Genomic DNA, 113588 nt, shown 5'->3' on the forward strand with positions numbered 1-113588 from the left:
AAGAGCCGATGCCCGACGCAGGCGATCAGCCCGTGGTCGCCGCAGGCGTGAAGGAGCCAGCTCCTGCGAAGACGGAGACTCCGGAGCCTGTGGAGACCACGGAGCCGGCGCCTAGCGAGCCTGAGGAAGAGCTCGATCCCGACTACGGTGCGTGCTACAAACTGCCCGCTGGCAAGGGCCCGTATTACAAGGACAAAGACCCTGAGTATCACTACTACCAGGACCGTGACGGCGACGGAGTGGTCTGCGAGTAGTGGGTTCCTAGGCCCGCAGGGCCATCAAATCCTCGCGTAGGACCGCGCTGCCGGCCGCGACTGATGCGCGTGCGTCGAGGACCCGCTGGTTGGTGGAGCCGCGGTGCGCAAGCGACAGGTCCCGGTTGTCGTGTTCATAGCGGCCGTCGATGAGGACATCGAGAAGGCCCAATAGTTCGACCTTGTCGTCCGCGTCGACTACGAGCTCTTCATACCGGTAGCCGGTCCACGCCCAGATGTCTCGCGTGCCACCAAACTCGGCTCGCGCACGCCGGGCCACGGACAACGCGACTTGAGTGTTGAGGAACGGCTCTCCGCCCAGGAGTGACAGGCCCTGGATGGAGGGGTGGGCGAGGTCCTTCATGATGCGGTCCTCTAGCTCGTGGGAGTAGGGGGAGCCGTATTTGAAGGACCAGGCGGCCTCGTTGTAGCAGCCTTCGCATTTGAACAGGCACCCTGCCACGTAGAGCGAGCATCGGACGCCCTCACCGTCCACGAAGCTGAACGGCTTGTAGTCAGCGACGTAGGAGTGCGACACCTTGGTCGCCTGCCAGGTGCGGACGTTCGGCTCAAGCGCCATGGCGTGACTCCGGTGCTCCCGTCTCTACGTGTACGGTGCCGGCCATGTGCTTGACGCGCGCCGCGATCTCTTCATGGCGTCCGTGCACCATGGGGCGTTGCTGCGGGTTTCCTAGGTAGCCGCAGGTGCGCTTGACCACGTCGCAGGTGCGGGGGTCGTCATTGCCGCAGGCGGGGCAGGCAAAGCCGCGGGCCGTGGGGTCAAAGTCTCCGGCATAGCCGCATGCGTAGCACTGGTCGATGGGGGTGTTGGTGCCCAGGTAGCCCACCCGGTCGTAGGCGTAGTCCCAGACGGCTTCGAGTGCTTTGGGGTTGGTGCGCATGACGGGGTATTCGACGTAGTGGATGAAGCCGCCGGAGGCGTAGCGCGGGTAGTCCGCTTCAAAGTCGAGCTTCTCAAACGGTGACGGGTTCTTGCGCACGTCGTAGTGGAAGGAGTTCGTGTAGTAGTCCTTGTCCGTGATGTCAGCGACCGAGCCAAAGCGCTCGCGGTCCATGCGGCAGAACCGGTCGGTGAGGGATTCGGATGGGGTGGAGTACACGGAGTAGTGGTAGCCGGATTCGGCTTTCCACTGTGCGGCGGAGGTCGCCAGTTTTTGCAGCACGGCGAGGGTGAGTTCCTTGGCGTCGGGGTTGTTCTCCCAGGCACCACCAAAGAATGCGGCAGCGACTTCGTACAGGCCGATGTATCCCATGGAGATGGTGGCGCGGCCGTTGCGGAAGAGGTCGTCGACGTTGTCCTCGACGGCGAGGCGCTGCCCAAATGCGCCGTGCACGTACAGGATGGGGGCGTTTGCGGGCACCGCTTCTTTGCAGCGTTCCACTCGGAACGCGAGGGCGTCGTGCACGATCTCCAGGCGTTCGTCCAAGAGGCGCCAGAACGCTTCCAGTGATCCGTCCGCTTCCAATGCAATGCGTGGCAGGTTCAGGGTGACGACGCCAAGGTTCATGCGCCCGTTGACTACGTCGTTGCCGTTGGCGTCCTCCCAGCCTTGCAGGAATGAGCGGCAGCCCATGGGGGCTTTGAAGGAGCCGGTGAGTTCCACGATTTTGTCGTAGCTGAGGATGTCGGGGTACATGCGCTTGGTGGCGCATTCGACGGCGAGTTCTTTGATGTCGTAGTTGGGGTCGGTGGCTTCCAGGTTCACTCCCCGGCGCAGTGTGAACAGGAGCTTGGGGAAGATTGCGGTGCGGCCTTCTTTGCCGAGTCCGCGCAAGCGGATCTGCAGGATGGCGCGCTGGATTTCACGGGCGTACCAGGTGGTTCCCAAACCAAAACCGACGGATGTGAACGGAGTCTGCCCGTTGGACGTGAACAGGGTGTTGATCTCGTATTCGAGGGACTGCATCGCGTCGTAGATGTCTTTGCTGGTGCGCTCGCGAGCGTAGGCCTCGTGCTGGTCGGCGTCGGCGATCCATTGCACCGCTTCGGCGATGTGCTTGTCGTAGTTGAGTTCTGCGTACGGGGCGAGTACCTCGTCGATGCGGTCTACGGTGCATCCGCCGTACTGGCTGGAGGACACGTTCGCGATGATCTGGGCGATCTGTGCGGTGGCGGTCTGGATGGACCGGGGAGGTTCAATCTCTGCGTTGCCCATCCGGAAGCCGTGCTCGAACATTTCGGGAATGTCGATGAGGCAGCAGTTCGTCATGGGGGCGTAGGGCTGGTAGTCCAGATCGTGGAAGTGGATGTCGCCCTTGGTGTGCGCGTTTGCCACATGTGCGGGCAGCATTCGCAGGCCCACGGCCTTGCCCACGAGTCCGGCGGTCAGGTCGCGCTGCGTGTTGAACACGTCGGCGTCCTTGTTGGCGTTCTCGTTCACCACGGCTTGGTCTTTTTCGAGCAGGGTGGTGATGGTGTGGTTCAGGTCGGTGGCTTTGGCGCGCTTGAAGTCGCGCTGCACGCGGTAGTCGATGTAGGCGCGGGCCACGTCGTATTCGCCGGCTTCGAGCAGCTCGTGTTCCACCGCGGACTGGATTTCGTAGATCTTCACTGCGCCCACGTGGCTGGTGCGCAGTTCGTCCACGACGCGCGCGGTGACCGATGCCAGGGTGGACTCGTGCACTGGGGTGAGGGTGCCGTGGGCGGCCACGTAAGCCTTGTGGATGGCGGCGCGGATGCGGTCCGCGTCGAAGGTGAGGGTGCGGCCGTCGCGCTTGGTGACAGCGAGTGTGGGGCGGGCCGATGCTTCGGTTGCTGGGGCGTCAAGGTCGGTGATGCTCATGGGGTCCCCTCCCGTGCGGCCGCGGGGGGCGGCCGGCTGTGTGTTGCGTGCGTCTGGTGGCGTATGGCCGGTGCCTCCTGAACGCTGCGGCGCTTCGTTGTCACCACAACATGTGGGGGTCACTGGCTGTATATGACACTAGATCTAGTTGTCTCGGGAGTCTGGGTCTTTGGTCCCATGACGCCCGACACGCCGTGCTAGACAGGCCACTCCAGGCCTGCGACATGCGCCCCCAGCAAGGGGTCGATCATGGCGCCGGTTGCGCTCATCACGCAGTCCGCTCCGGCACGCGCCAGCTCGTGGGCGTCTGTCGCCGTCATCACGCCACCCACGCCCACCAGTGCAAACTCTGCCCCGGCATCGGCCCTCCACCGTGAGATGCGTGCCACCATGTCGCGTGCCGCCCATCCGATGGCGGATCCGCAGACCCCGGCAACTTCGCGTCCCGCGCCGGGAAGGGCTTGGCGGCCCTGGGCATCGACGAGTCGCGCCGGAATGGTGTTGATCGCGGACAAGCCGTCGACGATGGGGGTCACCGCAGTCAGAAACTCCGCCATGGCGGCTTCGTCACCGAAGTACGCCATCTTCAGCACCAGGGGAGTGTCGCCAATCTCGTCTTTCACTGCGGCCGCGATCCGTGCCACGAGTGGGGTGTCGAAGCACAGCAGGTTGCCGGTGCCTTCGTTGGGGCAGGACAGGTTCATTTCAAGAATCGGGGCGCCCGTCTCCTTGGTGAGCCGCGCCGCCGTGACGTGGTCGGCGATGTAGGCGTCGACGGCGTCACCTTGTGGGTTTGCTGGGCGTGTGCCCTGGAACGATCCCACGAGCACTTGACCTTCGCCCGCGGAGGCCACCGCGCGTGCCATGTCTGGCTGCCATGCGTCCGGGTCCCGCGACGGCACCCCGAACGAGTTGGAGATCGACGTGGCGTGGTCGAGGTCATCGTCGGCCAGCAGTGCCTCGTTGCGGTTGAACTCCAAGTCGCCGTCGACATGCACGGCGAGCGTGTTCGGGAAGGGGTGGCATGGGTGAGCGGCGGTGCGGACCGTCTTGTACACGGCCACATCGAAATGGTGACGGAAGGCGGCGTCGCAGTAGGCGGCGTTGACGAGCGGCCCCGCGGGAATGCCAAAGGGGCGATGCACGGGGAGCCCCAAGAACTCGTGCTCGGGTGCGGCGGTGGGCCGGGATGCCGGATCGGGCGCGTCTGCAAACAGCCCGAACGGGCCGTGGTCAAGGTTGTCTTCGTAGGTGGCGCGCGGATCGTAGAACCAAGTCACGTCTACGAGCGTAGGTATAGCAAAGCCCGCCTGCACGGGACCTTGGGCGCGACCCTCCACGGTGTGCTGAGGTAGTCCGCGCCGCATGCCGCCGTGCAAGCGGGCTTGGCGTCAGGTGGTTACTCGCTGATGGTGCGGTTGTCGCCTACGGTGACGAACTTGCCGCGATGGATTTCCACGTTGTCCATGTCTTCGAGTTCCATGCCCTTGGTCTCCGGAACCCGGAAGAACACGAACACCAGAGACAGGGCCGCCATCGACGCATAGAAGCCGTAGGCGAAGGTGAGGCTGATGTCCGCGAAGATCGGGAACGTCATGGTGATCGCCCAGTTGGCGAACCACTGTGCAGCTGCGGCGACCGCGAGTGCGGTGGCGCGAATCCGGTTGGGGAAGATCTCTCCCAACAGCACCCACACCACGGGACCCCAGGTGGCTCCAAAGAACACGACGAATGCATTGGCGCCCACGAGTGCGATGCTGTCCCACGGGCCGTTCAACACGGCTTCGCCGTCCGCATTCAGGGTGGCCGTGGAAAACGCGACGGCCATGATTCCCAAGGCCAGCGTCATTCCTGCAGAACCAATGAGAAGCAGAAGACGTCGTCCGATGCGGTCCACCAGCAGGATCGCGACGATCGTCACCACAATGTTCGTCACCGACGTGATGGTGGAGGTCAAGAACGCTTGGCTTTCGTCGAACCCGACCGACTGCCACAGGGATGTCGAGTAGTAGAAGATGACGTTGATGCCCACAAACTGCTGGAAAACGCTGAGCAGGATTCCCACCCACACGATGGGCTTCAGCCCCAGTTTGTTGCCGCGCAGGTCGCGGAGGGACTGACGTTCTTCGGTGCCGATCGAACGCTCGATCTCAGCGATGCGGTGGTCGACATCCTGCTCGCCGGAGAACTTTCGCAGGACTTCGGCAGCGTCGGCGCTGCGTTGGCGGTACACCAAGTACCGCGGAGATTCGGGAAGCCGCAGTGCTGCGATGCCGTAAATCAGTGCCGGCACCACACACACCATGAACATCCAACGCCATGCTTCAAGGCCCAGCCACAGTTCGTTGCTGGCACCATCGGCGGCTTCAGCCAGCAACTGGTCGCTCAGCAGAGCCGCAAAGATACCCAGCACAATCGCCATCTGCTGCAAGGAAGCGAGACGTCCGCGGAACTTCGCCGGCGCGACTTCGGAGATGTAGGCCGGCGCAATGACGGAGGCCGCACCGATCGCAAGACCACCCACGATGCGCCACAGCATCAAGTCCCACACTGCGAACGCTAAGCCTGATCCGACTGCGGAGATGAGGAACAGAGTCGCGGACAGCACCATCACTCGGATGCGGCCATAACGGTTGGCGATACCGCCTGCGAACCACGCTCCCACCGCACATCCCAGCAGGGCGGATGCGACCACGAAACCGGTGACCGCTTCCGACAAGCCAAACTCACCCGAGATCGAGTCCACTGCGCCGTTAATCACGGAGGAGTCAAAGCCAAAGAGGAAGCCACCGAGCGCGGCGCCAATGCTGATTCCAATGACACGTCGGTTGAGTTTTGCGTCGGCTATCGGCGCCGGGGAGGGACTACTCATGAGGAGCTCCTAAGTCGTGAACTCGGCGCCGGTAATGCTGAGCGACAGTGGTGCCGAGTGAGTGGCAGGGGATACGGCTCTTGTTCTTGTCACCCTATCGACGCAGGTACGGGGACGCTCGTCAGGAACCGCCCAAATCGCCGGTCTCATCCACCAACTGTGGTGCCAGGTCTCCACGCCCCACGACGGTGACGGTGTCTAGCTCAAGCCACCGCGCCATCGTGGCGAGTTCTTTGGACGCGGCCTGTGCCACGGTGGCAGGGGAGAGGCGGCGTGCGCCTGGCGCTTTGCCGGTTTCGTGCCACGCGGCCTGGACCAGGAGTGTGCGGGTCTTTCGGTCGGCTTTGAGGTCGAGCCGCGCCACGATCTGGTCGCCCACGAGCAGCGGTAGGCAGTAGTAGCCGAACACGCGCTTGGCGGCAGGCGTATAGATCTCGATGCGATAGTCCACGCCAAACATGCGTTGAAGCCTGGGGCGGAACCAACACACCGGATCAAAGGGGCTGAGCAAGGTTGATGCGCGGGCCATGCCAGGGTCCTGCGCGTCGTGCGCCATCAGCGCTGGAGCATCCCAACCGTCCACCGAAACCCACGTGGCCAGCCCCCGCTCCACGGCAGATTCCGCCCACGCTTGGCCGCCCGCGCTCGCGTCCTTCCCGTCACCTGCAGGCCGGGCCGCATACGGGAGCCGGAAGTGGTCGGTCAGGTCCTTCACGGTGCCCACCCCGCACGCGCCCAGAGCCCTGTCGAACAACTGTTGTTGAGCATCGGCCCTACTGAGCCCCCAGTCACCTACGCTCGCACGCGGCAAACCCCACGCACGTTCCGTGGAGTCATACGTCCGCGCGAAGTGCCGAGCCCGTGACGCCGCGACTTCCCCCGTGATGAACAGATACTCGAGCGCCACCTTCACATGGTTGTGGTCCCACCACGAGCCTCGTCGTTTACCTTCCGGACCCAAATGAGCGAGATCCGCCGCTACCACCGGTCCCTCTGCCTCCACCGCAGCCCGAACAGCGGCGATCAGCCCCGGCGTCTCCCGCTCCAACTGATCCCGAGTGCGGGCCTTCCACGTGGAGCGCGACCGCATCCGGTGATGCATCGCAGGCAACAGATCATGCGGCATCACTGACGCCTCATGCCCCCAATGCTCGAACGCCTCCGCAGCATGGCCATCCGCATGCCCCCACCACTCGTGGTCTGCCGTCGCCGTGTCGTATGGCCCCAGCCGCGAGTAGAGCGGCAGATAGTGCGCACGCGCAAGCACATTCACCGTGTCCAACTGCACAATGCCCTGGCGTTCCAAGTAGGAAGTCGCGTCCTGCGCACGAGGCTTCCTGCGCGGGCGCGCCCGGGACAACGACTGTGCGTGAAGAAAGACCCGGCGAGCCTCACGGGGGGTCAGATCGGCGCTCATGGTGTCACCCTAGTGACCGGCTGTGACACGCCTCCCGCACCGTCCCAGAAGGGGACTTTGTGCGGGAACCGAGCCCTGCATCGGCCCCAGTTCCGCCCGATTTCACTTTCACGCCGTGGTCCGTGTACTCTAGTCCGGCTGGCCCCGATAGCTCAGTCGGCAGAGCGTTTCCATGGTAAGGAAAAGGTCCAGGGTTCGATTCCCTGTCGGGGCTCCAAGGATGGGTGCCGTCGCATCTCAGTCGAGACGCGGCGGCTGTCCCATTCTCGCGGCGGGGTAGCTCAGTTGGTTAGAGCACACGACTCATAATCGTGGGGTCGCGGGTTCAAGTCCCGCCCTCGCTACGACGCAGATTTTCCTTCTGCGACCGCGCCACGTGAGGCGCGTCATCACAAGGCTGGGAGAGACTCCATGGCAAAGAACGACGTTCGTCCCAAGATCACGCTCGCATGCACCGAGTGCAAGGACCGCAACTACATCACGCGTAAGAACCGTCGCAACAACCCTGACCGCGTGGAACTCTCCAAGTTCTGCCGCAAGTGCGGAAAGCACACCGCGCACCGCGAGACGCGCTAAAACTCCAGAAGTTTCAACAAAGGCCCCGTGCCCCACCGGTAGGGGGGCCGAAGGCGAGGGGGGAGCCGGGCCTTTGTGTTGCCCCGGCGCACGCGGTCCGGAGCACCCTCCCGTCGCTAGTACGCTGTGACCGCGTTCAGTCACGCATCCCCCGGCGCGTGGTAGCGCATTTGATGGCCAACATTTATTGGGAACTCAGCACCCATAAAGTTACTGAGGAGAAAGCATGACTGCGCCCGAGCGCACCGGTTTTGCCGGCAAAATCGATAGCTACTTCGAGATCACCGAACGTGGCTCCAACATCGGCCGCGAGATCCGCGGTGGACTGACCACCTTCTTCACCATGGCGTACATCGTGGTGTTGAACCCCCTCATCATCGGCACCGTTGCCGACGGCGAGGGCAACTTCCTGGGCGGCGGCGACGCCCCCAACCTGGCTCTGGTTGCAGCTGCCACCGCGCTTGTCGCGGGAATCCTGTCCATCATCATGGGCGTGTGGGCACGGTTCCCCCTCGCCATGGCGGCCGGTCTGGGAATCAACGCCTTCCTCGCCTACTCGATCGCTTCGCGTGAAGGTATGTCGTGGCCGGAAGCCATGGGCTTCGTGGTCATCGAGGGCATCGTGGTGTTCATCCTGGTGCTCACCAACTTCCGTAAGGCCGTGTTCGCGGCTGTGCCGAACTTCTTGAAGCAGGCCATTGCGGTCGGCATCGGTCTGTTCCTGGCGTTCATCGGTCTGTACGACGCCGGCATTGTCCGCTCGGGTGCAGGTACGCCCACGCAGTTTGGCGACGGCGGTTACATCACTACTTGGCCGATGCTGGTGTTCATCATCGGTCTGTTCACCGCGATCGTGCTGATGGTGAAGAAGGTCCGTGGCGCACTGCTGATTTCGATCATCGTGGCGACGGTGGCTGCGGTCATCATCGAGGCGGTCGCGGGTCTGGGCGCGTCGGTGGACAACCCCAACGGCTGGGCGCTCGTGGTGCCGGTCTTGCCGGACGCGATCGTGTCTGCGCCTGACTTCTCGCTCGTGGGTCAGGTTGACTTGTTCGGTGGATTCACGTCGCTGCCGGTGCTGACGGCGCTGCTGCTGATCTTCTCGCTGCTGATCACTGACTTCTTCGACACCATGGGCACCATGACCGCCGTGGGTGCCGAGGCCGGCCTGAACGACGAGAACGGCAACCCTCCCCGCACTCAGCAGGTGCTGCTGGTCGACTCGATCGGTGCTGCTGCCGGTGGTTTGGGTTCGGTGTCGTCGAACACGTCCTACATTGAGTCCGCTGCAGGTGTGGGTGACGGTGCGCGCACTGGTCTTGCCTCGATCGTGACGGGTATCGCGTTCCTGCTGTCGACCTTCCTGACTCCGCTGTATGCGCTGGTGCCGTTCGAGGCCGCTACGCCCGTACTCGTGGTGGTCGGTTTCTTGATGGTGTCGCAGGTGGCGGGAATCGACTGGAAGGACTACCGGATCGCGATTCCGGCGTTCTTGACGTTCATCCTGATGCCGTTCGGTTACTCCATCTCCGCAGGTATTGGTGTGGGCTTCATCTCCTACGTCCTGCTGCAGCTGGTGTCCGGTGGCGCACGCAAGGTTCACCCGCTCATGTGGGGTACGGCTGGCGCGTTCGTCGTGTACTTCGCTTCGGGACTGTTCCTGTAGCCAGTTTCTAGGGCCGATGCCCGGGTGACTTTCCGTACGGAAGGGAGCCCGGGCATCGGCCTTTGGCGTCTGTGGCGGTGTCCGTGGGGTGCCGACGGTTGGGCGCTTGGGGTGGCACGCTCGGATCCCTTGTTCTCGGATTTCCGAGAACAGCGAGAACGAGTGCGCCCCTTCCCCGTCAAATGGAGCCATCTTCTTGTTTCAGTTCACTACAACCACCAGTTGGAGCCATGTGAGGGGACGGGGGTGGGGTTCGCTAGGCTGGCCATGTGACAGTGAATCTAGATGCCGTGGGCCGCTCCTACGGCCCCTTTGAGCCCTATGAGGTGACTCGCGTCAAGATCCGCGAGTTCGCCGATGCCGTCGACGCCTGGTCTGGCGCGCACCGCGATGTCGCGATTGCGCAGGCCGAGGGATACGAAGACTTGGTGGCTCCCACCACGTTCGCCGTCATCATCGCGCAGAAGGCCGAGTTCCACGTGGTCACCGACCCGGAAGTAGGGGTGGACTTCTCGATGGTGGTCCACGCCGACGAGCGCTTCACGCACGTCCGGCCGCTAGTTGCGGGGGACGTGATCTACACGACCGTCCACATTGACGACATCAAGCAGCGCGCCGGGATTTCCATGGTGACGTCACGCACGGAACTGGTGGACGCTGACGGTGCTCCCGTGTCGACCGTAGTGTCCACACTGGCCGTGAGGGAGGCAGCATGACCGAATCGACGAGCCCCAGCTTTGAAGGCCTCGACAAGGGCCAGGTTGTGGCCGAGCGCGAGGTGGCGTTCACGCGTGACACGTTGGTGCGTTATGCCGGTGCCTCGGGCGACTTCAACCCCATCCACTACAACGACGTGATCGCCCAAGAAGTGGGACTGCCCGGCGTCATCGCTCACGGCATGCTCACCATGGGTGTGGGCGCCTCCGTGGTGGAAGAGTGGGCGGGCGCCGGCAACGTGTCCGACTACCAGGTGCGTTTCACCCGCCCGATTCCGGTCCCCAACCCTGGCGAAGCCACAGTGCTGATCAAGGCCGTCATTGGTGCCCTCGATGAGGAACGCCGCACGGCCCGCGTGGACCTGACCGTCGAGTTCGACGGCGCAAAGGTGTTGGGCAAAGCCCAGGCGGTCGTCGACTGCGAGTAGCGGTCCCGGCAGCCGTCCCGGGGGAGAGGTTCACGTCCCAGCGGAGAGCGTTAGGCCTCTGGGTTGACGTGACTCGTGGTGGTGCCCACCCGGAAAGTGAGCGGCGTCAGCACAGGTGCGGGCACCTCACCTTCGAGGAACTCCTTCACCATCTTCGCCATCGCGTGACCCTTGCCAATGCCATCCTGCTCAATGGTGGTGAGCTCGTGGGGCGCGAGCCACGGCAAGTCGAGCCCATCAAAACCGGTGATCGACACGTCATGGGGGACAGAAATGTCCAGCTCGCGTGCCGCAAGGATCGCGCCGGCGGCAAGCAAGTCTGACTGCACCACGAGAGCGGTGGGCTTGGACTCATGAGTGAGCGCCAGGTGGCCAGCGGCGATGCCTTCAGCGACCATCGACTCCCGGGCTTCCACCACCACGCAAGGCTTGACGCCCGCACGCTTGAACGCGCGCAAACGGTTATGCATGGGAGCCCATGCGGACTCCGGATCGTAGTCGTGGGGGCGCAGCGAGGTTTCGCCGCCGGGAGCATGCGGCAGGGTGATGGTGCCAATGCGTTCGTGTCCTAGACCGCGCAAATGTTCAATGAGTTCCACGGTGGCGGTGCCATCATCAATGGAGACTTGGGCACCGCCCAGAGGTGCTTCCGCGTCCATCACCACCACGGGGATGGCACGCTTGCGCAGGATGTCGAGCGCAGGTTCTTCATGGTCGCGCACACGGAACAGCACTGCCGCATCCATAGGCGCGGACTCCAGCAGTGACTTCTCTTCCTGATCTCCGCGCGGCGAGGGAATGAGCAGGACCCCCAAGCCCATCTCGCCAAGATCAGAGATGAGCCCGTCCATGACGTTCAAGATGAGGGGCGCACGGAAGGCGAGCGACAGAGAGTCGTGAATGACCACACCCACCACGTGGGAGCGCCCGGACCGGAGTGCGCGAGCTTGCGCGGACGGGCCGGAGTACCCCAAGTCTTCCGCCGCTTTGAAGACGCGTCGCTTCATCTCCGGGGAGATCGGGCCTGCTCCTGAGTAGGCCAGTGACACTGTCGACAGCGACACTTTCGCTCGCGCTGCAACATCGGCCATCGTCGGACGTCGTCTGTTCGCCACGGTGACTCCTCATGGTTGGTGCGCGCGTACCATGGACGGTACCCCCGTATGCCGCATCGTAGCGCCGTAAGGCCGGGACTCCCGCATCCGGACCCCTGGGGGATCCCGCAATACTTCTCTGAGGACGTCATGCCTGCTTCCGTTCGTTTCGAACCTACCCGTACGCCCAACGCGGCCCGTGTGCGGGAGGCGCGTCTGGCTGTCCTGGGTTTGTTCATCCTCATGGGCTTCTCCATGGCGACGTTCATGTCGCGCATGCCATCCATCCGTGATGCGCTTGACGTGTCGGACTCCGGGTTGGCAACGCTCATCATGACGGGCGCCTTGGGTGCCTTGGCCGGTCTATTGGTGACGGGATGGGGCGTAGCCAGGTTTGGTACCCGGCGGGTGTTGCTGTGGGCCAACTGGGGTGTGCTGGTGGCGTTCCTTACGATCGCGTTGTCTATTGAAGTGCCCTCAAAGTGGATGTTCGCGGTCGGCAACTTTGTGATGAGCTTCTCGTACGCATTCATCAATGTGGGAATGAACGCGGAGGCAGCGGAGGTGGAGCGGCACAAGGGCCGCGCCATCATGAGCCAGTTCCATGCGTCCTTCTCGATCGGTATGGCGGTGGGCTTGGGTCTGGGCGCTGGCGTGTCCTTCCTGGGGCTGCCGCCGTCGTGGCATTTCTTTGGCGCGGTCATCGTGATGACGGTGGTGCGCTTCCTGATCATTCCGGCCGCAACCATCAATGGGCAGCCCTCGGATTCAAGCAAGCAGGCCGGCTTTGGTGGCCCGTTCGCGACCGCGAAAGCTGAGTACCGCGACAAGCACGTGCTGATGCTGGGCTTCCTCATTGCCGCTGCGGCCATGACGGAAATGACGGCTGGTCAGTGGCTGGCGCTCGCGGTCGTGGATGACTTCGGTAAGTCTGAGGCGCTGGGCGCGGTCATCTACTGGGTGTTCGTGGTGGCGATGGTCACGGTGCGGTGGTGGGGTGCACCCATCATTGCGAAGGTGGGGCGCGTGGTGGTGTTGCGCATCTCTGCCACCGCGGTGATCTCTGGCCTGCTGATGTTTGCTTTCACTCCGGTGTTCTGGTTGGTGCCGGTGGCCGCAGTGTTGTGGGGCATGGGCGCTGCGCTAGCGGTGCCGATTCTGGTGACTGCTGCCGCGGATGATCCCGACCGGGCTGCAGCGCGGGTGGCAGCAATCACGTCGTTCTCCACGCTGGCAGGCCTGCTGGTTCCGCAGATTGTGGGTCAGTTGGGTGAGCTGGTGCCGTTGCGTGAAGCGCTGCTGGTCGTGGCCGTGGCGTCGACGTTCACGTTGATCTTTGCCAATGGTGTGCGCGCCCCCAAGCGGGGTGCGGCGCCAGCCCATGAGGATGAGGCGGAGCGCGCGATTCTTACGGCGGACACTCAGGGCACCCCTGTGGGCTCGGACGATGACGAGCGGTAGCCCGTCTACGCTGGCTTCATGACCACGACCCTCGCTCAGCACACCACGTTCCGCGTGGGCGGCCCGGTTCGCGACTACTTCGAGGCGTCCTCTGAGGCGGAGCTGATCGAGGCGGTCCGGATTGCCGACGCACAGGGGACCCCGGTGCTGGTGTTGGGCGGCGGCTCCAACCTGTTGGCAGCCGATGCGGGCTTTGACGGCTTGGTAGTGCGCGACGCGCGCCGTGAGGTGCAGGTCCAGGATGACGGCATGTGTGGGGGAGTCTCGGCTACTGCGACGGCGGGACTGCCGTGGGACGACTTCGTGGCGCAAGCGGTGACCGAAGGCTGGGTGGGAGTCGAAGCGCTGTCGGGAATCCCAGGTTCGACGGGGGCGACGCCGGTCCAGAATGTGGGTGCCTATGGCGCTGAGGTTGCCGAGACGATCGCGTTGGTGCGTGTCTGGGACCGCCACGAGCAGCAGGTGCGGTCACTCCCGCAGATTGCGTGCGGTTTCTCTTACCGGGACTCGCTGCTGAAGCGTTCCATGCGCGGGGGTGCGCCCGACGGCGGTGTGTGGCGGCCCAGCCCCCGCTACGTGGTGTTGGACGTGACCTTCCAGATGAGGTTTGGCACTTTGTCAGGTCCTTTGCGCTATGCACAGTTGGCGTCCGCTTTGGGCGTGGCGGAGGGGGAGCGGGCGCCGTTGACGGAGGTGCGCGCGGCTGTGCTGGAGGTGCGCGCGAGCAAGGGCATGGTGCTTGACGCTGCTGACCACGACACGTGGAGCGCCGGCTCGTTCTTCACGAACCCGATCCTCACCCCCGAAGCTGCAGCGCAGCTGCCCCAGGACGCGCCCCGTTTCCCGGCGGCGGGTGGTCAGGTGAAGTCCTCTGCCGCGTGGCTGATTGAGCGGGCAGGGTTTGGGCGCGGTTTCCAGGTGACGGCCGATGCTCCGGCGTCGCTATCGACCAAGCACACGTTGGCGTTGACGAACCGTGGTGGCGCAACAGCGGCCGATGTCGTGGCATTGGCACGTGCTGTGCGCGACGGTGTGCGGGAGCGTTTTGGTGTGGAGTTGGTGCCGGAGCCGGTGTTCCTGGGATTGGAGCTGTGACGCTGACCCGCTAGTGCGCTGCGTCTGCGGCGCAGGGCTGGCGCAGGATGGTGCGCAGTTTCTCAGGTGAGGTTTTGCGGAAGTCGCTCAAGTAGATCTCGTGGTGGCGACCGGTGAGGGTGAGTCCCGCATCGGCGATATGCGCGTGCATTGCGGCAATGACTGGGCCTTCGTCCGCGAACGGGCCCACATGCAAGGTCTGCGCCACCGTCTGTTCGTCCAAGGTTTCGACGCGAACCTGCGCCAAGTGCTCGTGGGGGACTTTGGTGGCGGCCGTCTCGCGGCCTGCCTCGATCAATGAATCGTCGATCCACTCGGGCAGCATCAGCAGCGCCGTGGACCGCCATTGGTCGCGATCCACGTCTGTGGTGAAGGCGGCAAGGTCCTCCGCCCACCACAGGGCTTCCAGCGGCGGCACCACATAGTCGCGGCCACGCTGCTTCTTGGACGCGAACTTGATCGCATAGGCGACCGGGTACAGCGTTTGGATTGCTTGCGTGAGGGTCAAAGCCGGTAGCGCCGATGCCTGTGCAGTCTGGGGCGGCGCAGTCGCCTCGGGTGCGCCAGCGGCATCGGCAGCGAGGTAGCGCGCCGAGGGCAGGTCGACGATGTCGATGCGTCCCTTCTTGGCCGCGAAGCCAGGGAACGACTTCTTGAGGTCCATCTTCACCGGGGGACGTGCATCGGCCATCTGAGGCTCCTTCCGTCGGCAGGGTGCCCGCGCGACGAACGCCCACGTCCCAGCATGCCAAAGGCCCCCTTCCGCCGCCGTGTGTGGGTGGGCGGGGAAGGGGGCCGTGGCGCGGGGTCGGAAGGGGGTTATCCGTCCGCCGCGATGGCCTGCAGGATGTCCAAGCGGGACGCCCTCCAAGCGGGCCAGATTGCTGCAAGCACGCCGGCGATGGCAGCCAGCACGGTGTAGACAATCAGCCAGATCCAAGGAATGGTGACGCCGTCGAAGCCAAAGTCGGCGAGCGACAACACGAGGGCCGAGCCCAGCGCGACACCGAGGACCATGCCCAGGATCGTGCCGAACACTGCCATCACCATCGACTCCACGGTGATCATGCGCCACACTGCCGAACGCTTGAGTCCCACAGCCCGGAGGAGTCCGATCTCGCGGGTGCGTTCCGTGACGGACAGCAGCAGCGTGTTGGCGACACCCAGGAGTGCGATCACCAGGGCAGAACCGAGCAGCGCGGAGATGACACCCAACAGCAGGTCGATGAACATGTTGGCTAGCTGCTCCAACTGTCCGGGCTGTGCCACGAAGATCAGCGGGAAGTCCTCGGCGAGAGCCTCTTCAAGGATGGTCTGCTGTTCGGAGATCGTGGTGGCGTTGTCGGCGTTGTCGGCGTCGTCGGCCACGATGGAGTCATCAAGCAAGACCATGGTCTGTACGACCTGAACTTCTCCCATGAGGTCTTCACCGGTGGCAAAGTCCACCCAGAAGTCACCATCGGCGGAACGGCCCAACTCTCCCGTGACCTCGAGGGTGACGTCACCCTCGGAGCCGGTCAGCGTGATCTCGTCGCCCACGTTCACGCCAAGGTCGGCGATCGTGGGTGCAATGTAGACCTCTCCCGTACCGAGGTCCTCAACTGCGGGCTCGCTTTGATACTCGAACATGAGACCAGCGGTCTCGGGTTCGAGCATCGCGACGGAGTAGGTGACGCCGTCGTACTGTGCATTGTCGAACCCGATCGAGCTGATGGCTTCCACTCCGTCGAGCGACTCCACAATGTCGATTGCGCCCGCAGGGACTGCTCCTTGCGCACCGCTGACAAAGAAGTCCGCCTTGGTGGTGGCGAACTCCGCCGTGACCACAGTCTTGAGCGACTCCGTGAACGTCGCCACGAGTGCCAGCAGCATGACACCGATCATCAGGGCTGCTGCCGTGTTGGAGCTACGGCGTGGTTCGCGCTGGATGTTGTTCGCGGCAAGCTTGCCGTCCACGCGGAACATGCGGGTCAACGCCGGACGCATGAGGCCCGCAAGGGGCGACAGGATCTGTGCGGACAGCAATGTGGCACCGATCACCAGCGTTACTGCGCCTGCGCCCACCCAGATGTAGGGCCGGTCAAAGTCGCTGTAGAGGCCAACCGTGACCAGACCTGCTCCGACGAGGAACATGGCGGCGCCCACGATGTTGCGCACCTTGAGCGGCTTCTTGCCGCTCGTGGCGGACTCGCGCAAGGCCTCCATGGGGGCGATGCGTGAGGCGTGAATCGCTGGCATGAACGCTGCGATCAGCGTGACTGCGGTACCCAGGGCGTAACTCCACAGGACTGCGTCCAGGGGGAGAGTCAGGGTGCCAAAGATGTCTCCCGACATCATGGTCACGAGCCCCGCGAAGGCAAGCGCGAGCAGGTATCCCATGATGATGCCGAGTGTGGAAGCTGCGATCGCGATCACGAGTGCTTCAAGCAGAATCATGGACCGGATCTGCTTGCCCGTCACACCGATGGCCCGCATGAGCCCAAACTCACGGGTGCGCTGCGTGACGATGATGCGGAACGTGTTGACGATGATGTACGCGCCAACGAACAGCGCGATCAAACCGAACGCGATGGCGAAGATGTCAACGTACTGCAGGACGTCGTCGAGCGCTTCGGTCTGTTCGGCGGCCTTGTCTTCTCCGGTAATGGCCCGGGTGCCCTCAGGGAGTACATCGCCGATGCGGGTGACAACTCGGTCGAGGTTGGCACCTTCGTCAGCGATCACGGAGATGCTCGCGTAGTTAGGGTCGTCGGCCAAGCGGTGAGCTTCGGCGTCGGAGATGTAGGCGAGCGTGGCCCCTTGGAGGTTGTTGTTCTCCCCGAACCGGACGGTGCCGACGAGTTCGAAGGTTTCCACTCCGCTGTCGGTTGCGATCGCGACCTCGTCGCCGATGGCGTAGCCCAGGTTTTCCACCGCATCAATGTCGAGGACGATCTCCCCGTCGGCTTCCACTCCGCGCCCATCCACGACGGTCGACTGGTCGACCGCAGGTTCGCCATACCAGTTGAAGATCTGGCTGGGACCGGTGCCGCCTGCGGTGAGGGGATCAGAACCTACTGCGTCTTCGGCGTAGTCGGGGCCCAGGACTGCACCCATGACCTGGATGCCCCCGGCAGCAATCGAGACACCCTCGACATTGCCCACGGCGGTGACATCATCTGCCGTGAAGATGCCGTCGGAGATGGCGAAGGGGTCGTCGTTCTGTTCGGTTTCGGACTGGGCGTCGGGGTCGGCTTCGACGATGACGTCGGTACCGGCGTAGATGTCGTCGAAGAGGTCAGAGAACCCTGATGACAGGGAGTTGGTGAAGATCTGTGTGGCAGCCACCAGCGACACTCCCAGCGCCACCGCGAATGCGGTGAGCAGGAGCCGTTTGGGGTTGTGCCGGACGGACTTTACGGCAAGACGGAACATGACCTTAGTGACCCATCTGCTTCATGCGGTCCAGGACGCGGTCCGCCGTGGGCTCCCGCATTTCGTCGACGATCTTGCCGTCTTCGAGGAACAGGATGCGGTCTGCGTATGAAGCGGCTGTGGGGTCGTGTGTGACCATCACGATGGTCTGCCCGAAGTCCTTGACAGCGCGGCGCATGAACGACAGCAACTCGGAACCGGACTTGGAGTCAAGGTTGCCCGAAGGCTCGTCAGCGAAGATGATCTCGGGGCGCGACACGAGCGCACGTGCCACAGCGACGCGCTGCTGCTGGCCTCCGGAGAGCTCAGCGGGCAAGTGAGTCAGACGGTCGCCTAGGCCCAGGATCGAGATGATCTCGTCAAACCATGCGGGGTCAACCTTGGTGCCGGAGATGTCCAACGGCAAGGTGATGTTCTCCTTGGCGTTGAGCGACGGAATCAGGTTGAACGACTGGAACACGAAGCCGATGTACTTGCGGCGCACTTCCGTGATCTGAGCTTCGGACAGCGACGTGATGGTCGTGTCGGCGATCGTGGACTCGCCTGCAGAGAGCTTGTCCAAGCCAGCGAGAGTGTGCAGCAGAGTCGACTTACCGGAGCCCGAGGGGCCCATGATGGCGGTGAACTCTGAACGGGCAATGTCGACGTTGATGCCGTCGAGGGCGCGTACTGCTGCTTCCCCCTGGCCGTAGTCCTTGTACCCGGAGCGCATGGTGGCGGCGAGTTCGGGAACCTCGGTCGTGGTCATGGTGGTGCCTTTCGAGCAGGGTGAGGTCTTTCGGAACGGGACCAGTCTGCCAATAAGGACCGAGGCCTGTGAATCGTTCCCTAGGACGGTTTGCCCTCATAGTCCTCAGGGATGACCCGCAGCGCTGAGTGAGTGATTCTCCTAGCCCCGAGGGATGACTATCCCCGAGTCGTACGCCTCCACGACGGCCTGGACCCGGTCTCGGACACCCAGTTTGGTGAGAATGTGGCTGACGTGAGTCTTGACGGTCGTGGCGGAGACCCACAGTTCCTGGGCGATCTCCTGGTTGGACATGCCGCGGGCCATCAGTTGGAGCACCTCTACTTCACGCTCTGAGAGATCGCCGATGGCTTCGGGGGAAGGCACATGCGTGTCCGGGTCGATCGCGGCTGGTGCGGTTGCTCCGCCCCGGGCAGCGAACTGCTCAATGACTTTGCGGGTGATCTCCGGTGCGAGAAGTGCCTCTCCGCCTGCCACGACTCGCACCGCATCGACCAGAGTGTCGCCGTCGGCGCTCTTGAGGAGGAAGCCGGACGCGCCCGCACGGAGTGCTTCATACACGTACTCGTCATCATCAAAGGTGGTGAGAATCACGATCCGTGCGTCGGGACTCGCGGAGAGGACTTCCCGGGTCGCCGCCAAGCCATCCATCCCTGGCATGCGGATGTCCATCAGAACCACGTCGGGCTGATGGTCCGCAACCATCGCGGCAGCGTCTTCGCCATCGGTGGCTTCTGCGCACACCACGACGTCGTCCTCAGCCTCAAGAATCATGCGCAAACCGACACGCACCATAGCCTGATCGTCGACGAGTGCGACCCGGATCACGGCAACTCCTGTTCTGCCGCCGCGGCGGCCTCATTGATTTGATCATCCCCCGAGGGCAGTACGGCGTGAACCTGGAATCCGCCACCGGTGCGCGGCCCATGCGACAACGAACCGCCCACGGCCTGAACACGCTCAGCCATCCCTGTCAGGCCGTGTCCTCCCACGACTCTCACCCGGTCCGCTGACGTTCCCACACCGTTGTCTTCTACGGAGATCCTCACCGCATCGACCGTTCTGTTCACGGTGACCTGTGCATGCGCTGTGGTGCCACCGTGCTTGAGAGTGTTGGTGAGGGCCTCCTGAATGATGCGGTACGCACTCAGCTCCACTCCTGCGGGCACGTGCGCAGACCCTGATACCTCAAGAGTCACAGGAAGGCCCGCTTCCCGCACCTGCTTCACGAGAGACGGCAGCGCGGCCAGCGACGGCATGGGTGCAAGTTCGTCACGCAATGGTGCACGCATGGCCCCATGCGCACCCGCAATGACTTTGTCCTTGTCCGCACGCTCTGTTGCTTCTTGCTCCGACGCCCGCAGCACCCGGATCATGCGCTGCATCTCCTCAAGTCCCCGCCGGCCAGACGCACTGATCGTTGCTAGCGCCTCCGCCACCTCGGGCTCATCCCGCACCCGCCGGCGCGCGCCCTCCGCCTGCAACGTCATCACGGTGATCTCGTGTGCCACGACATCGTGCAGTTCACGGGCAATGCGTGCACGTTCTGCCCGCACCGCATCCGTCGCCGCCTCAAACGCTGCCTGTTCGCGGCGCGCATGCGCAACCTCAAGCTCTCCCAAACGTTCGCGCCTGCGGCGGTCAGTCACGCCCAACATGAAAGGAATCAGCACACCGATCGGCTCAGCCAAAAGCGCCGTGGGATGAACGCTGTCGAGCGTCGCCATACCGAGTGCCGTCCACGTCAGCATCAGTCCCAACATGACCGCTGCATGCCGGATCGCCACCGCGCGCGGCGTGTACGACGCCACCCCGTAGATCGCGACGAACAATGCGAGCATCGCCGGCGTGGCCTCATAGCCCATGCCAGCCAGCAGCATCCACGCGCCAAACGTGAACCACAGCACGGCACGCGGATAGTGCTGACGCCAGATCAACGGTGCAATCACCGATGACACCAGCACCCAACCCCATGCGTCCATGGGGCGGTACTGGACACTCTGGAGAGAGGTCAGCGAGGCCGCCCACAACGCGGTCAAGGCCAGCAGCGACGCGGCTACCAGCGCATCCGTCCAGCGTGGCGCTTTGAAGTCCATTGGCCCAGGTTAGGGCGCTTCCCTGAGGTGGCGCATCGTTCCTATGGCCGATGCGGGGGTCACCCCACGAACCGGTAGCCCACCCCACGTACTGTTTCGATGGCTTCGGCACCCAGGTGTGACCTGAGGTAGCGGATGTAGACGTCCAAAACGTTGTCGCGCGTCGCGGATCCCCACACGTGATCAAGTGCTTCGGCTCGAGGCACTACCTCACCGCCGCGGGAGATGAGCAAGTGTGCCAACTGGAACTCACGCGGACTCAACGGTACTTCCGCACCGTCGCATGTGAGCGTCCGCTCGGCGGGGTCCAGATCGCACCTGCCTACGCGAATCACACCCTCGGGCGCACCGCCCTCCTCTGGTGGGCGTGCGCGCAAGCGGATCCGCGCCACCAGCTCGTCAAAGACGAACGGCTTCGCCATATAGTCATCTGCTCCGCGCTCAAGTCCGCGAACGGTGTCCTCCGCAGAGGTGCGGGCCGTCAAAATGATGATGGGAAGGTCAGAACCCGCGGCCCTGAGTTTGCGCAGTACCGTGAAACCTTCCTGGTCCGGCAACCCAATGTCAAGGACCATGATGTCGTAGTCCCCGTGGAGCGCCCGCTCCAACCCTTCGCGGCCAGTCCTCACCGCATCGGCTTCAATGTCCGCAGTCTTCAGGCCCGGTACCAACGTGGCTACAAGCTTGTCTTCGTCTTCGACGAGTAGCAGTCGAATCATGATTCGCCTCCATCTATGGGCAGCACAATAGTGAACATTGCTCCTGTTCCCAGGGATGATTCGAGTTCCAGAGTTCCTCCGTGTGCTTGTGTAATGGCAGCAACGATGGTGAGGCCCAGCCCCACACCCTCAACGTCAGGATTAATGCGATGGAAGCGTTCCATCACCTGCGCGTGGTCTTCACGAGCGATACCGATGCCCTGATCGCGTACCCACAGGCGGATGTGGGAACGCGTGATGGACGAGCCCATCCAGATCGCTGAACGTTCTTCCGAGAACTTCACCGCATTCGACGCCAACTGCAACCACGCCTGGGTGACGCGTTGCGAGTCCACCACGATGTCACCCTGCCCAGCAGCTTCCAACCGCCAGTCACGGTTGCCGAGCGCACGCGCACGGCCAAACGTGGTTTCCGTCATCCACAACAGGTCCTCGGGTTCGCGCTGCACAAACTCCGGACGGTCGGACTTCGCCAACGTCACCAGATCATCGACCAGGCGGGACATCATGGAGACCTCGTCGAGCAGATTGCGTTGCGATCGCAGGACCTCGTCGGGATCTCGAGGCTCCATCAACTCCAGGTTGGTGCGCATGATCGCAAGCGGAGTGCGCAGTTCGTGGGAGGCGTCGTCGAGAAGTTGGCGTTGGTCGGCAAAGGCACGTTCCAAGCGGTTGAGCATGCCGTTGAAGGTGCTGGTCAAGCGGGCCAGGTCATCGTGACCCTCCACCGGGATGCGCTCGGAGAGGTCGTGTTCGGAGATGCGGCGTGCGCGCTCCTCCAAAACCCCAATGGGCCGCAGCGTACGGCCCACGGTTGTCCACGCGACGGCACCGATGGCCCCCAACGCCAGCACAGCGATGACTGCATAGAGCTGGAACGTCTCGGACAGCTTTGATTGCTGGGCGCCACGGTCCGTCGCGATGGTGAACACCCCCGCGCTACTGCCGTCGGGTTCGAGGATGGGGACAGCGGCATAGCGATAGTCGCCCATCTCCGTGGTGATGGCGCGGACGATGACAGAGTCAGTCGCATTGCGTGACGCGGCTGCCAACAGTTCTGGATCTTGTTCAAGTTTGAGGCGCGCGGGGGCGGAGGGAACGTACCGGGCAATCACGCCTTCATGCGCTACTGCCGATTCGGTGGGGCTTGCCACAACGCGGATCATCGCCTCCCGCATGAGGTCATCGGATGAGGCGTAGGACATGCCCGTGGTGGGGTCATCGGAGTTGGCGAGCTCGATGAATGCTTGGGTGCGCAAGGCCAAACCATCATCGATCTGGCTATCGATGCGTGCCCGTTCAATCGCGTATGCGGCGAATCCGGAGATCAGCAACGCGGTGCCGGTGAGGGCGATGAGGTATGCCAGCAACCGCGCACGTACAGACATGCGGCGCGCGGCTGATGTCACAGACTCCACGAGATGAGTAATGGTGGTCCTCCCGCCATGGTGGCCTCACGCTAGCGCGGGAACCGCGCCTGAGGAAAGCCGCCGGGGCGGGGCTGTGGATATCAGTCGCGATCGTCGTCGTGGTCGGAGTCGTACCAACCGTAGTCGCGCCAGCCCTCAGGCCAGGAGTCTTCGCTCCAGCCGTCGTCGTCCCAGTTGCCCCAGGAGTCGCCGTTCCAGTTGTGGTCGCCCCAGGCGTCTTCGTCCCACTGGCCGTCGGCCCAACCGTCACGGTCCCAGTTGTGGTCGCCCCAGGCATCTTCATCCCACTCGCCATCGGTCCACTCGGACCAGCGGTCCCAGGCACCCCGGCTGTGTTCCCTGTCCCACTTGTACATGAGGGAGTCGTGGGTCTCGTCAAAGCTGTCCAGATCGGGAAGCGACGCGGCAAGGGCTTCGCCACACTCTTCCGCTAGCCACGCTACGCGCTCCTGGTAAGCGTCAACCATCGCCTCGTACGTGTCACGGTCGATGCTGCCGTCTGCTGCCGGGACCCCCGGCACGGTGCATTCCGCACTTGACGTGGAGCGCGCGACAGAAGTGGTGCTGGTGGTCTGCGTGACAGGTGCGGACTCCGCGACCTCGTTCGTGCCGCATGTGCCGTCGTCGTCACACTCAATGGGCTCCGCGACAACTTCGATGGGCACAGTACCCGCGGACAACGTCACCGGCGGTGCGGTGACAGAGCCCGTCGAGACCTCGGGCTGGGTCAACTGGATTGCCGCACCCACAGGTTCGTGCGCGGGCCGCTCCGCCATGGCACTCGCCGTTCCCGCAACAACCAAACTGATGCCAAAGAAGCCTGCAGCAACAGCTACGGTGCGGACGGTGGGTGCGCTCATGGGTGACAGTGTGCCGGGAGTTTTCTGAGTGCGCACTCAGGTTGTCCGTACCGGTCTCTCTAGCGGTCCTCGACCCGCAGCCAGCGGAACGTCTTCGCGGAGATCAGCAAGCCCGCAATGAGCCACACCGCAAGCATGATCGCGACCATGGGAAGCTGCCACGAACCGGACGCTTCCGCAGCTTCAAACTGTTCGGGCAAGAACACGGACCGCATTCCTTGAGCGAGCCACTTCAGCGGGAACACTTCCGCGAAGCGCTGCAACCAGGTTGGCAACTCGGTGAACACGAAGAACACGCCAGAGGTGAACTGCAGCACCAGCACGATGGGAGTGAGCACGGCCGATGCCGCCTTGCCGTTGCGCAGCAATGACGACGTAGCGATGCCCCACGCGACTGACGTTGCCAGCCCCAACACAAACACCCACGTGAACGTGACCCACGTTGACACGTTGGTGGGCAGCGCAACATCGAACAACAACGCGCCCATCGCCAGCAGCAGCGCCACCTGAACGACGGACACCACCAGCACCTGCAGGATCTTGCCCACAAAGTATGCGGTGGGCGGCAAAGGGGTCGCGTGGATGCGCTTGAGGACATCCTCAGACCGGTCAATGGAAATCGAGATCGCCAACGACTGAAATCCGGTGTTGAGCATTCCTGACGCGATCATGCCGGCAACAAAGTACTGGCCGAACGACACCCCCGTGCCATACAGGTCATCAGTGTTGAAGATCGCCCCAAACAGCCCCAAAAAGATCATGGGGAAGAAGAAGATGAAGATCATCTGCTCGCGCGAGCGCAAGAACTCCTTCAGCTCGACCACGGTGCGGTCAGCGGTCATGGACCACCACGAAGGCGCGGTCACCGGGACAGTGCTCATGCCACGCCCTCCTCATCCGCCACGTGCGTGTCGTGCGGAGGTGTCGCCGCATCGGCCTCTGCCGTGGTGTCACCAATGAGGTCCAGGTAGACGTCCTCAAGACTGGGGTGCACCACTTCGAGATGCTCCACCTCGCCGCTATGACGTTCCAGGAGTTCCCGCAGAACTGCCGTGGGCGTAGGAGTCACCTGTGTTCGCAGTTCGCCGTCCTCGCGCCAGGACACCCGTGCGCCCGCGGCACGCCGCCGCAACCCTTCGGGGGTGTCGAGTGCGACCAGACGCCCCGACGAGATGATGCCGATGCGATCGGCCAGATGGTCTGCTTCGTCCAAGTAGTGGGTGGTGAGCAACACCGTGGTGCCGTCCGCAGCGATTGACTCGACTAGTCGCCAAAACTGGCGCCGGGCCTCGGGGTCGAACCCGGTCGTGGGCTCATCGAGAAAGACCAGTTCTGGGCGCCCAATCAACGCCAACGCCACATCCAGCCGGCGGCGCTGACCACCAGAGAGTTCCTGCGGCTTCTCCTCGGCCTTGTCCGTCAGCCCCACAGCATCCAACATTTCCTCGACATCGCGAGGGTTGCTGTACAGGCGACTTGCGTGAGTGAGCGCCTCACGCGCGTTGAGGAACGAACGCGGAGACGTCGACTGCAACATGATCCCCACGCGCTCACGCCAACTCCGCGTCGCCATCACCGGGTCAATGCCCAGAACAGACACCTCGCCTGCGTCCCTCCCGCGGAACCCTTCCAAAATCTCCACAGTGGTCGACTTGCCCGCACCGTTCGGCCCCAACAGGGCGAACACTTCGCCGCGGGGAATGGTGAGGTCAAGCCCGTCCACGGCACGCACGCCGTGATACGCCTTGACCAGGCCCTGAACCTGGATTGCCGCATCGGTCATGGCTACGAGGCTAGCGCTCACTGTGCGCGTGCGGCGATCCTCCCTTAGGAGGGAAAATGTTGCGCGACGTCGCGGTACACGTCACGCAGCTTGTCCGGGTTGCGGACCACATGCATCGTGCCGATGCGTCCGTCAACGACGTCGAAGTCGTACAACGACAGCGTCTGTCCTTCACGGAACAGCACGCCTTCCTTGCCATTGACCAGGACGGTTGCAACCTCCACCCGGAGGCCGTGCCGCGCGGCGAGCGCCGCCCAGCCCGTCAATGCGGTCAGGACCTTGGTGCGACCGCGTACAGGCTTGCGTGACGCGGTGATGTTGCCACCGCCATCCGACACCATCACCACGTCAGGCGCGAGCGTCGAAATCAGCGCCGGAATGTCACGCCCCTCACAAGCGCGCGCGAACGCCGCGACCGTGGAGGCATGCTGGGCCTTGTCGGTCGCAAGCGACGGTGCCCCATCCCGGACGTGACGCCTCGCCCGCGACACCAACTGCCTCACCGCCTCAGGCGTCTTGCCAAGTGCTGAACCCACCTCCGCACTGGAGTAACGGAACACCTCGCACAGCACAAAGGCGGCCCTTTCCTGGGGGGTGAGAGTCTCCAAGACCACCAGCAACGCCAGCTCTACGTCGTGGGCCACCTCCGCCGCCTGGTCCGGCTCGCGTGTATGCAAGCTGCGAGGGGCCGATGCTTGGGGCCGCACCTCCGGCTCCGGTAGCCACGGCCCCACGTAAGTTTCGCGACGCCTGCGGGCGGTGCCCCATTCGTCCAGGCAGATCCGCGTCACCACTGTGGTCAGCCACGCTCGCGGGTCCTGGATCGTGGCACGGTGTTGTGCCTCCCACCGCATCCACGTCTCTTGGACGGCGTCCTCCGCGTCATGGACGGAGCCCAGCAACGCGTACGCAACCGTATGAAGGTGCGCGCGGTGCTGGTCAAAGACCTCGTCCATCATCTGTTCATCCTTGCGTGGCGCCGACGCTTCCGCGACACCAGGAGGAGAACGCCTCGCCTACGATCACCGCCGCATCATTGGACGGGCACATAGCGTCAGGCCCCGCCGCGCTCAGCATCCTGCCCGGCACGCGCAACGGAACCCGGGCGCCCGGATGAGCGGCCCCCCAGATGCGCGACATCTCCGTTGCGGTCAGCCGCTCAGGACCCGCGACGTCGGGCTGAGGCAGGGGGCCGTGGTCAAGCGCTGCAACCGTGCTGGCAAGCACTGACTCAGCCGCAGCCGCGACAGCGACAGGCTGAACCGTGAACGAGCCCCGGAGTGACAGCCGCCACCGGGCAGCCTGAGACAGAATCGCGCCCAAGAACTCATGGAACTGGGTGATGCGTGGCGCGATCACAGGAACCTCGACATGCCCCAGGTACTCCTCCTGAACCGACTTCGCTTCGTAATAGGCGCCCCTGAGCTTGTCGCAGTTCACGATTGACGGTAGGACCAGCAGCGCGGAACTCGACATGATCTTCTCCGTGCGCATCAAGCCGCCCACGAGCACGTCCGCAGGCCTCTTGTTGCTGTTCGCCGCGAACACCACTGCGTCCGCGCCTCGTAGTGCCTCCGGGAGGCCTTCACCCGAGGTGACGTCGGCAGCGAACGCCTCATAGCCGGTGGGAACTCCGTCCGGTATCCGGCCCGATCGCGATGTTGCCGCCACATCGTGCCCGGCCGCGACGGCAGCCGCCACCACCGCCGTCCCCAACATTCCACTCGCCCCCACCACTGCGATCCGCATGGCGCTCACCCCTACCTGCCGCGGTGCGTGAACACGGGTGACGGACTGGCACCGCGCATCGGCCCGTCACAGTGAAGACGAGACAGCCTGGCGGATCGTGACATGCAAAAGGCGGCCCGAGCATCGGCCCGGACCGCCTTCGCGTGAACTGTGGTGCCTAGCCCTCCGCAAGCAGCGCCTGGATGCGGCTGACGCCTTCGGTCAGGTCCGCATCGGCGATGGCGTAGCTCAGACGCAGGAAGCCGGACGGTCCGAATGCTTCACCCGGAACCACCGCGACCTCCGCCTCCTCCAAAATCACCGCAGCCAAATCAATCGACGAGGAGATCTCGCGGCCTCGCACGCTGCGACCAATCCAGCCCTCAACGGACGGGTAGGCGTAGAACGCTCCGCGGGGGGTGGGGACCTCGAAACCGTCAATCTCCTGCAGCATCGAGACGATGGTCTTGCGGCGACGATCAAACGCCACCCGCATTGCGTGAACCTCATCCATGGGGCCGGTGAGCGCGGCGATGGCGGCACGCTGCGACACGTTCGCCACATTGCTCGTCAAGTGGCTCTGGAAGTTCGTGGCGGCCTTGATGACGTCCTGGGGGCCCTGCATCCAGCCCACACGCCAGCCCGTCATGGCGAACGTCTTGGCAACACCGTTCAGCACGATCGTGGTGTCTGCCAGTTCGGGAACCTCGCGCACGATGGGGGAGAAGGTTGCGCCGTCGTACAGGAGGTGCTCGTAGATTTCGTCAGTGATGACCCAGATGCCGTGCTCTAGCGCCCACTCACCGATCGCCTTGGTCTGCTCCGCCGAGTAGACAGCGCCGGTGGGGTTCGAAGGCGAGCAGAACAACAGCGCCTTGGTGTTGTCAGTGCGTGCGGCTTCCAACTGGTCCACCGTCACCAGGTACTCCTGGTCGGCGCCCGCGAAGACCTCCACCGGGGTCGCGCCCGTGAGGCCAATGGCCTCCGGGTAGGTGGTCCAGTAGGGCGCGGGCAGGAGGACCTCGTCGCCCGGGTCAAGAATGGCAGCGAAAGCCTGGAAGACCGCCTGCTTGCCGCCGTTGGTGACCAGCACGCTCGCGGGATCAATCTCGTACCCCGAGTCGCGCTTGGTCTTGTCCGCGATGGCCTGCTTCAACTCCGGGAGGCCAGCTGCCGGCGTGTAACGGTGGTTCTTGGGGTCACGCGCTGCTTCCACGGCGGCCTCAACAATGTGCGCCGGAGTGGGGAAGTCAGGCTCTCCAGCACCAAATCCGATCACCGGACGACCTGCGGCTTTGAGAGCCTTGGCCTTGGCATCGACGGCAAGAGTGGCAGACGGCGCAATGGCGCCGAGGCGGGCAGAGACGCGGCTGGAGGAGGTCATGGCGGTTATTGTTCCACGTGCGGGACGCGCACGCGTATGACCTCAGGCACGGTACGGCTCGTGTCGCGTACCAAGGCACGCGGGAGGGGGCCGATGCGGGGTGTGGGTGCGGGTCCCACTGCCGGACCGGAGTGGGGTTCCACAGGCGAGTTCGCTTTTCGGCCCATCAACCCGTACTATTGCAAGTCGGCGATTGACATCAGCCATGGTGAAGCGTGCCCGCGGCATCTTCGGACTGGAGGACGTCAGTTGTCACGGAGGTCCAACCGCCTCCAAAGGGTAGTGGCGCAATTGGTAGCGCATCGGTCTCCAAAACCGACGGTTGGGGGTTCGAGTCCCTCCTACCCTGCCGACGCGGTGACACGCGTGCACAAGAGATCCCCCATTCCGAGCAAAGGACTTCCTGGTGAGTGAATCTGCCGTGACGGATTCCGGAGAGAAGGACCCGCGGCACGAATCCCGCGAGGGTCGCAATATCTTCGGTCGCATCGCGCTGTTCGTGCGCCAGGTGATCTCGGAACTCAAGCGAGTGGTGACACCTTCTCGCGAGGAGTGGATCCAATACATCTGGATCGTCCTCGGCTTTGTTGCCGTGATGATGCTGTTGGTGTTTGTGCTGGATCTTGGATTCGGATGGTTGTCGTCGAACATCTTCGGCGACTAACCCCGTATAGACGCTAAGGAGTGATGACTGTGAGTGACGAAAACCTCGACGCAATCGAGGACGCCACGCCCGCCGTTGATGAGGCGGCATTGAGCGACGCTCCTATTGACGCTGTTGTCGAATCTGACGACGACACCGTTCCCGCAGACGAGCCCGCAGGCGACGAGCCTGAAGAGGCCGCTGTTTCCGTTGACGACGAACCTGCCGCAGTGGTGGACCCCATCGAGGAGTTCAAAGCCAACATGCGTATGCAGGAAGGCGACTGGTACGTCATCCACAGCTACTCGGGACACGAGAAGCGTGTGAAGCAGTCGATCGAGCACCGCCGCGAGAGCCTGCACCAGGAAGAGAGCATCTTCCAGGTTGAGGTTCCCATGGAGGAAGTCGCTGAGATCAAGAACGGCCAGCGCAAGCTCGTGACCCGCGTTCGTATGCCCGGATACGTCCTGGTCCGCATGGACCTCACGGATGAGTCCTGGGGCACCGTGCGCAACACCCCCGGTGTGACCGGCTTCGTCGGCCACGCCCACCAGCCCGTGCCGCTGACGCCGGACGAGGTGTACTCGATGCTCGCCCCTGCGGAGTCCGCTGCGGACGCCCAGGAAGAGCAGGCAGAGGCCGCCGCGCCCAAGATTGAGGTCGACTTCGAGGTCGGTGAGTCCATCACTGTGATCGACGGCCCCTTCGCTACGCTCCCCGGCACCATCTCCGAGATCTCTGCAGAGTCCCAGAAACTGCAGGTTCTCGTCTCCATCTTCGGCCGGGAAACTCCGGTCGAGCTGGCGTTCAACCAGGTCCAGAAGATCTAGTTTTCGTCAGCACCTCTGGCGGCGCCAGCCGCCCCAAGCAATAGAAGGACCCAAAACATGGCAGCCCCTAAGAAGAAGGTCGCTGGTCTGATCAAGCTTCAGATCCAGGCCGGCGCCGCAAACCCGGCACCGCCGGTTGGACCCGCACTGGGTCAGCACGGCGTGAACATCATGGAGTTCTGCAAGGCCTACAACGCGGCAACTGAGTCGCAGCGTGGCAATGTGATCCCCGTGGAAATCACGGTCTACGAAGACCGTTCGTTCACGTTCATCACCAAGACCCCTCCGGCCGCTGAGCTGATCAAGAAGGCAGCAGGCGTACAGAAGGGTTCCGGCGTTCCCCACACGGAGAAGGTTGGATCGCTGACTGAGGCACAGGTGCGTGAGATCGCCGAGCAGAAGATGGCCGACCTCAACGCCAACGACATCGACGCTGCGGCGAAGATCATCGCCGGTACCGCCCGTTCCATGGGCATCACGGTCTCCTAAGACCACCCAATATCAGTGGGAGGGGTCGCGCTGACCCGCCACCACGACTGCAAAGGAAGAAGCAGATGACCAAGCGCTCTAAGGCTTACAAGGACGCAGCTCAGCTCGTCGACCGTAGCCAGCTCTACACCCCGATCGAGGCTGTGCGCCTCGCTCAGAAGACGTCCTCCAAGAACAACGACTCGACCATCGACGTCGTGTTCAAGTTGGGTGTCGACCCTCGTCACGCGGACCAGGCTGTCCGTTCCACCGTCATCCTGCCCCACGGCACAGGCAAGACCGCTCGGGTCCTGGTCTTCGCCAACGGTGACAAGGCGGAAGCAGCCCGCGAAGCCGGTGCCGACATCGTCGGTGGCGACGAGCTCATCGAAGAAGTCCAGGGCGGACGCCAGGACTTCGACGCTGTTGTCGCAACTCCGGACCTCATGGGTAAGGTCGGTCGCTTGGGTCGCGTGCTCGGCCCCCGTGGCCTCATGCCGAACCCCAAGACCGGCACCGTGACGATGGACGTGACGAAGGCCGTGTCCGACATCAAGGGCGGAAAGATCGAGTTCCGTGTCGACAAGCACGCCAACCTGCACACCGTGCTGGGCAAGGCGTCGTTCGGCGACGAGAAGCTGCTCGAGAACTTCAAGGCTGTACTCGAAGAGATTCAGCGTGTGAAGCCTTCCGCTTCGAAGGGTCGTTACATCATCAAGACCTCGATCTCCGCGACGCAGGGCCCCGGTATCCCCGTGGACGCCACCGCAAAGACTGAGGCGTAAGTAGTAGCTGGCTGATTCACTCAGCACACGGCGAAGGCCCGGTACCCCTGTGGGTGCCGGGCCTTCGTCATGTCATCTGCGGCCCCGCACCCCGCACCCCACACCCACGCACTCCCGTCGGTTTGGCACAGCCTTGTGACTGGGGTGGCAACAGTGGCAGGCGTGACGGTCTCACCTGGCACAGGGGGCACAGCCATCACAGTTCTGTGTCAAAGCGAAGGGCCGATGCTGAACTTGCGCGGGCCGATGCCGCACTGGGGTCTGGCTCAAGGCGCAGGTGGGTACGGGGCGCAACTTGCGCATCGGCCCCTGCTCCACCTACACTGATCTCTGCCCAAGACCGCCGGTCATCGGAATCAGGAAACTGAAACCGACCGAAGTCCCGCAACAGCGGAGGCCAGCGTAGGTGAGATTGACAGCGTTGATGCGCATCACCGGCCGACCCACAGTAGTCGCCCGTTGTGTGCGGATCACGAATGTTCAGCCCCGCCTGCGCGGGGCTTTTCTGTTGTCCGGGGCTAGCCGTTTCCGCAAGGAAGCGCCGGCGGTCACCCTAAGGAAGGACAACTATGGCGACGCCAGACAAGGTGGCTGCAGTCAAGGAGCTCGCGGACAAGTTCCGTGAATCCCAGGCTGTCATCGTCACCGAGTACCGCGGTCTGTCTGTCCCGCAGCTCGCTGAACTGCGCGGCAACATCCGTGGCGCCGCGACCTACCAGGTTGCGAAGAACACTCTGACGGCGCTCGCGGCCAAGGATGCAGGTGTGGAGGGTCTGGATGACCTCTTCGTCGGTCCTACGGCTATTGCATTCATCACCGGTGACCCGGTGGAGGCTGCAAAGGGTCTGAAGGAATTCTCCAAGAACAACGACAAGCTCGTTATCAAGGGTGGAGTCCTCGAAGGCAAGGTGATCTCCGCTGAAGAGATCAAGAAGCTCGCAGACCTCGAGTCCCGCGAAGTGCTGCTCGCGAAGGCGGCAGGTGCTATTCAGGCATCGCTCGTCAACGCTGCATACATGTTCCAGGCACCGCTGTCCAAGGCAGCGCGCGCCGTCGACGCCCTGCGTGCCAAGCAGGAAGACGCGGCCTAACAGCCGCGACCCCCATCGCAATAACCTGCATTTCACGCAGAATATAGGTAAGGAAACACACTATGGCTAAGCTCACCACCGAAGAGCTCATCGAGCAGTTCAAGGAGCTCTCGCTCATCGAGCTGTCCGAGTTCGTGAAGGCCTTCGAAGAGACCTTCGACGTGACCGCTGCTGCTCCGGCTGCCGTTGCCGTTGCTGCTCCTGCTGCTGGCGACGCACCTGCCGCCGAGGAGAAGGACGAGTTCGACGTCATCCTCGCTGCTGTTGGCGACAAGAAGATCCAGGTCATCAAGGAGGTGCGCGCGCTCACGTCGCTCGGCCTCGGTGAGGCCAAGGCTCTCGTGGACGAGGCTCCCAAGGCTGTCCTCGAAGGCGCCAAGAAGGAAGACGCCGAGAAGGCCAAGGAGGCCCTCGAGGCCGCTGGCGCCACCGTCGAGCTCAAGTAAGTTCGTCGAACCTTTCGGTTCGCGAAAGCCGGGTTGCCCTGCGGGGCGGCCCGGCTTTCGCCGTTTCTGCGGCAGGATCCAGCGCACTTCACCTGGAGCTGAGGCGTCCCCTGCCGGGGTGGGGAGGGCCGATGCTGGACTCTGGTGGGATACCAGGTACCCTTTTCGCAGGCGATGGCAAAGCCCGGTTGGTTGCAATGACGCACACCACCGGCGCGGCGGCTTGCGCGACTGGACTTTTCCGGCGCAGGCTACTAGGCTCTTGCTTTGCGCTGTCTATTGCCATGCCCTCAAATGCCTACCCGGCGCGCCTCCGCTCCATAGCGGTTTGGCCCCGGGATCCGGTGGAGCCGCGGCTTGAGACTCGCGACACGCACGCTACAAAAAGGGAAGGACCCGCCCTTGGCTGCCTCGCGCACCCCCTCGGCAACTGCAATCGCCAACCGTTCCGCATCACCGCGCATCTCCTTCGCAAAGATCTCCGAGCCCATCGAGATCCCGAACCTGCTGGGAATTCAGACCGAGAGCTTTGACTGGCTCGTCGGCAACGAATCCTGGAAGGCTCGTGTGGCCGCCGCCAAGAAGGCCGGCCGCAACGACGTTCCCGAGGTCGCAGGCCTCGAGGAAGTCTTCGAGGAGATCTCGCCGATTGAAGACTTCGGCGAGACCATGTCTCTCAGCTTCTCTGACCCGTACTTCGAGCAGCCGCGTTTCACGCCTGACGAGTGCAAGGAGAAGGACTTCACTTACGCCGCCCAGTTGTTCGTGACCGCAGAGTTCATGAACAACACCACCGGCGAGATCAAGTCTCAGACCGTCTTCATGGGCGACTTCCCGCTCATGACCCCCAAGGGCACGTTCATCGTGAACGGCACCGAGCGCGTCGTCGTGTCGCAGCTGGTCCGTTCGCCTGGCGTGTACTTCGAGCGCACCCCCGACAAGACGTCGGACAAGGACATCTTCACCGCCAAGGTGATTCCTTCGCGTGGTGCATGGCTCGAGTTCGAGATCGACAAGCGCGACGCCGTCGGTGTGCGTGTCGACCGTAAGCGCAAGCAGCCCGTCACCCTGTTCCTCAAGGCACTGGGCATGACGGACGAGCAGATCGCCGAGGAGTTCAAGGACTACCCGGCCATGCTCGAAACCCTCGAGAAGGACACGGTCCACACGCAGGAAGAGGCCCTTGTGGACCTCTACCGCAAGCTGCGTCCGGGCGAACCCCCCACAGTTGAAGCCGGTCAGAACCTGCTCGACAACTTCTACTTCAACCCCAAGCGTTACGACCTTGCCAAGGTTGGCCGCTTCAAGCTGAACAAGAAGCTCAAGGTCGGCAAGGCGCTGAGCGACTCGGTGCTGAGCCTCGACGACATCATCGCGACCGTGAAGTACACCGTGGCCGCTCACGCAGGCCACGCCACCTTCGACGGTGTCGATGGCACTGTTGAGGTCGAGACCGACGACATCGACCACTTCGGCAACCGCCGCATCCGTGCCGTGGGTGAACTGGTGCAGAACCAGATTCGCACCGGACTGTCCCGCATGGAGCGCGTGGTGCGCGAGCGCATGACGACTCAGGACGTCGAGGCGATCACGCCGCAGACCCTGATCAACACGCGTCCCGTGGTGGCCGCCATCCGCGAGTTCTTCGGAACCTCGCAGCTGTCGCAGTTCATGGACCAGAACAACCCGCTGGCGGGTCTGACGAACAAGCGTCGTCTCTCCGCCTTGGGCCCGGGTGGTCTGTCCCGTGACCGCGCAGGTATGGAAGTGCGTGACGTTCACCCGTCGCACTACGGCCGTATGTGCCCCATTGAGACCCCTGAAGGTCCGAACATTGGTCTGATCGGTGCGCTCGCGACTTACGGTCGCGTGAACCCGCTGGGCTTCGTGGAGACCCCGTACCGCAAGGTCGTCAAGGGCAAGGTCAGCGACAAGGTCGACTACCTGACCGCTGACGACGAAGACCACTTCGTGATCGCTCAGGCCAACGCCGCGCTCGACGAGTCCGGTTCGTTCGCCGAAGAGCGCGTGCTGGTCCGCTCGAAGGGTGGCGAAGTTGAGTTCGTCCCCCGCGAGGCTGTGGACTACATGGACGTGTCGCCGCGCCAGATGGTGTCGGTCGCTACGGCCCTGATTCCGTTCCTTGAGCACGACGACGCCAACCGCGCACTCATGGGTGCGAACATGCAGCGTCAGGCCGTGCCGTTGGTCCGCTCCGAGGCTCCGCTGGTGGGTACCGGCATGGAGCGTCGTGCGGCGATCGACGCTGGCGACGTGATCGTTGCAGGCAAGCCGGGCGTGGTGACCGAGGTCAGCTCTGACCTGGTCACGATCGCTAACGACGATGGCACCACCGGTTCCTACAAGATCGCGAAGTTCCAGCGTTCGAACCAGGGCACCAGCTACAACCAGCGTGTGCTCGTGGACGAAGGCGACAAGGTCGTCGAGGGCTCTGTTCTCGCTGACGGTCCTTCGACCGATGGCGGCGAACTGTCGCTCGGTAAGAACCTGCTTGTCGCGTTCATGTGCTGGGAAGGTCACAACTACGAGGACGCGATCATCCTGTCGCAGCGCCTCGTTCAGGACGACACCCTCTCCTCGATCCACATCGAAGAGCACGAAGTCGACGCCCGCGACACCAAGCTGGGCCCCGAGGAAATCACGCGCGAGATCCCGAACGCTTCCGAAGAGGTCCTCGCTGACCTCGACGAGCGCGGCATCATCCGCATCGGTGCAGAAGTCCGCGCCGGTGACATCCTCGTCGGCAAGGTCACGCCCAAGGGTGAGACCGAGCTGACCCCCGAAGAGCGCCTCCTGCGCGCCATCTTCGGTGAGAAGGCCCGCGAAGTCCGCGACACCTCACTCAAGGTGCCCCACGGCGAAACCGGAACCGTCATCGGCGTCCGTGTATTCACTGAGGAAGACGGCGACGACCTGCCTGCAGGCGTGAACCAGCTGGTCCGCGTCTACATCGCTCAGCGCCGCAAGATCTCGGAGGGCGACAAGCTCGCCGGCCGTCACGGCAACAAGGGTGTCATTTCGACCATCCTGCCTGTCGAGGACATGCCGTTCCTCGAGGACGGAACTCCTGTTGACGTCATCCTGAACCCGCTGGGTGTTCCCGGTCGTATGAACGTCGGTCAGGTCCTTGAGACCCACACCGGCTGGGTGGCGAAGAACGGTTGGGACGCTTCGGACAACCCCGAGATCGCAGCTCAGCTGCCCGAGGGTGCGCTCAAGTCTGTGCCCGGAACCCCGGTCGCCACACCCGTATTCGACGGTCTGGAAGAGTCCACGCTGCTTAAGCTCCGCGAGGTCATCAACCCGAACCGTGACGGTGAGCGCCTGGTGAACGAGAACGGAAAGGCACGTCTGTTCGACGGCCGCTCCGGTGAGCCGTTCCCCGAGCCCGTCGCCGTGGGTTACAAGTACATCTTGAAGCTCCACCACCTCGTGGACGACAAGATTCACGCCCGCTCCACCGGCCCGTACTCGATGATCACCCAGCAGCCGCTCGGTGGTAAGGCTCAGTTCGGTGGCCAGCGCTTCGGTGAGATGGAAGTGTGGGCCCTCGAGGCTTATGGCGCTGCCTACGCACTCCAGGAGCTCCTGACCATCAAGTCGGATGACGTGGTGGGCCGCGTGAAGGTGTACGAAGCCATCGTCAAGGGACAGAACATCCCCGACCCAGGTCTGCCGGAGTCCTTCCGAGTCCTGATGAAGGAAATGCAGTCGCTGTGCCTGAACGTCGAGGTCCTCAACTCTGAGGGTCAGACAGTCGAAATGGGCGAGTCCGAAGAGGACGCCTACCAGGCTGCTGAGTCGCTCGGCATCTCCCTGTCCAGCCGCCCGGACGCGTCCAGCGTCGACGAGATCTGAGAGAAGGCGTCGTAAGTAATGTTTGACGTGAATGAATTCGCAGACCTGCGTATCGGCCTGGCGACGGCGGAAGACATCCGCACCTGGTCGCACGGTGAGGTCAAGAAGCCCGAGACCATCAACTACCGCACCCTGAAGCCGGAAAAGGACGGACTCTTCTGCGAGAAGATCTTCGGCCCCACCCGTGACTGGGAATGTGGCTGTGGAAAGTACAAGCGCGTTCGCTACCGCGGCATCATCTGTGAGCGCTGCGGCGTTGAGGTGACCCGTTCGCGCGTCCGTCGTGAGCGTATGGGCCACATCGAGCTCGCTGCGCCTGTGACGCACATCTGGTACTTCAAGGGCGTTCCCTCGCGCTTGGGTTACCTGCTTGACCTCGCTCCGAAGGACCTTGAGAAGGTCATCTACTTCGCGGCCTACATGGTCACCGAGGTGGACGAAGAGGCGCGTCACCGCGACCTTCCCGAACTCCGCAACGAGATCGAGAACGAGAAGAAGTACATCGCCAACCAGCGTGACGTGGACATCAACAACCGCGCCGAAAAGCTGGAAAAGGACATCGCTGAGCTTGAAGCTGAGGGTGCCAAGGCCGATGTGAAGCGCAAGGTCAAGGACGGCGCTGAGCGTGAGATGGCGACCCTGCGCAAGCGCGCGGACGCCGAGATCGAGCGTCTCGACGCAGTGTTCGACCGCTTCCAGAGCCTCAAGGTCCAGGACCTCGAAGGCGATGAGCTTCTCTACCGTGAACTCCAGCGCCGCTACGGCCCTTACTTCAAGGGCTCGATGGGTGCTGAGGCGATCCAGAAGCGTCTGCAGTCCTTCGACCTCGAGGCCGAAGCAGAGCTGCTGCGCGACATCATCGCCAACGGCAAGGGACAGCGGAAGACCCGCGCGCTCAAGCGCCTCAAGGTCGTCAACGCGTTCCTCACGACCACGAACTCGCCTGTCGGCATGGTCTTGGACGCCGTTCCGGTCATCCCGCCGGACCTGCGCCCCATGGTGCAGCTGGACGGTGGCCGCTTCGCGACCTCCGACCTCAACGACCTGTACCGCCGTGTGATCAACCGCAACAACCGACTCAAGCGCCTGCTTGACCTCGGTGCGCCGGAGATCATCGTGAACAACGAGAAGCGCATGCTGCAGGAAGCTGTGGACGCGCTGTTCGACAACGGACGTCGTGGACGCCCCGTGACCGGACCGGGTAACCGTCCGCTCAAGTCGATCTCCGACATGCTCAAGGGTAAGCAGGGACGTTTCCGTCAGAACCTGCTTGGTAAGCGTGTGGACTACTCGGGCCGTTCGGTCATCGTGGTCGGCCCGCGCCTGAAGCTGCACCAGTGTGGTCTGCCCAAGCAGATGGCACTTGAGCTGTTCAAGCCCTTCGTGATGAAGCGCCTGGTTGAACTCAACCACGCTCAGAACATCAAGTCCGCTAAGCGCATGGTGGAGCGTTCGCGCCCCGAGGTGTGGGACGTCCTCGAAGAGGTCATCACCGAACACCCCGTGTTGCTGAACCGTGCGCCCACCCTGCACCGTCTCGGTATTCAGGCCTTCGAGCCTCAGCTGGTGGAGGGCAAGGCCATCCACCTGCACCCGCTGGTGTGTGGTGCGTTCAACGCTGACTTCGATGGTGACCAGATGGCAGTTCACCTGCCGCTGAGCGCTGAAGCCCAGGCAGAAGCACGTGTGCTGATGCTGTCGTCGAACAACATCCTCAAGCCTTCGGACGGACGTCCGGTGACCATGCCTTCGCAGGACATGATCATCGGTCTGTACCACCTGTCGCTGCTGAAGGAAGACGACAAGGGTCAGGGCCTGGCGTTCACCACGACCTCCGAGGCACGGATGGCCTTCGACGCTGGCGAGATCTCGCTGAACGCGCAGATCAAGCTCCGTGTGGACGGCGACACCGTTCCTCCGGTCGACTTCGAGCTGCCTGAGGGCCACGTGGAAGGCGAGCCCTTCGTGCTCGAAACCACGCTGGGTCGCGCGCTGTTCAACGAACTGCTGCCCGTGTCGTACCCGTACGTCAACCGCAACGTCGACAAGAAGGTGCTCGGCGACATCGTCAACACCCTCGCGGAGCGTTACCCCAAGGTTGAGGTTGCCGAGTCGCTCGATGCACTGAAGTCCGCTGGTTTCCACTGGGCCACGCGTTCCGGTGTGACCATTGGTATCGGTGACGTGGCGATGCCTTCGCAGAAGCAGGAGATCCTCGAACGTTACGAGGCTCAGGCGGAGAAGGTGCAGGTCCAGTACGAGACCGGTCTGATCACTGACGACGAGCGTCGCCAGGAACTGATCGAGATCTGGACGCAGGCCACCAACGAGGTCGACAAGGCCATGCGTGAGTCCTTCCCGAAGTACAACACCGTGCACACCATGGTGGGCTCGGGTGCTCGTGGTAACTGGATGCAGGTGCGTCAGATCGCCGGTATGCGTGGTCTGGTGGCAAACCCCAAGGGTGAGATCATCCCGCGTCCGATCAAGTCGAACTACCGCGAGGGACTGTCGGTCCTGGAGTACTTCATCGCGACCCACGGTGCCCGTAAGGGTCTTGCTGACACCGCGTTGCGTACCGCCGACTCGGGTTACTTGACCCGTCGTCTGGTGGACGTTTCGCAGGACGTCATCGTGCGCGAAGAGGACTGTGGAACCGAGCGCGGTTTGGCTATGCCGATCGTGGAGACCACCGCTGGTGGAGAGGTCGTCAAGCACGAGCGCGTGGAGACTTCCGTCTTCGCTCGTACGCTTGCTCAGGACGTGACCGACGCTGACGGCAACGTCGTCGGCAAGGCCGGTGCTGACGTCGGTGACGTACTCATCGACAACCTCATCGGCCACGGCGTGACTGAGGTCAAGGTCCGTTCGGTCCTGACCTGTGAGTCCGCAGTCGGTACCTGCGCCAAGTGCTACGGTCGCTCACTCGCCACGCGTGAGCTGGTCGACATCGGTGAGGCCGTCGGTATCGTCGCCGCCCAGTCGATTGGTGAGCCCGGAACCCAGCTGACGATGCGTACCTTCCACACCGGTGGTGTGGCGTCCGCAGACGACATTACGCAGGGTCTTCCCCGTGTCCAGGAGCTCTTCGAGGCCCGCACCCCCAAGGGTGAGGCGCCTATCTCGGAGGTCGCTGGAAAGCTCAAGGTTGACGACTCGGAGGCCATGCGCCGCCTCGTCGTTACCCCTGACAACGGTGACGAGCCCATCGAGTACCCCGTGACCAAGCGTTCGCGCCTGCTGGTGCAGGACGGCGAGCACGTTGAGGTTGGCCAGCAGCTCATCGCTGGTGCTGTCGACCCCAAGTCCGTGCTGCGCATCCTTGGTCCTCGCGCCACCCAGAAGCACCTGGTGGACGAGGTCCAGAACGTGTACCGCTCGCAGGGTGTGGAGATTCACGACAAGCACATCGAGGTCATCGTGCGCCAGATGCTGCGTCGCGTGACGATCCTCGAGGCAGGCGAAGCACCGCTGCTGCCGGGTGAACTGGTGGAGCGCTCGCGCTTCGAGTCCGCTAACCGTGAGACTGTGACCAAGGGTGGCAAGCCGGCATCGGCCCGCCCCGAACTCATGGGTATCACCAAGGCGTCGCTCGCGACCGAGTCGTGGCTGTCGGCCGCATCGTTCCAGGAGACCACTCGTGTCCTCACCGAGGCTGCACTGTCGGGTAAGTCTGACCCGCTGCTCGGCCTCAAGGAGAACGTCATCCTCGGTAAGCTCATCCCGGCCGGTACGGGTCTGCACCAGTACCGCACTGCCACGGTTGAGCCCACTGAAGAAGCCAAGAACAACCTGTTCCCGACCTTCGGGTACGAGGAATGGGATGGCCAGTTCTTCTCGGAGGGCACCGGCGAAGCCGTCCCGCTGGAGGAGTTCGAAATTCCGCGCGACTAGTCGCGTACATGTCGAAGGCCCGGTCCCGCTGAGTGCGGGGCCGGGCCTTCGGCGTTGGGGCGTGAAGTGAAAACTATTCCGCTTCGCAGATGCCGCTGTGAATGCTCGCCGCTGCCCGGTCCGTGGCATCGGTCATGGTGTACTCCGACTCATATCCCGATGGCGGCTGGAGTCTGTCGCGGGACGCCCCCAGGTACAGCACCGCATACGAGTTCGTCACCCCTTCCGCGATCCCCAGCGCCACGCCCGGCTCGGTGTCGCCGCAGCGCTCGTCGATGATTTTGTGGGCCAACTCGTGCGCCACGGTATCGACGAGTTCCGCGCTGTAGAGGAGCTCCGGGTAATGGTGACTGTCCGTGTTGAGAGTGATCAGGTGCGGGGTCAATGAGCAGTACCAGGCGGTGACGTTGGCGCGGTCAATGTCGTCGTGGTGACTGCACAAGCGGGGCTCTTGCGGGTCGTACCAGACCAGGGTCGATCCGAATGCGTCGGCCAGGGTCGCTGCCGACGATACATACGAGCGGTTCTCGTCACGTTCGGACTCAAAGGCGCGCGCGAACTCTTCCGCGTCCTCGAGGGTCGAACCTGCGGGGGCAGCGCTGGCGGGGACGTCGAGGGGCAAGAGGCTTTGCTCGTGGAGAGGTGGTGGCCCGGTGGAGGCTTTCCACCACGTGAGTCCGCCCCAGGTGAGCACAGCGATGATGGCGAAGGCCACGAGCTGAGGCGTGCGAGAACGATGGCGAGGTGGAGTGGGGCGCAACTCTGCTTGGGGGCGCCGCACGGGAAAGTACTCGCCTGTCCATGACGAGCCGTCCCACCACTGCAGTTCGCCAGGAGGTCCGTCGACGGAGGGATACCAGCCGGGTTCTCCAGTCATATCTGGTGTACCCCCTCAGTGAATGTCCTAGACCGAGTTCGACCGCCCCGATGTGAACGATGCGGTGACCGTCCCTGCACACGCGAGAATACTGGGGCACGACCCGGAACGCCAGGTCCTCACGCACCAGCGTCATGGCGCATCCCTGTGATGATGAGCGCTCGCGCTGGTGGGGGAGAAGGGGCCGATGTTTGGGAACGCCGAGGGCGACGAGCGACAGCGGCTGTCGGAAGTCTCACACGGTGGTGCCAGCGATGTGCTCCCGTGCGCCGGGCCCGGCGACTCCATCGCCACCTGGGATGTCACGTTCGCGCGAGCGCCGGGATTGTCGACAGAGCCCGGCAGATCTGGCTGGAGAGACGCGTAAAGCGCGCGAACCATATACCATGGAGTGCTCGCGCAATGGAGTCCGTGAGATCCCCTTTAGCACGGCCCTGAGCAAATCGCTTTGACGCGCAGGCGCGTGGCGAGTATTGTTGATACTCGTGCCCGCGACGTCGGGCCTTCCAGCGTGCCCGATTGGGCATGCTCACCACAGGTACGACACGCCCGGGCGCGGGGGTCGGACCGCCAAGAGTTTTCGTCCAACGAACAAACGGAGAAGTAGTGCCTACGATTCAGCAGCTGGTTCGGAAGGGCCGGCAGGACAAGCCGGGTAAGACCAAGACCCCGGCGCTTAAGTCAAGCCCCCAGCGTCGCGGTGTGTGCACCCGTGTGTACACGACGACCCCCAAGAAGCCGAACTCCGCTCTGCGTAAGGTCGCACGTGTGCGCCTCTCCAGTGGCATCGAGGTCACGGCCTACATCCCCGGTGAGGGTCACAACCTCCAGGAGCACTCGATCGTGCTCGTGCGTGGAGGCCGTGTGAAGGACCTTCCCGGTGTCCGCTACAAGATTGTCCGCGGTTCGCTTGACACCCAGGGTGTCAAGGGCCGCCAGCAGGCTCGCAGCCGCTACGGCGCGAAGAGGGAGAAGAAGTAATGCCTCGTAAGGGACCGGCCCCTAAGCGGCCCATCATCAACGACCCCGTCTACGGTGCGACCGTCGTCACCCAGCTGATCAACAAGGTCCTGCTGGACGGCAAGAAGTCGACCGCTGAGGCGATCGTCTACGGCGCCCTCGAAGGTGTTGCCGAGAAGTCGGGCCAGGACGCCGTGACCGTGCTCAAGCGCGCGCTGGACAACATCCGTCCCGCACTTGAGGTCCGCAGCCGCCGTGTTGGTGGCGCGACCTACCAGGTGCCGGTTGACGTGCGCCCCACGCGTTCGACCACCCTCGCACTGCGCTGGCTCGTCGACTTCTCCCGCGCTCGCCGTGAGAAGACCATGACCGAGCGTCTGATGAACGAAATCCTCGACGCTTCGAACGGCCTCGGTGCCGCTGTGAAGCGTCGCGAGGACATGCACAAGATGGCCGAGTCGAACAAGGCGTTCGCGCACTACCGCTGGTAGTCGCTGCCCGTTCGACGGAACACACCCCAAGGAGAACCACTCGTGGCACAGGACGTGCTCACGGACCTCACCAAGGTCCGCAACATCGGCATCATGGCGCACATCGACGCCGGCAAGACCACCACCACCGAGCGCATCCTGTTCTACACGGGTGTGAACTACAAGATCGGTGAAACCCACGACGGCGCGTCGACGACTGACTGGATGGAGCAGGAGCAGGAGCGCGGCATCACGATCACGTCTGCCGCCGTGACCTGCTTCTGGAAGAACAACCAGATCAACATCATCGACACCCCCGGTCACGTTGACTTCACAGTCGAGGTGGAGCGCTCGCTTCGCGTCCTCGACGGTGCAGTCGCAGTGTTCGACGGCAAGGAGGGCGTTGAGCCCCAGTCGGAGACCGTGTGGCGCCAGGCGGACAAGTACAACGTCCCCCGCATCTGCTTTGTCAACAAGATGGACAAGCTGGGTGCTGACTTCTACTTCACCGTCGACACCATCATCAACCGACTCGGCGCCAAGCCCTTGGTCCTCCAGCTCCCCATCGGTGCTGAGAACGACTTCATGGGCATCGTCGACTTGGTCGAAATGAACGCCAAGGTCTGGCCCGGCGACGCCAAGGGTGACGTGACCATGGGCGCCGAGTACGAGACCACGGAGATCCCCGCGGACCTCAAGGACAAGGCCGAGGAATACCGCGCCGCGCTCCTCGAGACTGTCGCAGAGTCCGACGAGGCCCTCATTGAGAAGTACCTCGGTGGAGAAGAGCTCACGATCGACGAGATCAAGGGCGCCATTCGCAAGATGACGATCGCCTCCGAGGTCTACCCGGTTCTGTGTGGTTCTGCCTTCAAGAACCGTGGTGTTCAGCCGATGCTCGACGCCGTGATCGACTACCTGCCCGGCCCTGCCGACGTGCCCGCCATCAAGGGTCACGACGCCAAGGACGAGGAAGTGGAGATCGAGCGCAACGCCGACGCCAACGAGCCCTTTGCAGCTCTTGCGTTCAAGGTTGTGGCCCACCCCTTCTTCGGCCGTCTCACCTACGTGCGTGTCTACTCTGGACACCTCGAGACCGGCGCCCAGATCGTGAACTCGACCAAGGGCAAGAAGGAGCGCATCGGAAAGCTCTTCCAGATGCACGCCAACAAGGAAAACCCGGTTGAGACCATCTCCGCTGGCCACATTTACGCGGTCATCGGTCTGAAGGACACCACCACCGGTGACACCCTGTGCAACCCGGACCACCAGGTGGTTCTCGAGTCGATGACCTTCCCCGACCCCGTGATCGACGTGGCCATCGAGCCCAAGACCAAGGGTGACCAGGAGAAGCTGTCGATCGCTATCCAGAAGCTCGCTGAAGAGGACCCCACCTTCCGCGTGCGCCTGGATGACGAGACCGGCCAGACCGTCATCGGCGGTATGGGCGAGCTCCACCTCGACATTCTTGTTGACCGTATGAAGCGTGAGTTCAAGGTTGACGCCAACGTGGGTAAGCCCCAGGTTGCGTACCGCGAAACCATCCGCAAGACGGTCGAGAAGTACGACTACACCCACAAGAAGCAGACCGGTGGATCTGGTCAGTTCGCAAAGGTGCAGATCGCGCTCGAACCGCTCGAGTCGGACTCCGAGGTTCAGTACGAGTTCGTGAACGCCGTGACCGGTGGTCGCGTGCCTCGCGAGTACATCCCGTCGGTCGACGCTGGTATCCAGGCGTCGATGGAGCTTGGTATTCAGGCCGGCTACCCGGTCGTGGGTATCAAGGCAACCCTGCTCGACGGTCAGTACCACGATGTTGACTCGTCTGAAATGGCGTTCAAGATCGCCGGTTCGATGGCCTTCAAGGAGGCCGCACGCCTGGCCAAGCCCGTGCTGCTTGAGCCGATGATGGCCGTCGAGGTTCGTACGCCCGAGGAGTACATGGGCGACGTGATCGGCGACCTGAACTCCCGCCGTGGACAGGTTCGACAGATGTCGGATGCTGCTGGCGTGAAGGTGATTGATGCTCTGGTGCCGCTGTCCGAAATGTTCGGCTACGTCGGCGACCTGCGTTCCAAGACGTCGGGCCGCGCGGTGTACTCGATGACCTTCGACAGCTACGCCGAGGTTCCTCGCGCGGTTGCCGAGGAAATCATTGCCAAGACCCGGGGCGAGTAACCCCACCGGTTGAAAATAAGAAACAATACGACCAGTAGGGATGAAGCCCCAGATGGCTTTCGGCCACCGCAGGCATTAGCATCTTTACCCGAGTCTCACTAATTCAGGAGGAACCCCTCATGGCTAAGGCCAAGTTCGAGCGGAGCAAGCCGCACGTCAACATCGGTACCATCGGTCACGTTGACCACGGTAAGACCACGCTGACTGCCGCGATCTCCAAGACGCTGCACGACCTGTACCCGGACCTCAACCCCTTCACGCCTTTCGAAGACATCGACAAGGCTCCTGAAGAGCGCGAGCGCGGTATCACCATCAACATCGCGCACATCGAGTACGAGACCGAGAAGCGTCACTACGCTCACGTCGACGCTCCGGGTCACGCTGACTACATCAAGAACATGATCACCGGTGCTGCTCAGATGGACGGCGCAATCCTCGTGGTTGCCGCTACTGACGGCCCGATGGCTCAGACCCGCGAGCACGTGCTGCTCGCCAAGCAGGTGGGTGTTCCTTACCTGCTGGTCGCACTGAACAAGTCCGACATGGTTGACGACGAGGAAATCCTCGAGCTCGTCGAGGTTGAGGTCCGCGACCTGCTTTCCTCGCAGGGCTTCGACGGCGACAACGCTCCCGTCATCCAGGTCTCCGCACTCAAGGCTCTTGAGGGCGACGAGAAGTGGGTCAAGTCGGTTCAGGACCTGATGGCTGCTGTGGACGAGAACGTTCCCGAGCCCGTCCGTGACATGGACAAGCCCTTCCTGATGCCGGTTGAGGACGTCTTCACGATCACCGGTCGTGGAACCGTTGTCACCGGTAAGGTTGAGCGCGGCAAGCTCGCCATCAACTCCGAGGTCGAGATCCTCGGTATCCGTGAGCCCCAGAAGACCACCGTTACCGGTATCGAGATGTTCCACAAGCAGATGGACGAGGCTTGGGCTGGCGAGAACTGTGGTCTGCTGCTTCGCGGTACCAAGCGTGAAGACGTCGAGCGCGGCCAGGTCGTCGTTGCTCCCGGCACCACCACCCCGCACACCTCGTTCGAGGGTCGTTGCTACATCCTGAACAAGGATGAGGGTGGCCGCCACAACCCGTTCTACACGAACTACCGTCCGCAGTTCTACATCCGCACCACGGACGTGACCGGCGTCATCTCGCTGCCCGAGGGCACCGAGATGGTGATGCCCGGTGACACGACCGACATGACGGTTGAGCTCATCCAGCCCATCGCCCTCGAAGAGGGACAGGGCTTCGCGATCCGTGAGGGTGGCCGCACCGTCGGTTCAGGCACCGTCACCAAGATCCTCAAGTAAGTAACTTTTACTTGCTTTAACGATGCGGGGCTCGGCTTACGCCGGGTCCCGCATCGTTGTGTCAGGCCGATGCGCGGTGTGCGGGGGAGCAGACTCCGTCAGTAGCGCATCGGCTCCCCGAACGCCGGGTGGCGCGCCGGGAGAAAATCTGGCACAATATTCAGGTTGCCCATTGTGGGTAGCCGCACACCACCAACGACTACCGATGAGAATCGGGCGTGCGCCAGTGCGTCGCAGATATGCGACACGCCCGAGCGCGGGGGTCGGAGGTGGAGACCACAGTTGTACGAGAGAAAAGGCAGAACCACGCCATGGCGGGACAGAAGATCCGCATTCGGCTGAAGAGCTATGACCACGAGGTCATCGACTCTTCGGCCCGCAAGATCGTTGAGACGGTCACGCGTGCCGGTGCCTCGGTTGTTGGCCCCGTGCCGCTGCCGACGGAGAAGAACGTTTTCTGTGTGATCCGTTCGCCGCACAAGTACAAGGACTCCCGCGAGCACTTCGAGATGCGCACCCACAAGCGCCTCATCGACATCGTGGACCCGACGCCCAAGGCTGTTGACTCGCTCATGCGTCTCGACCTGCCCGCGGACGTCAACATCGAGATCAAGCTGTAAAGCACCCATCAGAAGGAACCAAAGCACCATGACTACGACTTCCAATGCCCAGCGCACCACGCGTGCGCTGTTGGGTACGAAGCTGGGCATGACGCAGGTGTGGGATGACGAAGGCCGGGTTGTTCCCGTGACCGTCGTTCAGGTCGACACCAACGTTGTGACCCAGGTGCGTAACGTTGAGAAGGACGGCTACGAAGCTGTTCAGCTCGCGTTCGGCACTGTTGACCCCCGTCGCGTCACCGACCCCCTGAAGGGCCACTTCGAGGCAGCTGGCGTGACGCCGCGCCGCCACGTGGCTGAGGTCCGGACCGCGGACGCCGCCGAATACTCGCTGGGCCAGGAGCTCACCGCTGAAGTGTTCGAAGCCGGCCAGAAGGTCGACGTCACCGGCACCACGAAGGGTAAGGGCACCGCTGGTGTCATGAAGCGCCACGGCTTTGCCGGTGTTGGCGCCTCCCACGGTGCACACCGCAACCACCGCAAGCCGGGTTCGATCGGTGGCGCTTCGACGCCGTCGCGCGTGTTCCGCGGCCTCAAGATGGCCGGTCGTATGGGTAACGCCCGCAAGACCGTCCAGAACCTGACCGTCCACTCGGTCGACGTCGAGAAGGGCCTGCTGCTCGTCAAGGGCGCAGTTCCCGGTAACAAGGGCGGCGTCGTCCTGATTCGCTCTGCCGTGAAGGGTGCGTGACACCATGGCTGATGCACTGACTGTCGACGTCCGCGACGCCTCTGGCAAGAAGGCCGGCACCGCCGAGCTTCCCGCCGAGGTCTTCGACGTCGTGACCAACGTTCCCCTGATTCACCAGGTCGTCGTCGCCCAGCGCGCCGCCGCCCGCCAGGGCACCCACGCCACCAAGACTCGCGGCGACGTCGCGGGTGGTGGCCGCAAGCCCTACAAGCAGAAGGGCACCGGTCGTGCCCGTCAGGGTTCGATCCGCGCTCCTCAGTTCGCCGGTGGTGGAACCGTTCACGGTCCCCAGCCGCGTGACTACTCGCAGCGCACCCCCAAGAAGATGAAGGCTGCCGCCCTGCGCGGTGCTCTGTCGGACCGTGCACGCGCTGGCCGCGTTCACGTTCTCAAGAGCATTGTTGCTGGCGACACCCCGTCCACCAAGAAGGCCCTCGAAGCAATCTCGAACCTCACGAACGGCCGTAGCGCCATCGTGGTTCTTGAGCGCGACGACCAGGTCGCGTGGAAGTCACTGCGCAACGCAGCCTGGATCCACGTCATCGCGGTTGACCAGCTGAACACCTACGACGTCTTGGTGAGCGACGACACCGTCTTCACCGCTGGCGCACTCGAGGCGTTCCTGGCCGGCCCGGCCACGGGCAAGTCGGCAACTGCTGTTGCCACTGAGTCTGAGGCGGAGGAGACCAAGTGAGCACCCTGAACAAGAACCCCCGCGACATCCTGATCCGACCCATCGTGTCGGAGAAGAGCTACTCGCTCATGGACGAGGGCAAGTACACCTTCGAGGTCGACCCCCGAGCCAACAAGACTGAGATCAAGATCGCGGTCGAGCAGGTTTTCGGTGTCAAGGTCGTCTCGGTCAACACCATCAACCGCAAGGGCAAGACGCGCCGTACCCGCTTCGGCATGGGTAAGCGCAAGGACGTCAAGCGTGCGATCGTCACCATTGGTGGCGGCGAGGCGCTCGACATCTTCTCGGGCCACGTGGGCTAGGTAAAGGACTCAAGCAACCATGGCTATTCGCAAGTACAAGCCGACGACTCCGGGCCGCCGTGGCTCGTCGGTCGCCGACTTCGTCGAGGTGACGCGTTCGCAGCCCGAGAAGTCGTTGACCCGTCCGCTGCACAAGAAGGGCGGCCGTAACAACACCGGTCGCATCACCACCCGTCACCAGGGTGGCGGCCACAAGCGCGCCTACCGCGTGATCGACTTCCGTCGTCACGACAAGGACGGCGTGCCCGCCACCGTGGCTCACATCGAGTACGACCCCAACCGCACCGCGCGTATCGCCCTGCTGCACTATGCAGACGGCGAGAAGCGCTACATCATTGCGCCCGACAAGGTGACGCAGGGTACCGCGATTGAGGCCGGCCCCGGTGCTGACATCAAGCCCGGCAACAACCTGCCCCTGCGCAACATCCCCGTCGGTACGGTCATTCACGCGATCGAACTGAAGCCCGGTGGTGGAGCAAAGATTGCCCGTTCCGCGGGTTCCTCGGTGCAGCTCGTCGCCAAGGAAGGTCGCTACGCCCAGCTGCGTATGCCTTCCGGCGAAATCCGCAACGTTGACGCTCGCTGCCGTGCGACCGTCGGTGAAGTCGGTAACGCCGAGCAGTCCAACATCAACTGGGGTAAGGCCGGCCGTATGCGTTGGAAGGGCAAGCGCCCGACCGTTCGCGGTGTCGTCATGAACCCGGTCGACCACCCGCACGGTGGTGGTGAAGGTAAGACCTCCGGTGGTCGTCACCCGGTCTCGCCTTGGGGTAAGCCTGAAGGACGTACCCGCAAGCCGGGTAAGGAATCCGACAAGCTCATCGTCCGCCGCCGTCGTACTGGCAAGAAGCGCTAAGGAGCCTGAAGAATGCCACGCAGTCTCAAGAAGGGCCCCTTCGTCGACGACCACCTTCAGAAGAAGGTGGACGCCCAGAACGATGCGGGTACCAAGAACGTCATCAAGACCTGGTCGCGCCGTAGCGTTATTACGCCGGACTTCCTGGGTCACACCTTTGCCGTGCACGACGGCCGCAAGCACGTCCCGGTGTTCGTCACCGAGTCGATGGTCGGTCACAAGCTGGGCGAGTTCGCTCCCACGCGCACGTTCAAGGGCCACGTGAAGGACGACCGCAAGGGCCGCCGCTAAGGCGCCCGTGCGTAGGTAAGAGGAGTACAGATGGAAGCCAAGGCGCAGACGCGATACGTTCGCGTGACCGCCCAGAAGGCTCGCCGCGTCGTGAACCTGGTCCGTGGACAGAACGCCACCGAGGCAGTTGCCTCGCTGAAGTTCCAGCCCCAGGCCGTGGCCACCGACGTGCGCAAGCTCATCGAATCCGCGATCGCCAACGCTCGGGTCAAGGCCGATGCAGCCGGCGAGCGTTTTGACGAGTCCGCACTCGTCATCAAGGAGATCACCGTTGACGAGGGTCCGACCATGAAGCGCATTCAGCCGCGTGCTCAGGGTCGTGCCAACCGCATCCTCAAGCGCACTAGCCACATTTCCGTGGTTGTCGCTTCGCCCGAGGTTGCCGTGAAGGAAGGGGCCAACTAATGGGTCAGAAGATCAACCCGCACGGCTACCGCCTGGGGATCACGACCGACCACCGTTCGCGCTGGTTCGCCGACTCGACCAAGCCTGGCGAGCGCTACCGCGACTACGTGGACGAGGACGTCAAGATCCGCAAGCTCATGTCGCAGGGCCTCGAGCGGGCTGGCGTGTCCAAGGTCGAGATCGAGCGCACTCGTGAGCGCGTTCGCGTCGACCTGCACACCGCTCGTCCCGGCATCGTCATCGGTCGCCGTGGCGCCGAAGCCGACAAGCTCCGCTCCAACCTGGAGAAGCTGACCGGCAAGCAGGTGCAGCTCAACATCCTCGAAGTCAAGAACGCTGAAGTAGACGCTCAGCTCGTTGCTCAGGGTATTGCCGAGCAGCTCGCCTCGCGCGTCGCCTTCCGTCGCGCCATGCGTAAGGGCATTCAGTCCGCGCTCCGCGCCGGCGCCAAGGGCATCCGTGTCCAGTGCTCCGGTCGTTTGGGTGGCGCTGAGATGTCGCGTTCCGAGTTCTACCGCGAAGGCCGTGTGCCCCTGCACACCCTGCGTGCGAACATCGACTACGGCTTCTTCGAGGCACGTACCACCTTCGGCATCATCGGTGTGAAGGTCTGGATCTACAAGGGTGACATGACGGAGAAGGAATGGGCTGCTGAGCAGGCCAAGGCTCCCCGTCCCCAGCGCGGCCGTGGTGGCCGTGGCGGCGCCCGTCGTGATGGTGGTCCTCGTGACCGCCAGCAGTCCGCTGAGGCCCCCTCGACTGAGGCACCGGCCGAGGCCAAGAAGGAGGCTTAAGCAGCATGCTTATTCCCCGTCGTGTGAAGTACCGCAAGCAGCACCACCCCAAGCGGAGTGGTGCGTCGAAGGGCGGCACTCAGGTCTCGTTCGGCGACTACGGCATCCAGGCACTGGAGCCCGCGTACGTCACGAACCGCCAGATCGAGGCGGCTCGTATTGCGATGACCCGTCACATCAAGCGTGGTGGAAAGGTGTGGATCAACATCTACCCCGACCGCCCGCTGACCAAGAAGCCTGCCGAAGTCCGCATGGGTTCCGGTAAGGGTTCGCCCGAGTGGTGGGTGGCTAACGTCAAGCCCGGCCGCGTCATGTTCGAGCTCGCCGGTGTTCCGGAAGACCTCGCTCGTGAGGCACTGCGCCGCGCGCAGCACAAGCTGCCCATGAAGACCCGTTTCGTTTCCCGTGAGGGTGGTGACATCTGATGGCCATCGGTACCAAGGGCCTCATGCCCAGCGAGCTCGACGCCATGGAGAACGAGCGTCTCGTGGACGAGCTCCGTAAGGCCAAGGAAGAGCTGTTCAACCTGCGCTTCCAGTCGGCCACCGGCCAGCTCGAGAACCACGGCCGCCTGAAGGCCGTCAAGCGCGACATCGCTCGGATCTACACGATCCTGCGTGAGCGTGAGCTCGGCATCCGTACTGCCCCCACGGCGTCGGCCGAGTAAGGAAGACAGAACTATGTCGACTAGCAAGACCAGCACCGCGACCGACGAGCACCGCGCCTACCGCAAGACGCGCCGCGGCTACGTTGTGAGCGACAAGATGGACAAGACCATCACCGTCGAGGTTGAGGACCGCGTGAAGCACCCCCTCTACGGCAAGGTCATCCGTCGCAACAGCAAGATCAAGGCGCACGACGAGAACAACACCGCCGGCATCGGCGACCTCGTTGTAGTGATGGAGACCCGTCCGCTGTCCGCTTCCAAGCGGTGGCGACTGGTCGAGATCGTCGAAAAGGCCAAGTAACTAGCGTTCGACCAGGCTCGCGCGGTAAAGCCGGGCGAGAACCAGACGACAGGAGACAGACATGATTCAGCAGGAGTCGCGGCTGCGGGTCGCCGACAACACTGGTGCCAAGGAGATCCTTGTCATTCGTGTGCTCGGTGGATCGAAGCGCCGCTACGCCGGCATTGGCGACACGATTGTCGCCACCGTCAAGGATGCAATCCCTGGCGGCAACGTCAAGAAGGGCGATGTGGTCAAGGCCGTTGTCGTCCGCACCGCTAAGGAACGCCGTCGTCCCGACGGTTCCTACATCAAGTTCGACGAGAACGCTGCGGTGATCCTCAAGAACGCGGAATCGGGCGAGCCCCGTGGAACGCGCATCTTCGGCCCCGTGGGCCGTGAGCTGCGTGACCGCAAGTTCATGAAGATCATCTCGCTGGCACCGGAGGTCATCTGATGGCGAAGATCAAGAAGGGCGACCTCGTAGTCGTCATCGCCGGACGCGACCGCGGCCAGCAGGGCCGCGTGCTTGAGATCGACACGGAGCGTGAGCGCGTGTTGGTTGAGGGCGTTCAGCGCGTCACCAAGCACATCAAGCCGGGCACCCGCCGCGACAACCAGTCCGGTGGCATCGTGACGGCCGAGGCGTCGCTGCACATCTCGAACGTCATGCTCGTTGACCCGGAGACCAAGAAGGGCACTCGTGTGGGTTACCGCACGGAGGAGGTCGAGCAGGACGGCCGCACTCGCAACAAGCGTGTGCGCGTCGCCAAGCGCTCGGGTAAGGACGTCGAATGAGCACCGCTACCGCTCAGCCGCGGCTGAAGGAAAAGTACCGCTCGGAGATCATCGCCAAGCTCCAGGAGGAGTTCGGCCACGAGAACATCAACCAGGTTGCCGGCCTGACCAAGATTGTGGTCAACATGGGTGTCGGTGATGCTGCGAAGGACTCGAAGCTCATCGAGGGTGCCATCGCCGACCTGACCGCGATCACCGGTCAGAAGCCCCAGGTCACCAAGGCACGTAAGTCCATCGCGCAGTTCAAGCTGCGTGAAGGACAGCCCATTGGCGCACACGTCACCTTGCGTGGCGACCGCATGTGGGAGTTCCTTGACCGCCTGCTGTCCATCGCGCTTCCCCGTATCCGCGACTTCCGTGGCCTGAGCCCCAAGCAGTTCGACGGCAACGGCAACTACACCTTCGGTCTGACGGAGCAGTCGATGTTCCACGAGATCGACCAGGACAAGATCGATCGCGTTCGCGGTATGGACATCACTGTGGTGACCACCGCAACCACCGACGCCGAGGGCCGCTCGCTGCTGAAGCAGCTGGGCTTCCCGTTCAAGGAGAAGTGACATGGCGAAGACTGCCCTGAAGAACAAGGCGGCTGGCAAGCAGAAGTTTGCTGTTCGCGCCTACACCCGGTGCCAGAAGTGCGGTCGTCCGCACTCGGTGTACCGCAAGTTCGGCCTCTGCCGCGTGTGCTTCCGTGAGATGGCCCACGCTGGTGAGCTTCCCGGCATCACCAAGAGCAGCTGGTAAAACCACTACGCCACAGGTCCGCTCGGCTGAGCGGAAACCACGGCGAGGAAGAGTTCAACACTCATGACGATGACTGACCCCATCGCAGACATGCTGACGCGTCTGCGTAACGCGAATGCGGCTTACCACGAGACCGTGGAAATGCCGCACTCCAAGTTGAAGGCAAACATTGCCACCATCTTGGAGGCTGAGGGCTACATCTCGGGCTCGGCTGTTGCCGACGCCGAGGTGGGCAAGACCCTCACGCTCACTTTGAAGTACGGCCCCAACCGCGAGCGTTCGCTCGCTGGCGTGCGCCGCGTGTCCAAGCCTGGTCTGCGCGTGTACGCAAAGTCGACGAACCTGCCTAAGGTCCTCGGCGGTCTGGGCGTCGCGATCCTGTCCACCTCCTCTGGTCTGCTGACTGACCGTGAGGCCGAAAAGAAGGGCGTCGGCGGCGAAGTCGTCGCGTTCGTCTGGTAATCCGGGAAGGAGCACTTTTATGTCACGCATTGGCAAGTACCCCGTTCCGGTTCCCGGCGGCGTTGACGTCACGATTGACGGCGCGGTTGTCACGGTGAAGGGGCCCAAGGGCACCCTGACTCACACCGTCGCATCCCCGATCACGGTCGAAAAGGGCGATGAAGGTATCGCAGTGAAGCGTCCGAACGACGAGCGCGTCTCGAAGTCGCTTCACGGCCTTACTCGTACCCTGATCTCCAACATGGTCGAGGGCGTCACCAACGGATACGAGAAGAAGCTCGAGATCGTCGGTACGGGTTACCGTGTCGCGCTCAAGGGTTCGACTCTTGAGTTCGCTCTTGGTTTCTCGCACCCCGTGGTGATCGAAGCCCCCGAAGGCATCACCTTCGCTGTGGAGGGCCCCACCAAGTTCTCGGTGGCTGGTATCGACAAGCAGCAGGTCGGCGAGGTCGCCGCTAACATCCGCAAGGTGCGTCCCCCGGAGCCCTATAAGGGCAAGGGTGTGCGCTACGCGGGCGAGCACGTTCGCCGCAAGGCAGGAAAGACGGGTAAGTAAGCCATGGCTATCACCATCAAGGGCAAGGGGAAGACGGTTGCGCGCAAGCGTCGCCACTTCCGCCTGCGCAAGAAGATCTCGGGCACCACTGCGCGTCCGCGCCTGGTCGTGACCCGTTCGTCCCGCCACATGGTGGCCCAGGTTGTCGACGACACCGTTGGCAAGACCCTCGTGTCTGCATCGACCCTCGAGGCCGATGTCCGGGCCCTCGACGGCGACAAGACCGCCAAGGCCACCAAGGTCGGCGAACTCATCGCCGAGCGTGCCAAGGCTGCCGGCATCGACACCGTGGTCTTTGACCGCGGCGGTAACAAGTACCACGGTCGTGTGGCCGCGGTCGCAGACGGCGCTCGAGAGGGTGGCCTGGCTCTGTAGCCGGGTCCAGAGAAGGAATTCGTATGGCTGACAACAGCAACCGCCGCGACAACCGCCGCGGCAACGAGCCTGACAACAAGTTCATCGAACGCGTGGTCACCATCAACCGCGTCTCCAAGGTCGTGAAGGGCGGTCGCCGCTTCAGTTTCACGGCTCTGGTGGTCGTCGGTGACGGCGAAGGCAACGTGGGCGTGGGCTACGGCAAGGCCAAGGAGGTGCCCGCGGCTATCTCCAAGGGTGTCGAAGAGGCCAAGCGCAGCTTCTTCCGCGTGCCCCGTATCCAGGGCACCATCCCGCACGCAGTGCAGGGTGAGGCAGCTGCCGGTGTTGTGTTCCTGCGTCCGGCTTCGCCGGGTACCGGTGTGATCGCCGGTGGTCCGGTGCGTGCCGTGCTGGAGTGCGCTGGTATCCACGACGTTCTGTCCAAGTCGCTTGGTTCGTCCAACGCGATCAACATCGTTCACGCGACCGTCGCGGCCCTCAAGGGTCTCGAGCAGCCTGAGGCTGTTGCTGCTCGCCGTGGCAAGCCTGTCGAGGACGTGGCTCCGGCCGCAATGCTCCGCGCTCAGGCAGCGGGGGTGAAGTGACATGGCACGTCTGAAGGTTCAGCAGAAGAAGTCGATCATTGGCGTGAAGCCGCAGCACCGCGAAACCATGCGGTCGCTCGGCCTCAAGCGGATCGGCGACATTGTCGTGAAGGAAGACCGTCCCGAGATTCGCGGAATGGTCAAGGCGGTGGACCACCTGGTCACCGTGGAGGAGGTTGAGTAATGGCTGAGGAGAAGACTCCCGCCGACGAGACCGCGGCCAAGAAGCCTGCTGCGAAGAAGCCGGCTGCCAAGAAGCCCGCTGCTTCGAAGGCCACCGCCGAGAAGAAGCCTGCCGCCAAGAAGGCCACGGCTTCCAAGGCAACCGCGGCAAAGAAGGATGCGGCTGACAAGCCCGCTGCCAAGAAGGCTCCGGCCAAGAAGGCTGCTCCCAAGAAGGAGGAGTCGGAGGCCAAGGTGACCACGCTGAAGATGCACCACCTGCGTCCTGCAGAGGGTGCTCACACCAGGAAGACCCGTGTGGGTCGTGGTGAGGCGTCGAAGGGTAAGACTGCGGGTCGCGGTACCAAGGGTACGGGCGCGCGTTACCAGGTTCCCGAGCGCTTCGAGGGTGGTCAGACGCCCATCCACATGCGTATCCCGAAGCTGCCCGGCTTCAAGAACCCGTTCAAGGTCTACTACCAGGTCGTGAACGTGGCTCAGATTGCCGAGCTCTTCCCCAAGGGCGGCAAGATCACCAAGGCTGATCTGGTCGCTAAGGGTGCCGTTCGTAAGAACCAGCCGGTCAAGGTTCTCGGTGAGGGCGACATCGCCGTCAAGGTCGAGATCGTTGACGTCGAGAAGGTTTCGCAGTCCGCGAAGACCAAGATCGAAGCTGCCGGCGGTTCGGTTAACGAGGGCTAGCAGGACTAGAGTCGGGGGCGGATCGCGTTACATGACGCGGTCCGCCCCGCTCATCTGGCCCAAAGTTGGGCCCAATCTGTGGAGGATCAATGCTGAAAGGCTTCGTGAGCGCGTTCCGTACGCCGGATCTGCGCAAGAAGCTCCTGTTCACGCTGGGCATCATCGTCGTCTATCGCATGGGCGTCGCGATTCCTACACCTGGCGTGGATTACGGAAATGTCCAACAGTGTGCGGCCGAAGTCTCAACGAACTCGGCGTTCGCGATCCTCAATCTCTTCTCAGGCGGCGCACTGTTGCAGCTGTCGATCTTCGCGCTGGGCATCATGCCTTACATCACAGCGTCGATCATCGTCCAGCTCCTGCGCGTCCTGATTCCTCGGTTTGAGACTCTCTACAAGGAGGGTCCTGAGGGCCAAGCGAAGCTGACGCAGTACACGCGTTACATCACGCTTGGATTCGCTGCGCTGCAGTCGGCGTCCTATGTGACGCTCGCGCGCAACGACGCATTCTTCCCTGGCTGTGCCTACCCGATCATCCCGAATGACTCGTGGTACGTCATCGCGGTCATGATCCTTACGATGACCACCGGCACGATCCTGATCATGTGGTTGGGTGAGCGGATCACGGAACGCGGTGTCGGTAACGGCATGTCGCTGCTGATCTTCACCTCGATCGCCGCGTCGTTCCCCGGCGCCGCCTCCACGATCTGGAACTCGTCGGACGGCGTCCGCAACTCCATCCTGGTCGCGATCCTGGTGTTGGCGATTATCGCCGCAGTCGTGTTCGTGGAGCAGTCTCAGCGCCGCATTCCCGTGCAGTACGCCAAGCGCATGGTGGGTCGCCGCATGCTGGGTGGCTCGTCCACCTACATCCCCATGAAGATCAACATGGCGGGAATCATTCCCGTGATCTTCGCCTCGTCGCTGTTGACCCTGCCCACCGTGATGGTTCAGTTCTGGCAGGGAGACCCGCCGGGCTGGATCCTGTGGATGTCGACTCACGTGGCGACCCCCGGCGCGTGGGGCAACACCCTGTTGTTCACGCTGCTGATCGTCTTCTTTGCCTACTTCTACACCGCTATTACGTTCAACCCGAACGACGTCGCGGACAACATGAAGAAGTACGGTGGCTTCATTCCGGGCATCCGCCCGGGTCAGCCCACGGCAGACTTCCTGTCCTACGTGCTGTCACGCATCACCGCGGCCGGTTCGCTCTACCTTGCGATCGTCGCGTTGCTGCCCACCATTGCGTTTGTCGCTCTTGGTCTCAGCGCTTCCATCCCATTCGGCGGTGCGTCGGTCCTCATCCTCGTGGGTGTGGGTCTCGACACCGTCAAGCGCATCCAGTCTCAACTGGAGCAGCGTCACTACGAAGGGTTCCTTAAGTAATGCGAATTGTTCTCCTTGGTCCTCCCGGAGCCGGCAAGGGCACTCAGGCCGCACGTTTGGCAGAGCGCTACTCCATCCCTGCGATCTCCACTGGAGACATCTTCCGCGCGAACGTCTCCGGCAAGACCCCTCTGGGTGTCAAGGCCCAGGAGTACATGAGCGCAGGTGCGCTGGTGCCGGACGAGATTACGAACGCCATGGTGCGGGACCGCCTCGCTCAGGATGACGTTGTCGACGGGTTCCTGCTTGACGGCTACCCCCGCAACCCCGACCAGGCTGTGGTGCTTGACGGCATGCTTGCTGACCTTGGCGTGAAGCTGGATGTCGCGATTGAGATCACGGCGGACTCGGACGAGGTCACTCAGCGACTGTTGAAGCGTGCCGAGATCGAGGGCCGTGCGGACGACACTGAACCAGTGATCCGCAAGCGCCTTGAGGTCTACGCCACGCAGACCGCCCCGTTGACGGCGTTCTTTGAGGGCCGTGGCCTGCTGGTGCAGGTCGACGGTTTGGGCGACATCGACGAGGTCACCGAACGCATCGTTTCCTCTGTCGAGTCCCGCTAAGACAGCGAAGCGCAGTACCCATGGCCGACCGTATTGAGTACAAGACCCGCGAGCAGATGCGGATCATGGCTCAAGTTGGCGTGATCGTCGAGAAAGCCCTCGCTGCTGCGCGGGAAGCGGCGGTAGTAGGTGCTACGACGAAGCAGGTCGACGCGGCTGCCGCTCAGGTGATCGCTGACGCTGGTGCCACGTCCAACTTCCTGGGCTATCACGGTTTTCCCGCCACCGCGTGCGTGTCGGTCAACGAGGAGATCGTCCACGGCATCCCCGGTGACCGCGTCTTGCATGATGGCGACGTGGTCTCGGTGGACTGCGGCGCGATTGTCGACGGCTGGCATGGCGACTCCGCGGTGTCCTTCATTGTGGGCACGCCACGCAGCGGCCAGGACGTGAAGTTGGTGGAGGATACTCGGCGATCGCTGTGGGCAGGGATCGCTGCGCTTGCGACTGCGAAGAAACTTGATGAGGTGGGCGCTGCCATCGAAGACGTCTCGGACGCTGCCGGTCTGCACCCGCTCGTGGGCTACGTGGGCCATGGCATCGGTACGGCGATGCACCAGTCTCCTGACGTGATGAACTACCGCACCAAGGGCCGTCACGCTCGCGTGAAGCCTGGCTTGTGCGTCGCGATCGAGCCGATGCTGGTGTTGGGCACGGAAGACAGCCGCGTGCTGGATGACGACTGGACCGTGGTGTCGGCGGATGGTTCGCGTGGTGCCCACTGGGAGCACTCGATCGCTGTTCACGAGGACGGCATCTGGGTCCTGACTGCGTCCGATGGGGGAGCCTCCGGCTTGGCGCCCTTCGGCGTTCGGCCGGCACCGCTGTAGTCGTAAGAGACCTGGCATCTCGCTGTGTGACACATTGCATAGCGAGTAACAGGACTGTCACTTGAGCGCCATGTAGCGGCAAACCTCCCGCGATACCTTCAGTTATGTCGACGCCCCCAACAAAGCTAGGGGGTTCGACTGGAGGTGGAACATGGCCCGGGGATTCAACTATGCGCCAGGCTCAAGTGCTGAAGTAGAACGCGCTCGACAGCCTGTGGTGCACAAGACTGAACTTGCCGTGTTGGCGGCCAGTAAGAACTCTGTGGTCAAGGAAGCCTTGGCGCGACGCGATGATCTCCCGCTCGGTGTGATGGTGACACTCGCTCATGACCGGCACACTGAAGTGCGTGCCGCACTCGCGACGAACCCTCACATCACGGAAGCGATCCTCGACCACCTTGTGGGGGACCGGCACGCCGAGGTTCTTGAGGGTTTGCTCACCAATCCAGCGCTGCCGGTGGCGCTCGTGGAGAAACTCGCATTCCACAAGCGGGATTCGGTGCGTTCCGCGGCCGCCGACCGGCTGAATGCCGATGCGGCGAACGCCAGCCCCCGCCACGACGACTCCGGGACGGGGCCCTTGACCACATACCACGATCGGGAGAGTGAAGCGGAAGGGCTTCGGTGGCGCAACGCCTCGGAGCATGTTGAGCCTGCGACGCAGGAGCCAGCGTTGTCGACGGACGAACTCCCCACCGCGCCCATGCCACAGGTAGTGACTGAACCTCACCATGCAGAGGCCAGCGGCCAGTGGATGCCTGGGGGTCAGGAGGAAGCCCCGACGCCAAGCGCTGAGCCTTCCTCCAACGTGGTGCGGTTCCCGGAAGGAACTGCACTGACCCCACCCACAGAACGCCAGGCGGCGCCGACGCCTCAAGAGCGGCCCACGCGTACAGCGCCTATCCGAGGCTTCAAGATCAGCTGATCGCACAACTGTTACCCATCGTTCAACTTTCGCTCACCTGGCCGACAGGCCCCGGCAAGCCGCAGCGCGTAGCGTTCGAAGGCAATACCAGGTGGGATAGATGAGAGTTGGGGCGGTGGGGCATGGGCCGGCAAGCGGACGATGGTTCGTGGTCGCGAGCGTACTTGGCGGGCTCGGGCTTGTCGATGTCGAGTCGTTCGGACGGGGGAGAGGACGTCCGCCACATCGCTGAAGGCGCGGAGTTGCCCCGCGAGCGCGTGGTCGAACTGGCGAAACACAGGGATGCCAGAGTGCGTGAAGCTGTCGCTCGCAGAGACGACGTGCCGTTCGGCGCCTTGGCTTCGCTCGCCCACGACACCCGTCCAGCAGTCCGCATCGCGGTGGCGTCGCATCCGCGCGCTGGCTCCACCGTGTTGGCCCATCTCGCGGCTGACCGTGACCCTCATGTCGTCAAGGCGGTGATCCGCAACCCACGAGTGCCCCAGGATCTCCTCGCCCGGTTGACGGAGCATCGCCGGGAAGAGGTCCGGGTGCTGGCGAGGAAGGTGCGTGCGGAACTCGACGCGCGTGACGAGGGCGCACCGCAGCAAGCGCTGCCGGTTCCTTGGGTGCGGCCTGGAGTGGCGCGCCTGCACGCATCGGCCGATGCTGTGCCTGAGGAAGCGGCGGCCCCTGCGCAGGCACCGCAGCGCAGGCACGCGCCGGCGGTGTTGGCGCCCCGTCCCGTGGTGGGGGAGAGGGCAGCGGCACGGCCCGAGGCTCGTCCCGCCCCTTTGGTCTTTGTGCCGCACCTCGAGGCGAGCACGGCACCCGCTTCACGCACCCGTGTCAGTACGGGACAAAACGGATGTGCCCTCGTATCATGAAGGTGACGGGGCGCCGGCCCCGGTAGACGCCCTCATGGTGGAGGAGCATTGGACGCCGAACCAGTAGCGGTCGAAACGGCCCAAGCAACGCGGGACACGAGTGCTGATGTGTCCGCGGACTTGATGCGCATGGCCGCCGACCGCGACCCGGAGGTGCGCGCGACTGCAGCGGCACACCGCGAGTGCCCCATTGCGGCCCTGACCGCCTTGAGCCACGATCCATCTGATCAGGTTCTCCACGCGTTGTTGACGAATCCGCGAACGCCGTCGTCTGTGATCCGTCGCCTCGCGGATCACAAAGATGAGAGAATCGCCGATGCCGCAGTGCAGCGGCTGCGCAACAGTTTCCGTTAACATTCCGGCTCAGTTTGAGCCCAGGCGGACAAGCGCGTATAGTGGAACGTCGGGCGCTTTGCCGCGCCCGAAAACCAGTCAACTAATGTGAGTGGAGTTCATGGCCAAGAAAGACGGAGTCATCGAGGTCGAAGGCACCGTGGTCGAGGCGCTACCCAATGCGTCGTTCCGAGTGGAACTGACCAACGGACACCTCGTCCTCGCCCACATCTCGGGCAAGATGCGACAGCACTACATCCGAATCCTCCCCGAGGACCGGGTCGTAGTGGAGTTGAGCCCGTACGACCTGTCCCGCGGCCGCATCGTCTACCGCTACAAGTGATCGTCGCCCCCGGCGCGCCCTGACGGGCCGCGTCTAGGCACGCCGAGAGCGAAGAAGGAATCATGAAGGTTAAGCCCAGCGTCAAGCCCATCTGCGACAAGTGCAAGGTGATTCGTCGCAATGGCCGAGTCATGGTCATTTGCGACAACCTGCGCCACAAGCAGCGTCAGGGCTAGACACACCCAGAAAAGACCACGTTCAGGCAGCCGCAAGGCAAGCCCCCGGCTCGGAGGCCGGGGCCCGCACCACAAACCGCGGGAGAGCTTGAGCGTCAGACCTCCGACTACTGAGGAGTAGAAGAAAAACAATGGCACGCATTGTCGGCGTTGACCTCCCGCGCGAAAAGCGCATGGAGATCGCGCTCACTTACATCTACGGCATCGGCCGTACCCGCTCGCACGAAATTCTCGCCGCTACCGGCGTGAGTGCAGATCTGCGCGTCAAGGACGCCGGTGACGCTGAGCTCGTTGCGATCCGTGACTACATCGAGGCCAACTTCCAGGTTGAGGGTGACCTTCGCCGCGAGGTGCAGGCTGACATTCGCCGCAAGGTTGAGATTGGTAACTACCAGGGTCTGCGCCACCGTCGTGGCATGCCGGTCCGCGGTCAGCGCACCAAGACCAACGCTCGCACTCGCAAGGGCCCCAAGAAGACCGTCGCCGGAAAGAAGAAGTAAGCCATGGCCGCACCTACTCGCAAGCCGCGCAAGAAGATCAAGAAGACCGTCGCGCACGGTCAGGCTCACATCAAGTCGACCTTCAACAACACGATCATCTCCATCACCGACCCCTCGGGTGCCGTGGTGTCGTGGTCGTCGTCCGGTCAGGTGGGCTTCAAGGGTTCGCGCAAGTCGACCCCTTACGCCGCGCAGATGGCCGCAGAGGCCGCTGCACGCCGTGCGCAGGACGCTGGCATGAGCAAGGTTGACGTGTTCGTCAAGGGCCCGGGTTCGGGCCGCGACACCGCGATCCGCTCGCTGACGGCCGCTGGCCTCGAAGTGACCTCCATCAAGGACGTCACCCCTCAGGCTCACAACGGCTGCCGTCCCCCCAAGCGCCGCCGCAACTAGCGAACGGAGGCCGCCGCTCGCGCCCCTGGTGTCAAGCGGCGGCCTGCCCCGTCGTTCGGGAGATGCCTTGAGCATCGGCCCGATGCCTTTCAACTGAAGAACTCCCACCCTGGCGGACCGAACCCGTCAGGTTTGCGAGCATCAAATAGCGGGTGCTCGGAAAGGAAATGAACCGTGCTGATCGCACAGCGTCCCACGCTGACCGAGAAGGTCATTTCGGACAACCGTTCGCAGTTCTCTCTCAAGCCGCTCGAGCCTGGCTTCGGCTACACGCTCGGCAACTCGCTCCGTCGCACCCTGCTGTCGTCCATCCCGGGCGCAGCAGTGACGTCGGTGCGTTTCGAGGGCGTCCTCCACGAATTCACGACCATTGAGGGCGTGAAGGAGGACGTGACTGAGATCCTGCTTAACCTGAAGAACCTCGTGGTCTCCTCGGAGAACGACGAGCCGGTCGTGATGTACCTGCGGAAGTCCGGCGCTGGCGCCGTGACCGCCGCTGACATCGCACCGCCCGCCGGCGTCGAGATCCACAACCCCGAGCTGCACATCGCGACGCTCAACTCGAAGGCAAAGTTCGAGGTCGAGCTGACCGTGGAGCGTGGCCGTGGCTACGTCCCCGCTTCGATGAACAAGAGCTACGACGCGGAGATCGGCCAGATCCCCGTTGACTCGATCTACTCGCCGGTGCTCAAGGTCACCTACAAGGTGGAAGCCACCCGTGTGGCACAGCGCACCGACTTCGACGAGCTGATCATCGATGTGGAGACCAAGAACGCCATCTCGCCTCGCGATGCACTGGCTTCCGCTGGTTCCACCCTGGTGGAACTGTTCTCGCTCGCCAAGGGCCTGAACGAGGCAGCCGAGGGTATCGAGATCGGTCCGTCGGACTCCGACGAGACCCTCGAAGAGGACTACAACCAGCCCATCGAAGAGCTGAACCTCACCCAGCGTTCGTACAACTGCCTCAAGCGCGAGGGCATCCACACGGTGGGCGAACTGACCGCCCGCTCGGAAGCCGACCTCATGGACATCCGCAACTTCGGCCAGAAGTCCATCACCGAGGTCAAGGAGAAGCTCCAGGAACTGGGCTTCACCCTCAAGGACGGCGGCACCGAGTACGACGGCGGCTCTGCAGCCGGCGTGTACTTCTCGGGCAGCGACCAGTAACAAGGAGAACCAAGCACAATGCCTACCCCCACCAAGGGTGCCCGCCTCGGCGGCGGTCCTGCGCACGAGCGTCAGATGCTGGCGAACCTCGCGCAGAGCCTGTTCGAGCACGGCCGCATCACCACCACCGTGACCAAGGCCAAGCGCCTTCGCCCCTACGCAGAGCGTCTCATCACCTTCGCCAAGCGCGGCGACCTCGCCTCGCGCCGCAAGGTGCTGGGTCTGCTGTCGGACAAGGGCGTGGTCCACACCCTGTTCACCGAGATCGGCCCCGGCTTTGCCGAGCGCGACGGTGGCTACACCCGCATCACGAAGGTCGGTAACCGCAAGGGCGACAACGCTCCCCTCGCAGTGATCGAGCTCGTGGAGTTCGGTGCCCCCGCCAAGAAGGCCGTCAAGGCTGAGGCAGAGAAGGCCACCAAGAAGGCTGCTCCGAAGAAGGCCGACAAGGTCGAGGAGCCCGTCGAAGAGGCCAAGGCTGAAGAGGTCGAAGAGACCACCGAAGCTGCCGAGGGCGACGACAAGTAATTCACGACTGAGCCCGCTGTCATGGCGGGGAAGTCTGTATCGCGAGGCGGGCTCTCATGACTGAACTGGATTCCAGTGATGTTGTGAGGGCCCGCCTCGTTTTTTCCTATGACGGCACCGACTTTGCCGGTTGGGCCGCGCAGCCTGCCTTGCGCACCGTGCAAGGTGAGCTTGAGGCAGGGCTGTCGCGAATCGTCCGTGACCCAGCGACGGGGGAGCCTGCTCCGTTGCGTTTGACGGTGGCGGGGCGGACCGATGCGGGGGTTCACGCCCGGGGTCAGGTGGCGCATGTGGATGTGCCTGCGGCCGCGTGGGCAAAGATGCCGGGACGTTCAGACCGTACGCCCGAGGTGGGCCTGCGGGACCGCCTCGATGGCGTCACCCCTGCGGACATCACCGTCCATGACGTCACGGTCGCTCCTGAGGGCTTTGACGCGCGTTTCTCTGCCACGGAGCGGCGTTACGCGTACCGCGTGTGCGATGACCGTGCGCTGCGCGATCCACTGGCGCGTCGGCATGTGTGGTGGGTGGACGACTCGCTCGACATCGATTCGCTGAATGCGGCATCTGCCACTCTGACTGGCTTGCGGGATTTTGCCGCGTTCTGCAAGGCCCGCGAGGGAGCCACGTCGATCCGGGAGCTCAAGGAGTTCTCGTGGGCACGGCTCAGCAGTGGGCCTGACACGGGTCTCGTCGTGGCCACGGTGCGAGCCGATGCCTTTTGTCACTCCATGGTGCGGTCCTTGGTGGGCGCAGTGATGCCGGTGGGGCAGGGGCGCAGGGACCTGACGTGGCTTGCTGAGGTGGCGGAGAGCGCTGCGCGGTCACAGGCCGTGGCGGTCGCGCCCGCGCACGGGTTGACACTTGAACAGGTGAGCTATCCGGCCGATGCCGATCTGGGGTCGCGAGCTTCCCGAACCCGGGCACGACGCGACAGTTCGGACGTGCTTGCGGGCTCCGAGGGCTGCTGAGTGGTCAGGAATTGACCGTCAAGGGGGCGCGCCGGTAGACTCGTCTGTCGTTGTGCGTTCCCGAGGAATGGCGCCTCCCACTCGCCTGCCTTAAGGATCCGCCGACCGAACACTTCGACAGTCATATCGGCTGTCACCCACCTGACCAGTGAAGAAGGCTTAACAGTGCGTACGTATTCCCCCAAGCCGGGTGACGTGACCAAGAACTGGTACGTCATCGATGCAACTGACGTGGTTCTCGGTCGTCTGGCCTCCCAGGCTGCTGCGCTGCTCCGCGGCAAGCACAAGGCGACCTTTGCCCCCCACGTCGACAACGGCGACTTCGTCATCGTGATCAACGCGGAGAAGATCTCCCTGTCCGGCAACAAGGCCAGCGACAAGATGGTCTACCGCCACTCCGGTTACCCGGGCGGCCTGTCGGCAGTGCCGATCGGCGAACTGCTCGAGAAGAACCCTCAGCGCGTCATCGAGAACGCGGTTAAGGGCATGCTGCCCAAGACCAAGCTCGGCCGTGCCCAGATTTCCAAGCTCAAGGTCTACGCAGGCTCCGAGCACCCCCACGCCGCGCAGCAGCCGCAGGCGTTCGAGATTTCGCAGGTCGCGCAGTAAGCGCGCGCAGCAGAAGGACTGATCGAAAGTGGCAGACGTGACTGAGACCGTCGAGAACGACACCCCCACCGAGTACACCTCCGAGTCCGCTCCCGAGCGCGGCAAGGGCACCTCGGCGATCGCACCCGGCGCTGGCCTTGGCCGCCGCAAGGAAGCTATCGCTCGTGTGCGCCTGGTCCCCGGCTCCGGCCAGTGGAAGATCAACGGCCGTTCGCTCGAGGAGTACTTCCCGAACAAGGTTCACCAGCAGCTGGTGAACTCGCCGTTCGCGCTCCTCGACATCGAGGGCAAGTTCGACGTTCACGCTCGCATCACCGGTGGTGGCCCCTCGGGTCAGGCCGGCGCGCTGCGCCTGGGCGTGGCCCGTGCGCTGAACGAGATCGACGCTGAGACCAACCGTCCCGTGCTCAAGAAGGCAGGCTTCCTGACCCGTGACGCACGTGTGGTTGAGCGTAAGAAGGCTGGTCTGAAGAAGGCCCGTCGCGCGCCTCAGTACTCGAAGCGTTAACATTTCGCGCATGGCGCGACTTTTTGGTACGGACGGGGTCCGCGGCCTAGCTAACCGTTTCATTACGGCAGAGCTGGCCGTGGACCTCTCTGTTTCTGCAGCCCGGGTCCTCGCTCAACGCGGAGACTTCTCCGGGCATCGTCCCCGTGCGGTGGTGGGCCGTGACACGCGTGTGTCCGGCCAGTTCCTGTCGCACGCTGTAGCTGCCGGTCTCGCATCGGCGGGTGTGGATGTGTTGGACGTTGGTGTCCTCCCCACGCCCGGCATCGCATACCTGACGGCTTCCACCGGAGCTGACCTGGGTGTCGTGATTTCCGCGTCACACAACCCCATGCCGGACAACGGCATCAAGTTCTTCGCCCGCGGTGGACACAAACTTGACGATGGCATCGAAGACGCCATCGAAGCGGGCCTTGGCGCCGCGTGGTCGCGTCCCACCGGAGAAGCCGTAGGGGCCATCAAGGACGCCTCCGACTTGTCGCAGGAGTATGTGGACCACATCCACCGCGCGGTCACGGAGTTCGCCGGAGTTGCCAAGCCCCTCGAAGGGCTCACCATCGTGGCCGATGCTGCTCATGGTGCGGCTTTCGAGGTAGGCCCCCGGGCTCTCGAAGCTGCCGGAGCAACGGTCCACGTGCTGCACGCCGAACCCAATGGCTTCAACATCAATGACGGCGCGGGCTCCACACACATGCAGGCACTGCAGGCGGAAGTTGTCGCGAAGCGCGCCGACCTGGGCGTGGCGTACGACGGCGACGCCGACCGATGCCTCGCTGTGGATCACACGGGGGCCGTGGTCAACGGAGATGAGATCATGGGGCTGCTCGCGCTCGCCATGAAGCAAGCGGGTGTGCTGTACCACGACACTTTGGTCGCGACCGTGATGAGCAACCTGGGACTCCACCGAGCCATGAGCGCCCACGGAATCGACATCATCGAAGCAGCGGTGGGTGACCGGTACGTGCTGGAGGCTATGCGCGAGGGTGGCTACACGCTTGGTGGCGAGCAGTCGGGCCACATCATCGCCTCGGAGTATGCGACCACCGGTGATGGCGTGTTGACTTCGCTGTTGGTGGGGGCCGTGGTGAAGGCCGGCGGTTCGCTGCAAGAGCAGTGCGAAGCGATCGAGATGCTGCCGCAGGTCATGATCAACGTCAAGGATGTTGACCGTGCCCGCGTCTACAGCGATAACCGGGTCCAGCAAGCGGTCTCGGCATCGCGCCGTGAACTTGGCAACGATGGCCGCGTGCTGCTGCGCCCTTCAGGCACAGAGCCGTTGGTGCGGGTGATGGTGGAAGCTACCACGCTCGCCGATGCGCAGCGCCACGCCGATGACTTGGCAGCGGTGGTGCGCGAGGCACTGGCTCTGCCGTAGTGGCCTACGGGGGTGACGCCCCCTGATACGCACCGGAGTCCGGCTGTGACCGCGTTCAGGGGGATACCCCATCGCGCGGGGTCGGTGAGCCTGACAGACTTGGCGAGTGACCGACCCTACCTTCACCGATTGGATTCTCCACTTTTCCTCGACGGTGGAGAACTACATCCTCGACTTCACCGAGTCGTTGTGGATCTATCCGGGCATCTTCCTGCTGACCGTGATTGACGGCTTTTTTCCGGTGGTGCCCAGTGAATCGGTCGTGATCGCCACCACCACTGCCTGGGTGCATGAAGGCACGCCGATCGTGTGGTTCATCTGGCTTTTTGCCGCCACGGGCGCGTGGTGTGGAGACCAGATCGCGTACCTGATCGGCTCCAAACTTGATGTCCGGAAGTTCCGCATCTTCCGGACCCCGCGCGGGCGCACCACGCTCGACTGGGCCGAACATGCCTTGGAACGTCGCGGAACCTCGTTCATCATTGCGGCGCGTTTCATCCCCATGGGCCGCGTAGCGGTCAACATTGGTGCCGGTGCACTGCGATACCCACGCAAACGCTTCATGGGTACGGACGCGATCGGTGCCGTGATTTGGGCCACCTACTCGGTGGCGCTCGGGTGGTTCTTTGGCGCCCTGTTCGATCACAACTTGCTCTTGTCGATCGTGATTGGTGTGATCGGCGGTGTGGTGCTGGGCCTTCTGGTCGAGAAGATCCTGGCTCGCTTTGGCATCACGCAGCCTGAGCTTCCTGACCTCGCCGCCGATATCGATCAGCTGATGACCCCGGAGCAGCGTGCCCGGGCTGAAGAGATCGAACGCCAGCGTGAGGCACGGCGTGAAGACCGTGCGGAGCGCAAGGAAGAGCGTCACGAACGCCGTGAACAGCGCATGGAGTCCATCACCGGGCAGATCCCCATCCGTCGCAAGAAAGATGACGGAGATGAGGACGCGGCAGTCAGCGCTGAATCGGAGGAGAGTCCATCGACACAGGATGAGCCTGAGGACATGGACTCTCGTCGAGACAACGGAGCCTCCTCAGGGAAAGATTGAGCACATGGCAGCACCTGCTCACAGCGCGGCCCCCGGTCGCCACGTGCTCATCGAAATCTGTGTCGAGGACCTGGGCGGTGTCGACGCCGCCGTCCAAGGAGGCGCCGACCGCCTCGAAATCTGTGCAGACGTCAGCACAGGTGGGCTGACACCCTCCGACGCACTCGTCGACCACGCTGTCGCCGCGGCGCCACCCAGCGGCGTGCAGGTGTTGATCCGGCCGCGCGCAGGCGACTTTGTCTACACCCCTGAGGAAGTCGCGGCAATGGCTGCTGACATTGCCCGCATGCGGACGCTGTGGCCGGGGGGTCCTCTTGGCTTTGTGGTGGGCGCGCTCACGGTAGACGGGCACGTCGACGTGACCGCAGCATCGGCTCTCCGGGACGCTGCGGGCCCGGCTCCGCTGACCTTCCACCGCGGAATCGACGCTACTCCGGACCCGGTGGCTGCCATGCAGGTACTTGCGGGCATGGGGTACGACCGAGTGCTGACCACGGGCGGTCATGCGTCCGTGGCGGACGTGGACGGGCTGCGCCGCATGGTGGACGCCGGGGGAGAGCAGCTCACGGTGATCGGATCAGGCGGGCTGCGTGCGCACAACGTGGCGCAGGTGGTGCACGATGCGCACCTCACGGAAGTTCACATGCGGGCACCCTCGGCAAGGGTGGCGCTGTCAGACGCGGCCGCGCCGCTGGGCGAGTCCACCACGGACCGTGCCGAGGTGGAACGGATCGTCGCAGCGTTGGCCTGAGCCCAGCTACAGCTTGCGCATGTGGACGGATTCCACCTGATGGTTGGCGCCCTTGGACAGGATGATGGTGGCGCGCGACTTGGTGGGGGCGATGTTGCGGGCCAGGTTGGGGGCGTTGATGGAGTCCCAGATCTGGCTGGCCCTTTCGACCGCTTCTTCGTCGGAGAGGTCGGCGTAGTTGATGAAGTACGAGTCCGGCCGTGAGAACGCGGTCTTGCGCAGTGACAGGAAGCGTTCGATGTACCACTGGCGGACGTCGGACGGTTCGGCGTCGACGTAGATCGACACATCGAAGTAGTCGGAGACTGCCAGCGCGGTCTCGTCCAAGTCGCGCGTGCTCGCGGGCTGCAGGACGTTGAGGCCCTCCACGATGAGGATGTCCGGCTGGTGCACGGTGGTGACTTGCCCGGGGACGATGTCGTAGGTGATGTGGGAGTACACGGGGGCGTGGACTTCTGGCACCCCTGACTTGACGTCGGCAATGAACTGGCGCAGCGCGCGACGGTCGTAGGACTCGGGGAAGCCTTTGCGTTGCAGGAGGCCGCGTTCCTTGAGGACAGCGTTGGGGTGGAGGAAGCCGTCAGTGGTGAGCAGCTCCACGCGCGGGGTTCCGGGCCAACGCGCCATCAGTTCTCGCAGGACACGTGCGGTGGTGGATTTGCCGACCGCGACGGAACCAGCGATGCCGATGACGTAGGGGGTGCGCCGTGATCGTTCGCCTAGGAATGCGCTGGTGGCGTCGTGGAGGCCACCCACGGCCGATGCGTAGAGGTCGAGTAGTCGGGACAGGGGCCGGTAGATCCGGTCGACTTCCCGCAGGTCGATGGGGTCGCCGAGGCCGCGGACACGGGTGATGTCGTCCTGGGTCAGCGGGAGGGGAGTGGAATCGGCGAGCGCGGCCCATTCGTCGCGATTGAAGGTGACGAAGGGACTGGCGCCGTCCACGGGAATGCGTTCGCTCACGGTCCCATTCTTGCGTATGGCAGCACGAGGGCCCGTCGTGGCTGCACGGAGTGGGCCGCGCAGGGACGTACACTCGTCGCCATGTGCGGAATTGTTGGATACGTCAGCAAATTAGCTGATGGGGGTCGAGCGCAGGCCGTCGTCATGGGCGGACTGGCGCGTTTGGAGTACCGGGGATACGACTCGGCAGGCATCGCTTTGGTGACGGATGACCGGTCCCGAGTCGCCACCGCCAAGAAGGCTGGCAAGCTAGCTCGGCTCGCAGAAGCGCTCGAGGAAACGCCGTTGCCGGCAGGCACCGCTGCCATCGGCCACACCCGCTGGGCCACGCACGGCCCGCCCACGGACGCGAACGCCCACCCCCACCTTGCCGCGGGTGGACGCATCGCTGTCATTCACAACGGCATCATCGAGAACCACGGTCCGTTGCGCGACGAACTCGCCGCGCAAGGAATCGACTTCCTCTCCGACACCGACACGGAAGTCGCGGGACATCTGCTGGGATCGCTCGTCGAATCCGGCCTCAGCCTCGCAGACGCCATGCGTAGCGCCGCCCGCCGCCTCGAAGGTGCCTTCACCCTCCTGGCCGTCGACGCATCGGACCCCCACACGGTCGTGGGCGCGCGCCGCAACTCACCGCTGGTGGTGGGACTCGGTGAAGGCGAGAACTTCCTTGGCTCGGACGTGGTGGCGTTTATCGAGCACACCCGCTCTGCGCTAGAACTGGGACAAGACGAAGTCGTCGAAATCACACCCGACTCCGTCACCGTCACCGACACCCACGGCAACCCCGTCAGCCGCGAGCCGTATCACGTGGACTGGGACGCCGCCGCGGCCGAAAAGGGCGGGTTCGCGACCTTCATGGACAAAGAGATCCACGACCAGCCTGCCGCCGTCGCCGACACTCTCCGTGGCCGCGTCGACGACCAGGGCCGGCTCAAGCTCGACGAAGGAATCGTCGACGAGTACGTCCTGAAGTCCATCGACAAGATCATCGTGATCGCTTGCGGCACCGCGGCCTACGCCGGCCAGGTCGCCCGCTACGCGATCGAGCACTGGACACGTGTGCCTGTCGAGGTCGAACTCGCCCACGAGTTCCGCTACCGAGACCCCATCGTCTCCGTGAAGACGCTCGTGGTCGCGGTCAGCCAGTCCGGCGAGACGATGGACACCATCATGGCGGTGCGTCACGCGCAGCAGCAGGGTGCGACCGTCATCGGAATCGTCAATGCGCAAGGGTCCACGATCGCGCGTGAAGCCGATGCTGTGCTCTACACCCGTGCGGGGCCAGAGATTGCGGTGGCATCGACCAAGGCCTTCCTGGCGCAGATCACCGCGGGCTACTTGCTGGGTATCTACCTGGCGGACCTGCGCGGCAATAAGTTCCCCGACGAGATCGACGCGCTGTTGCGAGAACTCGATGAGATTCCGGCCAAGATCCAACGCGTCCTCGACACCGCAGCTCCCATTCGCGAGGTCGCCCGTTCCATGGCGGACGAGCGGACGGTGTTGTTCCTGGGCCGGCACGTGGGCTTCCCCGTGGCCATGGAGGGTGCACTCAAGCTCAAGGAGCTGGCGTACATCCATGCGGAGGGCTTCGCGGCTGGCGAGCTCAAGCACGGGCCTATTGCGCTGGTGGAACAGGACCAGCCGGTGTTCGTCGTGGTGCCGAGCCCGCGCGGACGCGAGTCGCTGCACTCGAAGGTGCTGTCGAACGTGCAGGAAGTCCGCGCTCGCGGTGCGCGCACCTTGGTGATTGCGGAAGAAGGGGACACCGTGGCAGCCGACCACGCCGCGCACGTGTTCTATGTTCCTAGCGCGCCGGTGCTGATGACTCCGCTGCTTTCTGTGATTCCGTTGCAGATCTTTGCTCTGGAGTTGGCCTCCGCGAAGGGGTATGACGTCGATCAGCCGCGTAATCTAGCGAAGTCGGTGACAGTCGAGTAGAGGAGCACGCATGGCCGTGAAGGGCGTCGGAATCGACGTAGTCGCGATTGAGCGATTCGAAGACACGGTCCGCAAGTCTCCTACCTTCGTCACGCGCGTCTTCACTCCGGCAGAACGCGACGTCGGCACGGCGTCGCTGGCGGCCCGATGGGCGGCAAAGGAAGCGCTCGCGAAGGCCCTGGGCGCGCCCTCAGGTTTGCATTGGCATGACTGCGAGGTGGTGCGCGAAGATGGGGGGCGTCCCACCATGGTGATGCGCGGCTCCGTGGCCGCTCGCGCTGAGTTGCTTGGCATCACCAGCGTGCATGTGTCGTTGTCCCACGACGCAGGCATCGCCTCCGCCGTGGTGGTCGCGGAAGGAGACTGATGAGCGCCCTGCAGGTCAGCGTCGACTACGACGCGATCACAGCGAACGTTCGCACGCTACGTTCCCGTACTGACGCTGACGTGATGGCGGTGGTGAAAGCCGATGCCTACGGTCACGGTCTCGTGGAGGCCGCGCGTGCCGCACGGGCTGGGGGAGCGGCGTGGCTGGGTGTTGCGCAACCTCACGAGGCTTTGGCGCTGCGTGCCGCTGGTGACACGGGCAGGATTTTCACGTGGTTGTACGGCACTGAGGTGCCTGCGCGTGCGCTCATCGCCGCCGACGTGGATCTGTCGGTCAGTTCAGCCGATGTCCTGGGGGAGATGGTGGCGGTGGCCCGTGACCTCACCGTCGCGCCACGAGTTCACCTGTGTATCGACACTGGTTTGGGCCGTGAAGGGGTGACTCTTCACGACCTCCCGGACCTGCTGGGAGTGGCTCAGGCAGCCCAGGACCAGGGCCTGGTTCGCATCGTGGGCATGTGGTCGCATTTGGCGTGGGCGGATCAGCCCGGTCATCCCACCATCGACGTGCAGGCGGAGAACTTCCGGGCCGCGATTGTGTTGGCGGAAGAGCGGGACATTGACCTCGAAGTGCGTCATCTTGCGAACTCTGCATGCACTCTCACCCGGGCCGATCTTCACTTTGATCTGGTCCGACCAGGCATTGCCGTCTACGGCCTTCCTCCGGTGGAGGACCCCGAGCGGCAGAACTTTGGACTACGCCCCGCGATGGCGGTGCGCTCCAGCGTGGTCCTCGTGAAAGACGTCCCCGCAGGGCAGGGCGTGAGCTACGGGCACGAGTACGTCACTCCGTACCGCACCACGCTGGGACTTGTCAGCGCCGGCTATGCCGACGGAGTGTTCCGCTCCGGTGGCAACCGTGCTGAAGTTCAGATTCGTGGCCGTCGCTACCGCATCGCGGGGCGTGTCTGCATGGATCAGTTCGTCGTGGACCTGGGCCCCGCAACAGAGGTGTGCGAAGGCGACACCGTCACCCTCATCGGTCCCGATGGCCCCACTGCGCGGGACTGGGCGACCGCCACCGACACCATCGACTACGAAATCGTCTGCCGCTTTGGTGGACTACGAGACAAGGAGAGCGCGTGAGCGCCGCGACCATCACCATCCCTGACGCCGATGCCATGCGCACCTTCGCCGCCGAGGTCATCGCGCCACAGTTGCGGCCAGGAGACCTGCTGATCCTCACCGGTGATCTGGGAGCAGGGAAGACGACCTTCACGCAGGGCCTGGGTGACGCGCTCGGAGTCCGTGGACCTATTGCGAGCCCCACCTTCATCATTGCTCGCACGCACCCCTCGGAGGTCAACGGGCCCTCTCTGATCCACGTCGACGCCTACCGGTTGGGGTCGCTCGCGGAACTCGACGACCTTGACTTGGACTCCACGCTCGAAGATTCCGTCACCGTCGTGGAATGGGGCGAAGGCAAAGCCGAGGCGCTCGCGGCCGACCGGCTCCACATCACGCTCGCACGTGAACGCGGGGGAGACGTAGACCTGGCGAACCCGGATCGCGGCACGAGGGAAGTCACCATCAGCGCCCACGGGTCCCGGTGGGCAGACGTGAGCTTCAGCGACAACTAGGCTTGACCTCGTGATTCTCGCGATCGACACCTCCGCCGCAGTCTCCGCAGCACTCGTCCGCGACGACGCTGTGCTCGCCGAACGTGCCGAGTTCGCCCCCCGCGGCCACGCTGAGCTCCTCAGCGGGTTCATCGAGGGTTTGCTGGCCGATGCTGACGCCACCGGCGCCGACATCGAAGCGATCGTCGTGGGAACCGGCCCCGCCCCCTTCACCGGTTTGCGTGTGGGCCTGGTGACGGCCCGCACCATGGGATTCGCTTGGAACGTTCCCGTGTACGGCGTGTGCTCACTGGATGCACTCGCCGCCGCCCATGGAGGAGACGTCACCGTCGTCACGGACGCCCGCCGCAAAGAGGTCTACTGGGCCACGTATCGCGACGGCGAACGTCTCGATGGGCCACAGGTCTGCGCCGCCACCGACGTTCAGCCACACGGCACGGTCATCGGCCGGGGCGCACTGCTGTACCCCGAGGCCTTTCCCGGTGCCGAAGGAGGCGACCCCGACCCTGCCTGGCTCGCCCGCGTCTACCGCACCCAAGCATCGGCCGGCATCACCGACTTCCCGCTGGAACCGCTCTACCTGCGCCGCCCCGACGTTCACGGAGTACCCGGCGCTTGATCGGAGTGACCGGCGCGCTCGGGGACAGCGACCAAGTCGCGGTCCGCGACCTCACGTACGAAGACCTCGAATGGGTAGCGCAACGCGAACGCGACATCTTTGGTCTCTCCGCCTGGTCGATCGGACTGATCCGCGAAGACTTCACCCACGGTTTCTCCCGGTGGCGCGGGATCGAAGTCGACGGACTCCTGTCCGGCTACGCCGTCTACGGCTTCGAAGGTGACGCCTTCCACCTCATGAACCTTGCCATCGTCCCCGAAGCTCAACGCCAAGGCCTCGGCAAGGTCCTCATGGAGGACTTCCTCGCCGAAGCGACCCGCGTTCAAGCGCCCGATGCCTGGCTCGAAGTTGCCGTGACCAACCGCTCCGCGCTCGCGCTCTACCGCACCTACGGGTTCGAAGACGTCCGCATCCGCGCCCGCTACTACCAACCCGAAGGCGTCGACGCATTGGTCATGCGCAAGCGATTGAGGTAAGGTCTGCGGCGGTCTGCCCAGCGCGCAGGCGCACGCGCGCCCCGCACGCGCATCGGCCCAGACCGCACCGCCCGCAGCATTCCCGCACACCCGTGAGGACACCCCTGTGTCAACGAACGCCCCGATGACCGACCCCGCACCACAACCCACCCCCGTCACCGGCGCACCCGAAGCAGACGCGTCCTTCTCCGTGCGTGCCGCACTGCGCTCACCACGCATGCTCAAGACCGAAGTGCTGGCCGGCCTCGTCGTCGCACTCGCGCTCATCCCAGAAGCCATCGCGTTCTCCATCATCGCCGGCGTAGACCCGCGCATCGGCCTGTTCGCGTCCTTCACGATGGCCGTCACCATTGCGATCGTTGGTGGCCGCCCCGCGATGATCTCCGCCGCCACCGGAGCCGTTGCCCTCGTGGTGGCGCCCGTGGTCGCCGACCACGGAGTCGACTACCTCATCGCGACCGTCATCGTCGCAGGTGTACTCCAAGTGCTCATGGGCGTCCTGGGCGTCGCGAAGTTGATGCGCTTCATTCCCCGCTCCGTCATGGTGGGCTTCGTCAACGCGCTCGCAATCCTCATCTTCATGTCGCAGGTCACGCACCTTGTCGACGTGCCGTGGGCCGTCTACCCGCTCGTCGCTGTGGGAATCGCCATCATGGTGCTCCTTCCCAAGTGGACCCAGATTGTGCCCGCACCGCTCATTGCGATCGTGCTGCTCACCGCGACCACCGTGCTCGCCGCCATCAACGTCCCCACGGTCGGAGACGAAGGCGAACTGCCCGAGTCACTGCCGGAACTGCTCATCCCCGACGTGCCGTTCACATGGGAAACCCTCCAGATCGTGTTCCCCTTCGCCATGGCCATGGCACTCGTGGGACTGCTGGAGTCCCTGCTGACGGCGAAGCTCGTCGATGACGTCACCGACACCCACTCCAACAAGACCCGCGAGGCCTGGGGCCAGGGCGTCGCCAACGTCGTCACCGGTTTCTTTGGCGGCATGGGTGGTTGCGCGATGATCGGCCAGACCATGATCAACGTGAAGGCCTCCGGTGCCCGCACCCGCATCTCCACATTCCTGGCAGGTGTATTCCTGCTCATCCTGGTCGTGGGACTCGGCGACATCGTCGCCGTCATCCCCATGGCGGCCCTGGTAGCCGTAATGATCATGGTGTCCGTCGGCACCTTCGACTGGCACTCCATCAACCCCCGCACCCTGCGCGCCATGCCCAAGTCCGAAACCGCAGTGATGCTCATCACCGTCATCGTGACCGTCGCCACCCACAACCTGGCCTACGGCGTCCTCGCGGGCGTCCTGGTCGCCATGGTGTTGTTCGCACGCCGCGTCGCCCACATGACCACCGTCACCCGCCTCGATGCCTCCGACGAAGACGGCGAACGCGTGTACGCCGTATCCGGAGAACTGTTCTTCGCCTCGTCCAACGACCTGGTGTACCAGTTCGACTACTCCGGCGACCCGCAGCGCATCGTGATCGACATGTCCGGAGCCCACATCTGGGACGCCTCCACCGTCGCATCGCTCGATGCCGTCAAGACCAAGTATGAGTCCCGTGGCAAGACCGTCGAGATCATCGGCTTGAACGACGACTCCGCTGCACGGCACGGCCGACTGTCCGGGAACCTCGGAGCCGGGCACTAGCGCCGCACCTCCCTTGTGCGGGCTGCTGGTGCGTGCCAAAGTGACTGAACTCCAGCATCGGCCCGCTTGAAGCCCGGCGTGTCCGGCCCCAACGTCCCGTATCTCAGTCAGTTCTGCACAGGACCAGTCGCGATGGGTAGCGAAAGCTGCCCCCGGTCGCTAGCGTTGCGCCATGTCGCACCGCCCTGTAGACCCTGACCTCGCACGGCTCTGGCCTGCAGCCGCGCTGAGCGTGCGCGCCGGCGACCTGGAACTGCGCTGGATGGACGACGCCCTGTTGCTCGATGTCGCAGACCTCGCCGGACAGGGCATCCACGCGGATGGCGCTACGCCGTTCACCGTCCCGTGGACGCAAGGCACCCCGGACCAGGTGGCTCGGAATGCTCTGACCTATCAGTGGTCTGCCCGCAACCAGGTCAGTCCGCAGGTGTTGGTGCTCGAACTCGCCGTGCTACGCGACGGCAAGCCCGTGGGCGTGCAGGCCGCGCACAGCACGAACTGGGCAGTCCTCAAGGAAGCCGAGACCGGCTCCTGGCTGGGCCTCGACTATCACGGACAGGGGATCGGCACCCGCATGCGGATCATGATGCTTGCGCTGATGTTCGATGGCCTGGGTGCGGCTCACATCACCTCGGCTGCCTATGACGACAACGGACCCTCCAACGCGGTGTCACGCAAGGCCGGGTACCAGCCGGACGGCCTTCTACGGGATGTGCGCCAGGGCGAAGCCGCGATCCTGAACCGGTGGCGCATGACCCGCGAACGCTGGAGCGAAGTGCGGGACCACAACCTAGGCGTACTAGGAGCACCTCTCGTCATCGACGGTGCTGAGGCCGTGCGGGAACAGATCCAGGAAGCCTGACCGCGAGTTGCTGCCGTGCACAAGGCCGCAGCGCCACCGACAACGCCAGTTAGACCGCGTCGAGCCGGCCCGTCTTGCGCAGCCACATCTCCATGGGCACGGTGGTGAAGGGCGGCACGGCTGCGATGAGTGCGGCCAGCAGAACCCACAGGCTCCACTTGCGTTGATAAGCGACGATCAGCGTGACAAGGCCGTACACCATGAAGGCGATGCCGTGGATGGGGCCAAAGATGGTGACACCCAGCTCGGTGACGTGCAGCACATGCTCCATCAGCATGCCGATCAGCAGGCCGGCCCACGTGACCGCCTCCACCAACGCCAGCGCGACATAGGCGCGGGACGTGGCAGGAAGGTGGGCGAAGGGGGTGCGGGTGGCAGCGGGGGACGGCGCTGTCTGGGTCACTAGAACTCCTTGATGGCGATGTCGGTGGTGATGCGGCCCTTGCGGTCGCCGGCTCCGTGGTCGTCGGCTGGGTGGCCCACGAGGAGGATAAGTTCGGACCGCCAGGTTGAGTCGTCGAAGAGGTCGGCGTCGAGGGCGTCGCGGTCGAACCCGCCAACGGGACGCACCGCGAGACCGGCGCCACGCAGGCCAACGATCAGGTAGCCAATCTGCAGCATCGCGTTGGTGTGTGCGGTGCGGATGCGGGACTCGGGATTGGCCTCGAGTTTGGCGGCGAGGTCCGGTGAACCGCCAGTGAGTGCGTGGTGGTCGTGGAAGCGGTCGTCACGTGCGGCCACGAGTACGAGCGGTGCGGACTCCACCTTGGCCTGGTTGCCTGCGGCGGCGTGCTGGGTGACGCGGGCGCGGCCTTCCTGGGACGTGATGGCGGCGAGGCGGAGCGGCACGGTGTTGAACGCGGTGGGTCCCCACTTGATGAGGTCCCAGACGTCGCGGACGGTATCCATGGACACCGGCTCATCGGAGAAGTTCAGGGTGGAGCGCGCTGCGAGAAAGAGCGCGTCGCGTGCGGCAGCGTCGAGCGTAAAACGGGACATGTCAACCATTGTCGCGTGGATTTTGGGGTCCTTGGTCCGGTTGGTGTGCGGGGTGTGTGCCGTCCCTGACATGAGGGTGCTCGCCTGGGCGGCGTGTCGGGCCCGGCGCGCCGCGTCTGCCAGAGTGTTGGTGTCAGGGACGGCCCGGCTGCCCCCTCATCTGAGGCTCATACTCAGCAACTAGACTCGTGCCGTGGCTTTGGTACTGGGAATTGAGAGCACCTGCGATGAGACGGGTGTGGCACTTGTGGAGGACACCGAACTCCTGGTGGATGTGACGGCGTCCTCGATGGATGAGCATGCGCGCTTTGGCGGGATTGTGCCTGAGGTTGCGAGCCGTGCTCATTTGGAGGCGTTTGTTCCCACGCTTGAGGAGGCGCTCACGCGTGCGGGCAAGACTCTGAGCGACGTGGATGCGATTGCGGTTGCTGCGGGTCCGGGCCTGGTGGGTTCGTTGACGGTGGGTAATGCGGCAGCGAAGTCGCTTGCGGTGGCGTTGGGCAAGCCCCTGCATGGCGTGAACCACGTGATTGGCCACGCGGCGGTGGATGAGCTTGTCCACGGTGAGTTCCCTGAGAAGGTCATGGCGCTGGTGGTGTCGGGCGGTCACACGTCGTTGCTGAAGATCGACGATGTCGCGACCAAGGTGACGGAGCTTGGCCACACGCTGGACGATGCTGCGGGTGAGGCCTTCGACAAGGTGGGACGTCTGCTCGAACTGCCGTACCCCGGTGGACCCCACATTGACCGCCTCGCACGCGAAGGCGACCCCACTGCGATTCCGTTCCCGCGTGCCCTCACTGCGCCCAAGTTTCAAGAGAAGCACGCCTATGACTTTTCGTTCTCTGGCCTCAAGACCGCGGTGGCGCGGTGGGTGGAGCGTGAGCGTGATGCGGGACGCGAGATTCCGATCGAGGACGTCGCGGCATCGTTCGCCGATGCCGTGGCCGACGTGCTCGTCATGAAAACCCTCAACGCGTGCCGCGAGCACGACATTGACACCCTCGTCATTGGCGGTGGCTTCTCCGCCAACTCGCAGCTGCGCGAGATGGCGACCCGGCGCGGTGAGGAGGCGGGCATTGATGTCCGCATTCCGCCCATCCGGTATTGCACGGATAACGGCGCGATGATTGCGGCGCTCGGGTCTGCGGTGGTGCGGCGGGGGATCGCGCCGTCGAGTGTGGGCTACGGCGTGGATTCGTCGATGCCGTTGACTCGCGTGGTTGCTTGAGTCGCTGTGGCGGGCCGGCGTCATTCGGCAGCGTGGGGGGCGCTGGCTGCGCTGATGGTGGCGTTCACATTGACGATGGTGGTGACGGCGTCGCCGTGGGGCGGCGCTCCGGAGCAGTCCGATGCAGGGGCCGGGCAGGAGTCGCGCGCACCTGACGCTGGGGACGACGACGCGGATGACGCGGGCGAGGTGACAGCGTCGCCGGTGCCAGGAGTGCCGGCGGATGCGGGGACGTGGGGTGCGTTGTTTCCAGCGCTTGAAGTTCGTGGCCCGGGTTTGGTGTGGGGGCCGTCGTTGACGGAGGTCGCTGCGGCGAAGGCCGATGCGCAGGCACTGTCACTGGAGGATGCTGCCGGCCAGGTGGTGGTGGCGCAGTGGAACAGCCCTGATGCGGCTGGTGCTGCGGAGTTGGTGGCTGAGCTGAACTTGGCGGGCATCATCGTGATGGGCGGCGCTGTCGAGAGCGCCAACCAAGTGAGTGAACTTACTCAGGCGATTCGCGAGGCGGGTGGAGATCGCGACTGGGGGACGATCGTCAGCGTGGACGAAGAGGGCGGCACGGTGTCGCGTTTGCGCGGTGTTGTGCCTGGGATGCCTGGTTTCATGGCGGCGGGCGCGGCGCGGGACAAGTCCGCGGTGACGCAGGCGTACCTGCACCAGGCTGCCGATGTCCGGAGTCTGGGCTTCACGATGGACTTTGCGCCGGTGGCCGATGTCACGGCGGGCCTGAGCGATCCCGTCATTCGTTCCCGTGCAGCGGGCGACGATCCGCAGAACGTCGCCAGCACAGTGGTGGCCGCCACCGGTGGCTACGTGCAGGGCGGGGTTGTCCCCGTCATCAAACACTTCCCGGGGCACGGGTCGGTCGACGTGGACTCCCACTACGGACTGCCGGCTCAGACGGACCGGGTCGCGACGCTGGAGAAGCGTGACTTTGTGCCTTTCGCCCAAGCGATTGACGCGGGTGCGCCGGCGGTCATGATGGGCCACATCGCGGTGAAGGAGTGGGGTGACCTCCCGGCCTCGCTCAACCCCAAGGCGTACAGCTACCTGCGTGAGCAGTTGGGATTCACGGGGCTTGCGGTGACGGATGCGCTCAACATGGGCGCGATCCAGGATGAGTGGGATTCGGGGGAGTCAGCAGTGGCCGCTCTTGCTGCAGGAGCCGATGTGGTGTTGCTGCCGCAGGATCCGCGGGCGGCACGTGATGCGATCGTTGCGGCCGTGGAGGCGGGAGACCTGGACCGCGCACGGTTGGATGACGCGGTGGCGCGGGTGATCGTGGCGGGGCGCTGGCAAGCGGGGCTCGACACGTCCGTCGAGGCCGGGGGAGGGTACGCGTATGACCTTGCGCTCGCTGGTGCCACGGTGGCCACCTCCGAGTGTGGGGGGTCGCTGGTCGGGGACAGCGTCACGATCTCCGGTGGCTCGGACGGTAACCGGGCGGCACTGACCAAGGCGCTTGAAGCGCGTGGTGTCACGGTGGGGAGTGGCGGCACCAGCATCGGCTTGACGGGAAGTGATAGCTCCGCAGCATCAGCCGATGTCGTGGTGGCGTTGCGAGGTCCGTGGGGGCTGGAAGACGCGAAAGCGCGCACGTATGTGGGGATGTATGGCAGCAGTGGTTCTGTCATGAATGCGCTCGCGGACATCCTCACGGGTGCCGCTCCGCCAGGTGGGACGTGGCCGGTCGCTCTCGACCTGCCCGTCGAGGTGTGTTCCTGACGAGGGTCCTGTGACCGTCGGCAGAGGCGCCTAGAGAGGCTCCACGATCAACGCCGCCCGGTGGCCGGGCATCCGGGTCAGGATGAGGGTGGCGCGCTGGGTGCCGCGGAGCTTGAGTTGTGGGCGCAACTGTTCTGGGGTGATGTCGACGCCGCGCTTCTTGATGTCAACGGCGCCCACGTTGCGAGCCTTCAGCGCTGCGGCGATCGCTTTGGTTTTCAAGGGAAGGACCTCGACAACCCGGTAGCCCCTCATGAAGGGGGAGTCGATCGCGGTGTTCGCGGTGAGGTAGGCGATGGACTCGTCGATGAGGTGAGTTGCGGTCCGGTCTGCCACGGCACCAATAAGGCCCGCGCGGATGACGGCGCCGTCAGGTTCGTACACGTACTCCCCAAGGTCACCTGTATCTGCCCGGTGGGTGTCCCCGGCGATCCGGTGTGCCTGGCCGTCGCGTAGCACGAGCGCCACGTGTCCTGGAGTGTGTGCCAACGGCCCGCACCACAGTGACGCCTCCACCACGCTGCCGTCCACGCTGACCCATTCCGCTTCCACTTCAGGGGGAATCATGTCGTGGGCGACGGCCGGGCCCACCTTCACGCCCACGGCGGGGTGCAGGTCACGAAGGCCCAGCACCCAGTCCAGGGAAGGGGAGTAGTCCTGAGGATCGTGGCGGCGGCCGCGAGCATTGCGGCGGGCGGGGTCCACGAAGTAGCCGTCTACCTCGAGGTGGGCCGCGACCTCTGTCGAGTCGGCGTGTACGACCTGTGCTTCTGGCCAGTGGCGGAGGTTGTGATCAGCGATCAGGGCGGTGGCCTCGTCCCTTTCGACAGCGGTCACCGTGAGACCCAGCGCGCTCATTGCCATGGCATCCGCGCCGATGCCACAGGTCAGGTCCGCTACCCGCGTCACTCCCGCATCGCGAAAGCGGGCCGCGTGGCGGGCCGCGACCTCGAGCCGGGTTGCCTGCTCAAGACCATCCTGGGTGAGCAACATCCCGGCGGCAAAGTCGCCAAACTTTACTCGGGCATCGGCCCGTAGCCGTGACTGCGTGAGCACACCGGACACCAGTTCCGGAGCTACCCCTTGAGCACGCATGGAGGTGCCTAACGCCATCGCTTCTGCTTCGACGTACGGCGGCATGGCCTCGACCAAGGCCCACCCGTCGGGGGAGGTCAGGAGGCGCGCAATCGCAGGGTCCATGGGGTGAGTCTTTCACGGTGGGTGAACAGGCGGCATATTCGTTTAGCACTCGCTAGGCGTGAGTGCTAAATTGGGCAGTGCTCCGCACCTGGAGCCCGTAGTTCTTATGGCAGCCGGACTGACCCCCGCGACGGCAGCACGGACGCCAGAACACGGAACCTAACTGTCAAGGATTACGGAAGGTGAGGTCCGCTGTGTCGGTCTCTATCAAGCCTCTTGAAGACAAGGTCGTGGTGAAGCCCTCTGCCGCAGAGCAGACCACCGCGTCCGGTCTTGTCATCCCCGACGCCGCAAAGGAAAAGCCCCAGGAGGGTGAAGTCCTGGCGGTGGGCCCGGGTCGTTTCGACGACAACGGCAACCGCATCCCGCTGGACGTCGCGGTCGGTGACAAGGTCATCTACAGCAAGTACGGCGGCACCGAGGTGAAGTACGGCGGCGAAGAGCTGCTCATTCTCTCGGCTCGCGACCTGCTGGGTGTTGTCTCCTAAGCAAAGCAGCTGAAGTAAGAATGGCCCCGCGAGGACGGGCCCGCCGGCGGCCCCTCCCCGGCGACCGGGGCCTTCTTTGTCCGGGCGCTGGCAAGGGGGGCTAGCCGCGCTCCAGACATCTATCCGCAGAAGTCAACTGGCCTTCTGCAAGCGGTTCGCAATCATGGAGTGACGTTCGTCTTCGCTGATCCCGCCCCAGACTCCGAACGGTTCCCGCGCATCCAATGATCGCTCGCGACATAGTTTCATAACCGGGCATTTCTCGCAATACGCCTTGGCTGCTTCTGCGCGCCTTCGCCGTGCTGCGCCTCGCTCGCCTTCCGGATGGAAGAAGAGATCCGGGTCCGCCTCACGGCATGCCCCGCTGTATTGCCACTCCCATTCTTCTTGTGTAGGTGCCGGAAGTTTCGCGACTGTACTCATGGCGCTCCTCACATCAGGTCAGGTGACCCTGGTTGCCGTGCCTCGCCATTGAGGCATGGGTGATTGCAGTTGTCCGATGCGTCCGGTTTCCTGCTCCAACCCTTGAAAACCAGGCGTAATGTTGCCATCTCCACCATTCATACTCCGATGTTCGCCGCTTGGCTACCCCCTTTTTGAACCTGAGAATGAAGGTTTACTGGTCGTTAGCCCCTTGTTCGCTCTGGGCGTGGCTGTCCCCGTAGAATCGGACAATGGCGCCAGTTGATAACGACCCCTTCGGCTTCACCGGACTCACCTACGACGACGTTCTCCTCCTTCCCGGGCAGAGCGATGTCATTCCGTCAGAGGTCAACACCACCACTCGACTCACCAAAAACATCACCATTGCGCTGCCGCTGCTGAGCGCCGCAATGGACACCGTGACTGAGGCTCGCATGGCCATCGCCATGGCCCGTCAGGGTGGCATCGGAGTGCTGCACCGCAATCTGTCGATCGAGGATCAGGCTCACCAGGTTCAGATCGTGAAGCGTTCCGAATCCGGCATGATCACCGACCCCGTGACCGTGGGGCCGGAGGCCACGTTGACGGAGCTGGACCAGCTGTGTGGCAAGTACCGCGTGTCGGGTCTGCCGGTCGTGGATGAGGACCAGCGTCTGCTGGGCATCATCACCAACCGCGACCTGCGATTCGTGGACCACTCCGACTACGACGACCGCAAGGTTCGCGAAGTCATGACCCCTATGCCGCTCATCACGGCGCACGAGGGCATCTCCAACGCGGAAGCTGCGGATCTGCTCGCCCAGCACAAGGTCGAGAAGCTGCCGCTGGTTGACGACAGCGGTCGCCTCACCGGACTGATTACGGTCAAGGATTTTGTGAAGACCGAGCGTTACCCCAAGGCAACGAAGGACGCCCAGGGACGCCTGCGGGTGGCCGCGGCCGTGGGGTTCTATGGCGACGCATGGGAGCGGGCGACTGCGCTGGTGGAAGCGGGTGTGGACGCCCTGGTGGTGGACACCGCACACGGCCACGCCCAGGCCATGATCGACATGATCAAGCGTGTGAAGTCCGATCCGACGACCCGCCACGTTGACGTGATTGGCGGCAATGTCGCCACCCGTGAAGGCGCGCAGGCGCTGGTCGAAGCGGGCGTCGACGCCGTGAAGGTGGGCGTGGGCCCTGGTTCGATCTGCACCACGCGTGTGGTGGCCGGTGTGGGCGTCCCGCAGGTCACCGCAGTGTGGGAGGCGTATCAGGCAGCCCGCGTGCACGACGTCCCCGTGATTGCCGATGGTGGACTGCAGTACTCCGGTGACATTGCGAAGGCCCTGGTGGCCGGCGCCGAGTCCGTGATGCTGGGCTCGCTGTTTGCTGGTTGTGCTGAGGCTCCTGGAGACCTGGTGCTGGTGGGCGGCAAGCAGTACAAGCTGTACCGCGGCATGGGTTCTATGGGCGCGATGGCGTCCCGTGGCCGGGTCTCGTACTCGAAGGACCGCTACTTCCAGTCCGATGCTCCCAGCGACGACGACATCATTCCCGAGGGCATCGAGGGTCGCGTGCCGTTCAAGGGCGCGTTGTCCGACGTGGTGCGTCAGCTGGTGGGTGGCTTGGGACAGTCGATGTTCTACGTGGGCGCCCGCACGGTGGACGAGCTACGTTCACGCGGCAAGTTTGTGCGCATCACGGCCGCGGGGCTCAAGGAGTCCCACCCCCATGACATTCAGATGACCGTCGAGGCGCCCAACTACTCCGGACGTTAACGACCGCGAGTCCCCTCGTGGAGATCACCTGGCAACTGCTCGCCATCCTTGCGGTGGTGGCGTTGCTTGCCGGATGTTTGGACACCCTCGCCGGTGGCGGCGGGCTCATCACTGTGCCCGCGCTGCTGCTGGCGGGGGTTCCGCCGCTTCAGGCCTTGGGTACCAACAAGTTGCAAGGCACTGCTGGGACCTTCATGGCGACTACTCAGGTGATCCGGCGCCACGGGGTGAAGTGGAGTGACGTCAAACGGCCGATGCTGTGGGCCTTCGCAGGTTCGGCCGTGGGTTCCGTAGCGATCCAGTTCGTGTCGGCGGACGCGCTCACTGTGGTGATCCCTGTGGTGCTGGCGGTGATTGCTGCCTACTTCTTGTTCGTTCCCAAGTCTCATGAGCCGCCCGCGCAACCGCGCATCGGCTCTCCTGCCTACCGCCGCGCGGTAGTGCCTGCGATTGGCGCGTACGACGGGGCGTTTGGGCCCGGTACTGGCTCCTTGTTTGCGCTGTCCGGAGTGGCGTTGCGTGCGCTTCCGTTGCGCCAGTCCACGGCGGTCGCGAAGACCCTGAACTTCGCGACGAACATTGCGTCGCTGCTGGTGTTCGCGGTGGCCGGGCAGATGATGTGGCTGGTGGGCGGCGTCATGATTGTGGGCCAGCTTGTGGGCGCCTACATTGGCTCGCACATTCTGCTGCGGGTCAACCCCATGGTGCTGCGCGTGCTGATTGTGGTGGTGTCCCTCACGATGCTGGTGCGCGTACTGGTGGGCTGACCCGTGCGAGCGGCTTACGGGTAGAGGCCTCGGAGGTCGTGGGCTTCGAGGACTCGGCGCACCGCGAGGGATGTTGCGGCTTGTCGGTAGGTCAGGCCGTGGGCGCCTGCGTAGTCCACCACGTCGTGCCATGCGGCTGTCATCTTTTCTTCGAGCCGTTCGTTCACTTCGCTTTCGCGCCATTGGTAGGCCTGGTTGGACTGCACCCATTCAAAGTAGGAAACGATCACGCCGCCTGCGTTAGCGAGGATGTCGGGGACAACCAGCACGCCGCGGTCGGTGAGGATGGCATCCGCGGCCTGAGTGGTGGGGCCGTTCGCACCTTCGACCACGATCGAGGCCCGGACGTGCGGCGCGTTCGCCTCCGTGATGACACCTTCGATGGCGGCGGGGACCAGGACGTCGATGTCGAGCGTCAACAGGTCCGCGGGGTCGAGCGGCTGTGCGCCGTCAAAGCCCACGACCGTGCCTTCGCGGTCCACGTGCGCACCTAGGCGCGTGATGTCGATACCGTCCGGCGCAAAGATGGCCCCGTCAACGTCGGAGATCGCACGAACTGTCACCCCGGATTCGGCGAGGAGGCGTGCTGCACCGCGCCCCACCTTGCCGAACCCCTGGACGGCGGCCGATGCTGTGGTGGGCTCGAGTCCGCGGCTGGCCATGGCCATGAGTGCCACGTGGGCGACGCCCCGGGAGGTTGCTGAGGCGCGGCCGAGCGAACCGCCGAGCGCGATGGGTTTACCGGTGACGACGCCCGGCACTGTGTGGCCTTTCGCGACGGAGAAGGTGTCCATGATCCACGCCATGGTCTGTTCGTCGGTGCCGATGTCCGGTGCAGGGACGTCTGTTCCGGGGCCGATGATGGGGAGGATCTCTGAGGTGTAGCGGCGTGTGACGCGTTCGAGTTCGCCGATGGAGTGGTCGCGCGGTTCAATCGCGACGCCACCCTTGGCGCCGCCGTAGGGAACGTCGACCAGCGCACATTTCCAGGTCATCCACATGGCCAGTGCGCGGACCTCGTCGAGGTCGACGGCGGTGGAGAAGCGGAGCCCACCTTTGGCGGGGCCGCGGGAGAAGTTGTGTTGGACGCGGTAGCCGGAGTACACGGCGGTGCTGCCGTCGTCGCGTCTGAGGGGTACGGCGACCATGAGTTCGCGGCGCGGCATGGCGAGCATTTCGTGCAAGCCGGGCGGGCACTTCAGATGCTCAACTGCTTCCGCCAGTTGGGCTTGTGCGTCCTGCAATGGTCCATGAACAGCCGATGCGCTTGCGCCGGCAGATGCGTTCATCCGCGCCTCCTCGTTGAGTCACTTTGACTCTAACCCGGCGCGTGGGTTGTCGCGGTCAGGACGAGGCGGGAACCACAGGCCATTCGGGCTGGGGGAGGTCCTCGGTACGGCCTTTGGACCGTAGCCAGGAGGCGAACTCGGTTGCCCACACGCGGTGTGCTTCGACTTGCTGTCCTTGGAGGTCAGCCAAGTCGATGGTGGCGAGTGCGCGGTGGCGTTGCGCCATGGCAGGCAGGAGGTCCAGGGTGGCGGCAACATCGGCGTCTGCGGCGTGGAGGTCGTCGGCCACGACGGAGACGCCGTAGTGCTCGCACATGTTGATCAGTTTGCGTGGTCCGCGGCGCCACCGGTCCAAGTGCCTGTCCAGCACCAGGGGGTCCACCACGGGGCCGATGCTGCCGGCAGGGATGCGGGAAGCCAGGGAGGGGAGTCCGTGACGGGCGAGCTCGTTCTCCAGGATGGTGAGATCGAACTGGGCGTTGAACGCGACCACGGGGAACCCGGCCCCCATCGCCGCTGCAAGGACGGACGCGATCTCTTCTAGGGCATCGGCTGGTTGAACACCATGCGTCCGGGCGTGCTCAGTTGAGATGCCGTGTACTTCCGTAGCCCGTGCGGGAATCTCTACGCCCGGGTCGATGAGCCAGGTGCGCACGGCGGTGTCCCCGTCAGTGCGGGTCAGGATGGCTGCGGTCACGATCCGGTCCTGGGACGTGGACACGCCCGTGGTTTCGGTGTCGAACCCCACCATGGTCTCTTCAAGCCAGCTCATGGGGCCTACTCTCCCACGCACCTGTGACACTGGAGCCGAGCACGTGGCGGACGGCATCAAAGTCCGCGTGTGTGGTCTCCTGCGCGGCGGGCACGCAGGTTTGCGTGGATGGCAGGCTCTGTGCCACGGCCCAGGCGCTGAGCGCCACGGTGGTCCAACCGACGAGCGCTGCGCTGCCCACCACGGTCGCGATCATGGCGGTGGTGCGCCGTTGGGCCTCGGCTGGTGACGCAGGTGTGGTGGGCGTGGCGAGGGAAGCGGGTGTGGCGCAGGCGGGCGCGGCTGGGGTGGTGGCGGGTGCCGGTTGGTGACGCTCCCGAGTCGCTGGAGGCGTCGCCTGAGCCGTCCACTCAGACCCGTCCCAGAACCGCACCGAACCCGCGCCTGGCGCGTGTGGATCGTCGTACCACCCTGGTGGGGTGTGTCCCGTCATGCTGCCGTTGCCCCCCTTGTCGCCCCCTGAGACGGCACGCCTGCGAGGCATAGCCGGCACGCGTATGTGCGCGCTCAGCGGTCAGCGTAGCGAACCGGGACGATGCGCGGAACCAGTTCCAGGGCGCGCGCCTGTGCTGGGGGTAGCGGTGGACGATAGGGTGGTCCGGTGAGCAACGAGATCGAGATTGGCCGCGGCAAGCGCGGCCGCCGCGCCTACTCCTTCGACGACATCGCCGTGGTGCCTTCGCGCCGCACGCGCGACCCCAAGCAGGTGTCGCTGGGATGGCAGATCGATGCGTTCCAGTTCGACATCCCCGTGATTGCCGCGCCGATGGACTCAGTGATGAGCCCCGCGACTGCGATCGCGTTGGGCCGTTTGGGCGGTCTGGGTGTGCTGGACCTGGAAGGGCTCTGGACCAGGTACGAGGACCCCACCTCGTTGTTTGAGGAAATCTCGCAGCTGGAAGGTGAGGCCGCTACGGCCCGCATGCAGGAGATTTACCGTGAGCCCATCAAGGATGAACTGATCGCAGAGCGCCTGCGTGAGGTCCGTGCCGCTGATGTCACGGTGGCTGGCGCCTTGAGCCCGCAGCGCACTCAGGATCACTACGAGACGGTGCTGAAGGCCGGCGTGGATCTGTTCGTGATCCGTGGCACCACCGTGTCCGCAGAGCACGTGTCCGAGCACGTAGAGCCGCTGAACCTGAAGAAGTTCATCTACGACCTGGACGTACCGGTCATCGTGGGTGGTGCCTCCACGTACCAGGCCGGTCTGCACTTGATGCGGACGGGTGCCGCGGGTGTGTTGGTGGGCTTTGGTGGCGGTTCAGCGCAGCGCACGCGCACCACGCTCGGCATTCACGCGCCCATGGCGACCGCCGTGTCTGACGTTGCTGCGGCCCGCCGCGACTACCTGGATGAGTCCGGTGGCCGTTACGTTCACGTGATCGCTGACGGTGGTTTGGGACGTTCCGGTGACCTGGTGAAGGCTTTCGCTTGTGGCGCCGATGCTGTGATGCTGGGCTCCGCACTTGCCCGCGCTTCGGAGGCGCCTGGGGCTGGGTTCCACTGGGGCCAGGAGGCGTACCACTCGGAGCTTCCGCGTGGTGAACGCGTCGAGGTCGGTACCGGTGGCACGCTCGAGGAGATCCTCAACGGTCCTGCACATTCGGCTGACGGCTCCACGAACATCATGGGCGCCCTGCGCCGTTCGATGGCCACCACCGGATACTCGGACCTCAAGGAGTTCCAGCGCGTGGACGTGGTGGTGTCGCCTTACCACCCGGCTACCTCGGTTTAACCGCTTACTCGTTGTCGCCGCCGGTGTCCTGAACCCCGGCCATGGCTTCACGGGTCTCTGCCCCGGCATCGGGCCATACCCAGTTCGCGACCTCGGGCAGGTCTGCGCCGTTCTCCCTCGCGTACCTGCGCGCTGCGAGGCGCTGGTCGTGGAGTTGCTGGCGCAGCAATGCTGCACGGGTGCCCAGGCCGGGAACACGATCGATGACATCCATCACCAGGTGGTAGCGGTCAATGTCGTTCAGCATCGCCATGTCAAACGGCGTTGTGGTGGTGCCCTCCTCCTTAAACCCGCGCACATGCAGGTTCGAGTGACCGTTGCGGCGGTACGTCAGGCGATGGATCAGCCACGGGTATCCGTGATAGTTGAAAATGATGGGCTTGTCCGTCGTGAAGAGTTGATCGAAAGCGCGGTCGGAGATCCCATGCGGATGCTCCTCTTCGGGTTGGAGCCGCATGAGGTCCACGACGTTGATCATGCGGACCTTCAACTCGGGAAGCTCACGCCGAATGATGTCGATAGCGGCCAGCACCTCAAGGGTGGGGACGTCTCCGGCGGCCGCCATCACCACGTCGGGCTCGTCTCCCAGCGGCACATTGGACGCGAAGTCCCAAATCCCCAACCCTCGTGTGCAATGGTCGATCGCCTGCTCCATCGTCAACCACTGAGGTGCCGGCTGCTTGCCGGCAATAACGACATTGACGTAGTCGCGGGACCGCAAGCAGTGGTCGTATGTCGACAACAGCGTGTTGGCATCGGCCGGTAGGTAGACGCGCACCACCTCCGCCTTCTTGTTCACCACATGGTCGATGAAACCGGGGTCCTGGTGGGAGAAGCCGTTGTGGTCCTGGCGCCACACGTGGCTCGACAACAGGTAGTTCAAGGAGGCGATGGGGCGCCGCCACGGCAGCTCCCGGGACACCTTCAGCCACTTGGCATGCTGGTTGAACATGGAGTCCACGATGTGGATGAAGGCCTCATACGAGGTGAACAGGCCGTGGCGGCCCGTCAACAGATAGCCTTCGAGCCAGCCTTGGCATTGATGCTCGGACAGCATCTCCACTACTTGGCCGCGAGGACCCGTGTGTGCTCCGTCGTCCTCCCGGGCGCCTTGCCACACCTTGTCGGTGACGTCCAGGACCGCATGGATGCGGTTGGACGCCAACTCGTCCGGCGCAAAGACCCGGAAGTTATCCATATTCGCTTCCATCACGCCGCGCAGGTAAGTGCCCAGGACGCGGGTCGCTTCCACCGGTCCGGCCCCCGGTTGTGGGACGTCCACGGCATAGTCGCGATAGTCCGGCAGCCGGAGATCCCGCAACACCAGCCCGCCGTTGGCTTCCGGACGGGCCGACATCCGCAGGTCACCCTCCGGCGCGATCGCCCTGGTCTGTTCGTATGGCGCCCCCGATGCGTCGAACAGTTCGTCTGGGCGGTAGGACTCCAACCACGATTCCAAGGTGTGCAGATGTGCGTCCGTGTCGCGAGCATTCGACAGCGGCACCTGGTGCGCGCGCCACGACCCCTCGGTGGTCTCGCCGTCGATCTGAGGCGGGCATGTCCATCCCTTGGGTGTCCGCAATACGATCATGGGCCACGCGGGACGGTCCATGTGGGGGTTGGTCGCGGCCTCGGCCTTGATGGTGGCGATGTGGTCCATCACCTCATCGAGCAGTTGCGAGAACCGCTGGTGAATGTCGAACGCGTCCTCGTCGTCGAAACCCGCCTCAAAGAAGTACGGAGTATGTCCATAGCCGCGCATGAGCGCATCGAGTTCATCATCGCTGATGCGCGCCAGCACGGTGGGGTTGGCGATCTTGTAGCCGTTGAGATGCAAGATGGGCAAGACCACGCCGTCGGTGGTGGGGTCAACGAACTTGTTGGAGTGCCAACTGGTCGCGAGCGGGCCCGTTTCTGCTTCGCCGTCACCCACAATGGCTGCCACCAAGAGGTGCGGGTTGTTGAACGCGGCACCGTACGCATGAGACAGCGCATAACCCAGCTCGCCGCCTTCATGGATGGACCCGGGCGTCTCTGGTGCCACGTGTGACGGAATGCCGCCGGGGAAAGAGAACTGCTTGAAGAGCCGGGTGAGACCAGCTTCGTCGGGGGAGAGGTCGGGGTAGGTCTCGGTATAGGTGCCGTCCAGGAAGCTGGAGGCCACCAGGCCTGGGCCTCCGTGGCCGGGGCCGATGATGTACATCGTGGGTTGTTGACGTGCCCGAATCATGCGGTTCAGGTGGGCATACACAAAGTTCAGGCCCGGGGTGGTGCCCCAGTGCCCCACCAGGCGCGGCTTGACGTGGTCGCGGTGCAGAGGCTCCCTCAGCAGGGGATTGGCGAGGAGGTAGATCTGCCCCACGGACATGTAGTTGGTGGCGCGCCACCACCGGTCGATGGCGTCGATTTCCTCGGCGCTCGCGGCGGGGGCGGTGCGGGGTGCCCACGGGGTGTTATCCATCATGACCTCCATCGAAGTGAACGTTCCCAGCGTCGCACTGCCGGAGGAGTCCTGCACGGCGAACGGTCCGGACGCGTGCTGGACCATTGATGACGCCCGGTAGCACCGGCATTGTCGTCCCTGGGGATGACCAGATCAGGGGTTGATGTCACCTAGGGTGGAGGCGGGTCCCGCCGTCGTGAGAAGGAGCGTCCTTGCCCACCCTTGAGATTGACTCACTAGCCAAGTCCTACGGCACCGTCCGTGCACTTGATGGAGTCTCATTCGACGTGAACAGCGGCGAACTATTCGGCTTTGTAGGGTCCAATGGTGCCGGAAAAACCACCACGATGCGCATCATCCTGGGCGTGCTCCGTGGCGACTTCGGGGAGGTGCGCTGGGATGGCGCACCTGTTGACCTGGACGTCCGCAAGCGCATCGGCTACATGCCCGAAGAGCGCGGCCTCTACCCGCGCATGAAGGTGGGCGAACAGTTGGTATACCTGGCGCGGCTCCACGGCCTCGACGCCGGTGCGGCTCACGCAGCCATGGAGCATTGGACGGAAGTGCTGGGGGTCGCGGAACGCCGTGGCGACGAGGTCGAAAAACTCTCACTCGGCAACCAGCAACGCGTGCAGCTCGCGTCCGCCCTGGTGCATCAGCCCGACATCCTCGTGTTGGACGAACCCTTCTCCGGACTCGACCCGGTCGCCGTGGCCGTCATGAGCGACGTCCTCCGCACTCAGGCCGATCGCGGCGTGCCCGTGATTTTCTCTTCCCATCAACTCGAACTCGTGGAACGACTCTGCGACCGCGTCGGGATCGTGAAGGCCGGCCGCTTGGTCGCATCCGGCACCATTGACGAACTCCGCGCCACCGACCAACTCCAGTGGCACCTCACCGGCACCATGCCTGAGACATGGACCCCAGACGCTCCTGGCGCCACCCTCACTCCGCAGGGCCCCGGCGTCTGGCGCGTGGAAGCCGAATCCACCGATGCCGCCCAAGCTGTCGTGGCATCGGCCCTCCACCACGGCGTGGTCAGTGAGTTCACGCAGGTGCGCCCCACGCTGACCGACCTCTTCCAAGGCGTCGTGTCGGAAGAGGAGGTGGCGGCATGATCGCTCTGATTGCGAAGCGCGAGTTCCGCACCCGCGCGCTGTCAAAGGCCAACCTCATCACCTCCGCGATCATGGTGGTCCTCGTTCTGGGTGGGGCACTGATCGCGAAGCCGTTCCTCGCAGACGACGGCGAGCCCGCGGTGGTGAACGTGGACTCTGCGATCGCTGGGGATCTGGTTCCGTACCTGGAGGCCACGGCGCAAGCACAAGACGCTCACGTGGTGTTCGAAAGCGTGGACGCCCCCGACACCGTCGACGTGGATCAGGACGGCGCCTTGGGTGAGGACATCGCAGGACTCATCACTGGGCCGCTTGACGCACCGCGGCTGTACTTGGCGGGAGGGGACGATGCGCTGACGAGCGTGGTGCAGTCGGCCACCCAGGCCGCGGCGCTCGACAGCGCCGTCGAGGACCTCGGTGGTGACGCGGCGGCAGTGAGTGCGTCGCTCGCCAACTCCGTTCCGGCGGTCACCATCGTGGGCGAGACCAACGAGTTCAACGCCGGTCAGTTCTTCTCCGGCATGGTGGTCGTCATCCTGTTGTTCTTCGTGCTGATTCAGAGTGCCTCGGTCATCATGATGGGCGTCGTCGAAGAGAAGTCCTCCCGCGTGGTGGAGATTCTGCTGGCCACCGTGAAGCCCGCAACGCTGTTGGGCGGCAAGGTGCTGGGCGTGGGCATGTACTCGCTGCTTCAAGCCGCCACCATGTTCCTGCCCGTGGTGTTTGCTGCCTGGTACCTCGACCTGTTTGGCACGCTGGACGTGGAAGTGGGAACCCTGGTCGCTAACTTTGCCGTGTGGTTCGTGTTGGGCTTTGCGCTGTTCACGATCCTCTTTGGCGGGCTCGCCGCATTGGTGTCCCGTCAGGAAGACATCGGGGCCATCACCACCCCCATGATGTTCCTCATGATGGCTCCGCTGTACCTCGCGATCTACCTGGTGCCGAACAACCCCGACAGCACCATCAGCATGGTGCTCACCCAGGTACCGTTCTTCGCGCCATTCATGGTGCCGATGCGCTCGGCCTTTGGAGCCATCTCCACGGGAGAGGTGATCCTTGCGGTGGCGTTGTGCGTGGTGACCATTCCGGTGCTCACCTGGATCGCCGGGCGTGTCTACGCCGGTGCCGTCCTCAACACGGGTGGGCGCATGAAACTCGCGGAGGCGTTCAAGCGCGGCTGAGCCGCTGCGCGCTGGCAGTCGCCGAGTTGCTCGGACAGTTCCAGCCAGCGCTCTTCGAGTTCGGCAGCGACTGTCCGGTGCGCGTGTCCCCAACTGACTGAGATGTGGGAGCCGATGCGTGGCTCGCCGGCGTGGTGCGGGTCCCGCAGGGTCGTTTCAGTCACTTTGGGACGGCGGGGACGGCGGGGACGGAACGCACGGGGAGCGCGACGGGGACGGCCAGGACGCGGCTACGCCCGGTTAGTCGCCGAGTTGCTCGGACAGTTCCAGCCAGCGCTCTTCGAGTTCGGCAGTCTCGTCAGCGTGCGCTTTGAGCTGCTGGTTCAGGTCGGCCAGGCCCGCAAAGTCGGACTGGTCGTGGACGGCCATCTTGTCGTGAACCTTCGCTGACTCGTTGCCGAGCTTCTGAATGCGTCGCTCTACGGCAGCGAGTTCCTTCTCCACGGCACGCCGTTCCGCACCACCCAAGGCGGCGGTCCCGGTGCTGGCTGCGGTCCCGAAGGTACCGACGCCGCCCTCGGCTGTGCGGAGGGAACGGGTGATCTCGACGTACTCGTCGATGCCACCGGGGAGGTGACGCAGGCCGCCGTCAAGAACGGCGTACTGCTGGTCGGTGACTCGTTCCAAGAGGTAGCGGTCGTGGCTGACCACGATGAGCGTGCCCGGCCACGAGTCCAGGAGGTCTTCCATGGCTGCCAGGACATCGGTGTCGAGGTCGTTGGTGGGTTCGTCAAGCACCAACACGTTGGGTTCAGTCAGCAGGACCAGGAGCAGCTGAAGACGCCTGCGCTGCCCGCCAGACAAGCGCCCTACCTGCGTCTTGAGTTGCGCGCTCGTGAATCCCAGACGTTCCAGCAACTGGGTGGGCGTCATCTCGGAGCCGTCGGACAGTTCGATGGACTGGAACCGCTTCACCAGTCCGGAGACGCGTTCGTCGGCGACATCATCGAGTTCTGCGAGCTGCTGCGACAAGGTGGCGACACGGACGGTTTGACCGGTCTTCACACGCCCGGAGGTGGGCTCAAGGGCACCGGTGATCAGCTTCAGGAGGGTCGACTTGCCTGCACCGTTGGTGCCGAGGATTCCGGTGCGTTCTCCAGGGCCGATGTTCCAGTCCACCTCGCGAAGCACCTCGCGAGTGCCGCCGTCAGGCAGGGGGTAGGAGACAGAGCAGCGGATGAGTTCCACCACGTCCTTGCCAAGACGTGCAGCGGCCATGCGTTGCAACTGAACCTTGTCGCGCACGGGAGGGACGTCCGCGATGAGGGCGTTGGCGGCGTCGATGCGGAACTTGGGCTTGGAGGTTCGCGCGGGTGCTCCACGGCGTAGCCAGGCAAGTTCCTTGCGCATGAGGTTTTGGCGCTTGGCTTCGGTGGCGGCGGCGATGCGGTCGCGTTCCACACGTTGCAGCACGTACGCGGCGTATCCGCCTTCGTACTGGTCGAGGGTACCGTCGTGCACTTCCCAGGTGCGTTCGGTGACGGCGTCGAGGAACCACCGGTCGTGGGTTACGACCGCGAGCGCACCTTTGCCTCGCGCCCAACGCCGGTTGAGATGGTCGGCGAGCCAGGCGACACCGTCGACGTCAAGGTGGTTGGTGGGCTCGTCGAGGAACACCACATCGTGATCGCCCACCAGGACGTGGGCAAGTGCCACGCGTCGCTGCTGGCCACCCGACAGGGTGCCCACCACGGCATCGGCCGGAAGGTCGGGGACGAGCCCGGACATGATGTCGCGGACGCGTGGGTCGGACGCCCATTCGTGGGTGTCGGCGTCGCCCACGATTGCTTGGATGACGGTGAGTGACTCGTCGACGTGATCGGACTGGTCCAGGGTGCCGGTGCGGGTGCCACGGGTGATGGTGACGTGGCCGGAGTGCGGTTTGAGCCGTCCGGCCAGGATGGCCATCAGTGAGGACTTGCCGGCGCCGTTGGCACCCACAATGCCGATGCGGTCGCCGTCTTCTAGTCCGATGGTGACGGAGTCCAGGACGGTGCCGGTGCCAAAGTCCAGGTGTACGTTCTGAGCGCCGGTGAGATGAGCCACCCGACAAGGGTAGACGGCTTCCCTGGGGGCGCGGTGCCCGATAGCCCGGGTGACGCTGCGCGTGCGCGGCGAGCGGCGCTAGCGCGCTCCCTGCTGTGTCTGTTCGGCGTTTTCGTGGCTGCGGCATCGGTCCGGGTCCCAACTGGAGTCCGAGCGCACGGTGACGAGTGGCCACTGGGGGTTGCCGAGCATGACACGGGCGTGGGCGTCTGCTTTGAGGTGGGCGATGTCGTCGAGGACGTCTTCCAGCAGTAGTGCGACGTTCCGGTGGATCTGCGCGGCGTCGTCGCGGGTGAAGTCCACGTCGACGGTGTAGGCGCTGAACCCTCCTGCGCGGAGCAGGTTCTCGCGGGCGTCCACGTCGTCGAGGTCTTCACCGGCAGGCGCATACAGGAACGGCAGCACGACACCGTGGATGTCTGAACGCAGTCCGGTCGCGGAGTGCGATTCGAAGCATTCAACCTCGGTGTACTGGCGTTCCGTGATGACGGGAACCGCGAGGACGTTGGGGTCGGACTTGGCAAGTTCGAGCGCTGCGGCGAGCGGGTCGGCTGCGTGGCGCGCGTCTAGTTCTTGGGGGCCAAACATGTCTCCGGACACCAGATCCGACATCGCAGTGAAGCCGTGACCTTCGCGGTGACCGTCACCGGTGGTGAAGAACACGGCACGGAGCCGCCGCCTGTGCGCGACGCGGTCCACGTGAGTCGTGATGAACGTGTGCATGGCGTCTCGTTGCCATCGACAACCGGGTGAGGCTGAGGCCGCGAGCCCGTCCCGCCAACGGCGGTCGAGTGCCGTGAGGAAGTCGTCGGAAGGTTCACGCGTGGTGTGCATCACCCACACGGAGACGTCTGTCATAAGTAGTGTCAGCTCCTTGCGCCCGCGCGTGCCATCCGCGCGTTGTTGAGCAACTGTAGACCGGGGAATGTTCTCAATTGTGAGGGCACGGACGAAACGGACATGTGGGATAAGTCACAGCACCGTCACCCCTGGTGTTGGCGCACTATCGCGGGCCGATGCCCGGATACGACTCAGCCGCGCCCGTCACCTCCTGCGAGGGGTGGGACGGACGCGGCTGGAGCGTCTACGTGCGGGTTAGGAAACCGCTGCGACGGACTGCGTGGCGATCTCTCGTTCTTCGTTGGTGGGGATGACCCACACCTGGATACGGGAGTCGTCGGCGCTAATCAGTGTGGGCTGCTTCTTGCGGCCTGCGTTGCGTTCCAGGTCGATCTTGATGCCGAGTTCTTCGAGGCCTTCGAGCGATCCGGCACGCACCACGTCGTCGTTCTCGCCAACGCCGGCCGTGAAGGTCACGGCGTCGAGGTGTCCGAGCTGTGCGTAGTACTGACCGATGTATCCACGGATGCGACGGCAGTACACGTCCATCGCGACCTTCGCTTCGTGCGAGCCGGCGTCGATCGCGTCGTTGACGTCACGCATGTCGGAGTAGCCGGTGAGACCCAGCATGCCGGACTGGCGGTTCAGCAACGTGTCGACCTCATCGACGGTCATGCCAGCGGTACGAGCCAGGTGGGTGACGACGGCGGGGTCGATGTCACCGGAGCGAGTGCCCATGACGAGGCCTTCGAGGGGGGTGAGCCCCATCGAGGTGTCGACGGACTTTCCGGCCTTCACTGCAGTGGCCGATGCGCCGTTGCCCAGGTGCAGGACGATCGTGTTGAGGTCTTCAACCTGCTTGCCCATGAGGCGGGCGGTCTCGCGGGACACGTACGAGTGGGAGGTGCCGTGGAAGCCGTAGCGGCGGACGCCGTGTTCGGCAGCGACCCGGCGGTCGATGGCGTACGTGTACGCGGCCTCGGGCAGGGTGGCGTGGAACGCGGTGTCGAAGATCGCGACGTGCGGGATGTTCGGGAACGCGGCACGTGCGGCGGAGATGCCGGCAAGGTTCGGCGGGTTGTGCAGCGGGGCCAGGGTAGCCAGCACAGCGATCTTCTTCTCCACCTCATCGTCGATGATGGTGGGTGCGGAGAACTCAGCGCCACCTTGCACGACGCGGTGGCCCACGACGGTCAGGTCGGCAAGGGTCACCCCGGAGCCCGGTTCGTCGAGCGAAGCAATGATCTGCTGGATCGCTTCGGCGTGGTTGTCGACGCGCTCCACCAGGCCTACGGCCAAGGGCTCTTCCTGAGTGGTGTCGACGACTTGGTACTTCACCGAACTGGAACCACAGTTCAGTACGAGTGCGATTCCGGCGTAGTTGACGCTCACGCGTCTCCCTCCTTGGCATCCAGTCCTTGAGCCTGGATAGCCGTGATTGCGACAGTGTTGACAATGTCCTGGACGAGGGTTCCGCGTGACAGGTCGTTGACCGGCTTGCGAAGTCCTTGGAGTACAGGGCCGACGGCGACGGCGCCAGCCGAGCGCTGGACCGCCTTGTACGTGTTGTTACCGGTGTTGAGGTCAGGGAAGACCAGCACCGTAGCGCGGCCCGCTACCGGGGAGTTCGGGGCCTTGGAGGCGGCCACCGATGGCTCGACCGCAGCATCGTATTGCATGGGACCGTCGACCAGGAGGTCGGGGCGGCGCTCGCGGACGATGCGGGTGGCTTCACGAACCTTGTCGACGTCCTGTCCTGTGCCGGACTCGCCGGTGGAGTAGGACAGCATGGCGACGCGGGGTTCGATGTGGAACTGCTGGGCTGTTTCCGCCGAAGAGATCGCGATGTCCGCGAGCTGTTCGGCGGTGGGGTCGGGGTTGACGGCGCAGTCGCCGTAGACGAGGACCTTGTCTGGCAGACACATGAAGAACACGGAGGACACCACGCCCACGCCAGGCGGGGACTTGATGACCCGGAAGGCCGGGGTGATGGTGTGTGCGGTGGTGTGGGCGGCGCCGGACACCATGCCGTCGGCGAGGCCTTCGAGCACCATCATGGTTCCGAAGTAGCTGACGTCCTGCACCAGTTCGCGTGCGTGCTCCATGGTGACGCCCTTGGAGGCGCGGATCTCCGCGTACTTGGTGGCAAAGCGTTCGACCAGTTCGGGGTCTTCGGGCGACAGGATGCGCGCGCCGTCGATGTCGATACCGAGTTCTGCGGCTCGCTGCCGGATGGACGCTTCGGGGCCCAGGATGGTGAGGTCGACGACGTCACGGGTAAGCAGGCTGGAGGCGGCACGCAGGATGCGGTCGTCGGAACCTTCCGGAAGGACGATGTGCTTGCGGGAACCGCGAGCACGCACCAGGAGGTCGTATTCGAACATCAGGGGGGTGACCACGTCGGTTTGGGCAACGTCGAGCAGGGCGCTCAGTGCGTCGATGTCGACGTAGCGCTCAAACAGGCTGAGCGCCACATCGATTTTGACGGCGGATTCGCGCGACAGGCGGCCGCGGGTGTTCCAGCAGCGGTGTGCAGTTTCGTAGGTGCCCAGTTCCGTGGTGATGATGGGCAGCGGTGAGCCGAAGCCTGCCACGAGTTCCATCAGTAGCGCGGGTGGCGTGTGCCCGCCGTTGAGGATGATGCCGGACAGCGACGGGAAGCCTTCTGCGGCGTGGGCCGCGAGGAGGGCGATGAGGGCGTCGGTGCGGTCACCGGGGGTGATGACGACGGCGTCGTCCTTGAGGTGGGCGAGCAGATGCTCGGTTGACATGGCGCCCACGAGGACCTTGCGGACTTCACGGCCCATGAGTTCGGGGTCGCCGGCGATGACGTGGCCGTCGACGGCTTCTGCGAGTGCGCTGAGCTGCGGGGCCACCAGCAGGCTGTCCTCGGGCAGGGCGCCCATGGCGAGGCCCTCGGGAAGCTGCGCGCGAACCGCATCGATCTGGTCGGGGTCGCACCGGTTCGCGAACACTGCGGCAACGTGGGCGTGCGAGCCTGCGAGCTCGGTACGGGCCTGGTCGACTACTCGTGCCACGTCCTTGGGCGTGCGGTCTTGACCGTGGACGACGAGCGCGACGGGGGCGCCGAGGTTGGCGGCGATACGGCCGTTGAACTCGAGTTCCGCTGCTGCGGAGACGTCGGTGTAGTCGGTGCCCACGATGACGACAGCATCACACTTGCGTTCGACCTCGCGGTAGCGAGACACGATCGTCGCCAGGGCGGCCTCGGTGTCGTGGTGGAGGTCGTCATAGGTGACACCTACGGCTTCCTCGTATGAGAGGTCGACTCCGCCGCGCCCCAGAAGCAGATCGAGTACGTAGTCAGAGCCGTCTGCCACTCGGGCAACGGGCCGGAACACTCCTACTCGTCCTACTGTGCGCGCCAAAAGCGACGTGATTCCTAGGGCTACCGTGGACTTCCCGGTGTCACCCTCTGCCGATGCGATGTAAATGCTTCGTGCCACGGGGTCATTGTCCCATGTGTCCGGTGGTGGTGCGCGTGACAGTAGTCCCGACTTAGTTGGCGGTCGCAACCTGATGGGGTCTGTGGAGAAGTGGTCTACCGGTGGAGGTTGTCCGGTGAACTGCGTACGCTGATGTATCTGAGGGGCGACGGGTCGCATCGGTGGGGACCGAAAAAGGTGCGGGTCGGTCGCGGGGATGAGGGACCCATGGCTGCTGAGGGCCACGGCGCGTCAGAGCGCGGCGCTTTCGGTGCGCTGGTGGCGCGCCTGATGGAGCGTCGCGTTGGCGGACTCGAAGGTGAAGCTGGGCGGGCCATCTCGACGGCGCACGCGTTCCTCATCTTGTGCCTTGCGGTCACCTTGGCGTACGACATCTTCTACCTGTCCTACAGCGGTCAAAGCATGCCTGCGCTGGTGATGTTCCATAACCTGTGGATCGTTCTGTACATGGGAGCGATCGTGTTGGCTCGCCTGGGGCATCAGTTGTTGGCTGCTTTGGCTGCGCTCATGATTCCCACGGCCCAAACGTTGGTGTCGACTCACTATGTGGGCTGGGAGTCCGGCATCCACCTGTTCTTGTTGACCGCGGCGCCGTTGGTGTACGTGATCTTGACGGAACGGCAGCGCGCGTGGCGCGTGATCTGGATGGGCGTCAGCCTCACCGCATTCTTGGTGTGTCAGTTGGGTATGCCTGCGTCGCGAGCTGTCTACGAGTTGCCGCGTTTCGTATTGAACGCGATGTTCTCGATCGCTGCCCTGGTGACGGCGACCTTGCTTTTCACGTTCGCCGCGCTGGCGCACTTTCGCGCGGAGCACGCGCGCAAGCTTGCTGCGCAGAGCGCCCAACGAGCCGAGTATCTTGCCAACACCGATGCGCTCACGGGGCTGGCAACACGGCGCCCAGTGTTGACCCAGTTGGAGGAGTTGGCGACGCCGGGCGGCCAGTCGTATTGCGTGGCGATCGCGGATCTGGACCGTTTCAAGGAGCTCAACGATGAGCATGGGCATTCGTGTGGTGATGCCGTCCTGGCGGAGGTAGGAGTCCGTTTGAGGGCGGAGTTACGTGTGACGGATTCCGTGGGACGATGGGGCGGCGAAGAGTTCATCTTTGTCCTCCCCGACGCCACGCTCGAGCATGCGGGTCTCACCATGGACCGTATTCGGGCTGCGGTGGGTGATCGTGAGATTGCCTGCGCGGGCCATGTGCACAGCGTCACGGTGTCGGTCGGAGTGACCGAGGGTGAGCATGTGGGCACGGCGCACTACGCGATCAAGCGTGCTGACGACGCTCTGTATAGGTCCAAGCAGGAGGGACGGAACCGGGTGACTGCGGTACGACGCCAGCCATCAGAGGACGCACCCATGCCACGTGCGGCTGATCGTCGCCGCGTGCGCGGGGCGGGGGCGTGAGCGCACGCGAGCCGGGCAGTGTGAAGTGGGGCGCCGTCATCGGCGTCGGTTTCTTGGGCCTGGCCGTCATTGCAGTATGTCTGTCGCTCGGTTACTGGCAGTGGTCGCGGGGGTTCCAGTCCGGCCAGGTGATTGAGGCCAGCGATCCTGTGCCGCTGGCCGATCTTGTGGCACCGGCGAGCGCAGCGGGCGCGGGCGTCGGGAAAACCGTCACGGTCGAGGGGCAGTGGGCCGATGCTGACGTCGCACTCGTGTCGGGACGTTCCGTCGACGGTGACGACGCTGTCATGGTGGTCCGCCCGTACACGGTGAGCGGCGATGCCACCGGGACCGGCGAAGAAGCAACGTTGCCTGTGGTGGTGGGATGGTTGCCGCCCGCAGACGTTCACACAGTGAGTGAGCCGGGGGATGACTCCGCCATTGACGGCTACCTCCGTGGGGCTGAAGGTGGGTCCGGCATCGCGGACACCCCCGACCAGGAGATCGCTGGGGCGTTCTGGTCGACCACGCTGTCGCCCGCGGTGTTCGCTCAGCATTGGGACAGCCCCCTATATTCGGCGCTGCTGGTGGCGGAAACGCCAGAGGAAGGCCTCAACGCCCTCCCTGCGCCAGCACCTGACCGCGAGGTGAACTTCCGTTCCCTCACCTACGCGATCGAATGGTGGCTGTTCGGCGCTTTCTTCGCGTTCATTGCCGCACGCTGGATACGGGACAATGGTCGCGTGCCGTCCGCTCCCGCCACCGGTGACGCGGACACCGCAGACCCCGCCCATGCCAGGAAGGAACCCACGTGAGTGAGCACGTCGCGCCAGCCGGCGCATCGGCCGTCACCCCCGGAGCGTTGACCCGCTACAAGGTCATGGCCATCATCACTGGAGGCCTGCTCATTGTGGTCTTCCTGGGGATGCTCCGCTACATCCCCGCGCTGGCTACCCCAGAATCCTGGGAGCCCTTCTTCACGATCCTGGCGCAGGTGCACGGCTTTGTGTACGTGGTGTACCTCGCGACGGTGCTGCAACTGTGGTTGCAGGCCCGGTGGGGATACGGACGCCTCGCCACCATGTTCCTCGGCGGCGTGGTTCCGCTGCTGTCATTCTTTGTGGAGAAGCGCATCGCGCGTGAACTCTCCACCACCCCTCAGACTGAAACCACTCCCCAGCAGGAGGCCGCATGACCGTCCAGCCCACCGAGCATCGGCCCGTTCTGGTCGTCGACTTTGGTGCCCAGTACGCCCAACTGATCGCACGCCGTGTGCGCGAAGCGTCCGTGTACTCGGAGATCGTTCCCCACACCATGAGTGCGGCAGACATGCTCGCCAAGAACCCTGCAGGCATCATCTTGTCCGGCGGCCCCTCATCCGTCTATGAAGAAGGCGCCCCCCGCATCGACGAAGCGATCTTCGACGCAGGCGTGCCCATGATGGGTATCTGCTACGGCTTCCAAGCCATGGCCCAGGCCATGGGTGGCACCGTTGCTCAGACCGGTAAGCGTGAGTACGGCCGGACCGTCGCAGAGATCGCAGACCAGGGCGCCGCGCTCGCGGGCAGCCCCACCGAGCAGACCGTGTGGATGAGTCACGGTGACGCGGTTCACGCCGCACCTGAAGGCTTCACCGTGCTGGCGCAGACCGACGGTGCCCCCGTCGCCGCATTCGAAAACCTCGACAAGCGCATGTGTGGTGTCCAGTGGCACCCCGAAGTCAAGCATTCACCGCTCGGTCAGGAATCCATCGAGAACTTCCTGTACCGCGTCGCTGGCCTGACGCCCGACTGGACGTCTGCGAACGTCATTGACGAGCAGGTCGAACGCATCCGCGCCCAGGTGGGCGACAAGCGCGTCATCTGTGCCCTATCTGGCGGAGTCGACTCTGCGGTCGCCGCCGCCATCGTGCAGAAGGCCGTAGGCGATCAGCTCACCTGTATTCACGTCGACCACGGGCTCATGCGTGCCGGCGAGGTGGAACAGATCGAGAAAGACTTCGTCGCGTCGACCGGCGTCCGCCTCATCATCCGCGACGAGAAGCAGCGCTTCCTGGACGCCCTCGCAGGCGTATCCGACCCCGAAACCAAGCGCAAGATCATTGGCCGCGAGTTCATTCGTGTGTTCGAGGATTCCGCTCGCCAGGTGGTGGAAGAAGCCGGCGCACACGGCGAGGCAGTGGAGTTCCTGGTCCAGGGAACCCTGTACCCCGATGTGGTCGAGTCAGGCGGCGGTGAAGGTACTGCCAACATCAAGAGCCACCACAACGTGGGCGGACTGCCCGACGACCTGCAGTTCTCCCTCGTGGAGCCTTTGCGCACCTTGTTCAAGGACGAGGTCCGCGCTGTGGGCCGCGAGTTGGGGATCCCCGAAGACATTGTGGGACGCCAGCCGTTCCCCGGCCCCGGGCTGGGAATCCGCATCATCGGCGAAGTGACCGAGGAACGCCTCGACATCCTGCGTGCCGCGGACGCGATCGCCCGTGAAGAACTTACCAAGGCGGGCTTGGACGACGAGATCTGGCAGTGCCCCGTAGTGCTGCTGGCCGATGTCCGCTCGGTGGGCGTGCAGGGCGATGGCCGCACCTACGGTCACCCCATTGTGTTGCGTCCCGTGTCTTCCGAAGACGCGATGACTGCCGACTGGTCGCGGTTGCCCTATGAAGTCATCGCTCACATCTCGAACCGCATCACCAACGAGGTGTCGGACGTGAACCGCGTCGTCATCGATGTGACCAGCAAGCCGCCGGGCACCATCGAGTGGGAGTAAGCCACTGACGCCCCCTTCCCCCCCCCCTTCTCCGGGGGGGGGAGGGGGGGGGTGTGGGGGGAGGGGGGGGGGAAACCCCCCCCCCCCCCCCCCCCCCCGCCCCGGGGGGGGGGGGGGGGAGGGGTCGCGTTTGTGCGTGAAGGGCCCGGGAACTGTGAGAGTCAGTTCCCGGGCCCTGGTGTCTGTGACAGCTACTTGGTGTCGGTGTCGGTGAGGGGGTCCGCCAGGTCCGCCATGGCGTCGTCGACCTCGCCGAGCGTGTCCTCAACATCGGCGAGGGTTTCCTCCACGACGGGGGCGGTGGCGCGCTTCACTTCCCGTGACCGCCCAAGGCCGGACAGTGCTGCCGACAGGATCAGCCATCCTCCCAGTGAGCCAAGCAGGATGATCGCGAGCAGCTCCAGGTCCACGTCGTAGCCGGAGAACGACACGATCATCAGCGCGCCTGCGCCCATGACGAGCAGGCCCCACAGTGCGGAGGACAAGCGCTGACCGATGCGGCGGCGGGGGGTTGTGGTGGTGATCACGGGGTGACCTCCTCGTTGATGATGAGAGTTCCGCCGTCATACGCCGACAGTGTGAGTACGGGCGTATCGGGGTTGGTCAGTTCAACCACGGGGCCGTCGGGTTCACCGGACCACACGCTGCAACTGACGTTGCGTGCGGGCCAGACCACGAGCTGCGAGTCCGCGTTCGTGATGGCGAGCGACGTGTTCGCAGGCACCGTGACATCGGTGACCATGGCACGCAGTGCGACTGTGCTGTCTTTGTCGATCGTGGAGTAGCGCAGCACAGCGTTGGCGGGCGCCTGTCCGTCGTAACCGAACCAGTATTCGAGTTCGGTGTTGCCGGGCATGCCCACGTAGCACTCGCCTTCGATGTAGACGGCCGCGTAGTCGTCGCCGAAGGCCTCTGCGACGGAGATAGTGTCGGGGCCGGCGTAGGTGGGGGTGGGCTCGATATGCGGTTCGGAACCAGAGTCCCAGCCGATCTCGACACGGGCGTCGTCATAGATGTCGCGTAGATCGTCGGAGTTCGCAGATAGCGTCACGCCGGCCAGCACCACCAGGACCGACAGAAAACCCAGGAACCCGAGCCTGCGTCCCGACAGTGCGACGACCACCAGGATTGCTCCCAGCCCGATCGCGACACCAGCAAACCAGGCCAAAGGCCAGGCCACGGCTAGGGTGCTGACACGTTCCGCGATCACGACGGCGGCTCCGGACACCAGCATGACTCCTAGAAGTGCGAGCCATGCTCCCTTGCCGGGCCCCGGAACCTTCCACGACTGCCGGGGCGGTGTGGGGGTTGGTGGCTGCGGGGGAGCCGGAGCGACAGGCGGTGTGCTCCATCCCTGGCCGGCGGCAGAGGGCTGGGGTGCTGCGCTGCCAGGCTGAGGGGCGGCTGGGGCCTGCGGGTGAGGCGAAGAGTTCTGAGAGGGAAGGCCTGTACGAGGGTCACCAGGCAAGAGCGCTGGTTCCCACGGCTGAGGCTTGTACTCCGCATGCGGGCCGTCGGGTGCGGGAGTGCTGTCCACGGGCTCGCTGGCGGCGTGGCTGTCCGGGGACTGTGCCGGCACAGCGGACGGTGCGGAGGGCGCCGATGGGGCGGACGGTGCAGCGGCACTGGTCCAGGTTGTTCCGGGCGTCCCCGGCGGCGGGGTGGGGCCCGTGGTGCGGTTGCCGCGCTTGACGAGGTACACCACGAGGAAGATGCCGCCGCCGATGATGACGAGCGGGATGAGGACGGCGAAGAAAGCGATCACGGCACCGAGGTCTCCGTGGTAGCCATCCCAGGGAAAGCCGCCGAAGCGGAACAGGTTGAAGGCGGGCCCGCTGTCGAGGCCCAGGAGGCCCAACAGCGTGAGGACTGCGATGCCTAGGAGAGCTCCCACGTTGGTCACCCCGCGACCGAAGTCTTGGATGACGATGCGGCCTTGGCGGTCAGGGAGTAGTCCCCAGGCAGCGGCGTAGGCCAGCATGAACAGTCCGGGGAAGATCAAGAAGGCGAGGACCGCGAGGAGACGGGCCGGTGCGGGTGCGAGGCCCACTCTGGCGCCAAGCCCGGAGGCGACGCCGCCAAGGCCCTGACCGGATCTCACGAGTCCCCATTCACGGATGCTCGTGAAGAATGCGGCCTCGGTGGGAGGCTGCGGATTCTCGCTCATGATGCTCCTTCTCACGTGTGGGGTGCCTGCACACCCGGCGTTGCTTCCAGTGTTTCGGGACCGGGGGTCAGGACGCTATGAGGTATCTCCCTGATTCCCACCCTGAACTCCATGCGCAGCACCCCCTGATATCACTGCCAACGCGCAGGTAGAAACAGGTGCGTGTGTGACGATGGTGCCGTGAGCACTCCCGCTGCGACACGTGTCGCACGTCCCTTGGCTCGGCGCAGTTCTGCGCCGGTGTGGTGGCGTGCGCTCTTGGGGGTCGCGATGCTGGCAGGGGCAGGGGTGCTCGCACTGCAGCGGTGGAGCACCGAGGACATCCCCGGGTGGCTCCTGCCCGCGTTGTTGTTTTTGTTGTCATTGGGGCTGACCTGGAGTCCGCTCGACGGTGCCTTTGGGCAGGATGCCCGGCGCCTCAATGTCCAAGGGTTGTTCCGTCGCGACGACTGGTTGCGGTTGTTCGTAGGGTTCGGACTAGGAATCACGGCCCTGGGCTGGTTTGCGACCTGGGACTACACCGAATCGATTGCTGTGCGTTCCATCGTCACGTCTGTCGTGGTGGTCCTCGGTGTGGCGTTGATGCTGGCGCCGTGGTGGTTGCGCTTGATCCGGCAAGTCTCGATCGAACGGATGGAGCGCATCCGGGAACACGAACGTGCAGAGATCGCTGCGCACCTGCACGACTCCGTTTTGCAGACGTTGACGTTGATCCGGGCCCGCGCCGATGAACCGGAGACGGTGTCGCGACTCGCTCGTGCGCAAGAGCGCGACCTGCGCTCGTACCTCTATGCCGACCGTGCGGACCCCTCGGACTCTGTGGCGACTGCGCTCGCCGACGCCATCGCAGAAGTGGAAGACGTGCATTCCGTCGCGATCGATACCGTGACCGTGGGAGATGCTCCGCTCAGCGCCAACCTGGCCGCGGCTGTCGCCGCGTCAAAGGAAGCCGCCACCAACGCGGCACGTCACGGCATCGGCCCTATTTCTGTGTATGCGGAAGTCACGGCCGATGCGTTCGAAGTGTTTGTGCGCGATGGTGGCCCGGGCTTCGATGCGGACGCGATTCCGGAGGACCGGATGGGAATTCGGCAGTCGATCATGGGACGAGTCCAGCGTCACCACGGCCGCGCAGTCGTGCAGTCGAACGAGGGCGGCAAGACTGAAGTGACAATCACGGTGCCAAAGGAGAGTTAAATGACGGTTTCTGTGGTGATTGTTGATGATCACGACGTGATTCGTGTGGGCGTGCGCGAGTCGCTGGACCCTGACATCGATGTGCTGGGGGAAGCGCGGGATGTTGAGTCCGCGATCGCTGAAATCCTCGACAAGCGTCCCGACGTCGTGATCTTGGACGTCCACCTGCCCGGAGGCACGGGTGCCGGCGCGCTGGACGTCCTTGCCGAGACGCGCGGCCGGATCGACGGCACACGCGTGCTTGCGCTGTCTGTCTCCGATGCTGCGGAGGACGTGGTTTCCGTGATTCGCGGGGGCGCTCGCGGCTACGTCACCAAGTCCATTTCCGGCCCGGATTTGTCCGATGCGGTGCGCAGGGTGGCGGGCGGTGACGCGGTGTTTTCGCCGAGGCTCGCTGGCTTCGTTTTGGATGCCTTTGGAGCGGCAGGGGGAGAAGTCGCAGTGGAAGACGACGAACTCGACCAACTGACTGCCCGTGAACAAGAAGTGATGCGCCTCATCGCACGCGGCTACACGTACCGCGAGGTGGGGGAGAAGCTGTTTATCTCGATCAAGACAGTCGAGACCCACGTCGGCAAAGTGCTGCACAAGCTGCAGTTGTCGAACCGGCATGAACTGGCGCATTGGGCTGCTCAACGTCGCATCGTGTGACATTCCTCACAGGTATCTGAGAGTGCTCCGGAGGTAGCCTGCGGCGACGCCTCGTCAACCGGGATAGGGGCGTCGTCTCAGGACGGTGGCACAACAATGACGGCGACGATGGCTAGCGCGCCCACGCAGCGTGACGTAAGTCAGGAACGTTTGCGTGCGCTTGCCTTCTGGGTGGGACACCACCAGATGGCTGAGCCTCAGCCTCACATTGGACCCCGGCCCGACGACTGGCACGCCCGTGAAGAGGCGATCCAGCGTCGTGTGGGAGAGCTCGAGTTGATGGTGCCCGAGCTCAAACGCCTTGCAGGTGATGCACGCCCCCAGGTGCGCACCACTGTGGCGAAGGGGTTCGCGATGCTGGCCCAAGCGGGTCGAGGGCCAGCAGACCGCGACGTGTGGGGACTGCTACTGGACCTGTCGAAGTACGACACCGATCCCGTGGTGCGCGCAGCCGCCGAGGAAGCCCTCGACGCGCTCGAGCGCCACGGGGCGGTGGCCCGGACCGTCACGTGAGGCGCGGCTGGCGAGCCGTCACGCTAGGAGTCGTGGGGGGCGCAGTGAGTGTGGCAATGGCGCTGGGAGGGTGTACTCCGGCACCGACAAGCCCGGAACCCTACGGCCTGGCAGGGCCCATCGAAGCCAGTGCAGCACCGCTCCCCGGTGGAGCAGAGTCCGCGATCCTCGCTCAAGGTTTGGGCAGTGAGGCATACGAAGTCTCCGACCCCACCGCCGGACAAGTCGTAGAAACAGACACACAGGTCGCTGTCGCTCACGAAGGCACCATCGCTGAACGGTGGCCCACGTGCGATGACATGCGCACGCTCCTCAGCCCGGGCGCACTCCGATGGCTCGAACCTGACAACGGTGAGGGTCGCTACTCCGACACCGGCTACTCGCGGACCCTGTCCTGCTCATGGCTTGTCCAGACCCCAGAGGACCTGGAAGGTGCTGCCCCCTTGTCGAGCGGTGGAGCCATCGCAGTGTTGCTTGATGTCTCCGCGGACCCCATGACCTGGATTGACGTGGAAGGACTCGAAGGAGCCATCGCTGAGCCCCGGCTCGCTGAGATGGGCGGGTTCATCCTCTCCACCCTCGAAGACCTTGGCGATCCCATCGGAACCGTAGGGCCCACCGTCCATGTGGGCGCGGTGTCCTTGGGGTGCTCGGTGAACGGGGTCACCGTCCTCGATGAAGCCGAGTCCTCACCCTTCACTGGCCACTGGTGCCTCGACACCGCGCTACGCGTCAGCACTGACCTCGCGGAGCGCGGCCTTGCCCACTACCTGCCCGCTGACTGACCCTGACGAGTTGCACTAGGGCGCTGCGCCGGGACCGCAGTGCAGTGTCCACAGCGGTGTCGCGCGTCGGTGGCAGCGCCTAGAATCGTGGCCGTCATGGATGCGCTTTTCGAACTCGACGGCTCCGACTCATCGAAGCCCCAGTCCGCCCGCCCGAACCCTCCCCAGCAGCCTTCCGCTACACCAGCGGCGAGCGCCACAGGGGAACCCGGATGGGAACCGGCTCCGGAACCTGACTGGGAGCCCGCCCCCGAACCTGAAGACGAACCCATGCCAGCAGAAGCCTGGACACCGCCCGCGCCGGTGACGGCGTCGCCTTCCCCAGCATCGTCAGTCTCTCCAGCATCGTCAGTCTCTTCAGCATCGTCCCGCCCCACGCCCTTGGGCGAGGACTCGCCCCTGGTTCAGGGGCTCAACCCGTCCCAGGCGGAAGCGGTCCTGCACCAGGGCGAAGCGCTCCTGATCATGGCGGGTGCCGGATCAGGCAAGACCCGGGTGCTGACGCACCGCATCGCGTACCTGCTCGAATCGGGGCGTGCCCGTCCTCACGAGATTCTCGCGATCACGTTCACGAACAAGGCCGCCGGCGAAATGCGTGAACGTGTAGAGAACTTGGTGGGCCCGGAAGCCCGCCGCATGTGGGTGTCAACCTTCCACTCCGCGTGCGTGCGGATGCTGCGCGCCGACTATGAGGCCGCGGGCCTGAAGTCGTCGTTCTCGATCTACGACTCTTCCGACTCTGCCAACCTGATGAAGTTGGTGGCGAAGGAACTGGACATTGACCCCAAGAAGTTCAACGCCAAGGCGCTGCTGAACCGGATTGGCAAGTTCAAAGACGAACTGATCACTCCCCAGCAGGCGCTCGCGGTCACAGAGAAGGCCTCCAAGTTCTCCATCGACCACGCCGCTGGCCGTGCATACGGGGAGTATCAGAAGCGCCTGGACGCTGCGAACGCCGTGGACTTTGACGACATCATTGTCCGCACGGTGCGCCTGCTGCAGAACAACCCGGATGTGGCCCACAAATACCGGGAGCGTTTCCGCCATGTGCTGGTGGACGAGTACCAGGACACCAACCACGCCCAGTACATCCTGGTGCGTGAACTCATTGGTCGAGCTGATGATGCGGCGCTCCCGCCGGGTGAACTCACCGTGGTCGGTGACGCAGACCAGTCGATCTACGCCTTCCGTGGTGCGACCATTCGCAACATCTTGGAGTTTGAGAAGGACTACCCGCAGGCGCATATTGTGCGACTGGAACAGAACTACCGTTCCACGCAGAACATTCTGAGCGCCGCGAACGCCGTGATCAAGAACAACACGGACCGCCGGCCCAAGAACCTGTGGACCGACTCAGGCGAGGGCGCCAAGATTTCCGGCTACGCCGCCGAAAGCGAGCAGGACGAAGCCAAGTGGATTGCCGACCAGATCGCGGCATTGCGCGACAGCGGCGACTACTCGCCGGGGGACATGGCCGTCATGTACCGCGCAAACGCGCAGTCGCGTGCCCTAGAAGAACGCTTCATGCGTGCCGACATCCCTTACAAGGTGATCGGCGGCACGCGCTTCTATGAGCGCAAAGAGATCAAGGACATGCTCGCCTACTTGGCAGCCGTCGTGAACGAAGACGACGACATCGCCATGCGCCGCATCATCAACACCCCCAAACGCGGCATTGGAGATACAGCCGTGGAGGGCGTTGACGCGTTGCGGCGTTCGCTGACCACAGCCGATGCTCCGGTGAGTTTCGGTGTGGCGTTGCGCAAGGCGGAGGACGCAGGGCTGCAGGCGCGCGCGGTGCGGGCGCTCGGCGATTTTGTGGCGTTGATGGATGACTTGCGTGCGCTTGCCGTGGACAACGGCCCGGCCGGAGTGTTGGACGCGATCGCCGACCGTTCCGGGATGCTCACGGCATACCGAGCGTCCGATGACCCGCAGGACGCCAGCCGCGTGGAGAACATCATGGAGCTGGTGGCCGTGGGACGTGAGTTCTCGGAGGAGAACCCGGACGGCACCCTTGAGGACTTCCTGGAGAAGGTGGCGCTGGTGGCGGATGCTGACCAGCTTCCGGACGAGGACGGCTCTGGCGGTGTGGTCACGATGATGACACTGCACACCGCGAAGGGCCTCGAGTTCCCCGTGGTGTTCCTCACCGGCATGGAAGACGGCACTTTCCCGCACATGCGTTCCATTGAGTCCGGTTCCGCGAAGGACATGGAAGAGGAACGCCGCCTGGCGTACGTGGGCCTGACGCGTGCCCGCCAGAAGCTCTACCTGACCCGTGCCCAGGTGCGTTCCAGTTGGGGTTCGCCGCAGTATTTTGGGGCTTCTCGGTTCACGGAAGAGATCCCCGCGGAGCTCGTGGAGTGGCAGGTCGCACAGTCCTCCATGGCGGCGTTGCGTGCCCGGTCAGACCGCGGTTCCAGCCGTTCCGGTTCGTGGTCCTCGATGGGCTACGGATCCGGGGGAGCTGGAGGCTTGGGAGGCTCGCAAGACCGGGCCG

At 64.2% G+C, this 113588-nt stretch carries 118 protein-coding genes and 3 tRNA genes (2 of these 121 running past the window's edge); 86 read left to right on the top strand and 35 right to left on the bottom strand.

Annotation, left to right across the window (positions count from 1 at the left end; genetic code table 11):
* Nucleotides 1-254, top strand: partial view of a DUF1524 domain-containing protein gene (locus ON058_RS03075; RefSeq protein ID WP_274667558.1) — the final stretch only. The gene continues 1081 nt to the left of window position 1, outside the view; the window shows 254 of its 1335 coding nt (coding positions 1082-1335); the start codon falls outside the window, past its left edge; it ends in the stop codon at nucleotides 252-254.
* 7 nt (nucleotides 255-261) lie between these two features.
* On the opposite strand, the gene nrdG is transcribed toward ON058_RS03075, so the two are convergent.
* The 5 genes from nrdG to ON058_RS03100 form a co-directional block, all read right to left on the bottom strand.
* On the bottom strand, nucleotides 262-834 hold the full coding sequence (gene nrdG / locus ON058_RS03080) for an anaerobic ribonucleoside-triphosphate reductase activating protein (protein WP_274667559.1): 573 nt from the start codon (nucleotides 832-834) through the stop codon (nucleotides 262-264).
* Nucleotides 824-3058: an anaerobic ribonucleoside-triphosphate reductase gene (nrdD, locus tag ON058_RS03085; RefSeq protein WP_274667560.1), complete on the bottom strand. Its 2235-nt coding sequence runs from the start codon at nucleotides 3056-3058 to the stop codon at nucleotides 824-826. Before nrdD ends, nrdG begins: the two co-directional genes overlap by 11 nt.
* A gap of 197 nt (nucleotides 3059-3255) precedes the next feature.
* Complete coding sequence (locus ON058_RS03090; RefSeq protein WP_274667561.1) at nucleotides 3256-4338, bottom strand: hypothetical protein; 1083 nt, start codon at nucleotides 4336-4338, stop codon at nucleotides 3256-3258.
* A 119-nt stretch (nucleotides 4339-4457) separates the two neighbouring features.
* Nucleotides 4458-5930 carry a sugar porter family MFS transporter gene (locus ON058_RS03095; protein ID WP_274667562.1) on the bottom strand — a complete coding sequence of 491 codons (1473 nt, stop codon included), beginning with the start codon at nucleotides 5928-5930 and terminating at the stop codon, nucleotides 4458-4460.
* Between the two features lie 121 nt (nucleotides 5931-6051).
* Nucleotides 6052-7347 carry a winged helix-turn-helix domain-containing protein gene (locus ON058_RS03100; protein WP_274667563.1) on the bottom strand — a complete coding sequence of 432 codons (1296 nt, stop codon included), beginning with the start codon at nucleotides 7345-7347 and terminating at the stop codon, nucleotides 6052-6054.
* 141 nt (nucleotides 7348-7488) lie between these two features.
* Between ON058_RS03100 and ON058_RS03105 the strand changes: the two genes are divergently transcribed.
* The 6 genes from ON058_RS03105 to ON058_RS03130 all read left to right on the top strand — a co-directional run bounded on the left by ON058_RS03105 (nucleotide 7489) and on the right by ON058_RS03130 (nucleotide 10733).
* Nucleotides 7489-7564, top strand: a tRNA-Thr gene (locus ON058_RS03105).
* Nucleotides 7565-7617: 53 nt separating this feature from the next.
* Nucleotides 7618-7691: transfer RNA gene (locus tag ON058_RS03110), tRNA-Met, on the top strand.
* 67 nt (nucleotides 7692-7758) lie between these two features.
* On the top strand, nucleotides 7759-7923 hold the full coding sequence (rpmG, locus tag ON058_RS03115) for a 50S ribosomal protein L33 (protein ID WP_042213233.1): 165 nt from the start codon (nucleotides 7759-7761) through the stop codon (nucleotides 7921-7923).
* Nucleotides 7924-8149: 226 nt separating this feature from the next.
* Nucleotides 8150-9589, top strand: coding sequence for an NCS2 family permease (locus ON058_RS03120; protein WP_274667564.1), 1440 nt, complete (start codon nucleotides 8150-8152; stop codon nucleotides 9587-9589).
* 269 nt (nucleotides 9590-9858) lie between these two features.
* Nucleotides 9859-10305, top strand: a complete 447-nt coding sequence (locus ON058_RS03125) for a MaoC family dehydratase N-terminal domain-containing protein (protein ID WP_274667565.1) — start codon at nucleotides 9859-9861, stop codon at nucleotides 10303-10305.
* A complete protein-coding gene (locus ON058_RS03130; RefSeq protein ID WP_274667566.1) occupies nucleotides 10302-10733 on the top strand; it encodes a MaoC family dehydratase in 432 nt (143 codons plus the stop codon). The genes ON058_RS03125 and ON058_RS03130 overlap by 4 nt, the downstream gene beginning before the upstream one ends.
* Nucleotides 10734-10783: 50 nt before the next feature.
* Here ON058_RS03130 and ON058_RS03135 read toward each other — a convergent pair whose 3' ends face one another.
* Nucleotides 10784-11848 carry a substrate-binding domain-containing protein gene (locus ON058_RS03135; RefSeq protein ID WP_274667567.1) on the bottom strand — a complete coding sequence of 355 codons (1065 nt, stop codon included), beginning with the start codon at nucleotides 11846-11848 and terminating at the stop codon, nucleotides 10784-10786.
* 129 nt (nucleotides 11849-11977) lie between these two features.
* On the opposite strand from ON058_RS03135, the gene ON058_RS03140 reads away from it, so the two are divergent.
* Nucleotides 11978-13288 carry an MFS transporter gene (locus ON058_RS03140; protein ID WP_274667568.1) on the top strand — a complete coding sequence of 437 codons (1311 nt, stop codon included), beginning with the start codon at nucleotides 11978-11980 and terminating at the stop codon, nucleotides 13286-13288.
* A gap of 18 nt (nucleotides 13289-13306) precedes the next feature.
* Nucleotides 13307-14383 (top strand): UDP-N-acetylmuramate dehydrogenase, encoded by a 1077-nt coding sequence (locus tag ON058_RS03145; protein WP_274667569.1) that lies wholly within the window; start codon nucleotides 13307-13309, stop codon nucleotides 14381-14383.
* A 10-nt stretch (nucleotides 14384-14393) separates the two neighbouring features.
* Here the strand turns inward: ON058_RS03145 and ON058_RS03150 are convergent, their stop codons facing one another.
* From ON058_RS03150 to ON058_RS03210, 13 genes are all read right to left on the bottom strand, one after another.
* Entirely contained in the window at nucleotides 14394-15074 is a 681-nt protein-coding gene (locus ON058_RS03150) for a GyrI-like domain-containing protein (protein ID WP_274667570.1), read from the bottom strand.
* A gap of 128 nt (nucleotides 15075-15202) precedes the next feature.
* A complete protein-coding gene (locus ON058_RS03155; protein WP_274667571.1) occupies nucleotides 15203-17797 on the bottom strand; it encodes an ABC transporter permease in 2595 nt (864 codons plus the stop codon).
* Nucleotides 17798-17801: 4 nt separating this feature from the next.
* The gene (locus ON058_RS03160; RefSeq protein ID WP_274667572.1) at nucleotides 17802-18545 is read right to left on the bottom strand and encodes an ABC transporter ATP-binding protein; all 744 of its coding nucleotides are present in this window, start codon (nucleotides 18543-18545) and stop codon (nucleotides 17802-17804) included.
* 141 nt (nucleotides 18546-18686) lie between these two features.
* Nucleotides 18687-19373 (bottom strand): response regulator transcription factor, encoded by a 687-nt coding sequence (locus ON058_RS03165; protein ID WP_274667573.1) that lies wholly within the window; start codon nucleotides 19371-19373, stop codon nucleotides 18687-18689.
* The gene (locus ON058_RS03170) at nucleotides 19370-20641 is read right to left on the bottom strand and encodes a sensor histidine kinase (RefSeq protein WP_274667574.1); all 1272 of its coding nucleotides are present in this window, start codon (nucleotides 20639-20641) and stop codon (nucleotides 19370-19372) included. Before ON058_RS03170 ends, ON058_RS03165 begins: the two co-directional genes overlap by 4 nt.
* Before the next feature lie 59 nt (nucleotides 20642-20700).
* On the bottom strand, nucleotides 20701-21360 hold the full coding sequence (locus ON058_RS03175) for a response regulator transcription factor (RefSeq protein WP_274667575.1): 660 nt from the start codon (nucleotides 21358-21360) through the stop codon (nucleotides 20701-20703).
* Nucleotides 21357-22769, bottom strand: a complete 1413-nt coding sequence (locus ON058_RS03180; protein WP_274667576.1) for a cell wall metabolism sensor histidine kinase WalK — start codon at nucleotides 22767-22769, stop codon at nucleotides 21357-21359. Before ON058_RS03180 ends, ON058_RS03175 begins: the two co-directional genes overlap by 4 nt.
* Before the next feature lie 101 nt (nucleotides 22770-22870).
* Nucleotides 22871-23650 (bottom strand): hypothetical protein, encoded by a 780-nt coding sequence (locus tag ON058_RS03185; RefSeq protein WP_274667577.1) that lies wholly within the window; start codon nucleotides 23648-23650, stop codon nucleotides 22871-22873.
* 59 nt (nucleotides 23651-23709) lie between these two features.
* Nucleotides 23710-24531: an ABC transporter permease gene (locus tag ON058_RS03190; protein WP_274667578.1), complete on the bottom strand. Its 822-nt coding sequence runs from the start codon at nucleotides 24529-24531 to the stop codon at nucleotides 23710-23712.
* The gene (locus ON058_RS03195) at nucleotides 24528-25433 is read right to left on the bottom strand and encodes an ABC transporter ATP-binding protein (RefSeq protein ID WP_274667579.1); all 906 of its coding nucleotides are present in this window, start codon (nucleotides 25431-25433) and stop codon (nucleotides 24528-24530) included. The genes ON058_RS03190 and ON058_RS03195 overlap by 4 nt, the downstream gene beginning before the upstream one ends.
* A gap of 44 nt (nucleotides 25434-25477) precedes the next feature.
* Complete coding sequence (gene sigJ, locus ON058_RS03200; protein WP_274667580.1) at nucleotides 25478-26392, bottom strand: RNA polymerase sigma factor SigJ; 915 nt, start codon at nucleotides 26390-26392, stop codon at nucleotides 25478-25480.
* 4 nt (nucleotides 26393-26396) lie between these two features.
* Nucleotides 26397-27182 (bottom strand): NAD(P)H-binding protein, encoded by a 786-nt coding sequence (locus tag ON058_RS03205; RefSeq protein WP_274667581.1) that lies wholly within the window; start codon nucleotides 27180-27182, stop codon nucleotides 26397-26399.
* Between the two features lie 157 nt (nucleotides 27183-27339).
* Nucleotides 27340-28545, bottom strand: coding sequence for a pyridoxal phosphate-dependent aminotransferase (locus ON058_RS03210; RefSeq protein ID WP_274667582.1), 1206 nt, complete (start codon nucleotides 28543-28545; stop codon nucleotides 27340-27342).
* 276 nt (nucleotides 28546-28821) lie between these two features.
* Between ON058_RS03210 and ON058_RS03215 the strand changes: the two genes are divergently transcribed.
* From ON058_RS03215 to ON058_RS03255, 9 genes are all read left to right on the top strand, one after another.
* Nucleotides 28822-28894, top strand: a tRNA-Trp gene (locus tag ON058_RS03215).
* Nucleotides 28895-28951: 57 nt separating this feature from the next.
* Nucleotides 28952-29209, top strand: coding sequence for a preprotein translocase subunit SecE (gene secE / locus ON058_RS03220; RefSeq protein WP_274667583.1), 258 nt, complete (start codon nucleotides 28952-28954; stop codon nucleotides 29207-29209).
* A gap of 23 nt (nucleotides 29210-29232) precedes the next feature.
* Nucleotides 29233-30018, top strand: coding sequence for a transcription termination/antitermination protein NusG (nusG, locus tag ON058_RS03225; protein WP_274667584.1), 786 nt, complete (start codon nucleotides 29233-29235; stop codon nucleotides 30016-30018).
* Nucleotides 30019-30075: 57 nt separating this feature from the next.
* On the top strand, nucleotides 30076-30507 hold the full coding sequence (rplK, locus tag ON058_RS03230; RefSeq protein ID WP_274667585.1) for a 50S ribosomal protein L11: 432 nt from the start codon (nucleotides 30076-30078) through the stop codon (nucleotides 30505-30507).
* 65 nt (nucleotides 30508-30572) lie between these two features.
* A complete protein-coding gene (gene rplA, locus ON058_RS03235; protein ID WP_274667586.1) occupies nucleotides 30573-31271 on the top strand; it encodes a 50S ribosomal protein L1 in 699 nt (232 codons plus the stop codon).
* Nucleotides 31272-31840: 569 nt separating this feature from the next.
* The gene (gene rplJ, locus ON058_RS03240) at nucleotides 31841-32362 is read left to right on the top strand and encodes a 50S ribosomal protein L10 (RefSeq protein ID WP_274667587.1); all 522 of its coding nucleotides are present in this window, start codon (nucleotides 31841-31843) and stop codon (nucleotides 32360-32362) included.
* Nucleotides 32363-32424: 62 nt separating this feature from the next.
* On the top strand, nucleotides 32425-32808 hold the full coding sequence (gene rplL / locus ON058_RS03245; protein ID WP_274667588.1) for a 50S ribosomal protein L7/L12: 384 nt from the start codon (nucleotides 32425-32427) through the stop codon (nucleotides 32806-32808).
* Between the two features lie 402 nt (nucleotides 32809-33210).
* A complete protein-coding gene (rpoB, locus tag ON058_RS03250) occupies nucleotides 33211-36687 on the top strand; it encodes a DNA-directed RNA polymerase subunit beta (RefSeq protein ID WP_274667589.1) in 3477 nt (1158 codons plus the stop codon).
* A gap of 18 nt (nucleotides 36688-36705) precedes the next feature.
* A complete protein-coding gene (locus tag ON058_RS03255; RefSeq protein WP_274667590.1) occupies nucleotides 36706-40581 on the top strand; it encodes a DNA-directed RNA polymerase subunit beta' in 3876 nt (1291 codons plus the stop codon).
* Nucleotides 40582-40654: 73 nt separating this feature from the next.
* On the opposite strand, the gene ON058_RS03260 is transcribed toward ON058_RS03255, so the two are convergent.
* Nucleotides 40655-41458, bottom strand: a complete 804-nt coding sequence (locus ON058_RS03260) for a DUF2510 domain-containing protein (RefSeq protein ID WP_274667591.1) — start codon at nucleotides 41456-41458, stop codon at nucleotides 40655-40657.
* A gap of 606 nt (nucleotides 41459-42064) precedes the next feature.
* Between ON058_RS03260 and rpsL the strand changes: the two genes are divergently transcribed.
* From rpsL to ON058_RS03475, 43 genes are all read left to right on the top strand, one after another.
* Nucleotides 42065-42439: a 30S ribosomal protein S12 gene (gene rpsL, locus ON058_RS03265; protein ID WP_061960979.1), complete on the top strand. Its 375-nt coding sequence runs from the start codon at nucleotides 42065-42067 to the stop codon at nucleotides 42437-42439.
* Nucleotides 42439-42909 carry a 30S ribosomal protein S7 gene (rpsG, locus tag ON058_RS03270; protein WP_274667592.1) on the top strand — a complete coding sequence of 157 codons (471 nt, stop codon included), beginning with the start codon at nucleotides 42439-42441 and terminating at the stop codon, nucleotides 42907-42909. The genes rpsL and rpsG overlap by 1 nt, the downstream gene beginning before the upstream one ends.
* 42 nt (nucleotides 42910-42951) lie before the next feature.
* A complete protein-coding gene (fusA, locus tag ON058_RS03275) occupies nucleotides 42952-45066 on the top strand; it encodes an elongation factor G (RefSeq protein ID WP_274667593.1) in 2115 nt (704 codons plus the stop codon).
* 119 nt (nucleotides 45067-45185) lie between these two features.
* Complete coding sequence (tuf, locus tag ON058_RS03280) at nucleotides 45186-46376, top strand: elongation factor Tu (protein ID WP_274667594.1); 1191 nt, start codon at nucleotides 45186-45188, stop codon at nucleotides 46374-46376.
* 311 nt (nucleotides 46377-46687) lie between these two features.
* Nucleotides 46688-46996 carry a 30S ribosomal protein S10 gene (gene rpsJ, locus ON058_RS03285; RefSeq protein WP_042213186.1) on the top strand — a complete coding sequence of 103 codons (309 nt, stop codon included), beginning with the start codon at nucleotides 46688-46690 and terminating at the stop codon, nucleotides 46994-46996.
* A gap of 28 nt (nucleotides 46997-47024) precedes the next feature.
* Nucleotides 47025-47687 carry a 50S ribosomal protein L3 gene (gene rplC, locus ON058_RS03290; RefSeq protein WP_274667595.1) on the top strand — a complete coding sequence of 221 codons (663 nt, stop codon included), beginning with the start codon at nucleotides 47025-47027 and terminating at the stop codon, nucleotides 47685-47687.
* A gap of 4 nt (nucleotides 47688-47691) precedes the next feature.
* Nucleotides 47692-48381, top strand: coding sequence for a 50S ribosomal protein L4 (gene rplD / locus ON058_RS03295; RefSeq protein ID WP_274667596.1), 690 nt, complete (start codon nucleotides 47692-47694; stop codon nucleotides 48379-48381).
* Nucleotides 48378-48683 carry a 50S ribosomal protein L23 gene (gene rplW / locus ON058_RS03300; RefSeq protein WP_274667597.1) on the top strand — a complete coding sequence of 102 codons (306 nt, stop codon included), beginning with the start codon at nucleotides 48378-48380 and terminating at the stop codon, nucleotides 48681-48683. The genes rplD and rplW overlap by 4 nt, the downstream gene beginning before the upstream one ends.
* A 19-nt stretch (nucleotides 48684-48702) precedes the next feature.
* Complete coding sequence (rplB, locus tag ON058_RS03305; protein WP_274667598.1) at nucleotides 48703-49539, top strand: 50S ribosomal protein L2; 837 nt, start codon at nucleotides 48703-48705, stop codon at nucleotides 49537-49539.
* Nucleotides 49540-49551: 12 nt separating this feature from the next.
* Nucleotides 49552-49830: a 30S ribosomal protein S19 gene (gene rpsS, locus ON058_RS03310; RefSeq protein WP_062293970.1), complete on the top strand. Its 279-nt coding sequence runs from the start codon at nucleotides 49552-49554 to the stop codon at nucleotides 49828-49830.
* Nucleotides 49831-49860: 30 nt separating this feature from the next.
* The gene (gene rplV, locus ON058_RS03315; protein WP_274667599.1) at nucleotides 49861-50235 is read left to right on the top strand and encodes a 50S ribosomal protein L22; all 375 of its coding nucleotides are present in this window, start codon (nucleotides 49861-49863) and stop codon (nucleotides 50233-50235) included.
* Entirely contained in the window at nucleotides 50235-51029 is a 795-nt protein-coding gene (rpsC, locus tag ON058_RS03320) for a 30S ribosomal protein S3 (protein ID WP_274667600.1), read from the top strand. The genes rplV and rpsC overlap by 1 nt, the downstream gene beginning before the upstream one ends.
* A 5-nt stretch (nucleotides 51030-51034) precedes the next feature.
* A complete protein-coding gene (rplP, locus tag ON058_RS03325) occupies nucleotides 51035-51454 on the top strand; it encodes a 50S ribosomal protein L16 (RefSeq protein ID WP_274667601.1) in 420 nt (139 codons plus the stop codon).
* Nucleotides 51454-51696 carry a 50S ribosomal protein L29 gene (gene rpmC / locus ON058_RS03330; RefSeq protein ID WP_061960968.1) on the top strand — a complete coding sequence of 81 codons (243 nt, stop codon included), beginning with the start codon at nucleotides 51454-51456 and terminating at the stop codon, nucleotides 51694-51696. The genes rplP and rpmC overlap by 1 nt, the downstream gene beginning before the upstream one ends.
* Nucleotides 51697-51709: 13 nt before the next feature.
* Nucleotides 51710-51997 (top strand): 30S ribosomal protein S17, encoded by a 288-nt coding sequence (gene rpsQ / locus ON058_RS03335; RefSeq protein ID WP_274667602.1) that lies wholly within the window; start codon nucleotides 51710-51712, stop codon nucleotides 51995-51997.
* Between the two features lie 61 nt (nucleotides 51998-52058).
* Nucleotides 52059-52433 carry a 50S ribosomal protein L14 gene (rplN, locus tag ON058_RS03340; RefSeq protein ID WP_084102323.1) on the top strand — a complete coding sequence of 125 codons (375 nt, stop codon included), beginning with the start codon at nucleotides 52059-52061 and terminating at the stop codon, nucleotides 52431-52433.
* The gene (rplX, locus tag ON058_RS03345) at nucleotides 52433-52774 is read left to right on the top strand and encodes a 50S ribosomal protein L24 (protein WP_274667603.1); all 342 of its coding nucleotides are present in this window, start codon (nucleotides 52433-52435) and stop codon (nucleotides 52772-52774) included. Before rplN ends, rplX begins: the two co-directional genes overlap by 1 nt.
* The gene (rplE, locus tag ON058_RS03350; RefSeq protein ID WP_274667604.1) at nucleotides 52771-53331 is read left to right on the top strand and encodes a 50S ribosomal protein L5; all 561 of its coding nucleotides are present in this window, start codon (nucleotides 52771-52773) and stop codon (nucleotides 53329-53331) included. Before rplX ends, rplE begins: the two co-directional genes overlap by 4 nt.
* A gap of 1 nt (nucleotide 53332) precedes the next feature.
* The gene (locus ON058_RS03355) at nucleotides 53333-53518 is read left to right on the top strand and encodes a type Z 30S ribosomal protein S14 (RefSeq protein WP_062069937.1); all 186 of its coding nucleotides are present in this window, start codon (nucleotides 53333-53335) and stop codon (nucleotides 53516-53518) included.
* A 63-nt stretch (nucleotides 53519-53581) separates the two neighbouring features.
* Entirely contained in the window at nucleotides 53582-53980 is a 399-nt protein-coding gene (gene rpsH / locus ON058_RS03360) for a 30S ribosomal protein S8 (protein WP_274667605.1), read from the top strand.
* Nucleotides 53981-53999: 19 nt separating this feature from the next.
* Entirely contained in the window at nucleotides 54000-54536 is a 537-nt protein-coding gene (gene rplF / locus ON058_RS03365; RefSeq protein ID WP_274667606.1) for a 50S ribosomal protein L6, read from the top strand.
* Nucleotides 54537-54539: 3 nt separating this feature from the next.
* Complete coding sequence (rplR, locus tag ON058_RS03370) at nucleotides 54540-54911, top strand: 50S ribosomal protein L18 (RefSeq protein ID WP_274667607.1); 372 nt, start codon at nucleotides 54540-54542, stop codon at nucleotides 54909-54911.
* Between the two features lie 23 nt (nucleotides 54912-54934).
* Nucleotides 54935-55498 (top strand): 30S ribosomal protein S5, encoded by a 564-nt coding sequence (rpsE, locus tag ON058_RS03375; RefSeq protein ID WP_274667608.1) that lies wholly within the window; start codon nucleotides 54935-54937, stop codon nucleotides 55496-55498.
* 1 nt (nucleotide 55499) lies between these two features.
* On the top strand, nucleotides 55500-55682 hold the full coding sequence (rpmD, locus tag ON058_RS03380; protein WP_062076914.1) for a 50S ribosomal protein L30: 183 nt from the start codon (nucleotides 55500-55502) through the stop codon (nucleotides 55680-55682).
* Nucleotides 55682-56362: a 50S ribosomal protein L15 gene (gene rplO, locus ON058_RS03385; protein ID WP_274667609.1), complete on the top strand. Its 681-nt coding sequence runs from the start codon at nucleotides 55682-55684 to the stop codon at nucleotides 56360-56362. The genes rpmD and rplO overlap by 1 nt, the downstream gene beginning before the upstream one ends.
* An 89-nt stretch (nucleotides 56363-56451) precedes the next feature.
* A complete protein-coding gene (gene secY / locus ON058_RS03390) occupies nucleotides 56452-57750 on the top strand; it encodes a preprotein translocase subunit SecY (RefSeq protein WP_274667610.1) in 1299 nt (432 codons plus the stop codon).
* Nucleotides 57750-58316, top strand: coding sequence for an adenylate kinase (locus ON058_RS03395; RefSeq protein ID WP_274667611.1), 567 nt, complete (start codon nucleotides 57750-57752; stop codon nucleotides 58314-58316). The genes secY and ON058_RS03395 overlap by 1 nt, the downstream gene beginning before the upstream one ends.
* Before the next feature lie 20 nt (nucleotides 58317-58336).
* Nucleotides 58337-59146, top strand: coding sequence for a type I methionyl aminopeptidase (map, locus tag ON058_RS03400; RefSeq protein WP_274667612.1), 810 nt, complete (start codon nucleotides 58337-58339; stop codon nucleotides 59144-59146).
* A 151-nt stretch (nucleotides 59147-59297) separates the two neighbouring features.
* Nucleotides 59298-60071 (top strand): hypothetical protein, encoded by a 774-nt coding sequence (locus ON058_RS03405; RefSeq protein ID WP_274667613.1) that lies wholly within the window; start codon nucleotides 59298-59300, stop codon nucleotides 60069-60071.
* Nucleotides 60072-60193: 122 nt separating this feature from the next.
* Nucleotides 60194-60937: a hypothetical protein gene (locus tag ON058_RS03410; protein ID WP_274667614.1), complete on the top strand. Its 744-nt coding sequence runs from the start codon at nucleotides 60194-60196 to the stop codon at nucleotides 60935-60937.
* A 48-nt stretch (nucleotides 60938-60985) separates the two neighbouring features.
* A complete protein-coding gene (locus ON058_RS03415; protein ID WP_274667615.1) occupies nucleotides 60986-61291 on the top strand; it encodes a hypothetical protein in 306 nt (101 codons plus the stop codon).
* A gap of 100 nt (nucleotides 61292-61391) precedes the next feature.
* Nucleotides 61392-61613, top strand: a complete 222-nt coding sequence (gene infA, locus ON058_RS03420; RefSeq protein WP_061960952.1) for a translation initiation factor IF-1 — start codon at nucleotides 61392-61394, stop codon at nucleotides 61611-61613.
* A 62-nt stretch (nucleotides 61614-61675) separates the two neighbouring features.
* Nucleotides 61676-61789: a 50S ribosomal protein L36 gene (rpmJ, locus tag ON058_RS03425; RefSeq protein ID WP_061960951.1), complete on the top strand. Its 114-nt coding sequence runs from the start codon at nucleotides 61676-61678 to the stop codon at nucleotides 61787-61789.
* Between the two features lie 131 nt (nucleotides 61790-61920).
* Nucleotides 61921-62289 (top strand): 30S ribosomal protein S13, encoded by a 369-nt coding sequence (rpsM, locus tag ON058_RS03430; protein ID WP_274667616.1) that lies wholly within the window; start codon nucleotides 61921-61923, stop codon nucleotides 62287-62289.
* 3 nt (nucleotides 62290-62292) lie between these two features.
* Nucleotides 62293-62682 carry a 30S ribosomal protein S11 gene (rpsK, locus tag ON058_RS03435; RefSeq protein WP_061963598.1) on the top strand — a complete coding sequence of 130 codons (390 nt, stop codon included), beginning with the start codon at nucleotides 62293-62295 and terminating at the stop codon, nucleotides 62680-62682.
* 174 nt (nucleotides 62683-62856) lie between these two features.
* Entirely contained in the window at nucleotides 62857-63849 is a 993-nt protein-coding gene (locus ON058_RS03440; protein WP_274667617.1) for a DNA-directed RNA polymerase subunit alpha, read from the top strand.
* Between the two features lie 18 nt (nucleotides 63850-63867).
* The gene (gene rplQ / locus ON058_RS03445) at nucleotides 63868-64377 is read left to right on the top strand and encodes a 50S ribosomal protein L17 (protein WP_274667618.1); all 510 of its coding nucleotides are present in this window, start codon (nucleotides 63868-63870) and stop codon (nucleotides 64375-64377) included.
* A 56-nt stretch (nucleotides 64378-64433) separates the two neighbouring features.
* A complete protein-coding gene (gene truA / locus ON058_RS03450) occupies nucleotides 64434-65348 on the top strand; it encodes a tRNA pseudouridine(38-40) synthase TruA (RefSeq protein WP_274667619.1) in 915 nt (304 codons plus the stop codon).
* A 165-nt stretch (nucleotides 65349-65513) separates the two neighbouring features.
* A complete protein-coding gene (gene rplM, locus ON058_RS03455) occupies nucleotides 65514-65957 on the top strand; it encodes a 50S ribosomal protein L13 (RefSeq protein WP_274667620.1) in 444 nt (147 codons plus the stop codon).
* Nucleotides 65958-65985: 28 nt separating this feature from the next.
* On the top strand, nucleotides 65986-66465 hold the full coding sequence (gene rpsI / locus ON058_RS03460; RefSeq protein ID WP_274667621.1) for a 30S ribosomal protein S9: 480 nt from the start codon (nucleotides 65986-65988) through the stop codon (nucleotides 66463-66465).
* Between the two features lie 10 nt (nucleotides 66466-66475).
* Nucleotides 66476-67840, top strand: coding sequence for a phosphoglucosamine mutase (gene glmM, locus ON058_RS03465; RefSeq protein ID WP_274667622.1), 1365 nt, complete (start codon nucleotides 66476-66478; stop codon nucleotides 67838-67840).
* 106 nt (nucleotides 67841-67946) lie between these two features.
* On the top strand, nucleotides 67947-68891 hold the full coding sequence (locus tag ON058_RS03470) for a DedA family protein (RefSeq protein WP_274667623.1): 945 nt from the start codon (nucleotides 67947-67949) through the stop codon (nucleotides 68889-68891).
* A 4-nt stretch (nucleotides 68892-68895) separates the two neighbouring features.
* Nucleotides 68896-69642: a copper homeostasis protein CutC gene (locus ON058_RS03475; RefSeq protein ID WP_274667624.1), complete on the top strand. Its 747-nt coding sequence runs from the start codon at nucleotides 68896-68898 to the stop codon at nucleotides 69640-69642.
* A 6-nt stretch (nucleotides 69643-69648) separates the two neighbouring features.
* On the opposite strand, the gene coaA is transcribed toward ON058_RS03475, so the two are convergent.
* Nucleotides 69649-70605 carry a type I pantothenate kinase gene (coaA, locus tag ON058_RS03480; protein WP_342452969.1) on the bottom strand — a complete coding sequence of 319 codons (957 nt, stop codon included), beginning with the start codon at nucleotides 70603-70605 and terminating at the stop codon, nucleotides 69649-69651.
* Between the two features lie 81 nt (nucleotides 70606-70686).
* Here coaA and glmS point away from each other — a divergent pair, with 81 nt between their 5' ends.
* From glmS to ON058_RS03520, 8 genes are all read left to right on the top strand, one after another.
* Nucleotides 70687-72552: a glutamine--fructose-6-phosphate transaminase (isomerizing) gene (gene glmS, locus ON058_RS03485; protein ID WP_274667625.1), complete on the top strand. Its 1866-nt coding sequence runs from the start codon at nucleotides 70687-70689 to the stop codon at nucleotides 72550-72552.
* Nucleotides 72553-72562: 10 nt separating this feature from the next.
* On the top strand, nucleotides 72563-72919 hold the full coding sequence (locus ON058_RS03490; RefSeq protein WP_274667626.1) for a holo-ACP synthase: 357 nt from the start codon (nucleotides 72563-72565) through the stop codon (nucleotides 72917-72919).
* Nucleotides 72919-74025, top strand: coding sequence for an alanine racemase (gene alr / locus ON058_RS03495; protein ID WP_274667627.1), 1107 nt, complete (start codon nucleotides 72919-72921; stop codon nucleotides 74023-74025). Before ON058_RS03490 ends, alr begins: the two co-directional genes overlap by 1 nt.
* A complete protein-coding gene (gene tsaE / locus ON058_RS03500; RefSeq protein WP_274667628.1) occupies nucleotides 74022-74519 on the top strand; it encodes a tRNA (adenosine(37)-N6)-threonylcarbamoyltransferase complex ATPase subunit type 1 TsaE in 498 nt (165 codons plus the stop codon). Before alr ends, tsaE begins: the two co-directional genes overlap by 4 nt.
* 10 nt (nucleotides 74520-74529) lie before the next feature.
* Nucleotides 74530-75138, top strand: coding sequence for a tRNA (adenosine(37)-N6)-threonylcarbamoyltransferase complex dimerization subunit type 1 TsaB (gene tsaB / locus ON058_RS03505; RefSeq protein WP_274667629.1), 609 nt, complete (start codon nucleotides 74530-74532; stop codon nucleotides 75136-75138).
* Nucleotides 75139-75143: 5 nt separating this feature from the next.
* Nucleotides 75144-75614, top strand: a complete 471-nt coding sequence (rimI, locus tag ON058_RS03510; RefSeq protein WP_274667834.1) for a ribosomal protein S18-alanine N-acetyltransferase — start codon at nucleotides 75144-75146, stop codon at nucleotides 75612-75614.
* Nucleotides 75615-75738: 124 nt separating this feature from the next.
* Complete coding sequence (locus ON058_RS03515) at nucleotides 75739-77268, top strand: SulP family inorganic anion transporter (protein ID WP_274667835.1); 1530 nt, start codon at nucleotides 75739-75741, stop codon at nucleotides 77266-77268.
* A gap of 172 nt (nucleotides 77269-77440) precedes the next feature.
* Nucleotides 77441-78130 (top strand): GNAT family N-acetyltransferase, encoded by a 690-nt coding sequence (locus ON058_RS03520; protein WP_274667630.1) that lies wholly within the window; start codon nucleotides 77441-77443, stop codon nucleotides 78128-78130.
* A gap of 49 nt (nucleotides 78131-78179) precedes the next feature.
* On the opposite strand, the gene ON058_RS03525 is transcribed toward ON058_RS03520, so the two are convergent.
* The gene (locus ON058_RS03525; protein ID WP_274667631.1) at nucleotides 78180-78533 is read right to left on the bottom strand and encodes a DUF3817 domain-containing protein; all 354 of its coding nucleotides are present in this window, start codon (nucleotides 78531-78533) and stop codon (nucleotides 78180-78182) included.
* Nucleotides 78533-79129, bottom strand: a complete 597-nt coding sequence (locus ON058_RS03530; protein WP_274667632.1) for a malonic semialdehyde reductase — start codon at nucleotides 79127-79129, stop codon at nucleotides 78533-78535. Before ON058_RS03530 ends, ON058_RS03525 begins: the two co-directional genes overlap by 1 nt.
* A gap of 193 nt (nucleotides 79130-79322) precedes the next feature.
* Between ON058_RS03530 and tsaD the strand changes: the two genes are divergently transcribed.
* Both tsaD and ON058_RS03540 read left to right on the top strand, forming a co-directional pair.
* Complete coding sequence (gene tsaD, locus ON058_RS03535; protein ID WP_274667633.1) at nucleotides 79323-80360, top strand: tRNA (adenosine(37)-N6)-threonylcarbamoyltransferase complex transferase subunit TsaD; 1038 nt, start codon at nucleotides 79323-79325, stop codon at nucleotides 80358-80360.
* 54 nt (nucleotides 80361-80414) lie between these two features.
* Nucleotides 80415-82085 carry a glycoside hydrolase family 3 N-terminal domain-containing protein gene (locus ON058_RS03540; protein WP_274667634.1) on the top strand — a complete coding sequence of 557 codons (1671 nt, stop codon included), beginning with the start codon at nucleotides 80415-80417 and terminating at the stop codon, nucleotides 82083-82085.
* 30 nt (nucleotides 82086-82115) lie between these two features.
* Here the strand turns inward: ON058_RS03540 and ON058_RS03545 are convergent, their stop codons facing one another.
* Nucleotides 82116-83285, bottom strand: coding sequence for an SAM-dependent methyltransferase (locus ON058_RS03545; RefSeq protein WP_274667635.1), 1170 nt, complete (start codon nucleotides 83283-83285; stop codon nucleotides 82116-82118).
* A gap of 194 nt (nucleotides 83286-83479) precedes the next feature.
* Here ON058_RS03545 and groES point away from each other — a divergent pair, with 194 nt between their 5' ends.
* Nucleotides 83480-83773 carry a co-chaperone GroES gene (gene groES, locus ON058_RS03550; RefSeq protein WP_274667636.1) on the top strand — a complete coding sequence of 98 codons (294 nt, stop codon included), beginning with the start codon at nucleotides 83480-83482 and terminating at the stop codon, nucleotides 83771-83773.
* 132 nt (nucleotides 83774-83905) lie between these two features.
* Here groES and ON058_RS03555 read toward each other — a convergent pair whose 3' ends face one another.
* Complete coding sequence (locus tag ON058_RS03555; protein ID WP_274667637.1) at nucleotides 83906-84196, bottom strand: WhiB family transcriptional regulator; 291 nt, start codon at nucleotides 84194-84196, stop codon at nucleotides 83906-83908.
* A gap of 251 nt (nucleotides 84197-84447) precedes the next feature.
* Between ON058_RS03555 and guaB the strand changes: the two genes are divergently transcribed.
* Together guaB and ON058_RS03565 are read left to right on the top strand one after the other, a co-directional pair.
* Nucleotides 84448-85956 (top strand): IMP dehydrogenase, encoded by a 1509-nt coding sequence (gene guaB / locus ON058_RS03560; protein WP_274667638.1) that lies wholly within the window; start codon nucleotides 84448-84450, stop codon nucleotides 85954-85956.
* Between the two features lie 17 nt (nucleotides 85957-85973).
* The gene (locus ON058_RS03565) at nucleotides 85974-86723 is read left to right on the top strand and encodes a TSUP family transporter (RefSeq protein WP_274667639.1); all 750 of its coding nucleotides are present in this window, start codon (nucleotides 85974-85976) and stop codon (nucleotides 86721-86723) included.
* A 14-nt stretch (nucleotides 86724-86737) separates the two neighbouring features.
* Here the strand turns inward: ON058_RS03565 and ON058_RS03570 are convergent, their stop codons facing one another.
* The 3 genes from ON058_RS03570 to ON058_RS03580 are packed head-to-tail and all read right to left on the bottom strand — an operon-like array spanning nucleotide 86738 to nucleotide 89217.
* Nucleotides 86738-88012: a Glu/Leu/Phe/Val dehydrogenase gene (locus tag ON058_RS03570; RefSeq protein ID WP_274667640.1), complete on the bottom strand. Its 1275-nt coding sequence runs from the start codon at nucleotides 88010-88012 to the stop codon at nucleotides 86738-86740.
* Nucleotides 88013-88067: 55 nt separating this feature from the next.
* Nucleotides 88068-88784: an exonuclease domain-containing protein gene (locus ON058_RS03575; RefSeq protein WP_274667641.1), complete on the bottom strand. Its 717-nt coding sequence runs from the start codon at nucleotides 88782-88784 to the stop codon at nucleotides 88068-88070.
* On the bottom strand, nucleotides 88771-89217 hold the full coding sequence (locus ON058_RS03580) for a DUF2510 domain-containing protein (protein WP_274667642.1): 447 nt from the start codon (nucleotides 89215-89217) through the stop codon (nucleotides 88771-88773). The genes ON058_RS03575 and ON058_RS03580 overlap by 14 nt, the downstream gene beginning before the upstream one ends.
* 168 nt (nucleotides 89218-89385) lie before the next feature.
* On the opposite strand from ON058_RS03580, the gene ON058_RS03585 reads away from it, so the two are divergent.
* The gene (locus tag ON058_RS03585; RefSeq protein ID WP_274667643.1) at nucleotides 89386-90519 is read left to right on the top strand and encodes a GuaB3 family IMP dehydrogenase-related protein; all 1134 of its coding nucleotides are present in this window, start codon (nucleotides 89386-89388) and stop codon (nucleotides 90517-90519) included.
* Nucleotides 90520-90523: 4 nt separating this feature from the next.
* Here the strand turns inward: ON058_RS03585 and ON058_RS03590 are convergent, their stop codons facing one another.
* A complete protein-coding gene (locus ON058_RS03590; protein WP_274667644.1) occupies nucleotides 90524-92983 on the bottom strand; it encodes a phosphoketolase in 2460 nt (819 codons plus the stop codon).
* Nucleotides 92984-93174: 191 nt separating this feature from the next.
* Between ON058_RS03590 and ON058_RS03595 the strand changes: the two genes are divergently transcribed.
* Together ON058_RS03595 and ON058_RS03600 are read left to right on the top strand one after the other, a co-directional pair.
* Nucleotides 93175-94080 (top strand): ABC transporter ATP-binding protein, encoded by a 906-nt coding sequence (locus ON058_RS03595; protein WP_274667645.1) that lies wholly within the window; start codon nucleotides 93175-93177, stop codon nucleotides 94078-94080.
* Nucleotides 94077-95261 carry an ABC transporter permease gene (locus tag ON058_RS03600; protein WP_274667646.1) on the top strand — a complete coding sequence of 395 codons (1185 nt, stop codon included), beginning with the start codon at nucleotides 94077-94079 and terminating at the stop codon, nucleotides 95259-95261. The genes ON058_RS03595 and ON058_RS03600 overlap by 4 nt, the downstream gene beginning before the upstream one ends.
* Nucleotides 95262-95501: 240 nt before the next feature.
* Here the strand turns inward: ON058_RS03600 and ON058_RS03605 are convergent, their stop codons facing one another.
* The 4 genes from ON058_RS03605 to pta form a co-directional block, all read right to left on the bottom strand.
* Nucleotides 95502-97307: an ABC-F family ATP-binding cassette domain-containing protein gene (locus ON058_RS03605; protein WP_274667647.1), complete on the bottom strand. Its 1806-nt coding sequence runs from the start codon at nucleotides 97305-97307 to the stop codon at nucleotides 95502-95504.
* A 78-nt stretch (nucleotides 97308-97385) separates the two neighbouring features.
* Nucleotides 97386-98165 (bottom strand): hypothetical protein, encoded by a 780-nt coding sequence (locus ON058_RS03610; RefSeq protein ID WP_274667648.1) that lies wholly within the window; start codon nucleotides 98163-98165, stop codon nucleotides 97386-97388.
* Between the two features lie 237 nt (nucleotides 98166-98402).
* On the bottom strand, nucleotides 98403-99539 hold the full coding sequence (locus ON058_RS03615; RefSeq protein ID WP_274667649.1) for an acetate kinase: 1137 nt from the start codon (nucleotides 99537-99539) through the stop codon (nucleotides 98403-98405).
* Nucleotides 99536-101614, bottom strand: a complete 2079-nt coding sequence (gene pta, locus ON058_RS03620) for a phosphate acetyltransferase (RefSeq protein WP_274667650.1) — start codon at nucleotides 101612-101614, stop codon at nucleotides 99536-99538. The genes ON058_RS03615 and pta overlap by 4 nt, the downstream gene beginning before the upstream one ends.
* 207 nt (nucleotides 101615-101821) lie before the next feature.
* Between pta and ON058_RS03625 the strand changes: the two genes are divergently transcribed.
* Genes ON058_RS03625 through guaA form a run of 4 tightly spaced genes read left to right on the top strand, consistent with a single transcriptional unit; the run spans nucleotide 101822 to nucleotide 105772 of the window.
* On the top strand, nucleotides 101822-103024 hold the full coding sequence (locus tag ON058_RS03625) for a GGDEF domain-containing protein (protein WP_274667651.1): 1203 nt from the start codon (nucleotides 101822-101824) through the stop codon (nucleotides 103022-103024).
* Complete coding sequence (locus ON058_RS03630; protein ID WP_274667652.1) at nucleotides 103021-103818, top strand: SURF1 family protein; 798 nt, start codon at nucleotides 103021-103023, stop codon at nucleotides 103816-103818. The genes ON058_RS03625 and ON058_RS03630 overlap by 4 nt, the downstream gene beginning before the upstream one ends.
* The gene (locus tag ON058_RS03635) at nucleotides 103815-104198 is read left to right on the top strand and encodes a DUF3817 domain-containing protein (RefSeq protein WP_274667653.1); all 384 of its coding nucleotides are present in this window, start codon (nucleotides 103815-103817) and stop codon (nucleotides 104196-104198) included. The genes ON058_RS03630 and ON058_RS03635 overlap by 4 nt, the downstream gene beginning before the upstream one ends.
* Nucleotides 104195-105772: a glutamine-hydrolyzing GMP synthase gene (guaA, locus tag ON058_RS03640; protein ID WP_274667654.1), complete on the top strand. Its 1578-nt coding sequence runs from the start codon at nucleotides 104195-104197 to the stop codon at nucleotides 105770-105772. The genes ON058_RS03635 and guaA overlap by 4 nt, the downstream gene beginning before the upstream one ends.
* 191 nt (nucleotides 105773-105963) lie before the next feature.
* Here the strand turns inward: guaA and ON058_RS03645 are convergent, their stop codons facing one another.
* Together ON058_RS03645 and ON058_RS03650 are read right to left on the bottom strand one after the other, a co-directional pair.
* Nucleotides 105964-106299, bottom strand: coding sequence for a hypothetical protein (locus tag ON058_RS03645; protein WP_274667655.1), 336 nt, complete (start codon nucleotides 106297-106299; stop codon nucleotides 105964-105966).
* Nucleotides 106296-107939 (bottom strand): PspC domain-containing protein, encoded by a 1644-nt coding sequence (locus tag ON058_RS03650; RefSeq protein ID WP_274667656.1) that lies wholly within the window; start codon nucleotides 107937-107939, stop codon nucleotides 106296-106298. The genes ON058_RS03645 and ON058_RS03650 overlap by 4 nt, the downstream gene beginning before the upstream one ends.
* Nucleotides 107940-108119: 180 nt before the next feature.
* Here ON058_RS03650 and ON058_RS03655 point away from each other — a divergent pair, with 180 nt between their 5' ends.
* The 5 genes from ON058_RS03655 to pcrA all read left to right on the top strand — a co-directional run.
* Complete coding sequence (locus ON058_RS03655) at nucleotides 108120-109136, top strand: sensor histidine kinase (RefSeq protein WP_274667657.1); 1017 nt, start codon at nucleotides 108120-108122, stop codon at nucleotides 109134-109136.
* Entirely contained in the window at nucleotides 109137-109787 is a 651-nt protein-coding gene (locus tag ON058_RS03660; protein ID WP_274667658.1) for a response regulator transcription factor, read from the top strand.
* Nucleotides 109788-109895: 108 nt separating this feature from the next.
* A complete protein-coding gene (locus tag ON058_RS03665) occupies nucleotides 109896-110300 on the top strand; it encodes a hypothetical protein (protein ID WP_274667659.1) in 405 nt (134 codons plus the stop codon).
* A gap of 32 nt (nucleotides 110301-110332) precedes the next feature.
* The gene (locus tag ON058_RS03670; RefSeq protein WP_274667660.1) at nucleotides 110333-111085 is read left to right on the top strand and encodes a hypothetical protein; all 753 of its coding nucleotides are present in this window, start codon (nucleotides 110333-110335) and stop codon (nucleotides 111083-111085) included.
* Between the two features lie 96 nt (nucleotides 111086-111181).
* Nucleotides 111182-113588: the 5' portion of a DNA helicase PcrA gene (pcrA, locus tag ON058_RS03675; protein ID WP_274667661.1), read on the top strand. The gene runs 242 nt beyond the window's last position; only the first 2407 of its 2649 coding nucleotides appear in the window; its start codon is at nucleotides 111182-111184; the stop codon falls past the right edge of the window.

Origin of the sequence: Demequina sp. B12 (genome assembly GCF_028823635.1) — a bacterium.
Lineage (GTDB): Bacteria > Actinomycetota > Actinomycetes > Actinomycetales > Demequinaceae > Demequina.

Coding starts and splice junctions, on each gene's coding strand:
- rpmJ (WP_061960951.1), top strand. CDS start 61,676: ATGAAGGTTAAGCCCAGCGTCAAGCCCATCTGCGACAAGTGCAAGGTG.
- ON058_RS03210 (WP_274667582.1), bottom strand. CDS start 28,545: ATGACCTCCTCCAGCCGCGTCTCTGCCCGCCTCGGCGCCATTGCGCCG.
- ON058_RS03570 (WP_274667640.1), bottom strand. CDS start 88,012: ATGAACGCATCTGCCGGCGCAAGCGCATCGGCTGTTCATGGACCATTG.
- secY (WP_274667610.1), top strand. CDS start 56,452: ATGCTGAAAGGCTTCGTGAGCGCGTTCCGTACGCCGGATCTGCGCAAG.
- rpsG (WP_274667592.1), top strand. CDS start 42,439: ATGCCTCGTAAGGGACCGGCCCCTAAGCGGCCCATCATCAACGACCCC.
- rplJ (WP_274667587.1), top strand. CDS start 31,841: ATGGCGACGCCAGACAAGGTGGCTGCAGTCAAGGAGCTCGCGGACAAG.
- rpsQ (WP_274667602.1), top strand. CDS start 51,710: ATGTCGACTAGCAAGACCAGCACCGCGACCGACGAGCACCGCGCCTAC.
- rpmC (WP_061960968.1), top strand. CDS start 51,454: ATGGCCATCGGTACCAAGGGCCTCATGCCCAGCGAGCTCGACGCCATG.
- ON058_RS03625 (WP_274667651.1), top strand. CDS start 101,822: ATGGCTGCTGAGGGCCACGGCGCGTCAGAGCGCGGCGCTTTCGGTGCG.
- ON058_RS03660 (WP_274667658.1), top strand. CDS start 109,137: ATGACGGTTTCTGTGGTGATTGTTGATGATCACGACGTGATTCGTGTG.
- rplA (WP_274667586.1), top strand. CDS start 30,573: ATGACCAAGCGCTCTAAGGCTTACAAGGACGCAGCTCAGCTCGTCGAC.
- guaB (WP_274667638.1), top strand. CDS start 84,448: ATGGCGCCAGTTGATAACGACCCCTTCGGCTTCACCGGACTCACCTAC.
- ON058_RS03575 (WP_274667641.1), bottom strand. CDS start 88,784: ATGAGCTGGCTTGAAGAGACCATGGTGGGGTTCGACACCGAAACCACG.
- rplP (WP_274667601.1), top strand. CDS start 51,035: ATGCTTATTCCCCGTCGTGTGAAGTACCGCAAGCAGCACCACCCCAAG.
- rplO (WP_274667609.1), top strand. CDS start 55,682: ATGGCTGAGGAGAAGACTCCCGCCGACGAGACCGCGGCCAAGAAGCCT.
- tuf (WP_274667594.1), top strand. CDS start 45,186: ATGGCTAAGGCCAAGTTCGAGCGGAGCAAGCCGCACGTCAACATCGGT.
- rpsM (WP_274667616.1), top strand. CDS start 61,921: ATGGCACGCATTGTCGGCGTTGACCTCCCGCGCGAAAAGCGCATGGAG.
- rplX (WP_274667603.1), top strand. CDS start 52,433: ATGGCGAAGATCAAGAAGGGCGACCTCGTAGTCGTCATCGCCGGACGC.
- ON058_RS03185 (WP_274667577.1), bottom strand. CDS start 23,650: ATGAGCGCACCCACCGTCCGCACCGTAGCTGTTGCTGCAGGCTTCTTT.
- ON058_RS03100 (WP_274667563.1), bottom strand. CDS start 7,347: ATGAGCGCCGATCTGACCCCCCGTGAGGCTCGCCGGGTCTTTCTTCAC.
- truA (WP_274667619.1), top strand. CDS start 64,434: ATGACTGAACTGGATTCCAGTGATGTTGTGAGGGCCCGCCTCGTTTTT.
- ON058_RS03140 (WP_274667568.1), top strand. CDS start 11,978: ATGCCTGCTTCCGTTCGTTTCGAACCTACCCGTACGCCCAACGCGGCC.
- rpsE (WP_274667608.1), top strand. CDS start 54,935: ATGGCTGACAACAGCAACCGCCGCGACAACCGCCGCGGCAACGAGCCT.
- ON058_RS03170 (WP_274667574.1), bottom strand. CDS start 20,641: ATGGACTTCAAAGCGCCACGCTGGACGGATGCGCTGGTAGCCGCGTCG.
- ON058_RS03665 (WP_274667659.1), top strand. CDS start 109,896: ATGGCTAGCGCGCCCACGCAGCGTGACGTAAGTCAGGAACGTTTGCGT.
- ON058_RS03610 (WP_274667648.1), bottom strand. CDS start 98,165: ATGACAGACGTCTCCGTGTGGGTGATGCACACCACGCGTGAACCTTCC.
- rplL (WP_274667588.1), top strand. CDS start 32,425: ATGGCTAAGCTCACCACCGAAGAGCTCATCGAGCAGTTCAAGGAGCTC.
- infA (WP_061960952.1), top strand. CDS start 61,392: ATGGCCAAGAAAGACGGAGTCATCGAGGTCGAAGGCACCGTGGTCGAG.
- ON058_RS03555 (WP_274667637.1), bottom strand. CDS start 84,196: ATGAGTACAGTCGCGAAACTTCCGGCACCTACACAAGAAGAATGGGAG.
- ON058_RS03160 (WP_274667572.1), bottom strand. CDS start 18,545: ATGACCACGACCGAGGTTCCCGAACTCGCCGCCACCATGCGCTCCGGG.
- rplE (WP_274667604.1), top strand. CDS start 52,771: ATGAGCACCGCTACCGCTCAGCCGCGGCTGAAGGAAAAGTACCGCTCG.
- alr (WP_274667627.1), top strand. CDS start 72,919: ATGAGCGCCCTGCAGGTCAGCGTCGACTACGACGCGATCACAGCGAAC.
- nrdD (WP_274667560.1), bottom strand. CDS start 3,058: ATGAGCATCACCGACCTTGACGCCCCAGCAACCGAAGCATCGGCCCGC.
- nrdG (WP_274667559.1), bottom strand. CDS start 834: ATGGCGCTTGAGCCGAACGTCCGCACCTGGCAGGCGACCAAGGTGTCG.
- ON058_RS03255 (WP_274667590.1), top strand. CDS start 36,706: ATGTTTGACGTGAATGAATTCGCAGACCTGCGTATCGGCCTGGCGACG.
- ON058_RS03195 (WP_274667579.1), bottom strand. CDS start 25,433: ATGACCGATGCGGCAATCCAGGTTCAGGGCCTGGTCAAGGCGTATCAC.
- ON058_RS03190 (WP_274667578.1), bottom strand. CDS start 24,531: ATGAGCACTGTCCCGGTGACCGCGCCTTCGTGGTGGTCCATGACCGCT.
- ON058_RS03130 (WP_274667566.1), top strand. CDS start 10,302: ATGACCGAATCGACGAGCCCCAGCTTTGAAGGCCTCGACAAGGGCCAG.
- rplC (WP_274667595.1), top strand. CDS start 47,025: ATGACTACGACTTCCAATGCCCAGCGCACCACGCGTGCGCTGTTGGGT.
- ON058_RS03260 (WP_274667591.1), bottom strand. CDS start 41,458: ATGACTGGAGAACCCGGCTGGTATCCCTCCGTCGACGGACCTCCTGGC.
- ON058_RS03580 (WP_274667642.1), bottom strand. CDS start 89,217: ATGACGGGACACACCCCACCAGGGTGGTACGACGATCCACACGCGCCA.
- rpmD (WP_062076914.1), top strand. CDS start 55,500: ATGGCACGTCTGAAGGTTCAGCAGAAGAAGTCGATCATTGGCGTGAAG.
- ON058_RS03155 (WP_274667571.1), bottom strand. CDS start 17,797: ATGTTCCGTCTTGCCGTAAAGTCCGTCCGGCACAACCCCAAACGGCTC.
- rpsK (WP_061963598.1), top strand. CDS start 62,293: ATGGCCGCACCTACTCGCAAGCCGCGCAAGAAGATCAAGAAGACCGTC.
- sigJ (WP_274667580.1), bottom strand. CDS start 26,392: ATGATGGACGAGGTCTTTGACCAGCACCGCGCGCACCTTCATACGGTT.
- rpsS (WP_062293970.1), top strand. CDS start 49,552: ATGCCACGCAGTCTCAAGAAGGGCCCCTTCGTCGACGACCACCTTCAG.
- ON058_RS03590 (WP_274667644.1), bottom strand. CDS start 92,983: ATGATGGATAACACCCCGTGGGCACCCCGCACCGCCCCCGCCGCGAGC.
- ON058_RS03355 (WP_062069937.1), top strand. CDS start 53,333: ATGGCGAAGACTGCCCTGAAGAACAAGGCGGCTGGCAAGCAGAAGTTT.
- guaA (WP_274667654.1), top strand. CDS start 104,195: ATGACCGTCCAGCCCACCGAGCATCGGCCCGTTCTGGTCGTCGACTTT.
- ON058_RS03095 (WP_274667562.1), bottom strand. CDS start 5,930: ATGAGTAGTCCCTCCCCGGCGCCGATAGCCGACGCAAAACTCAACCGA.
- ON058_RS03175 (WP_274667575.1), bottom strand. CDS start 21,360: ATGATTCGACTGCTACTCGTCGAAGACGAAGACAAGCTTGTAGCCACG.
- ON058_RS03520 (WP_274667630.1), top strand. CDS start 77,441: ATGTCGCACCGCCCTGTAGACCCTGACCTCGCACGGCTCTGGCCTGCA.
- ON058_RS03410 (WP_274667614.1), top strand. CDS start 60,194: ATGGGCCGGCAAGCGGACGATGGTTCGTGGTCGCGAGCGTACTTGGCG.
- rpmG (WP_042213233.1), top strand. CDS start 7,759: ATGGCAAAGAACGACGTTCGTCCCAAGATCACGCTCGCATGCACCGAG.
- ON058_RS03600 (WP_274667646.1), top strand. CDS start 94,077: ATGATCGCTCTGATTGCGAAGCGCGAGTTCCGCACCCGCGCGCTGTCA.
- ON058_RS03150 (WP_274667570.1), bottom strand. CDS start 15,074: ATGGCCGATGCACGTCCCCCGGTGAAGATGGACCTCAAGAAGTCGTTC.
- rplQ (WP_274667618.1), top strand. CDS start 63,868: ATGCCTACCCCCACCAAGGGTGCCCGCCTCGGCGGCGGTCCTGCGCAC.
- glmM (WP_274667622.1), top strand. CDS start 66,476: ATGGCGCGACTTTTTGGTACGGACGGGGTCCGCGGCCTAGCTAACCGT.
- rplN (WP_084102323.1), top strand. CDS start 52,059: ATGATTCAGCAGGAGTCGCGGCTGCGGGTCGCCGACAACACTGGTGCC.
- ON058_RS03490 (WP_274667626.1), top strand. CDS start 72,563: ATGGCCGTGAAGGGCGTCGGAATCGACGTAGTCGCGATTGAGCGATTC.
- ON058_RS03145 (WP_274667569.1), top strand. CDS start 13,307: ATGACCACGACCCTCGCTCAGCACACCACGTTCCGCGTGGGCGGCCCG.
- rplF (WP_274667606.1), top strand. CDS start 54,000: ATGTCACGCATTGGCAAGTACCCCGTTCCGGTTCCCGGCGGCGTTGAC.
- ON058_RS03395 (WP_274667611.1), top strand. CDS start 57,750: ATGCGAATTGTTCTCCTTGGTCCTCCCGGAGCCGGCAAGGGCACTCAG.
- map (WP_274667612.1), top strand. CDS start 58,337: ATGGCCGACCGTATTGAGTACAAGACCCGCGAGCAGATGCGGATCATG.
- ON058_RS03545 (WP_274667635.1), bottom strand. CDS start 83,285: ATGGACCCTGCGATTGCGCGCCTCCTGACCTCCCCCGACGGGTGGGCC.
- ON058_RS03650 (WP_274667656.1), bottom strand. CDS start 107,939: ATGAGCGAGAATCCGCAGCCTCCCACCGAGGCCGCATTCTTCACGAGC.
- ON058_RS03475 (WP_274667624.1), top strand. CDS start 68,896: ATGGCAGCACCTGCTCACAGCGCGGCCCCCGGTCGCCACGTGCTCATC.
- rpsH (WP_274667605.1), top strand. CDS start 53,582: ATGACGATGACTGACCCCATCGCAGACATGCTGACGCGTCTGCGTAAC.
- rplK (WP_274667585.1), top strand. CDS start 30,076: ATGGCAGCCCCTAAGAAGAAGGTCGCTGGTCTGATCAAGCTTCAGATC.
- ON058_RS03205 (WP_274667581.1), bottom strand. CDS start 27,182: ATGCGGATCGCAGTGGTGGGGGCGAGTGGAATGTTGGGGACGGCGGTG.
- rpsJ (WP_042213186.1), top strand. CDS start 46,688: ATGGCGGGACAGAAGATCCGCATTCGGCTGAAGAGCTATGACCACGAG.
- ON058_RS03120 (WP_274667564.1), top strand. CDS start 8,150: ATGACTGCGCCCGAGCGCACCGGTTTTGCCGGCAAAATCGATAGCTAC.
- ON058_RS03405 (WP_274667613.1), top strand. CDS start 59,298: ATGGCCCGGGGATTCAACTATGCGCCAGGCTCAAGTGCTGAAGTAGAA.
- rpsC (WP_274667600.1), top strand. CDS start 50,235: ATGGGTCAGAAGATCAACCCGCACGGCTACCGCCTGGGGATCACGACC.
- nusG (WP_274667584.1), top strand. CDS start 29,233: ATGACTGTGAGTGACGAAAACCTCGACGCAATCGAGGACGCCACGCCC.
- rplB (WP_274667598.1), top strand. CDS start 48,703: ATGGCTATTCGCAAGTACAAGCCGACGACTCCGGGCCGCCGTGGCTCG.
- rplD (WP_274667596.1), top strand. CDS start 47,692: ATGGCTGATGCACTGACTGTCGACGTCCGCGACGCCTCTGGCAAGAAG.
- glmS (WP_274667625.1), top strand. CDS start 70,687: ATGTGCGGAATTGTTGGATACGTCAGCAAATTAGCTGATGGGGGTCGA.
- rplR (WP_274667607.1), top strand. CDS start 54,540: ATGGCTATCACCATCAAGGGCAAGGGGAAGACGGTTGCGCGCAAGCGT.
- ON058_RS03530 (WP_274667632.1), bottom strand. CDS start 79,129: ATGTCCCGTTTTACGCTCGACGCTGCCGCACGCGACGCGCTCTTTCTC.
- rplV (WP_274667599.1), top strand. CDS start 49,861: ATGGAAGCCAAGGCGCAGACGCGATACGTTCGCGTGACCGCCCAGAAG.
- ON058_RS03515 (WP_274667835.1), top strand. CDS start 75,739: ATGACCGACCCCGCACCACAACCCACCCCCGTCACCGGCGCACCCGAA.
- ON058_RS03540 (WP_274667634.1), top strand. CDS start 80,415: ATGGTGGCGTTCACATTGACGATGGTGGTGACGGCGTCGCCGTGGGGC.